The sequence below is a fragment of the Halorhabdus tiamatea SARL4B genome (assembly GCF_000470655.1).
GTDB lineage: Archaea > Halobacteriota > Halobacteria > Halobacteriales > Haloarculaceae > Halorhabdus > Halorhabdus tiamatea.
Window position 1 is genome coordinate 168,103 of record NC_021921.1, and the last position, 111,445, is coordinate 279,547.

At 64.6% G+C, this 111,445-nt stretch carries 115 protein-coding genes, 1 tRNA gene and 1 pseudogene (2 of these 117 running past the window's edge); 55 read left to right on the plus strand and 62 right to left on the minus strand.

Annotated elements, in window-relative coordinates:
• From HTIA_RS00860 to HTIA_RS17335, 4 genes and pseudogenes are all read right to left on the minus strand, one after another.
• A protein-coding gene (locus HTIA_RS00860; RefSeq protein ID WP_008528448.1) for an energy-coupling factor ABC transporter ATP-binding protein crosses the window boundary here: on the minus strand, positions 1-12 show its beginning. The gene continues 819 nt to the left of window position 1, outside the view; 12 of the gene's 831 nt are visible here — the first part of the coding sequence; its start codon is at positions 10-12; its stop codon lies beyond the left edge, outside the window.
• Positions 9-803 (minus strand): cobalt ECF transporter T component CbiQ, encoded by a 795-nt coding sequence (gene cbiQ / locus HTIA_RS00865; RefSeq protein WP_008528447.1) that lies wholly within the window; start codon positions 801-803, stop codon positions 9-11. The genes HTIA_RS00860 and cbiQ overlap by 4 nt, the downstream gene beginning before the upstream one ends.
• The gene (locus tag HTIA_RS17380; protein ID WP_394324557.1) at positions 790-1,119 is read right to left on the minus strand and encodes a PDGLE domain-containing protein; all 330 of its coding nucleotides are present in this window, start codon (positions 1,117-1,119) and stop codon (positions 790-792) included. Before HTIA_RS17380 ends, cbiQ begins: the two co-directional genes overlap by 14 nt.
• Positions 1,105-1,722, minus strand: a pseudogene (locus HTIA_RS17335) (energy-coupling factor ABC transporter permease); the annotation flags it as partial. The pseudogene HTIA_RS17335 and the gene HTIA_RS17380, both read right to left, overlap by 15 nt.
• 106 nt (positions 1,723-1,828) lie before the next feature.
• Here HTIA_RS17335 and nikR point away from each other — a divergent pair.
• Positions 1,829-2,305: a nickel-responsive transcriptional regulator NikR gene (gene nikR, locus HTIA_RS00875; RefSeq protein ID WP_008528444.1), complete on the plus strand. Its 477-nt coding sequence runs from the start codon at positions 1,829-1,831 to the stop codon at positions 2,303-2,305.
• A 39-nt stretch (positions 2,306-2,344) separates the two neighbouring features.
• On the opposite strand, the gene HTIA_RS00880 is transcribed toward nikR, so the two are convergent.
• Positions 2,345-3,118 (minus strand): TrmB family transcriptional regulator, encoded by a 774-nt coding sequence (locus HTIA_RS00880; RefSeq protein WP_008528443.1) that lies wholly within the window; start codon positions 3,116-3,118, stop codon positions 2,345-2,347.
• Between the two features lie 158 nt (positions 3,119-3,276).
• On the opposite strand from HTIA_RS00880, the gene HTIA_RS00885 reads away from it, so the two are divergent.
• Positions 3,277-3,930: a hypothetical protein gene (locus HTIA_RS00885; RefSeq protein WP_008528442.1), complete on the plus strand. Its 654-nt coding sequence runs from the start codon at positions 3,277-3,279 to the stop codon at positions 3,928-3,930.
• A gap of 83 nt (positions 3,931-4,013) precedes the next feature.
• Here the strand turns inward: HTIA_RS00885 and HTIA_RS00890 are convergent, their stop codons facing one another.
• Positions 4,014-5,024, minus strand: coding sequence for an NAD(P)/FAD-dependent oxidoreductase (locus tag HTIA_RS00890; RefSeq protein WP_148290916.1), 1,011 nt, complete (start codon positions 5,022-5,024; stop codon positions 4,014-4,016).
• Between the two features lie 269 nt (positions 5,025-5,293).
• Complete coding sequence (locus HTIA_RS00895) at positions 5,294-5,542, minus strand: hypothetical protein (protein WP_008528439.1); 249 nt, start codon at positions 5,540-5,542, stop codon at positions 5,294-5,296.
• A gap of 151 nt (positions 5,543-5,693) precedes the next feature.
• Here HTIA_RS00895 and HTIA_RS15630 point away from each other — a divergent pair.
• Positions 5,694-6,580 (plus strand): IS1595-like element ISHti5 family transposase gene (locus tag HTIA_RS15630; protein WP_076612197.1). Its coding sequence is split into 2 segments (ribosomal slippage): positions 5,694-6,156 and positions 6,156-6,580, totalling 888 coding nucleotides; the frame shifts between segments, so codons are not numbered across the junction.
• Positions 6,581-6,741: 161 nt separating this feature from the next.
• Here the strand turns inward: HTIA_RS15630 and nucS are convergent.
• Both nucS and HTIA_RS00915 read right to left on the minus strand, forming a co-directional pair.
• Complete coding sequence (gene nucS, locus HTIA_RS00910; RefSeq protein ID WP_008525104.1) at positions 6,742-7,506, minus strand: endonuclease NucS; 765 nt, start codon at positions 7,504-7,506, stop codon at positions 6,742-6,744.
• 42 nt (positions 7,507-7,548) lie between these two features.
• Positions 7,549-8,031 carry a DUF6735 family protein gene (locus tag HTIA_RS00915; RefSeq protein ID WP_008525103.1) on the minus strand — a complete coding sequence of 161 codons (483 nt, stop codon included), beginning with the start codon at positions 8,029-8,031 and terminating at the stop codon, positions 7,549-7,551.
• A gap of 169 nt (positions 8,032-8,200) precedes the next feature.
• Between HTIA_RS00915 and lysW the strand changes: the two genes are divergently transcribed.
• A complete protein-coding gene (lysW, locus tag HTIA_RS00920; RefSeq protein WP_008525102.1) occupies positions 8,201-8,365 on the plus strand; it encodes a lysine biosynthesis protein LysW in 165 nt (54 codons plus the stop codon).
• A gap of 99 nt (positions 8,366-8,464) precedes the next feature.
• On the opposite strand, the gene HTIA_RS00925 is transcribed toward lysW, so the two are convergent.
• Positions 8,465-8,749 carry a hypothetical protein gene (locus tag HTIA_RS00925; protein ID WP_021029421.1) on the minus strand — a complete coding sequence of 95 codons (285 nt, stop codon included), beginning with the start codon at positions 8,747-8,749 and terminating at the stop codon, positions 8,465-8,467.
• A gap of 104 nt (positions 8,750-8,853) precedes the next feature.
• Between HTIA_RS00925 and HTIA_RS00930 the strand changes: the two genes are divergently transcribed.
• A complete protein-coding gene (locus tag HTIA_RS00930) occupies positions 8,854-9,060 on the plus strand; it encodes a glycine zipper domain-containing protein (protein ID WP_008525100.1) in 207 nt (68 codons plus the stop codon).
• 61 nt (positions 9,061-9,121) lie between these two features.
• Entirely contained in the window at positions 9,122-10,321 is a 1,200-nt protein-coding gene (gene aroC, locus HTIA_RS00935; RefSeq protein WP_008525099.1) for a chorismate synthase, read from the plus strand.
• 9 nt (positions 10,322-10,330) lie between these two features.
• Here aroC and HTIA_RS00940 read toward each other — a convergent pair whose 3' ends face one another.
• Complete coding sequence (locus HTIA_RS00940; RefSeq protein WP_020935919.1) at positions 10,331-10,540, minus strand: hypothetical protein; 210 nt, start codon at positions 10,538-10,540, stop codon at positions 10,331-10,333.
• 99 nt (positions 10,541-10,639) lie between these two features.
• Here HTIA_RS00940 and HTIA_RS00945 point away from each other — a divergent pair, with 99 nt between their 5' ends.
• Entirely contained in the window at positions 10,640-11,272 is a 633-nt protein-coding gene (locus tag HTIA_RS00945; protein WP_008525097.1) for a uracil-DNA glycosylase, read from the plus strand.
• Between the two features lie 43 nt (positions 11,273-11,315).
• On the opposite strand, the gene HTIA_RS00950 is transcribed toward HTIA_RS00945, so the two are convergent.
• Positions 11,316-11,744: a CBS domain-containing protein gene (locus tag HTIA_RS00950; protein ID WP_008525096.1), complete on the minus strand. Its 429-nt coding sequence runs from the start codon at positions 11,742-11,744 to the stop codon at positions 11,316-11,318.
• Positions 11,745-11,877: 133 nt separating this feature from the next.
• Here HTIA_RS00950 and HTIA_RS00955 point away from each other — a divergent pair, with 133 nt between their 5' ends.
• Positions 11,878-12,618: a hypothetical protein gene (locus HTIA_RS00955; RefSeq protein ID WP_008525095.1), complete on the plus strand. Its 741-nt coding sequence runs from the start codon at positions 11,878-11,880 to the stop codon at positions 12,616-12,618.
• A gap of 12 nt (positions 12,619-12,630) precedes the next feature.
• Here HTIA_RS00955 and HTIA_RS00960 read toward each other — a convergent pair whose 3' ends face one another.
• From HTIA_RS00960 to panB, 3 genes are all read right to left on the minus strand, one after another.
• Positions 12,631-14,895, minus strand: a complete 2,265-nt coding sequence (locus tag HTIA_RS00960) for a CDC48 family AAA ATPase (protein ID WP_008525094.1) — start codon at positions 14,893-14,895, stop codon at positions 12,631-12,633.
• On the minus strand, positions 14,892-15,119 hold the full coding sequence (locus HTIA_RS00965) for a DUF7127 family protein (RefSeq protein ID WP_008525093.1): 228 nt from the start codon (positions 15,117-15,119) through the stop codon (positions 14,892-14,894). The genes HTIA_RS00960 and HTIA_RS00965 overlap by 4 nt, the downstream gene beginning before the upstream one ends.
• 132 nt (positions 15,120-15,251) lie before the next feature.
• The gene (gene panB, locus HTIA_RS00970) at positions 15,252-16,058 is read right to left on the minus strand and encodes a 3-methyl-2-oxobutanoate hydroxymethyltransferase (RefSeq protein ID WP_008525092.1); all 807 of its coding nucleotides are present in this window, start codon (positions 16,056-16,058) and stop codon (positions 15,252-15,254) included.
• Between the two features lie 115 nt (positions 16,059-16,173).
• Here panB and HTIA_RS00975 point away from each other — a divergent pair, with 115 nt between their 5' ends.
• Positions 16,174-16,407, plus strand: a complete 234-nt coding sequence (locus HTIA_RS00975) for a DUF5822 domain-containing protein (protein ID WP_008525091.1) — start codon at positions 16,174-16,176, stop codon at positions 16,405-16,407.
• Positions 16,408-16,462: 55 nt separating this feature from the next.
• Here HTIA_RS00975 and HTIA_RS00980 read toward each other — a convergent pair whose 3' ends face one another.
• Positions 16,463-16,999 (minus strand): HAD family hydrolase, encoded by a 537-nt coding sequence (locus tag HTIA_RS00980; RefSeq protein ID WP_008525089.1) that lies wholly within the window; start codon positions 16,997-16,999, stop codon positions 16,463-16,465.
• Positions 17,000-17,064: 65 nt separating this feature from the next.
• The gene (locus HTIA_RS00985; RefSeq protein WP_044950858.1) at positions 17,065-17,673 is read right to left on the minus strand and encodes an undecaprenyl diphosphate synthase family protein; all 609 of its coding nucleotides are present in this window, start codon (positions 17,671-17,673) and stop codon (positions 17,065-17,067) included.
• Between the two features lie 97 nt (positions 17,674-17,770).
• On the opposite strand from HTIA_RS00985, the gene HTIA_RS00990 reads away from it, so the two are divergent.
• The gene (locus tag HTIA_RS00990; protein ID WP_008525084.1) at positions 17,771-19,114 is read left to right on the plus strand and encodes a DUF92 domain-containing protein; all 1,344 of its coding nucleotides are present in this window, start codon (positions 17,771-17,773) and stop codon (positions 19,112-19,114) included.
• Positions 19,115-19,116: 2 nt separating this feature from the next.
• Positions 19,117-19,557: a GNAT family N-acetyltransferase gene (locus tag HTIA_RS00995; RefSeq protein WP_008525082.1), complete on the plus strand. Its 441-nt coding sequence runs from the start codon at positions 19,117-19,119 to the stop codon at positions 19,555-19,557.
• Here the strand turns inward: HTIA_RS00995 and dnaG are convergent.
• Positions 19,554-21,023, minus strand: coding sequence for a DNA primase DnaG (dnaG, locus tag HTIA_RS01000; RefSeq protein ID WP_008525080.1), 1,470 nt, complete (start codon positions 21,021-21,023; stop codon positions 19,554-19,556). The two genes, HTIA_RS00995 and dnaG, sit on opposite strands and share 4 nt — an antisense overlap.
• A 290-nt stretch (positions 21,024-21,313) precedes the next feature.
• Here dnaG and HTIA_RS01005 point away from each other — a divergent pair, with 290 nt between their 5' ends.
• From HTIA_RS01005 to HTIA_RS01015, 3 genes are all read left to right on the plus strand, one after another.
• Positions 21,314-21,535 carry a DUF3311 domain-containing protein gene (locus HTIA_RS01005; RefSeq protein WP_008525078.1) on the plus strand — a complete coding sequence of 74 codons (222 nt, stop codon included), beginning with the start codon at positions 21,314-21,316 and terminating at the stop codon, positions 21,533-21,535.
• Entirely contained in the window at positions 21,528-23,006 is a 1,479-nt protein-coding gene (locus HTIA_RS01010) for a sodium:solute symporter family protein (protein WP_008525077.1), read from the plus strand. Before HTIA_RS01005 ends, HTIA_RS01010 begins: the two co-directional genes overlap by 8 nt.
• 143 nt (positions 23,007-23,149) lie before the next feature.
• Complete coding sequence (locus HTIA_RS01015; protein ID WP_008525075.1) at positions 23,150-24,067, plus strand: HFX_2341 family transcriptional regulator; 918 nt, start codon at positions 23,150-23,152, stop codon at positions 24,065-24,067.
• 26 nt (positions 24,068-24,093) lie between these two features.
• Here HTIA_RS01015 and HTIA_RS01020 read toward each other — a convergent pair whose 3' ends face one another.
• Entirely contained in the window at positions 24,094-24,435 is a 342-nt protein-coding gene (locus HTIA_RS01020; protein ID WP_044950604.1) for a glutaredoxin family protein, read from the minus strand.
• A gap of 100 nt (positions 24,436-24,535) precedes the next feature.
• Positions 24,536-24,775: a BolA/IbaG family iron-sulfur metabolism protein gene (locus tag HTIA_RS01025; protein WP_008525072.1), complete on the minus strand. Its 240-nt coding sequence runs from the start codon at positions 24,773-24,775 to the stop codon at positions 24,536-24,538.
• 271 nt (positions 24,776-25,046) lie between these two features.
• Between HTIA_RS01025 and HTIA_RS01030 the strand changes: the two genes are divergently transcribed.
• From HTIA_RS01030 to HTIA_RS01045, 4 genes are all read left to right on the plus strand, one after another.
• Complete coding sequence (locus HTIA_RS01030) at positions 25,047-27,731, plus strand: valine--tRNA ligase (RefSeq protein ID WP_008525070.1); 2,685 nt, start codon at positions 25,047-25,049, stop codon at positions 27,729-27,731.
• Positions 27,732-27,947: 216 nt separating this feature from the next.
• Positions 27,948-29,375, plus strand: a complete 1,428-nt coding sequence (locus HTIA_RS01035; RefSeq protein ID WP_021029420.1) for a hypothetical protein — start codon at positions 27,948-27,950, stop codon at positions 29,373-29,375.
• A complete protein-coding gene (locus tag HTIA_RS01040) occupies positions 29,372-30,574 on the plus strand; it encodes a hypothetical protein (protein WP_008525067.1) in 1,203 nt (400 codons plus the stop codon). The genes HTIA_RS01035 and HTIA_RS01040 overlap by 4 nt, the downstream gene beginning before the upstream one ends.
• Positions 30,575-30,616: 42 nt before the next feature.
• Positions 30,617-31,900, plus strand: coding sequence for a DUF7125 family protein (locus HTIA_RS01045; protein WP_008525066.1), 1,284 nt, complete (start codon positions 30,617-30,619; stop codon positions 31,898-31,900).
• 29 nt (positions 31,901-31,929) lie between these two features.
• On the opposite strand, the gene HTIA_RS01050 is transcribed toward HTIA_RS01045, so the two are convergent.
• The 4 genes from HTIA_RS01050 to HTIA_RS01065 form a co-directional block, all read right to left on the minus strand.
• A complete protein-coding gene (locus HTIA_RS01050) occupies positions 31,930-32,625 on the minus strand; it encodes a MinD/ParA family ATP-binding protein (protein WP_008525065.1) in 696 nt (231 codons plus the stop codon).
• A complete protein-coding gene (locus HTIA_RS01055; protein ID WP_008525064.1) occupies positions 32,622-32,987 on the minus strand; it encodes a DUF7857 domain-containing protein in 366 nt (121 codons plus the stop codon). The genes HTIA_RS01050 and HTIA_RS01055 overlap by 4 nt, the downstream gene beginning before the upstream one ends.
• Positions 32,988-33,017: 30 nt before the next feature.
• Positions 33,018-34,406, minus strand: a complete 1,389-nt coding sequence (locus HTIA_RS16575; RefSeq protein WP_008525063.1) for a CARDB domain-containing protein — start codon at positions 34,404-34,406, stop codon at positions 33,018-33,020.
• A gap of 929 nt (positions 34,407-35,335) precedes the next feature.
• Positions 35,336-35,815 (minus strand): hypothetical protein, encoded by a 480-nt coding sequence (locus tag HTIA_RS01065; protein ID WP_008525062.1) that lies wholly within the window; start codon positions 35,813-35,815, stop codon positions 35,336-35,338.
• A gap of 78 nt (positions 35,816-35,893) precedes the next feature.
• Between HTIA_RS01065 and HTIA_RS01070 the strand changes: the two genes are divergently transcribed.
• The 9 genes from HTIA_RS01070 (at position 35,894) to HTIA_RS15400 (ending at position 47,664) form a co-directional block, all read left to right on the plus strand.
• Positions 35,894-37,021 carry an ATP-binding protein gene (locus HTIA_RS01070; protein WP_008525060.1) on the plus strand — a complete coding sequence of 376 codons (1,128 nt, stop codon included), beginning with the start codon at positions 35,894-35,896 and terminating at the stop codon, positions 37,019-37,021.
• Between the two features lie 42 nt (positions 37,022-37,063).
• Complete coding sequence (locus tag HTIA_RS15395) at positions 37,064-37,552, plus strand: DUF7311 family protein (protein ID WP_008525058.1); 489 nt, start codon at positions 37,064-37,066, stop codon at positions 37,550-37,552.
• A 96-nt stretch (positions 37,553-37,648) separates the two neighbouring features.
• A complete protein-coding gene (locus tag HTIA_RS01080) occupies positions 37,649-39,583 on the plus strand; it encodes an ATPase, T2SS/T4P/T4SS family (protein WP_008525056.1) in 1,935 nt (644 codons plus the stop codon).
• The gene (locus HTIA_RS01085; protein WP_008525055.1) at positions 39,583-41,289 is read left to right on the plus strand and encodes a type II secretion system F family protein; all 1,707 of its coding nucleotides are present in this window, start codon (positions 39,583-39,585) and stop codon (positions 41,287-41,289) included. The genes HTIA_RS01080 and HTIA_RS01085 overlap by 1 nt, the downstream gene beginning before the upstream one ends.
• A gap of 51 nt (positions 41,290-41,340) precedes the next feature.
• Positions 41,341-41,790 carry a DUF7285 family protein gene (locus HTIA_RS01090; RefSeq protein WP_008525054.1) on the plus strand — a complete coding sequence of 150 codons (450 nt, stop codon included), beginning with the start codon at positions 41,341-41,343 and terminating at the stop codon, positions 41,788-41,790.
• Positions 41,787-42,779, plus strand: a complete 993-nt coding sequence (locus HTIA_RS01095; protein ID WP_008525053.1) for a DUF7284 family protein — start codon at positions 41,787-41,789, stop codon at positions 42,777-42,779. The genes HTIA_RS01090 and HTIA_RS01095 overlap by 4 nt, the downstream gene beginning before the upstream one ends.
• Entirely contained in the window at positions 42,770-46,423 is a 3,654-nt protein-coding gene (locus tag HTIA_RS01100) for a DUF7286 family protein (RefSeq protein ID WP_020935925.1), read from the plus strand. Before HTIA_RS01095 ends, HTIA_RS01100 begins: the two co-directional genes overlap by 10 nt.
• Positions 46,424-46,473: 50 nt before the next feature.
• A complete protein-coding gene (locus HTIA_RS01105) occupies positions 46,474-46,989 on the plus strand; it encodes a DUF7283 family protein (RefSeq protein WP_008525050.1) in 516 nt (171 codons plus the stop codon).
• 150 nt (positions 46,990-47,139) lie between these two features.
• Entirely contained in the window at positions 47,140-47,664 is a 525-nt protein-coding gene (locus HTIA_RS15400) for a DUF7310 family coiled-coil domain-containing protein (protein ID WP_008525049.1), read from the plus strand.
• On the opposite strand, the gene HTIA_RS01115 is transcribed toward HTIA_RS15400, so the two are convergent.
• Complete coding sequence (locus HTIA_RS01115) at positions 47,665-48,372, minus strand: DUF1405 domain-containing protein (RefSeq protein ID WP_008525048.1); 708 nt, start codon at positions 48,370-48,372, stop codon at positions 47,665-47,667. It lies immediately after the preceding gene.
• 81 nt (positions 48,373-48,453) lie between these two features.
• Positions 48,454-48,597, minus strand: a complete 144-nt coding sequence (locus HTIA_RS16755) for a hypothetical protein (RefSeq protein ID WP_008525046.1) — start codon at positions 48,595-48,597, stop codon at positions 48,454-48,456.
• A gap of 93 nt (positions 48,598-48,690) precedes the next feature.
• Here HTIA_RS16755 and mutL point away from each other — a divergent pair, with 93 nt between their 5' ends.
• Both mutL and HTIA_RS01125 read left to right on the plus strand, forming a co-directional pair.
• Positions 48,691-50,826 carry a DNA mismatch repair endonuclease MutL gene (gene mutL / locus HTIA_RS01120; protein WP_008525043.1) on the plus strand — a complete coding sequence of 712 codons (2,136 nt, stop codon included), beginning with the start codon at positions 48,691-48,693 and terminating at the stop codon, positions 50,824-50,826.
• Between the two features lie 58 nt (positions 50,827-50,884).
• Positions 50,885-51,820, plus strand: coding sequence for a PfkB family carbohydrate kinase (locus HTIA_RS01125; protein WP_008525042.1), 936 nt, complete (start codon positions 50,885-50,887; stop codon positions 51,818-51,820).
• Positions 51,821-51,834: 14 nt separating this feature from the next.
• Here HTIA_RS01125 and HTIA_RS01130 read toward each other — a convergent pair whose 3' ends face one another.
• The gene (locus HTIA_RS01130; RefSeq protein ID WP_008525040.1) at positions 51,835-52,917 is read right to left on the minus strand and encodes a geranylgeranyl reductase family protein; all 1,083 of its coding nucleotides are present in this window, start codon (positions 52,915-52,917) and stop codon (positions 51,835-51,837) included.
• Between the two features lie 104 nt (positions 52,918-53,021).
• Between HTIA_RS01130 and HTIA_RS01135 the strand changes: the two genes are divergently transcribed.
• From HTIA_RS01135 to HTIA_RS01145, 3 genes are read left to right on the plus strand one after another with little or no spacing between them, the layout of a single operon-like run.
• Complete coding sequence (locus HTIA_RS01135; protein ID WP_008525039.1) at positions 53,022-53,204, plus strand: DUF7525 family protein; 183 nt, start codon at positions 53,022-53,024, stop codon at positions 53,202-53,204.
• A 37-nt stretch (positions 53,205-53,241) separates the two neighbouring features.
• Positions 53,242-53,466 (plus strand): DUF7123 family protein, encoded by a 225-nt coding sequence (locus HTIA_RS01140; protein ID WP_008525037.1) that lies wholly within the window; start codon positions 53,242-53,244, stop codon positions 53,464-53,466.
• A gap of 36 nt (positions 53,467-53,502) precedes the next feature.
• Positions 53,503-53,928 (plus strand): CoxG family protein, encoded by a 426-nt coding sequence (locus HTIA_RS01145; RefSeq protein WP_008525035.1) that lies wholly within the window; start codon positions 53,503-53,505, stop codon positions 53,926-53,928.
• A gap of 197 nt (positions 53,929-54,125) precedes the next feature.
• Here HTIA_RS01145 and HTIA_RS01150 read toward each other — a convergent pair whose 3' ends face one another.
• A complete protein-coding gene (locus tag HTIA_RS01150) occupies positions 54,126-56,219 on the minus strand; it encodes an AAA family ATPase (protein ID WP_008525033.1) in 2,094 nt (697 codons plus the stop codon).
• Positions 56,220-56,321: 102 nt separating this feature from the next.
• Here HTIA_RS01150 and HTIA_RS17275 point away from each other — a divergent pair, with 102 nt between their 5' ends.
• A complete protein-coding gene (locus tag HTIA_RS17275) occupies positions 56,322-56,456 on the plus strand; it encodes a DUF7128 family protein (protein WP_008525030.1) in 135 nt (44 codons plus the stop codon).
• A gap of 45 nt (positions 56,457-56,501) precedes the next feature.
• Here HTIA_RS17275 and HTIA_RS01160 read toward each other — a convergent pair whose 3' ends face one another.
• Entirely contained in the window at positions 56,502-56,939 is a 438-nt protein-coding gene (locus HTIA_RS01160; protein WP_008525028.1) for a DUF5796 family protein, read from the minus strand.
• A gap of 90 nt (positions 56,940-57,029) precedes the next feature.
• Between HTIA_RS01160 and HTIA_RS01165 the strand changes: the two genes are divergently transcribed.
• On the plus strand, positions 57,030-57,881 hold the full coding sequence (locus HTIA_RS01165; protein ID WP_008525026.1) for a shikimate kinase: 852 nt from the start codon (positions 57,030-57,032) through the stop codon (positions 57,879-57,881).
• The gene (locus tag HTIA_RS01170) at positions 57,839-58,144 is read left to right on the plus strand and encodes a chorismate mutase (protein WP_021029414.1); all 306 of its coding nucleotides are present in this window, start codon (positions 57,839-57,841) and stop codon (positions 58,142-58,144) included. Before HTIA_RS01165 ends, HTIA_RS01170 begins: the two co-directional genes overlap by 43 nt.
• Before the next feature lie 39 nt (positions 58,145-58,183).
• Here HTIA_RS01170 and HTIA_RS01175 read toward each other — a convergent pair whose 3' ends face one another.
• Positions 58,184-58,573: a response regulator gene (locus HTIA_RS01175; RefSeq protein ID WP_008525022.1), complete on the minus strand. Its 390-nt coding sequence runs from the start codon at positions 58,571-58,573 to the stop codon at positions 58,184-58,186.
• Positions 58,574-58,693: 120 nt separating this feature from the next.
• Positions 58,694-58,924, minus strand: coding sequence for a DUF7838 family putative zinc beta-ribbon protein (locus HTIA_RS17495; RefSeq protein WP_449404938.1), 231 nt, complete (start codon positions 58,922-58,924; stop codon positions 58,694-58,696).
• Positions 58,925-58,954: 30 nt separating this feature from the next.
• On the opposite strand from HTIA_RS17495, the gene HTIA_RS01180 reads away from it, so the two are divergent.
• The 3 genes from HTIA_RS01180 (at position 58,955) to HTIA_RS01190 (ending at position 59,926) form a co-directional block, all read left to right on the plus strand.
• Positions 58,955-59,494, plus strand: coding sequence for a cob(I)yrinic acid a,c-diamide adenosyltransferase (locus HTIA_RS01180; protein ID WP_008525019.1), 540 nt, complete (start codon positions 58,955-58,957; stop codon positions 59,492-59,494).
• 51 nt (positions 59,495-59,545) lie between these two features.
• Positions 59,546-59,803, plus strand: a complete 258-nt coding sequence (locus HTIA_RS01185; RefSeq protein WP_008525018.1) for a DUF7553 family protein — start codon at positions 59,546-59,548, stop codon at positions 59,801-59,803.
• Between the two features lie 48 nt (positions 59,804-59,851).
• Positions 59,852-59,926 (plus strand) — tRNA-Val (locus HTIA_RS01190).
• A gap of 174 nt (positions 59,927-60,100) precedes the next feature.
• Here the strand turns inward: HTIA_RS01190 and HTIA_RS01195 are convergent.
• The gene (locus HTIA_RS01195) at positions 60,101-61,048 is read right to left on the minus strand and encodes an NAD-dependent epimerase/dehydratase family protein (RefSeq protein WP_008525017.1); all 948 of its coding nucleotides are present in this window, start codon (positions 61,046-61,048) and stop codon (positions 60,101-60,103) included.
• A 133-nt stretch (positions 61,049-61,181) separates the two neighbouring features.
• Here HTIA_RS01195 and HTIA_RS01200 point away from each other — a divergent pair, with 133 nt between their 5' ends.
• Entirely contained in the window at positions 61,182-62,267 is a 1,086-nt protein-coding gene (locus tag HTIA_RS01200) for a galactokinase (protein ID WP_008525016.1), read from the plus strand.
• 39 nt (positions 62,268-62,306) lie between these two features.
• Here the strand turns inward: HTIA_RS01200 and HTIA_RS01205 are convergent, their stop codons facing one another.
• Together HTIA_RS01205 and HTIA_RS01210 are read right to left on the minus strand one after the other, a co-directional pair.
• A complete protein-coding gene (locus HTIA_RS01205) occupies positions 62,307-63,149 on the minus strand; it encodes a universal stress protein (RefSeq protein WP_008525015.1) in 843 nt (280 codons plus the stop codon).
• An 81-nt stretch (positions 63,150-63,230) separates the two neighbouring features.
• Entirely contained in the window at positions 63,231-64,328 is a 1,098-nt protein-coding gene (locus HTIA_RS01210; RefSeq protein WP_008525014.1) for an NADH:flavin oxidoreductase/NADH oxidase, read from the minus strand.
• A 142-nt stretch (positions 64,329-64,470) separates the two neighbouring features.
• On the opposite strand from HTIA_RS01210, the gene HTIA_RS01215 reads away from it, so the two are divergent.
• Positions 64,471-65,094 carry a ribonuclease H family protein gene (locus tag HTIA_RS01215; protein ID WP_008525013.1) on the plus strand — a complete coding sequence of 208 codons (624 nt, stop codon included), beginning with the start codon at positions 64,471-64,473 and terminating at the stop codon, positions 65,092-65,094.
• A gap of 80 nt (positions 65,095-65,174) precedes the next feature.
• Positions 65,175-65,987, plus strand: coding sequence for a COX15/CtaA family protein (locus HTIA_RS01220; RefSeq protein WP_008525012.1), 813 nt, complete (start codon positions 65,175-65,177; stop codon positions 65,985-65,987).
• Here the strand turns inward: HTIA_RS01220 and HTIA_RS01225 are convergent.
• The 3 genes from HTIA_RS01225 to HTIA_RS01235 form a co-directional block, all read right to left on the minus strand.
• On the minus strand, positions 65,984-67,480 hold the full coding sequence (locus HTIA_RS01225) for a replication factor C large subunit (protein WP_008525010.1): 1,497 nt from the start codon (positions 67,478-67,480) through the stop codon (positions 65,984-65,986). The two genes, HTIA_RS01220 and HTIA_RS01225, sit on opposite strands and share 4 nt — an antisense overlap.
• An 84-nt stretch (positions 67,481-67,564) precedes the next feature.
• A complete protein-coding gene (locus HTIA_RS01230) occupies positions 67,565-68,455 on the minus strand; it encodes a Vms1/Ankzf1 family peptidyl-tRNA hydrolase (RefSeq protein WP_008525007.1) in 891 nt (296 codons plus the stop codon).
• Between the two features lie 25 nt (positions 68,456-68,480).
• Entirely contained in the window at positions 68,481-68,882 is a 402-nt protein-coding gene (locus tag HTIA_RS01235; protein WP_008525005.1) for a DUF5802 family protein, read from the minus strand.
• Between the two features lie 204 nt (positions 68,883-69,086).
• Between HTIA_RS01235 and HTIA_RS01240 the strand changes: the two genes are divergently transcribed.
• On the plus strand, positions 69,087-70,517 hold the full coding sequence (locus HTIA_RS01240; RefSeq protein ID WP_020935929.1) for an ICP22 family protein: 1,431 nt from the start codon (positions 69,087-69,089) through the stop codon (positions 70,515-70,517).
• Positions 70,518-70,617: 100 nt separating this feature from the next.
• Positions 70,618-71,268 carry a metalloregulator ArsR/SmtB family transcription factor gene (locus HTIA_RS01245; RefSeq protein WP_008525003.1) on the plus strand — a complete coding sequence of 217 codons (651 nt, stop codon included), beginning with the start codon at positions 70,618-70,620 and terminating at the stop codon, positions 71,266-71,268.
• Between the two features lie 84 nt (positions 71,269-71,352).
• Here HTIA_RS01245 and HTIA_RS01250 read toward each other — a convergent pair whose 3' ends face one another.
• On the minus strand, positions 71,353-71,931 hold the full coding sequence (locus tag HTIA_RS01250; protein WP_008525002.1) for a hypothetical protein: 579 nt from the start codon (positions 71,929-71,931) through the stop codon (positions 71,353-71,355).
• An 83-nt stretch (positions 71,932-72,014) separates the two neighbouring features.
• Between HTIA_RS01250 and gatD the strand changes: the two genes are divergently transcribed.
• Complete coding sequence (gene gatD / locus HTIA_RS01255; RefSeq protein ID WP_008525001.1) at positions 72,015-73,307, plus strand: Glu-tRNA(Gln) amidotransferase subunit GatD; 1,293 nt, start codon at positions 72,015-72,017, stop codon at positions 73,305-73,307.
• 36 nt (positions 73,308-73,343) lie between these two features.
• Here the strand turns inward: gatD and HTIA_RS01260 are convergent, their stop codons facing one another.
• From HTIA_RS01260 to HTIA_RS01270, 3 genes are all read right to left on the minus strand, one after another.
• Positions 73,344-74,669, minus strand: a complete 1,326-nt coding sequence (locus tag HTIA_RS01260) for an FG-GAP repeat protein (RefSeq protein WP_008525000.1) — start codon at positions 74,667-74,669, stop codon at positions 73,344-73,346.
• Positions 74,670-74,795: 126 nt separating this feature from the next.
• Positions 74,796-76,397: an ICP22 family protein gene (locus HTIA_RS01265; protein WP_008524999.1), complete on the minus strand. Its 1,602-nt coding sequence runs from the start codon at positions 76,395-76,397 to the stop codon at positions 74,796-74,798.
• Positions 76,394-77,623: a potassium channel family protein gene (locus tag HTIA_RS01270; RefSeq protein ID WP_008524998.1), complete on the minus strand. Its 1,230-nt coding sequence runs from the start codon at positions 77,621-77,623 to the stop codon at positions 76,394-76,396. Before HTIA_RS01270 ends, HTIA_RS01265 begins: the two co-directional genes overlap by 4 nt.
• Positions 77,624-77,746: 123 nt before the next feature.
• Here HTIA_RS01270 and HTIA_RS01275 point away from each other — a divergent pair, with 123 nt between their 5' ends.
• On the plus strand, positions 77,747-78,913 hold the full coding sequence (locus HTIA_RS01275) for an NAD-binding protein (RefSeq protein WP_008524996.1): 1,167 nt from the start codon (positions 77,747-77,749) through the stop codon (positions 78,911-78,913).
• Positions 78,914-78,951: 38 nt separating this feature from the next.
• On the opposite strand, the gene HTIA_RS01280 is transcribed toward HTIA_RS01275, so the two are convergent.
• From HTIA_RS01280 to HTIA_RS01290, 3 genes are all read right to left on the minus strand, one after another.
• The gene (locus tag HTIA_RS01280; RefSeq protein WP_020935931.1) at positions 78,952-80,475 is read right to left on the minus strand and encodes an HPP family protein; all 1,524 of its coding nucleotides are present in this window, start codon (positions 80,473-80,475) and stop codon (positions 78,952-78,954) included.
• 65 nt (positions 80,476-80,540) lie between these two features.
• Positions 80,541-81,380, minus strand: coding sequence for a DUF63 family protein (locus HTIA_RS01285; RefSeq protein ID WP_008524992.1), 840 nt, complete (start codon positions 81,378-81,380; stop codon positions 80,541-80,543).
• A gap of 89 nt (positions 81,381-81,469) precedes the next feature.
• Complete coding sequence (locus HTIA_RS01290) at positions 81,470-83,587, minus strand: PGF-CTERM sorting domain-containing protein (protein ID WP_008524990.1); 2,118 nt, start codon at positions 83,585-83,587, stop codon at positions 81,470-81,472.
• 150 nt (positions 83,588-83,737) lie between these two features.
• On the opposite strand from HTIA_RS01290, the gene HTIA_RS01295 reads away from it, so the two are divergent.
• On the plus strand, positions 83,738-85,012 hold the full coding sequence (locus HTIA_RS01295) for a tRNA (N(6)-L-threonylcarbamoyladenosine(37)-C(2))-methylthiotransferase (RefSeq protein WP_008524989.1): 1,275 nt from the start codon (positions 83,738-83,740) through the stop codon (positions 85,010-85,012).
• Here HTIA_RS01295 and amrB read toward each other — a convergent pair whose 3' ends face one another.
• The 4 genes from amrB to HTIA_RS01310 all read right to left on the minus strand — a co-directional run bounded on the left by amrB (position 85,013) and on the right by HTIA_RS01310 (position 89,051).
• Positions 85,013-85,897, minus strand: a complete 885-nt coding sequence (gene amrB / locus HTIA_RS01300) for an AmmeMemoRadiSam system protein B (protein WP_021029411.1) — start codon at positions 85,895-85,897, stop codon at positions 85,013-85,015.
• Positions 85,898-86,007: 110 nt separating this feature from the next.
• Positions 86,008-87,753, minus strand: coding sequence for a hypothetical protein (locus HTIA_RS01305; RefSeq protein ID WP_008524987.1), 1,746 nt, complete (start codon positions 87,751-87,753; stop codon positions 86,008-86,010).
• Between the two features lie 77 nt (positions 87,754-87,830).
• A complete protein-coding gene (locus tag HTIA_RS16760) occupies positions 87,831-87,992 on the minus strand; it encodes a hypothetical protein (RefSeq protein ID WP_008524986.1) in 162 nt (53 codons plus the stop codon).
• Between the two features lie 81 nt (positions 87,993-88,073).
• Positions 88,074-89,051: an aldo/keto reductase gene (locus HTIA_RS01310; RefSeq protein WP_008524985.1), complete on the minus strand. Its 978-nt coding sequence runs from the start codon at positions 89,049-89,051 to the stop codon at positions 88,074-88,076.
• Positions 89,052-89,153: 102 nt separating this feature from the next.
• On the opposite strand from HTIA_RS01310, the gene HTIA_RS16765 reads away from it, so the two are divergent.
• Both HTIA_RS16765 and HTIA_RS01320 read left to right on the plus strand, forming a co-directional pair.
• Entirely contained in the window at positions 89,154-89,693 is a 540-nt protein-coding gene (locus HTIA_RS16765; RefSeq protein WP_008524984.1) for a winged helix-turn-helix domain-containing protein, read from the plus strand.
• Positions 89,693-90,199, plus strand: a complete 507-nt coding sequence (locus HTIA_RS01320; RefSeq protein WP_008524981.1) for a hypothetical protein — start codon at positions 89,693-89,695, stop codon at positions 90,197-90,199. Before HTIA_RS16765 ends, HTIA_RS01320 begins: the two co-directional genes overlap by 1 nt.
• A 56-nt stretch (positions 90,200-90,255) precedes the next feature.
• On the opposite strand, the gene HTIA_RS01325 is transcribed toward HTIA_RS01320, so the two are convergent.
• Complete coding sequence (locus HTIA_RS01325) at positions 90,256-91,599, minus strand: FAD-dependent oxidoreductase (RefSeq protein ID WP_008524979.1); 1,344 nt, start codon at positions 91,597-91,599, stop codon at positions 90,256-90,258.
• A 140-nt stretch (positions 91,600-91,739) separates the two neighbouring features.
• Here HTIA_RS01325 and HTIA_RS01330 point away from each other — a divergent pair, with 140 nt between their 5' ends.
• Entirely contained in the window at positions 91,740-91,952 is a 213-nt protein-coding gene (locus tag HTIA_RS01330; protein ID WP_008524977.1) for a hypothetical protein, read from the plus strand.
• Between the two features lie 38 nt (positions 91,953-91,990).
• Here HTIA_RS01330 and HTIA_RS01335 read toward each other — a convergent pair whose 3' ends face one another.
• The 4 genes from HTIA_RS01335 to HTIA_RS01350 are packed head-to-tail and all read right to left on the minus strand — an operon-like array spanning position 91,991 to position 97,078.
• Positions 91,991-93,160 (minus strand): radical SAM protein, encoded by a 1,170-nt coding sequence (locus HTIA_RS01335; RefSeq protein ID WP_020935933.1) that lies wholly within the window; start codon positions 93,158-93,160, stop codon positions 91,991-91,993.
• Positions 93,161-93,220: 60 nt separating this feature from the next.
• Positions 93,221-94,306, minus strand: coding sequence for an ABC transporter permease (locus HTIA_RS01340; protein ID WP_008524974.1), 1,086 nt, complete (start codon positions 94,304-94,306; stop codon positions 93,221-93,223).
• On the minus strand, positions 94,299-96,155 hold the full coding sequence (locus HTIA_RS01345; RefSeq protein WP_044950866.1) for an ABC transporter permease: 1,857 nt from the start codon (positions 96,153-96,155) through the stop codon (positions 94,299-94,301). The genes HTIA_RS01340 and HTIA_RS01345 overlap by 8 nt, the downstream gene beginning before the upstream one ends.
• 2 nt (positions 96,156-96,157) lie before the next feature.
• On the minus strand, positions 96,158-97,078 hold the full coding sequence (locus tag HTIA_RS01350) for an ABC transporter ATP-binding protein (RefSeq protein WP_008524972.1): 921 nt from the start codon (positions 97,076-97,078) through the stop codon (positions 96,158-96,160).
• Positions 97,079-97,346: 268 nt separating this feature from the next.
• On the opposite strand from HTIA_RS01350, the gene HTIA_RS01355 reads away from it, so the two are divergent.
• The 5 genes from HTIA_RS01355 to HTIA_RS16580 all read left to right on the plus strand — a co-directional run bounded on the left by HTIA_RS01355 (position 97,347) and on the right by HTIA_RS16580 (position 101,833).
• Positions 97,347-98,117 (plus strand): SDR family oxidoreductase, encoded by a 771-nt coding sequence (locus tag HTIA_RS01355; RefSeq protein ID WP_008524970.1) that lies wholly within the window; start codon positions 97,347-97,349, stop codon positions 98,115-98,117.
• A 53-nt stretch (positions 98,118-98,170) separates the two neighbouring features.
• Complete coding sequence (locus tag HTIA_RS01360; protein WP_044950868.1) at positions 98,171-98,884, plus strand: SDR family oxidoreductase; 714 nt, start codon at positions 98,171-98,173, stop codon at positions 98,882-98,884.
• Positions 98,885-99,040: 156 nt separating this feature from the next.
• Entirely contained in the window at positions 99,041-100,285 is a 1,245-nt protein-coding gene (locus HTIA_RS01365) for a sodium-dependent transporter (protein ID WP_008524968.1), read from the plus strand.
• 68 nt (positions 100,286-100,353) lie between these two features.
• A complete protein-coding gene (locus HTIA_RS01370; RefSeq protein ID WP_008528742.1) occupies positions 100,354-101,658 on the plus strand; it encodes an IS4-like element ISHti13 family transposase in 1,305 nt (434 codons plus the stop codon).
• A 25-nt stretch (positions 101,659-101,683) separates the two neighbouring features.
• Complete coding sequence (locus tag HTIA_RS16580; RefSeq protein ID WP_153802432.1) at positions 101,684-101,833, plus strand: hypothetical protein; 150 nt, start codon at positions 101,684-101,686, stop codon at positions 101,831-101,833.
• Between the two features lie 42 nt (positions 101,834-101,875).
• On the opposite strand, the gene HTIA_RS01375 is transcribed toward HTIA_RS16580, so the two are convergent.
• From HTIA_RS01375 to HTIA_RS01390, 4 genes are all read right to left on the minus strand, one after another.
• On the minus strand, positions 101,876-102,502 hold the full coding sequence (locus HTIA_RS01375; protein ID WP_148290917.1) for a uracil-DNA glycosylase family protein: 627 nt from the start codon (positions 102,500-102,502) through the stop codon (positions 101,876-101,878).
• A 70-nt stretch (positions 102,503-102,572) separates the two neighbouring features.
• Positions 102,573-103,577, minus strand: a complete 1,005-nt coding sequence (locus HTIA_RS01380) for a DUF5784 family protein (RefSeq protein ID WP_008528161.1) — start codon at positions 103,575-103,577, stop codon at positions 102,573-102,575.
• Positions 103,578-103,616: 39 nt separating this feature from the next.
• Positions 103,617-104,444 carry an inositol monophosphatase family protein gene (locus HTIA_RS01385; protein ID WP_008528162.1) on the minus strand — a complete coding sequence of 276 codons (828 nt, stop codon included), beginning with the start codon at positions 104,442-104,444 and terminating at the stop codon, positions 103,617-103,619.
• A 97-nt stretch (positions 104,445-104,541) separates the two neighbouring features.
• Positions 104,542-105,969: a flippase gene (locus HTIA_RS01390; protein ID WP_008528163.1), complete on the minus strand. Its 1,428-nt coding sequence runs from the start codon at positions 105,967-105,969 to the stop codon at positions 104,542-104,544.
• Between the two features lie 280 nt (positions 105,970-106,249).
• Between HTIA_RS01390 and HTIA_RS01395 the strand changes: the two genes are divergently transcribed.
• Complete coding sequence (locus HTIA_RS01395) at positions 106,250-106,525, plus strand: DUF7111 family protein (RefSeq protein ID WP_008528164.1); 276 nt, start codon at positions 106,250-106,252, stop codon at positions 106,523-106,525.
• Positions 106,526-106,553: 28 nt separating this feature from the next.
• Here HTIA_RS01395 and HTIA_RS01400 read toward each other — a convergent pair whose 3' ends face one another.
• The 5 genes from HTIA_RS01400 to HTIA_RS01420 form a co-directional block, all read right to left on the minus strand.
• Positions 106,554-107,510 (minus strand): alpha/beta fold hydrolase, encoded by a 957-nt coding sequence (locus HTIA_RS01400; protein WP_008528165.1) that lies wholly within the window; start codon positions 107,508-107,510, stop codon positions 106,554-106,556.
• A gap of 62 nt (positions 107,511-107,572) precedes the next feature.
• A complete protein-coding gene (locus tag HTIA_RS01405) occupies positions 107,573-108,397 on the minus strand; it encodes an ABC transporter permease (protein ID WP_008528166.1) in 825 nt (274 codons plus the stop codon).
• A 19-nt stretch (positions 108,398-108,416) separates the two neighbouring features.
• Positions 108,417-109,157: an ABC transporter ATP-binding protein gene (locus tag HTIA_RS01410; RefSeq protein ID WP_008528167.1), complete on the minus strand. Its 741-nt coding sequence runs from the start codon at positions 109,155-109,157 to the stop codon at positions 108,417-108,419.
• Positions 109,154-111,052 carry a NosD domain-containing protein gene (locus HTIA_RS01415; protein WP_008528168.1) on the minus strand — a complete coding sequence of 633 codons (1,899 nt, stop codon included), beginning with the start codon at positions 111,050-111,052 and terminating at the stop codon, positions 109,154-109,156. Before HTIA_RS01415 ends, HTIA_RS01410 begins: the two co-directional genes overlap by 4 nt.
• Positions 111,053-111,054: 2 nt before the next feature.
• Positions 111,055-111,445, minus strand: the 3' portion of a protein-coding gene (locus HTIA_RS01420; protein WP_008528169.1) for a nitrous oxide reductase accessory protein NosL. Its footprint extends 203 nt past the window's final position; the window shows 391 of its 594 coding nt (coding positions 204-594); its start codon lies beyond the right edge, outside the window; its stop codon occupies positions 111,055-111,057.

Sequence of the window (111,445 nt, forward strand, 5' to 3'; positions counted from 1 at the left end):
GAGTGCGTTCACGCCAGTAACACCCCCGCGGTACCGGTCCCGAAGACGACGAACGCGAACGCGGCGTCGGCGAAGCCGATGGCGTGCTGGTGGGCGTAGACTCGCCCGCTCGTTCCGCCACGCGAGCGGGCCGACCGACCGACGCGCTCGCCGCGATCCAGCGCCCGCAGGAGGAACGTTCCGAGCAGCGATCCGGCTTCCCGCCAGGATTCGCCGAGTGTGGCCCGACGGACCCGCCGACTCCGACGCGCCAGAACCAGCCGCGAGAGTTCCTCGAAGACGACAAGCAAGTACCGATAGGTTATCGAGAGCAGCGTCACGGCTGTCCGTGGCGCGCGAAGCGACCTGAGTGCACTCAAAAGCGACGTGAATCGCGTCGTCGACAGCAGCAGGCCGAGCAGCGAGACGCTCGCGCCGACGCGGAGGGCGAACGTCGCCACGTAGGTCCCACCGGGGACGCTCACTGGCCCGAGCAGCGTTGGGCCGGAGATGAGAACGGCCTGTGGCGCGACGATCAGCAGAGCGATCGCGGTCGGAACGGCCGTCCGGAGACCGTGGACCGCAAGGGAAACGCGCGAGAGGGCCGCAAGCACGATCGTCACTGCGAGAACGGCTGCCGGTGGGCTCGGCGTCTCGAAGGTGACGGTGACGACCAGCAGCGCGACGATGCCGAGGAGCTTCACGACGGGGTGGACCGCCTGGAGCCAACCGTCCCGACTGGCGACGCGCTCGTCACGGAGGAGCCCTCGAGTCCGGTCGGTCAGCGTGCCGGCCGACCGGCCGATCGGATCAGCGCGGTTCACGATCAGTAGTCAGTGGACGACCGACGAGCCAGCCGACCGCCAGCACGAGCCCCGCGCCGACGAAGCCGGACACCAGCGTCCCGAGATATGGATCGACGCCGGCGATCCCGTAGTCCGGGAGAAGGCCCGGCAACGTCGTCACGGCGTGAGCGGTCGCACCGGTCGTCTCCGCGGCGTGTTCGAGTGGCTCGGTGTAGTTCACTCGCTGGGCACTCCAGGCGAACGCCGGCGAGAGGACGGTCAGGCCGGCGACGACTGCCGTCCCGCGACGGAGGAGTCGACCGCCATCGATCGACGGCGTCCGATCGGCCAGCAGGTCGGGTCGGGCCTCGGCGACGAACTCGTAGGCCAGCAGCGTGATCGCGCCCTCGGCGACTCCGAGCAGGACGTGCCAGGCCCCCATGATTGCGAGGACGGTGGTCAACTCGTAGGCGAAGGCCTCCGAGACGCCGACCATGACCGCGACGGCCAGGGCTGCCGCCGAGATGCCCGCCCACCCAGCGGCAAAGACCGCTGCACGCTCGTGATACGGGCGGAGGACGCGGAAGACGCCGTAGCCGACGTACACCTCGACGACTGCCATCGCGAAGACGTTCCCGCCGAGCACGACGATTCCGCCGTCGCCGAAGACCAGCGCCTGGATCGCGACGACGGCCGTCATGGCGAGTGCTGCGAGGTGCGGTCCGAGCAGGATCGCGGCGAACGCACCGCCGACGAAGTGGACGCTCGTCCCACCGGGGATCGGAAGGTTCAACAGCTGTGCGGCGAAGATGGCGGCCGCAGTCACGCCCAGCAGCGGCGCGCGTGGCCCGTCGAGCGCGCCCGCCGAGCGCCGGGCCGCGAGCGTCAGGACAACGAGAGACCCAAAGGCGGCCACTGCGGCGACCCACAGGTCGAGGAACCCGTCCAAAATGTGCATCGATAGGAGAGGGTAGACCGCCCCCGATAATAATACGTTTCGGAGTTCCCGTAATACTGGGAACGCGAGTTGCAAGGCTGATATGGCCACCGGTCCAACCGCCGGTATGGCCGAGGACCTCGACCGGGTGAGTCTGACCCTGCCACCCGCGATGACCGACCAGCTCGACGGGATCGTCGAGGACTGGAACTACGCGAGCCGATCGGAGGCTGTCAGAGATTCCCTGCGGGATTTCTTCACGACCTACGAGTGGGAGCGCGGCGACGAGACCCGCCACTACGGGACGATCGTCATCGCTCACGAACACGATCACGACAGCGATGTGGCCGGTCGCCTCCAGACGATCCAACACGAGTACGCCGACGTCGTCACTTCCGTCCAGCACATCCACCTCTCGGAGGATCGGTGTATGGAGACGCTGGTCGTGGATGGGACCGCGGGCCAGATCGACGAACTCGCCAATCGCTTGCGAGCCGTGGGCGGCGTCAAGCAAGTGAAGGTCGTCGTGGTCGGTGGGGGCGATTCCAGGGCAGACGAACACGATCACGCAGGTGAACAGAACAAGCACCGCCACGAACACTGAGACCGCCTCGGCTGGACAAATCGGTTCCAGCGGCTGTTTTCAGGGGGGTGCATCCCCGGATTGCCGCTGTCGACCGGACTCCATCCCGGATTGCATGAATTGCGCGAGAATGCGCCCGATGCTGGATTCGGCCGTCCAGAGCGCTTCTTCCTCGACGCTTCCGTCGTCAGTCGCCACCGCGAGCAGAATCGTCGCCCCGTCGACCAGCAGCGCCCGTCCGGCGAAGTCAGCCGGGTTGTCCTCACCCATGACGATCACGTCGAGGGGATCGTCTGCGAAACGCTCATCGAGTTTCGGTTCGGCAGTGACGAGCGTGACCGAAACGCCACCTGACGCCTGCTCGGTCAACGTGTCGGCGATCTCCGTGGTGAGCGATGTCGCTTCGGGCGCGACGAATACCGCCGTGTCCTGGGCCGTTTCGAGCAGTCCAGCGATGCGTTCGTCGATGGGCGTTCGGCCACGCACCGTCGAAACACCGCGCTCCCGCCGGTCGGTGGCGGCCTCGTCCTGCAACGCGTCGAGATTCTCGAAGGCCCGCTCGCGCTCACGCTCGATTCGCGCCGAGAGTTGCTCGCGGGCTGCCGCGAGGCTCACTGGCCGGTACGTCTTCGGCGACGATTCGGTCACCTCGACCAGCCCCCGTTCGGCGAGGTCGTCGGCCGCTCCGTAGACCTGCGAGCGCGGGACCTCGGACACCTCGCTGATCGTCTCCGCCGTTCCCGAGCCCAACCGCTGGAGTGCGACGAACACCCGCGCCTCGTAGTTCGACAGCCCGAGTTGCTCGAGGGCTCCGACCGCATCCTGGGTACTCATAGTGTCTGGCGGTCTCCACTCTGAATTCGAGTGAGCGATACATGAATCGCGTGGTTCGGGGTCACTCTCGACGGCTCGTACGGCGAGCCGTTGCACCCGCACTTGCCGACGAGGTTTTCCAGTAGGTTTAAAGATATATACGCGTGATAGTATTGAATATGACAGACGAAACCGACACAGACGAGCAGGCATACGAACGACATCAACGCCAAGTCAGTGAGTCCGTCGACGGCGGGGGATGTGCGGAGACCTGGGAGACCCTCTCAGAACAACGTCGACCGGACGAAGACGCTACCCAGCAAGACACCGATATTGAGGAAATCCTCCTCGATCTCGACTGTCTCCAGTTCAGCGAAGACGGTGAAGACTTCGAACTCGAACCGTCGTTTCGGCATGCCTGGCAGTCGGCGATCGACGACCTCGGAGAGAACCTCGACGCAGTCATCGCTGACGTCTTCACCGTGGACGGGACAATCGAGATCGAAACGACCGAGGGAGCCGTCCACGTTCGTCACGACGAGAGATTACTCGGTCAGTGGGTCTCACATCCTGCACTGATCGCTGACCTTGCAGCCTGCCACGTCTTCGCCCATCGAGACGACGATTGGGCCGAGCGTGCGCCCGCCGAGCGAAGCCGCTTCGCCGGGAGCGCGCGGCTCTATCTGGATTTCTGCCCGGACTGCGGTGGTGACGCGTCCTTCGATACGGACGTCGTCTCCTCGTGCTGTCACGACTACGAGGTCGCGACCGTCTCCTGTGAGGGGTGCGACGTGACGCTGTTCGAACTGCCGGTGGCGAGGAACTCTGCCTGACTTTCAGAGACAGTCGGTCGCCGGCACGGTCTATCGTGCTCACCGTCGGTAGTGGTCGACTATCGAGATACGTCTTCCCCGGATCACCGATCGCGTGCCAGTCGACGCCCCGCGTCCAGCCCCGTCTCCAGCGCCGCGTGGGTCCGGCCAGTGCCCGCGAACCAGTCTCCCGCGAGGCCAAGGTCGTGTTCGAGGGCGTACTCGAACAACGCCGGATTGACGCGGTCGCCGGGGAGTGCGCGGATGAATCGCTCGTGATCCCACCAATCGGGGTCTGCCAGGCGGTCGTCGCCGAGCAGTGTCGCTGCGTAGGAACTCGCGGCGTCGGCTGCTTCCCCGGGTGTCGCGTCCGGTCGCCCGGCCGCCCAGGCGGGGCTCAACTGGACGATCAGGATCTCTTCGCCGTCGGGGACGTGGCCGGGCTTGCACGATTCTCTGGAGAGCCAGCCCACGGCGTGTTCCGTGTCAGTGTTGACCAGCGCGTAGTACGGGACGTCGATGTCGAAGGGGTAGTGCAGCGCGACCGAGTCGATCGTCCGGTAAGACTGGCGTTTCCGGGCCGCTACCAGGTCGTCCCGGAAATCGGCCGTCCAGTCCGCACCCGCGAAGAGGTCCCAGGTAGGAGGGGTCACGACGAGTGCGTCACACGCGACGTCGTCGCCGTCGGCAGTGACCCGCCAGCCGTCTTCCGTGCGGGCGAGGTGTTCGACCGGGGTATGTTCGTGAACCGTCGCGCCACTGGCATCGAGAAACGCTTGGACGACCTGGTCGATGCCGTCACGGCCGGAGAATTTGACCCCCTGGTTCGGCCGTCCCTCTTCGATCGCTCCCGACTCGTCGAAGATCCAGACGTCGCCGGTCGTCTCGGCGAGGTCGTCACCGACGACCGACCGAAAGCGTTCCTCGACGCGATCGTTCGGCGGATCGACGTAGTTCGCGCCGTAGTCGTAGACACACCCGTCACGGTGGCCCGAAACCATTCGGCCGCCGACGGTGTCGGCCTCGAGGAGCGTCACGTCGGCCGCGTCACGCAGGGCATGGGCGGCCCCCGCCCCGGCGATGCCGGCTCCGACAATGCAGACGTTCGGCGTCACGCTCGGAAACATGGTCGCCAGCGGCTAAAGGGGTTGGCCCTGGTAATTCTGCACTGACCTACCACGCTGAGACGTGAGAAAACACTCGAAAGAGACGTGTGACTATCGGTATCAGATCGTGAGTAGGGCCGTGGTGCTGTTTACCTCGTAGCTAAGCTCGCGATGTTAACGGGTGATACGGACAGTTGTAATTCGTTACCGCCCTGGGGATACCAGATGACGGGGCTCGGGGGGCGATCGGACGAGTATTCCATACATGCCGAAAAGAGTTACCACTGTCCGTATGAGGCATCGTCGACGTACCCGGTGAGTGCGTTGGCCATCGCATCTCGTTCGTTGCCCAAGAGTACGAGCCAGTTGAGGTTCTTGAGATCGGACCCGATATAGAGGTCCGGGGCAGGCGCAGGCTCGGGATCGGTAACCGGCTGGGGAGCCGACCCCTCGGCACCCCGACCGAGCGATGCCAGTGAATTCACTCCGGAGAGCCCGGCGATCGAAGCGGCAGTCGTTTTCAGCACCGTTCGTCTACTCGTTCCGCGGGACAAATTTGTTCAGATATTCTGAACAACCAAACGGATTATTTTTATATTAGGGAGACTCAATATATAGTCAGATCGCTCATCTGTAGCAGTGAATACTTTGTGAGTGGAGTTCGTAGCTGACTCCAAGATGGTAAGCAGAGAGAGCGTGGATGAGGTCTTTCTGCCTGACAAAGATGATTGTCTAGAGTATCTCCGTGAACAGCGATGGCCAGAAGAGGTAATGTGTCCGCACTGCGAGAGTGCGGACACGATCAAGAAGGGGACGACGAGAAAGGGTGCTCAACGCTATCGCTGTCACAACTGTGATAGTATTTTCAACGATCTTACCGAGACCATATTTGCCGAGCACAAGCTTTCACTCCCGGAGATGTTCCATATCATTCGAGGGATGGAAGAGGACAAAACATCACAGATAACTCAGGAACTTGACCGAACATACAAGACGGTCTTGGACTTCGTCCATGAAGTCCAAGACGCTCTTGACGACGATCCAGAGTTTGATCTCACTGGTGTTTGCGAAGCTGACGAGGTCTACGTCGTGGCTGGTGAGAAAGGTACCAAGCAGGCGAGTCCGCGCTCGCGCGGACTCAAAAAAAGGGACGCGGAACGTTCGAGTCAGACAAACCGCCAGTCGTGACACTCGTCCGTCGCTCCGACGGACGAGTTCGGTTCCTCGTTCGTGAAGATCTCGAAGATGTAGACGAGGACATCGTCGAATACGGCGATGAAGACGATCCGGCGATCCTCTGCACCGATCAGTACAGCATCTACGACGGTATCGACGAGTACGACGAGATTGATGGCCATCTCGCCATCAATCACGACGAACACTACGTCGTCGGTGATGCTCACACGAACAGCTGTGAGAACCGCCATAGCTTCCTTCGCAACTGGTTGCGAAGGTTCCGAGGCGTCTCAAAACACCACTTACAGGGCTATTTGAACTTCTTCAGTCTCACACTCAACACAGATCGCTGGTTCGAGAAAATCCTAAGTACTGACTTCTACAGATGAGCGTAGTCAGATACCATATTCGTATCGCAGACTCGCATTACCACCTCGCTATTGTGAACTGATCGTTTGGAAATATGTTCTCAATATATAGTTTCCGTTCCGGCCCGTCGCAATCCGCGACAGAACTGCCTCAGCACGCAGCGTTTTCTCTCCAGACCCCCTCACTCGCCCGGTGTTGGCTCCAGGGCAATGAACTCGTGACCGTTCTCTGCCAGGAGTTCCTGCGCCCGGTCGGTCGCTGACGGAGCGACCAGGATCCCGCGGATCTCCCGGTCGGCGTGGAGATCACGGGTCAGTGCGTCGACGTAGCGATCGAGCTGCCCGACCGCGTCCGGCCCGACGCGCCGTCGTTTGAGTTCCACGACGACGGCCCGCCCGTCGCTGTCTTCGCCGTAGATGTCGATCGCGCCGGCGGGCGTCGATCGCTCGGTCACAAGCGGCTCGAACCCGGACTCGATCAGTTCGGGCTCGGCAAGGATGCGCTCGCGGAGGTCTTCTTCCGTCCCCGACAGCGAGAGGTCCTCGGGGTCGGTGACGTCGACGGTCGCGACGTACGCGAGCGACTCGAAAGCGACCTCCAGATGCTCCTCGGGACCCGTCCGGTGACTTTCGATCCACAGTCGCCCGTCCTCCAGCCCGACCTCGTGGGTCGACCCCGGGGGTTGCCAGTTGACCGGCTGGTGGCCTTCGTCGGTGTGGACCAGGGCCGTCCCGTCGGGCTTGAGGATGAGCAGGCGATCGCCGGGGCCGAGTGAACTCGTGGCGCGCCCGTCGTACTCGACGCTACACCGTCCGAAGACGGTCACCATGTCACCACGGTCGATAGCACGCTCGACGCGTTTGCGGGCGCGCTCGGCTGTGGGATCGACCAGCGGCCCGGTAGCGCCCTCGACGCTCGTCGCGTCACTGTCTCCCCGTTCTGTCACACGGACTTGTAGCCAGGCCGGTCACAAAAGGCCCGCGAGTCGTTAGCCATCCGTCGAGGGGGTGCCATCGATCAGTTTTCGGTCGCCGGCCCGTCGGTCGAGGGCTTCGAGTAACGCTGCTCGCGCGTCCGCCACCGAGCACTCACCGGCCACCACGGCGTCGGCGACCGACCGCTTCGCGCCCCGGAACCAGCGCCGCAACGCCGAGGCCTCCCCCGCCCGGACCGCGAGGAGTGCGCCGTCGCCACGGGGATCCGGGAGTGGCTCACCCAACAGATGCTCGACGGCCAGCCAGCACGCCAGATGCGCCGTCCACACGCCGTCGGCGTGATAGTAGACGCCCTCGTAGTGAGCGAAGTCGAGCGATTCGGCGACAGCTCGGAGGGACGTCGTCTCGGACGGCGAGGACGGCAGGGATCGCCGACCGCGGGGCGGTTCGGTCTGGTCGTCCCGCCAGATCGTCTCCCACTGTCGCACCCCGTTTGCCTCGGCGACGACGAGAGCGCGGTGACTCAGCGTCGCCACCCCCGGCGATCGTCGCTTCTGGAGTGGTCGTCGCTCATACCGGCCGTGGTCCGCTTCCGGTATTTGAAGGGGCGGAAACAGCGTCAGCGACAGTCCGCCCCGTCTCCGAGTCGTCGACAGCGCGGCGAACCAATTCCTTCAAGTTACCCGCGGGCGTCGAGTGATCTGTATGACAGACTGTCCGGAATGCGGGGCGGAGGTCTCCCTGCACGACGACGTCGAAGTCGGAGAGATCGTCGACTGTGCCACCTGCGGCGCGGAACTCGAAATCGTCGCGGTCGATCCCGCGACGCTCGAGCCCGCGCCCGAACTCGAAGAGGACTGGGGCGAATAACGCCGGGATATTTTCACAGTAGCTGACGATTCGAATCTCCACTGACTGATCCGACAGCGAGAATCTCCAGTGACTAGCCCGACAGCGATCGTCTCGCGCTCAGGCGTCGTCGGACGCGGGGGCGTCGACCGCGACTTCGGGTTCGTCAGTCTCCTCGCTGTCACGTTCGAGCAACAGCCCCGTGAGTCCTGCGGCGACCATGCCGACGCCGGCGGCCCGCATCGCGTCGACGTACCACGGCTTGGGCTCGAGTTCCGCGGCGTTCTCGAAGCCACACAGCGAGAGTCGCGTCGAGAGGTTGATAAGTTGTTTCGGCAGGAGCGCGGCGAGCAGTCCCTGCAGAGCGATCCATCCGTATCCGATGGTGCGGAAAAGTCCGAGCATCATCTATTGTTGGGGCCGAATCCACCTCAACCTGTGGGTGCACTGCAGGGTTCGAAGTCCGGACCTACGACACTGTTATCCGGCCCCCGCTCGTAACCTGTAACATGGGAACTCGAATCAAGAAAGCGATGAGCCGTGCGAAGCTCGCAGCGATCGGCGGCGCGTTCGGTGGCGCGGTCGGCGGACTCGTGAGTCGGGAAGCAGCCAGCACCGGGGCCGGCATCGGCGCGCTCGTCGGGGCGACTGTGGGCGAAAAGCGCGTCGACCTGGGTGACGTCGCCGAGAAAGTCACGAACCGATCCGGCGAGTAGCGACGGGACGAGAGCCCCGGCATCTCAAAACCTAAATGCGCCCGCGCCTACGACCGGGACAATGAACGGTAACAGCTTCGGTCGGCTTTTTCAGGTGACCACGTACGGAGAGTCACACGGCGAGGCGATGGGGTGTACGGTCTCGGGTGTCCCGGCAGGCGTCGAGTTGGACGAAGGCGACATTCAGCGCGACCTCGACCGGCGCAAGCCCGGCCAGTCGATGATCACGACCTCGCGGGACGAACCCGACGCCGTCACGATCAACTCCGGGCTCCAGGACGGCTACACGACGGGCACGCCGATCGGGATGGTCATCCAGAACAAGGACTCGCGCTCTGGCAAGTACGAACCGTTCGTGACCGCGCCCCGGCCCTCCCACGGCGATTTCACCTATTCCGCCAAGTTCGGCACGCGCAACTGGGGCGGCGGTGGCCGATCGTCGGCCCGAGAGACGGTCAACTGGGTCGCTGCGGGTGCTATCGCAAAGCAGGTCCTCGACCAGAGCGAGTACGACGTCCGGATCAAGGCCCACGTCAATCAGATCGGCGACGTCCGAGCGCCCGAGGTCTCCTTCGAGGAGATGCTCGAACACACCGAAGAGAACGACATCCGGTGTGCCCACCCCGAAACGGCCGAGGAGATGCGCGATCTCGCCGAACAGTACCAGCAAGAGGGCGATTCAGTCGGGGGGTCTGTCTACTTCGAGGCCCGTGGCGTCCCGCGAGGGCTGGGTGCGCCGCGTTTCGACTCTATTCCGTCGCGGCTAGGCCAGCTCATCTACTCGATCCCGGCGGTCAACGACTTCGAGTACGGCGTGGGGCGGGACGCCCGGACGATGGCCGGCAGCGAGTACAACGAAGATTGGGAATTCGACGAGAACGGTGATCCGACGCCGGTCGGCAACGACCACGGCGGGGTCCAGGGTGGGATCACGACCGGCGATCCGATCTACGGCGAGATTACCTGGCATCCGCCCGTCTCGATCCCGAAAGCCCAGGAGACTGTCGACTGGGAGACCGGCGAGCGAAAGGAGATCCAGGTCGTCGGTCGCCACGACCCCGTGCTTCCGCCGCGCGCAGTTCCTGTCGTCGAAGCGCTGCTTTACAGTACGGTGCTCGACTTCATGTTGCTTTCCGGGCGAATCAACCCCGACCGCCTCGACGACCGCCCCGGCGAGTACGACACCGACTATCACCCCTCGAGTCCGGTCAACGACCCCGAAGATGCGGACACGCAGGCCGAGACGATCGGCGACGAGTGACAGCGGCGATCACTCGCTCGATGCGTCCTCGCCGAGTACGGACCCGTCCAGGGAGCGCCACCGCCGGATTGCACACACCAGCGCGTCCAATCCGACGACGGCGACGCCAATAATTCCGACCAACTCCAGCGTCGGATACTGAACGAAGACGTCGGTGAACTGCTGGACGAGCACGAACGCGAGCAGATACACCAGTCGACCGTAGCGACGGATATGCATATCCAGGGCTACGGTCGGGCGGGCCAAGAACGTGTGGGCTGAGTCGACGCCTTCGCCGCGACCGCGCGCGTTTTGAGTCGCCCACCCCATCCAGCAGGTATGAGCCCGGACCTCCCGGATCCACGGAACCCCTACAGCATGGACGAGGACTGTCAGAACTGTCCGGCACTGGTCGAATCACGGACCCAGGTCGTCCACGGCTACGGTGACCCGACGGCGGATATCGCCGTTCTCGGCACCGCTCCGACGGCCAGTGCCGATCGAACCGGGATCCCCTTCACCGGCGACGAGACTGGCGAAGTGATCCAGGCACTCCTCGGTGACCTCGGACTCAGTGACTCACCACCGGACAGTACCGAACCTGCACTGAGCGAGGTCTATCTCACGTACGTCACGCGCTGCCATCACCCTGAACGCGGGGCAACCGACGAGGAGCGACACAACTGCGAGGGGTATCGTACGGCAGAACTCCGACGGATCAACCCGGAACTCATCGTCGCCGTGGGCCAGGGTGCCCTGGACGCGTTGGCTTTCGAGTACACGACCCGAAGTGCCGACGATCTGGACGTCACGGTCGAGCACGCGACGACGATCCAGGGCCGGGGCTTCGAAATCCTCCCGATGATCGAACCGGCTGACGCTTCTGAATCCCAGTTGGCTACCTTCCGCGAACACGTCGCCGACGAACTCGACCGCGATTACCGACAGACGAAGGGCCAGCGCCGGAAGTAGGGGGTGGAGAGGAGAGATCAGCAGTGGGCGATTTTGGCCACGATCAGTCGAGTTCCCACTCCTCGGGTGCGCTCGATAGCTCGCCGACCTCGGCACGGATGTCAGACAGTCGCCAGACGATATCGGTCAAGGTGACGATTCCGACAAGCGAGAGGTCTTCCATCACCGGCACTTTCTTGATGTCGTTGTCAGCCATTTTCCGGGCGACCCACTGGACGGTCGCCGAAGGACTCGTCGTGATGACCGGTCGGTGAGCCAGGTCCATCACGCGGGTCTCGCGAAACGGCTCACCAGACCGATAGCCAGCTTTGAGCGCGTCGGTTTCAGTCACGATCCCGACCGGGTTCCCTTCGTCGCTGACCACGACGACCGAACCCACTTCGTATTCGAGTAGCTCCCCGACCGCGTCCCGGAGTGACGCGTCGCGATCGACGGTGATCACGTCCGTCGACATGACGTCCTTGACTAACATGGGCCCGTTCGACCTACGAACGGCGGGACTATAATGGTGGTTGTTACCATGATTCGTGGTGTTACGACTCCACGAGCGCACGCGAGCGGTACAAAACGGCGAATACAAAGGTGGGTGTCACCCATCTTCGGCTATGCCTATCGTCGTCGTTCGCGCCGACGCACCGATTCCCGGCAACGTCCTCCCCCGACTCGTCGAGGGCACACCACTGACCGCGAGTGACGCGGCCGACCTCTATCAGAGCGCGCTCCGTGACGTGAGCGAGGCCGTCGCCGGCAGCGGGGCGGACCTGCTCGTGACCTATCGCGAGCGAGCGGACCGCGACGAAGACGTCGAAACACTCGTCAAAGAGGCCGTCACGCCGGCACTCGCGTCTCCCGACGCAGTACGTTTCGAACCCGAAGTCGGCTCGTCGCCGGCCGCCCGGATCGGCAACACGGTCACACACTTGCTCGAATCAGAAGGAGTGGCCTCCGTCGCGATTCTCGATCCCACGGCGGTGCTCGCCGCACGCCCCCGACTCGATCAGGCGTCGATGCAACTGCGACGGAACGACCTCGTCCTCGGACCGGCGGCGAACGGCGAATTCTTCTATGCGGGGTTCAGCGAACCGATCGACTTCGGCGGGATCGACGGTCGTCCGGACCTCGAGACGCTCGTCGAGCGAGCGAACGACGCGGATCTCGCCATCACTACCGTCGAGATGGCACCGACGTTGCGAACGCCGGCCCAACTCCAGTCTGGGCTCCCAATTCTCCGAACACGTCGGAAAGCCGGCGACCCCGTTCCCGTCCGGACGGTCGCACGGCTCGAAGAACTGGGTCTCCGGGCGGTCGAAAACGAGAACGGCGATAGTCGTTTCGAGCAGGCCTGAAACCGGCGCAGCTTACTGGAAGGTCTTGCCGACTTCGGGCTCGTCGAGTTCGTTCTCGCGCTTGTCGAAGCGCTGTTCGATCTCCTCGTAGCGATCACGGGTCTCCTCGTCGACGCTCGGGCCGACCTCTTCGAGGGCCGTCTCGAAGTGACTCTCGTCGATCAGGACGTTCCCGACGCTGTCGTCGACTTCTTCGGGATCGACGCTCCGGATGAACTCCCGGGTGGCTGCCATCGCCGCCTCGCGGGCGACGGCCTCCAGATCGGCACCGACGTAGCCGTCGGTCCGGGCTGCGATGTCGTCGAGGTCGACGCCCTCGGCCAGCGGCTTGTCACGGGTGTGCACTTCGAGGATCTTCCGGCGGGCTTCCTCGTCGGGCACGGGCACGTGGATGTGCCGGTCGAGTCGACCTGGCCGGAGCAAGGCGGCGTCGATGAGGTCAGGACGGTTCGTCGTCGCGACCACGACGACGTCTTCCAGATCTTCGAGCCCGTCGAGTTCGGTCAGGAGTTGGGAGACGACGCGTTCGCCGACGCCCGAGTCGCCCATGTTCGTCCCGCGTTCGCCGGCGATCGAGTCGATCTCGTCGAAGAACACCACCGTGGGAGCGTTCTCGCGAGCCTTCGAGAAGACCTCGCGGACGCCCTTCTCGGACTCGCCGACGTACTTGTTCAGCAACTCGGGGCCCTTCACGGAGATGAAGTTGCTCTGGGCCTCGTTGGCGACGGCCTTCGCCAGCAGGGTCTTGCCTGTGCCGGGCGGGCCATACAGCAGGACGCCCTTGGCGGACTCCATGTCCATCTGTTCGAAGACCTGGGGGTACTCCAGGGGCCACTGGATGGTTTCCCTGAGGCGTTCGTTAGTGTCTTCGAGCCCGCCGACGTCCGCCCAGGAGACGTCAGGGACTTCGACGAAGACTTCCCGGAGCGCGGAGGGTTCGATGCCCTTCAGCGCCGCTTTGAAGTCGTCTCCGGTGATCTCCAGGTTCTCGAGGATCTCGGCGTCGATCTCGTCGGCTTCGAGGTCGATCTCCGGACGGATACGCCGGAGCGCATTCATCGCGCTCTCCTTTGCGAGTTGTTCGATGTCCGCCCCGACGAAGCCGTGGGTGCGTTCGGCGTACTCGTCGATGTCGATCTCGTCGTTCAGTGGCATCCCGCGGGTGTGGACCTGCAGGACTTCCTTGCGCCCTTTCTTGTCGGGGACGCCGATCTCGATCTCGCGGTCGAAGCGACCACCCCGCCGCAGGGCAGGATCGAGCGCGTCCAGGCGGTTGGTCGCACCGATGACGATCACGTCGCCGCGCTCTTCGAGACCGTCCATCAGGCTGAGGAGTTGGGCGACGACGCGGCGCTCGACGTCGCCGCTCGTGTCGTCACGTTTGGGCGCGATGGAGTCGATCTCGTCGATGAAGACGATCGCCGGGGCGTTCTCCTCGGCTTCGTCGAACATCTCCCGCAACTGCTCTTCGCTCTCGCCGTAGTACTTCGACATGATCTCCGGCCCCGAGATCGTCGTAAAGTAGGCGTCGATCTCGTTGGCGACGGCTTTCGCCATCAGGGTCTTGCCGGTGCCCGGCGGCCCGTGCAGGAGGACACCTTTCGGCGGCTCGATGCCGAGCTGGTTGAACAGCTCGGGGTGGCGCATCGGCAACTCGATCATCTCCCGGACCTGCTCGAGTTCGTCGTCGAGCCCACCGATGTCCTCGTAGGTCACGTCGGGCGTCTGGCGGGCATCCTCTGGAGTCTCGCCGGTGATCTGTTCGGCGGGCTGTTGGCTGACTTCGATCTCGGTCTGGTCGGTGACGACGACCGTCCCCTCGGGGTCGGTCTCGGCGATCTTCAGCGGGATCTTCTGGCCCCCGACGCTCGAAACCGGCCCGAGCCCCAACGAGAAGGGCACGGTCTGGCCGGTCGTGACGGCCTGGCCGGAGAGCTTGTTCCGGACGTGCGGGCCGATATTTCCGCGAACCCGGAGATTCTGTGGGAGTGCGACCGAGATCGAGCGGGCGGGCTTGACGTCGGCCTTCTCGACGTCGATGCGGTCGTCGATGCCGACGTCGGCCTCCTGGCGCAACTGGCCGTCGATCCGGACGACGCCGTCGCCGGTGTCCTCGGGATAGCCGGGCCAGACCCGGGCGACTGCCCGGCCCTCGCGGCCCTCCAGGACGACGTAGTCGCCGTTTTCCAGGCCCAGTTCGTCCATCGCCGCCCGGTCGATCGCGGCGAGTCCGCGGCCGGCGTCCTTCTGCTTGAGTGGCTTGACAGTGAGTTTCATCGTTTCACCTCAATGGTAAGAACGCCGTTGGTGATAAAGGCTGTCACGGCCTCGCCGTCAGGGAGGGAAAGATCGTACTGGGTGTCTCCAGTCACAACGATGGCCGTATCGCCGACGACGTCGACCTCGCCGTCGTCGCCGATGTCGGCCGCGAACGTCGTCGCGTCCTCGTAGTCGAACCGGCGGATCGCCGCGTCGCCGACCGTCTGCTGTTCGAGTCTCATGCTAACTTCGAGTTAGCTCTAGTAGTATATAAATCTATCGCTAAAATGCCCCGCACGTGGCGCTATTTCGGTACTAAAGTTGAAAAGCGGTTCACACCGTGACGCTGATCGTCGGGGGCTCGCCGAGCGGCGTCACTCGAGGTCGAGGTCGTCGGCCACGTGGCTGTGGTCGTCGGCCGGGAACGAACCGTCCTCGACGGCCCCGACGTAGTCGTCGAGTGCGTCGGCATAGGCTTCCCGGACGTCGCCGAAGGCCTCGGCGAACGGCGGAGCCGATTCGGTGAGGCCAACGGCGTCGTCGACGACCAGCACCTGGCCGTCACAGTCGGGGCCGGCACCGATTCCGATGGTCGGAATCGAGAGGTCGTCAGTCACGGTCGCCGCGAGGTTCGCGGGGACGTGTTCGAGCACGAGCGAGAACGCGCCGGCCTCCTCGTGGGCGCGGGCGAGGTCCCGGATCTCCTCGGCTGCCTCCTGAGAGGTCCCCTGGCGGGCGTAGCCCAGTCGGTTGATGTGCTGGGGGGTCAGCCCCAGGTGGGCCATGACTGGAATCCCGAGATCGACCAGTCGCTCGGTCAACTCGACGGTGTGGGGGCCGCTCTCGATCTTGACCGCGTTCGCGCCGGCTTCCTTGAGCAAGCGACCCGCGTGTTCGATCGAATCGCCGCGGTCCGCACCGATACTCAAGAAGGGGAGGTCGGCGACGACCAGCGCCTCGTCGGTCCCGCGGACGACCGCGCCCGTGTGGCTCACCATCTGGTCCATCGTCACCGGAAGCGTCGAATCGTGGCCCAGGACGGCGTTGCCGAGACTGTCACCGACCAAGATTACGTCGACGCCGCTCGCTTCGACCAGTTCGGCTGTCGTCGCGTCGTAGGCCGTCAGCATCGTGATCGGGTCCTCGCCGGCCATTGCACGGACGTCTCTCACCGTGGTCATGCGTCGTAGTCAGTGCCGAGGCGGTATTACGCCTTCGGGTCAGCCAGACGAGCCACCCAGCTGACGCCCGTCGGAGACCGACAGACGAAAGACAGCGGCCGACCCAGACGGGCCTGTGCCCGAACCTACTGCGGAGACAGACCCGGACGGCGTCGATTACGGGTGGGTCCTCCAGACCACCTTCGTCGTGACGATCGTCGTCGGCGCGCCGGTCGTCGCGGTCCTCTCGCTCGGGCAGTCGTTACCGACCTGGACGGCCCGGGCGACCTTCGCCGTGCGAGTCGGCGCGATCGTCTGGTTTCTGACTGCGGTCGGCGTCGTGCTCTACGAGCGACGCTCACGCGTCTGATCGCTCGTCTGGCGCAGACGATCACTCCCCAAGTCGCTCCGCGACGTACTGGAAATCACTCCCCGAGTCGATCCGCGACGTACTGGAAGGCCGTGCCCGCGCGCTCGGCCGTCCGCTCGTCCTTCGGAGAATCGCCGACGAACAGCGTCCGGGCGGGGTCGACGTCGAACCCTTCGACGATCGCGAGCAGTGGTTCTGGGTCGGGTTTCTGGGCCGCGAGCGTGTCCCGTCCGACGACTGTCTCGACGGCTGTGAGCAGGTCGTGGCGTTCCATCGCGGTTCGGACGGCCGCCTCCTCGTTGAGTGAGCAGACGCCCACCGGTACGTCGAGCGGGAGTTCCTCGGCCAGCGGGAGTCGGTCGGCCGTCCGTGCCCCGACGCGCTCGTGGGCACCGACGACGTCGATCGCGACATCGTGGACGCCGGCGGCCTCGGCGCGTTCGAGCAGCGTCCATAGATCGGCCCCCTCAGTGTCGACCCCCCGGGACGCGAGACGGTCGGCGACTTCGCGAGTCACCAGCGTCCAGTCGACGTCGAGTTCGACGAGGGTTCCGTCTAAGTCGTAGATCACCGCCTCGTAGGACTCGACCATGCCCGGCCGTACGCTATGACCTCCCAAAGGTGCTTCGTCACGGCTCGTCCGGCGAGCCGACACGATCACCGACCGAAGCGACGCTGGCGCTTTTGGTAGTCCCGGATCGCCCGCAAGTAGTCCCGTTTTCGGACGTCCCGCCAGTTGACGTCGGTGAAGTAAAGCTCCGAGTAGACCGACTGCCAGATCATGAAATCCGAGAGTCGCTCGGCCCCGGTCTTGATCACGAGGTCCGGGTCGGCGGGGAAGACGAGCCGGCGCTCGATTTCGGTCTCGTCGATGGACTCGGGGTCGAGGTCGCCAGCCTCGACTTCCTGGGCCAGTCGCTGGACGGCCGTGGCGAACTCGTGTTTGCCACCCAGCCCGATGCTGATCTGGATCGGTGCGTCGGCCTGCTGGTCGTCGTCGGGTCCACGGACGGCGATCTCACGGCCGGCGTCGATCGCTTCGAGTTGCCGTCGTAACGTCGGGACGGCCCCAGCATCGAGCACACTCACGTAGAGAATGAGCCGTTCGGCACCGTATTCAAAGGCCCACGCGAAGACCGACTGGAGAGTGTCGTAGGCCCCCTGTTCGAGGAGGTCCTGTTCCGTCAGGACGACTGCGACTCGCTCGGGAACCTCGGCGTCGCTGAGTCGAATCCGGGTCGCGAGATATCGATCGTACAGACCCACTCGCGGGAGTTCACCACCGAACAGTAAGAAGGTCACGGGACAGACCGGGCAGTCTCGGGTCGGAACTGGTAAGTATCTCTCGGGGAAACCGCCGATAGTGACTTCCGCGCTCCGACGTGCAACAGCGTTCGCACTCGTCGGGTTCGCGAGCGTGATTGCTCCCGTGGCCCACCGGATTTTCTCGCCCGACATCGCGACGCTGCTCGCCGTCTCGCCGTTCTTCCTGTTGGCCGGAAGCCTGCACTTCGTCGAGTCCGGCGTCGTTTTCGAGTTGTTCGCACGCCCGGGCGATCGCCGAGACGGCCGGCTGTACGGGCTCGCGGGTTTCTCGCTCGCGATTGCCGCACTTGTCCTCCTTTCCTTGCAGTTCAAAATGCCCGTCGCCGTACCCGTGGCTGCGACGATGTCCCTCGCCATCGGGAACGTCGGTGCCCACCTCGTTCGGGCAGCCAGCGATGAGCGAATCGCCGGGACGGCCGGGTTCGTCACCGGTGGTTTCCTCGCCGGGATTGGTGGATTCGTCCTCTCGGGGTCGATCACCGGCGCGTTCCCGTCGTTCCCCGAAATCGCCTTCCTGGCTGCGAGTGGCGCACTCCTCGCCGCGTTGCTCCGATCGATGCTGTTCGAGCGCGACGACCCGCTGGTGATCCTCTCGGTCGGCCTCCTGCTGTGGCTGTTCTCGGATCTCGCCATCTCGATCACGGCGACGGGGATCGCGATCGCGCTGGCGATCACCGTCGCGCTCGGGTACGTCTCCTACGCGCTCGAGACGGCCTCCGTCCCCGGCATGTTGACGGGCGTCCTCCTGAGCCTGCTGACGATCGTCATCGGCGATTACGGCTGGTTCGCCATGCTCATCACCTTCTTCGGCGGCGGCGGACTCGCGAGCAAGTTCAAATACGACGAGAAGGTCGCGCGTGGCATCGCCCAGGAGAACGAGGGCGCGCGCGGGAGCGGCAACGTCCTCGCGAACTCGCTTGTGGCGCTGTTCGCCGTCCTGGCCGCCGCGGCGAGCCCGCGACTCACCGGCGTTTCACCCGAGCTGTTCCTGTTTGTCTTCGCCGGCTCGGTCGCGGCGGCGATGAGCGACACCCTCTCGAGTGAGTTCGGCGGCCTCTACGACGCGCCGCGACTCATCACCACGTTCGAGCGGGTCGAACCCGGCACGGACGGCGGTGTGACCTGGCAGGGCGAACTCGCCGGCCTCGCAGGCGCAACTGTCATCGCTGTCATCGCGTTCGTCGCCTTCGGGACGATCGAGTTCGCGGGCGCGGCCGTGATCGTCACCAGCGGGTTCGTCGGCATGACGGTCGATAGCCTGCTCGGCGCGACTATCGAGGGCCGGTGGGTCGGCAATCAGGGCGTCAACTTCCTGGCGACGCTCTCGGCCGGGATCGCCGGGGCCGTCCTCGCGCTCGCCGGCGGCCTCGTGGCCTTCTGACGATGGCTCGCCCCGCTGTCGAGATCCGGGACGTCCGAGCCGCCGACGAGCCTGCACTTCGGGCGATCCAGCGTGACGTGATCGACGAACCCTCACCGCAGTTGCTCGGCGCAGCGACCGAGGGACTGGCGATCACGCGCGTCGCCGTCGACGACCAGCCGGTCGGCTACGGCTTCGCCCTCGTCGGCGACGACACCGCCTACGTCCCTGAGCTCGCCGTCGCGTCTGCTCACCGCCGTCGCGGGATCGGCACAGCGCTACTCGATTCGATCGCCGAACGTGCCGGTGAGGCCGGCGCGACGACACTCCGGTTGACCGTCCACGCCGACGACGAACGAGCCAAAGCGTTCTACCGATCGTGTGGGTTCGAAGAAATCGCACGCCACCAGCAGTATTTCGCGACGGGATCGGGCGTCGGAATCGACCTCGCGAAGCCGCTCTAGGCGGCTCCCGGGACCGTCAGTCGAACCGACGTGGGCTGTTTGACGAGGTCGCCGCGTTCGCTCGCGACGATCCGGGTGACGCCGCGCTGTGCGGCGACGTCGAGCAGGCGCTGGGTCGCCGGCCCGTCGATGACGACCGTCCCGGGAACGGGATCGGCGTCGCGGACCGTCTCGAAAGCCTCTGCAACCGGTGCCTCCGAAAGTGTCACCAGTGAATCATCGAGCAATCGTACGGCCTCGGTCGATTCGCCGATGACGGCCTGGACGTGATCGTCGAGCGTCTCTGCGGCGGAAATTGTCTCCTCGTCGGCGTCGGCAGGTTCAGTCGACGGTGTCTCCCGCTCTGAGTCCGGCGTCTCGACGGCCGGCTCCCCGTCTGTCGGCACGGCGACGGCCTCGCCGCTTTCCGTCGTGATCGTCTCACCTGTCGCGGTCGTGGCGGCTCCCTCACCGTCAGCCGCGACGCCGTCTTCGTCGGTCGATTCAGCGCTCTCCGAGACCCTCGCGTCTTCACCGTCTGGGGCTGACCGCGACGTGTCCGTCTTGTCGGTGTCTCCCGTTTCAGTGGCTGTCGAGTCGGGCGCTGCTTCGTCGGTGTCGGTCTCGGCGACCGCTTCTCCGGGCGCATCGACGTCCGGCGCGATCTCTGCCAGCGACACCTCGCCCTCGGCGACGCGCTCGTAGGGGACCTTCTCCCGGAGGGCGTCGGTCACGTCGGTCCGCGAGAGATCTTCGACCGATCGGCCGGCGGGAGCGAAGGCGACGTAGTCGACGCTGCCGACCTGGGCGAGTTCCTTCAAGATTAGATTCCCGCCGCGGTCGCCGTCGAGGAAGGCGGTCACCGTCCGGTCGTGGGTGAGGTCGGCGATCGCGTCGGGGACGTTCGTCCCTTCGACGGCGACGGCGTTCTTGATGCCGTACTGCAGGAGCGTCAGGACGTCTGCTCGCCCCTCGACGACGATGATGGCGTCGCCGTCGGCGACGCGCGGGCCGGCGGGATACCCCTCGTACTCGGTGATGCGCTCGACGCGCGCCCGGCGGCGGACCTCCTCGACGAGTTCGTGACTCGACATCACTTCCTCGTCGAAGCGTGCGAGCAACTCCTCGGCACGGTCGACGATCTCGCGACGTTTCGCCGTCCTGACGTCTTCGAGCTGGGTGACTTCGAGGGTCGCCCGGCAGGGACCGACCCGGTCGATCGCCTCGAGGGAGGCTGCCAGGATCGCCGTCTCGACGCGGTCGAGCCCGCTGGCGATCGTCACCTCGCCGGTCGAGCGACCGCTCTCGGAGTCGATCGTGACGTCGATGCGCCCGACTTTCGAGGATTCCTGTAGCGTCCTGAGGTCGAGTTCGTCGCCGAGCAGGCCTTCGGTCTGGCCGAAGATCGCGCCGACGACGTCACTCCGCTCGACCACCCCGTTGGCTTCGATCTGTGCGTGGATGAGATATTTCGCTGAATCGTGCATTGATGATCTGCCCGGTGTCCGGGCGTGATGTGATTGCCATGACCGAATCCATGGACGAAGACAGGTACGTGACGAGCCAGCAAATACCTGTCGGGAGAAAGACACACGTCGGTCGGGTGGGCTTCGACCGGACACCGGTGACCTGCTCCATGTCCTGTCAGCAGTGGCCTGGTGTCCCTGTCTGTTTGCCAGGTGAGCCTCGCGGATTTGAATAGATAATCTCATCAATAGGGGATATTGGTGGGTGGCAGTAACCGTTAAACCGTTTCATCAATAATCACGGCCTACAGATGGCCGAACGGACAGGCACGTTGTGGTGGAGTCTCGTGGCACTCACCCTGAGTGCGCTCGCGATCCCGTGGTTTCTGTGGGGGTCGGACACGGTCGTGGCCGGACTGCCGGTGTGGCTGTGGTGGCACGTCGGGTGGATGCTCCTGACGTCGTTCGTCTTCTACGTGTTTACCAGCCACGCCTGGGGTATCGGCGTCGAGAGAGGAGGTATCGATGGCTGACGTCGCCCTCCAGGTCGGGATCGTCGTCGGCTATCTGCTGCTCGCGCTCGGGGTCGGACTGATCGCCTATCGGCTGACCGAGCGCTCGGCCGAAGATTACTATCTGGCGAATCGGACGATCGGGACGGTCGTGCTCCTCTTTACGACCTTCGCGACGCTACTGTCTGCCTTTACGTTCTTCGGCGGCCCCAACCTCGCCTTCAGGGCCGGCCCGGAGTGGATCCTCGTGATGGGCCTGATGGACGGCGTCATCTTCGGGATCCTGTGGTACGTGATGGGCTACAAGCAGTGGTTGATCGGCCGGAAACACGGCTACGTCACGGTCGGTGAGATGCTGGGCGATCGCTTCGACTCCCGGACGCTGCGGGGACTGGTCGCGGGGATCAGCCTGTTCTGGCTGCTCGAGTACGTCATGCTCCAGCAGGTCGGGGCGGGCCGGGCGCTGGAATCGCTCACGGCGGGAGCGATCCCCTACTGGGCGGGCGCGACGTTGATCACGCTCTTCATGATCGGGTACGTCGTCCTCGCGGGGATGCGCGGCGTCGCCTGGACGGACACGGTACAGGGCCTGTTCATGCTCGTACTCGTCTGGATCGCGTTCGCGTGGATCGTCGTCTCGGTCGGCGGCCCGGGCGAGTTGACGCAGGCGATGGGTGAAGCCAATCCCGAGTTCCTCTCGCTGGGCGGGGGGCTGTACTCGCCGCAGTACATGCTTTCGACGGCGATCGCGATCGGTTTCGGCGTCGCGATGTTCCCCCAGATCAACCAGCGCTTTTTCGTCGCCCGGAGTCAGCGCGTCCTCAAGCGGTCGCTGGCGCTGTGGCCACTCCTGGTCATCCTGCTTTTCGTCCCCGCGTTCATCCTCGGCGCGTGGGCGACGGGGCTCGGAATTACCCCTAACGCCCGGGGAAACATCCTCCCGCCGCTGTTGAACGCCTACACGCCGACGTGGTTCGCTGCCCTGGTGGTCGCGGGTGCGATGGCCGCGATGATGTCCTCCAGTGACTCGATGCTGTTGTCGGGATCGTCGTACCTGACGCGTGACCTCTATCGACCGTTCGTCGACCCCGACGCGAGTGACCGTCGGGAGGACGTCGTCGCCAGGCTGGCGGTCGTCGCCTTCGCGGTGATCGCCCTCCTGATGAGTCTGGGGACGAACCTGACCCTGATCGAGATCGGCGCGACGGCCTTCAAGGGCTACGCCCAGTTGACCCTGCCAGTGTTGGTCGCGCTGTACTGGCGCAATACGACGCGGGCAGGGATGCTCGCGGGCGTGGGCGTCAGCCAGGCGTTTTACCTGCTTGCGACGTTCACCGACCTCGTACCGGCGACCTACTGGGGGTGGCAGGCCGGCCTGGTCGGGATGGGAATCGGTCTCGTGCTAACGGTCGGCATCTCGCTGGTGTCGACGGCCGCCCCCGAGGAGAACGCCGACCGCTTCGTGACGCCGGGCGGCGTCGACGGCGACTGAACCGCGTCCGTTCCTCACTGATCGCTTCGTTGGTGCAACCCTTCAGGGCGTATATTCTTCAAAATAGATTTGATAGTGTGTTTCTTCGATGTTCCGCGACGAATGAAGCTGGTTTTTTATCAAACCGGCTCGACAGAGTACGTATGCAAACACACATCGTCCCTGTCGGATTCGATTACGACCGGCTCATCGCGCCGCTCGTCCGGGAGCAACGAACTGTCGACCGTGCAATCTTGCTCGAGGGGGCGATCGGGAACGAAGCCAACGCGGAGTACTCCCGACTGCTGACGAGTCAACTCGAGAAAGACTTCCAGAACCTTCTCGGGTCGAAGACCGAGCGCATCCTCGTCGAGGACGTCTACGACTACGACGCCGCCTTCGAGCAAGGGTTCTCGCTCATCAGCGACGAACTCGACCGCGACCCTGACGCCGAAGTCTGGCTCAACATCTCGGCGATGCCCCGGACGGTGAGCTTCGCCTTCGCGACGGCCGCCCACTCTATCGCCGTCGAGCGCGAGGGCGACCGCCATCGGATCCACACCTACTACACCGCCCCCGAGAAATATCTCGAAACCGAACTCGCCGAGGAACTCCGCAAGCAGATCGACCTCCTCAGAGACCTCTCGGACGAGGTCGACGACGACCTCGTCGAGAAGCGCCTGGGGAGTGCCCGGGATCTCATCGAGGAGTTCGACGAGCGCGGGACAACCATCGGTGCCAAGGAGATCGACGGCAGCTACATGGTCGAGATCCCGGTCGCCTCCTTCTCGAACGTCAAGCCCTTCGAGGAGCTTATCCTCTTCACACTCGGAGAACACGGCGAGTTCGAATCGGTCTCCGAGTTGGCCCAGACGCTCGCCGAAGACCTCGGCGAGGAGTACACCGACAGCTTCCGGTCGAAAGTCCTCTACAACGTCGATCGCCTCGGCCCTGGCGGGAAAGGCTACATCGAGCAGGAAGAGCACGGCAAGTCCTATCGAACGCGACTCTCCCGGATCGGCGAACTCTGGGTGCGCGCTCACTCCGGTGAGCGGCCGGATCGTGCGCCAGCGACAAGTTAAGGCGAACGCGTTTCGTCGAGAGCGACTTACGGCGTCAGTGTCTCGCCGAGATCGCCGTGCTCCTCGTGTTCGGCGAGGATGTCGCTACCGCCGACGAACTCACCGTCGACGTACGTCTGCGGGATCGTCTCCCAGCCGCTGTGTGCTTCCAGTGCGTCCCGGTAGGCCGGGAGTGCATCGAGGACGTCCACTGTTTCGAATTCGTCACAGTGTGCGCGTATCAACCCGACCGCCCGCTGGGAGAAGCCACATTGGGGCCGCTGTGGCGTCCCCTTCATGAACAGTACCACCTCGTTGTCCGCTATCGCGTGTTCGACGCGTTCCTGGACGGTCTCGGATTCCGACGGCGTTTCAGTTGACATCGTCACAAACAACGCATGGAGTCGGCTATGACTTGGGAAACAGTCAATGGCTGCCGCTTTCTGTGACGTGCTATCAACCACCGCCCACTGGTGTCCGCTGGTCAGCTCACTCGGCTTCCTCGGGCGTCCGTGTCGTCACTTTCAGCGCGTGGATTTCGGTCGTCAGCACGTCGTCGAGGGTGTCGTAGACCAGTTCGTGTTGCTCGACGAGGGACTTCTCGGCGAAGGCCGGCGAGACGACGGTGGCTGCCAGGTGGTCGGTGTCGTTCGGTCGCGGGTAGGTGACGGTCGCCGTCGCGTCGGGAATGCCTTCCTCGATACGGCGTTCGACCTCGGCGGAGTCCATGCCCGTGCTGACCGACAGGCAGGCAAAGACGTTACGCTCGTGACAATCTGTGACACCGCCACCCAGGGCCGCAGGCGACCGATCGAACACGAAACACTCAATCCGGACGAACTCACAGGGGAAGATATGTCACGCGTCCCGTCCGGCGTGGGCTCCGGGTCGACGACTACGCAGGCTGGCCCCGCCTGTTCCGTAGTAGGGGCACGTTAGCCCCACATCTCCTTCTCACAGCCACGGACGGATCGCACGACGACCACTGACGCCACAAACCATGAGTACGGAACACCAGACTGACGACGAGCCGACCGACGAATCGACAGCCGAGCCGTCTCTCGAGGGAACGTACGACCCCCGAGAGACCGAACCCAGATGGCAGGACTACTGGGTCGAGAACGACGTCTTCGCCTACGAGGAGAGCGAGACGCCCGACGCCGACACGCGCTTCACCATCGACACGCCGCCACCGACCGTCTCGGGCAGCCTCCACATGGGCCACCTCTATCAGTTCACGCTCCAGGACTTCGTCGCCCGATTCCGGCGGATGACCGACGACACCGTCTACTTCCCCTTCGGCTACGACGACAACGGCATCGCCTCCGAGCGACTCACCGAGCGCGAACTCGGCATCCGCCACAGCAACTTCGAGCGCCGCGAGTTCCAGGAGAAGACTCGCGACGTCTGTGCCGACTACGAGGCCGCCTTCACCAGCGACGTCCAGTCGCTCGCAATCTCCGTCGACTGGGATAACACGTACAAGACGATCGAACCCCGCGTCCAGCGCATCTCTCAGTTGTCCTTCCTGGATCTCTACGAGCAGGGCAAGGAGTACCGACAGCGCGCGCCGACGATCTGGTGTCCCGACTGTGAGACGGCCATCTCACAGGTCGAACAGGAGGACACGGACAAGCACACGAAATTCAACGACATCGAGTTCCCGCTGGTCGAAGACGGAAACGGCGAGGCCGGTGACGACGAGTCGTTGACCATTTCGACGACTCGCCCGGAACTCCTGCCCGCCTGCGTCTCGATCTTCATCCACCCAGAGGACGACGAGAACGCCCATCTCGTCGGCGGGACCGCCGAAGTCCCGATCTTCGGCCAGGAAGTTCCGATCATCGAGGACGACCGTGTCGACTTAGAGACCGGCAGCGGCGTGGTGATGTCGTGTACGTTCGGCGACCAGACCGACATCGAGTGGTACCAGGCCTACGATCTCCCGCTGCGGATCGCCATCGACGAGTCCGGCACGATGACCGAGAAGGCCGGCGACTACGAGGGGCTCAGCACACAGGAGGCCCGCAAGGAGATCATCGATGACCTCGACGATGCTGGGTATCTCCTCGAGAGTCGCGACCACCACCACACGGTGCAGGTCCACGAGCGGTGTGAGACCGAAGTCGAGTATCTCGTGACCGAACAGTGGTACGTCGACATCCTCGACTCCACTGACGAATACCTTGACGCCGGCCGGGAGATGGACTGGTACCCCGAGAAGATGTTCACCCGATACAAACACTGGATCGAAGGCCTCGAGTGGGACTGGTGTATCTCCCGCCAACGGGACTCGGGGATCCCGTTCCCGGTGTGGTACTGCGAGGACTGTGGCGAACCCGTCTTCGCCGACCGCGAGGACGTGCCGGTCGACCCCCTCAGCGACGACCCGCCCGTCGAGACCTGTCCGGAGTGTGGCGGTTCGGACTTCGAGCCGGAAAGTGACGTCTTCGACACCTGGGCGACCTCCTCGCTGACGCCCCTGATCAACGCCGGCTGGGACTGGGATGCGGACGCGGAAGCGTTCGAATTCGCGAACCCGGAACTCTATCCGATGAACCTCCGGCCCCAGGGTCACGACATCATCTCCTTCTGGCTGTTCCATACGATCGTCAAGACCTACGAGCACACCGGCGAGGTCCCCTTCGAGACGGTGATGGTCAACGGGATGGTCCTCGACGAGAACCGCGAGGCGATGTCGAAATCGAAGGGCAACGTCGTCAGCCCGGAGGCAGTCCTCGAGGATTTCCCCGTCGACGCCACCCGGTACTGGGCTGCCGGGACGTCGATCGGCGACGACTTCCCGTTCAAGGAGAACGACCTCGAAGCCGGCGAGCGCCTGCTCCAGAAGCTCTGGAACGCCTCGAAACTCGTCGATCAGCTCGCACCCGAAAGCGACTACGACGAGCCCGACGACCTCGCCGCGATCGACGAGTGGCTGCTGGCGAAACTCGACGGCGTCGTCGAGAGTCTGACCGAGAAACTCGACGCCTACGAGTTCTCGAAGGCCCGCAACGAGCTCCGGACGTTCTTCTGGTCGACGTTCTGTGATGACTACCTCGAGATCGCGAAACAGCGCGACGACGAGTCGGCCGCCTACACGCTCGTGACCGCCCATCGAACCTTCCTCAAGCTGTTCGCCCCGTTCCTGCCACACGTCGTCGAGGAGATCTGGCAGGCGAAATACGCCAAAGCGGACGGAGCAACGTCGATCCACGTGACCGACTGGCCCGAGGTTCGCGGCTACGACGCCGACCTGGCCGCCGGCGAGACGGCGATGGCGACCATCGCCGCGCTGCGTGGCTACAAGACGACCCACGACATGGCGCTCAACGCGGATCTCGACCGGGTCGAGGTCTACGGCGACGTCACTGGCTTCGAGTCGGCGATCCAGCAGGCGATGCACGTCGAGACACTCGACGTCGTCGAGGACGACCCCGAGATCAGCACCGAGATCGTCGACATCGATCTCGATTACGCCACCGTCGGCCCGAAGTACGGCGACGAGGTCGGCGACATCGAAGGGGCTCTCGCGACTGGCGAGTACGAACTCGACGGCGACGTCCTCCACGCCGGCGACGTGACTCTCGAAGCCGACGAGTTCGAGGTGCGTGAAGAACACACCTACGCCGGCGAGGGCGAACTCGTCGAGACCGACGACGTGGCGATCGTCGTCCAGGCCTGAAGCCGTCGTCCGAGCGTCTCTTTCGGGAACAAATATCAACGAGTTGTCGCTGACGTTTATATCCCAAACCCGGACGAGTGCCCGCTGTCGGCGGCTGCATCGGCCAGCCGGTTCAGCCACCGAGAGGAAAGCGATGTACATCGACCGGGCCATCACCGTGTGTGGAAGACAGAATCGACGGACGCAACAATCACAGCTGCGACGGGGACTCGGCGGATGAGGCCACCGCTCGGAATGCTCCTGGGCGCGGGGTTCGGACTCGTCGCCGGGACGACAGCCGCCGGCGCGACCGGCGTCGTCGGGTTCCTCGATAGCTATTATCGCGAGCGGCAACGTTCAGCCGCTGTCGTCCTCGCCGTAGGGCTGTTGGTCGCCGGTGGTCTCGGGCTCTCTGCTGGCGTGTTCACGACGGGTATCACACTTCCAGGGTTCGATAGCCGACTGTCTCGTTTCCCGCTACAACTCGCAACGCTCATCGGTGAGAACGCTCTCTTTCTGGGGGCGTTCGGCAGTGTCACTGCGTTGCTCGGCTGGTACGGACACGGTCTGGGCAGCCGGATCGCCGGCGACGTTCCGGCGGCCGATCCAACCAGGTCCCATCGTGGGCGAGCGCTGTCCCCGGCGACAGTTGCATCAGCGGACGAGGACGGCCGCGTTTCGATCGACGTGACCTGCGAGCTGGCGGGCGCGAAGTGCGGGCCGGCACTCCCGACAGCGACGTTGGATGCGATCGAATCTCGCTCGTGGCGGTTCCCGGTCGACTTGCCGGTCGATACACTCGAGACCCGGCTCGCGGCCCGAATCAGCACGGCGTTCGGTCTCGACGTCGAACGCGTCTCTATCGACCAACAGGGGCGGGCGAGTGTCGCCGTCAAGCTTTCTACATCGTCGGTCCCAACACAGCTACCCGACGGAAAACGGGCGGTCACCGTCGAGACGACTATCCCTGCAGGACTGGCACCTGACGACCGCGTTACGCTCGCGGTCGAGGAGGAATCTGTCGACGCCACCGTCCTGGCAGTCGCTCCAGTCCGGAACGAAGATCAGTCCCACCGTGGCCGGCGGACGGACGGTGTCGAATCGCGATCCCGACGGCAGGTCGAATCAGTCACACCCGAAGCGATACCGCCGGATCGAACGACTGCGGGCGGAAACTGTGATGTCACCGTCGCCGTCGAAGCCGAGGCTGTCAGCACTGTCCTGACCGCAGACCCAGTCACGCTCCTCGTGCGACCGTCCGGCGGGAACCACGCTCGTGGCGCGCTCAGACAGCTACGGCGAGGTGGCATGGTCCTTCGCCGCGTGAGGGTAGACGAGGGGAATCACGACTGTTTGGTCGAACACGCCGAGGACCTCACCGTTCTTGGCGTCCGCCCACCCGAGACGTCGGACGACGACACGAACGCCTGGCAGTTTCGCTCACTCGAGAGCGCGAGCGGGAGTCGACACGATCCGCCTTCCCGAACGGATACTGACTCCGAGTCCGCAGTCGATCCTAGAGACGATCAGGGTACGGATTTCACACTCGCCGGGACCGACCGTTCCCTTCCGCCCGGGACGGAGCTGTTCGTGATCGGTCCGGACCGGCTCCTGGACCGGCTGCTCGATCCGGAGCTTCAATCGACCCCATCGGAGGCGCTATGACGGGGCTCTCGCTTTCCCCTGGCGTCGCTGTCGCGACCGCGATCAGTCAACTCTCATCGGTTGTACCACCCGGAACGCGGTCGGCCACGGTGAGTCTCGTCGGACTCGTCGTGCTTTCGACGCTTACGGCAGCGTTCGCGGCCGTCTGCTACCGTCGCGAGACCACACGCCCGATTCCAACTGGCGCTGCCGTCCTCACCGGTCTCGTGTCGATCTCCCTCTGGATCGGCGGTCGGATCGTCAGTGAGCACACCGTCGTCGCCGATCTGTCGCTCGTCCTCGATGCGACGGGCTACTTCCTCATTGGATCGTTCGGCGCAGGTGCGGTCGGTGCCTTCGGCGGCCGGCGACTCGGGGACGCTATCGCGTGTGTCTTCGCGGACATCCAGCCGGCCGAACACCCACGGGAAATCGCGGACGTACGGCGATCAGCACGCCAGGCGAGGCGCGTGCAGCTCCCGGAGACGATCCTGGACCGGTCAGGGAGCGACCCGGTCGATCGGGAGCTGAAACGTGAACTCGCAGGGAGTACCTGGTCGTTGCCACGGACGCTCTCGCCCGAGGCAGTCACGGCCCGCGTGAAATCTCGCTTCGAACGCGATTACGGGATCGATCGTGTCGAGATCGAGATGGACGGACCGCACATCCTCAGGCGGCTGGCGATCGGCTACGAGCCGTCCGGACTCAGTGCGTCGCTCCCGCCCCGGACGGTCGGCGTCGCGGTCGAGAGCCAACGCACCAGTGGCGCGAACGTGGGCGACCCAGTCGACGTCTGGACTGCCGAAGACGACCGAGTCGCGTTCGCCGGGAGGGCGACGGTCGAACGAGCGAGTACCAACACGACGACGCTCGTCCTGCCGGCGGCGCGGTCCACCGCACTCGTCGGGACCAGCCCAGACGGTCTGACGACGATACCGGCCGCCCCAGACGACGGGGCCGACTTTCGGTCGGTCCTGAGAGCGAGTGATCACGCGATCTCAGTGCTTACCGTCGAAGCGAACGGTCCTCTGGAAGGGGAGTTCGTCGGCTGGTTGGCCGTCACCGTTCTCGTGATCGTCCGTGACGAGGGGGTAATTTCGCTCCCAGCCGAAACGGAGACACTCCGGAGCGGTGACGACGTGTACGTCTTCGGCGGCCCGAGCGCGTTCGAAGCACTCGCCAGGTTCGAGCGTGCGCGACGGTCTGACGCACCCGCCTGAGACGGCGGATGTTTATAAATCGAGGCGGTGCCAACGGGTCACATGCTCGCAGTCGCAGGAACGAAGGGGGGCTGTGGAAAGACGACGGTGGCGATCGGCATCGCCGAGGCGTTCGCCCGGGCGGACGTCCCCTCCGTCGTCGTGGACGCCGACCGACAGTTACCGAACCTCCACGTCATCGGTGACGTCGATCGTGACCCGACGAGCGGTCGAGTCCCGGACGCCGAAGATCCATCGACAGTTGCGGTCGAGAGTCCCCGAGAACCGACCGCCAGGCTGCTTCCCGCACCACTGCCAGACGAGGACGTCTCCGTCGACGCGGTGCTCGCTCGCCTCGCTGAGAGTTCGAGACAGACGATCGTCGATTGTCCATCGGGGGCCGGCCCGGACGCCGTCGACCCGCTCTCGGCGGCCGATAGAGCGATCGTCGTCACGACGACGTCATCCCATAGCATCGAAGCCGCCACCGCGACGGTCGACATGGCGTCTCACCTCGACGTCCCCGTCGCCGGCCTGGTTGTGAACCAGTCCGAACGCGTCCCGCCGTCGCTGGTCGAGGCCACTGACCGACCGGTCCTGGGGACGATCCCCGACCGAGCGTCGCCACTCACACATCCAGATACCTGTGACGCTTACGACCACATCGCCGCGGAACTGACCAATCGCTGGCCAGTGACTGATGGAACGACAGTCGCGGCCGACCGCCAGCGAACAGGCCTCGATGCCCTGGATGCGGGACTCGGCGGGGGCATCCCACACGGGAGCGTCGTCGCGGTGATCGCCGAACCGTCGAGTCAAGCCGAGCAGTTTCTCTACGCGCTGACGGATGCTCGGGGAACGCTCTATCTCACGGTCGAACGATCGCCGTCGCTCGTCCGTGACTCGATCGAGTCGGCCGCCGTACCCACCGGGGATCCGACGATCCGCCGGCTCGATCCCGATGAGATCTATACCGAAGCGACTGGCTTTCTCGAGACGATACCCGACGGAGCAAACCTCGTCATCGACCCGATCGACGCCTTCGAACGGACTGATCGCGAGCAATATCGGCGCTTCATGAACGGGCTTCTCGAACACGTGCGCGAGACTGAGTCAGTCGCGTTCGTCCACTGTCTCGATAGCGAGGAGCCACCGTCCCTCAGACCCCTGACAGTCCATTTTTCGGATCTCGTCTTCGAGTTTGAGGCATCGATGAGTGTCGCCGGAATGGCCCAGTGTGTCACCGTCCCGAAGGTCCGAGGGGAGCCGGTTCCTGCAGCGACGATCGAACTCGATCTGATCGACGAGTCAGTCATCCCGAGTCGGTTGCCCTCCCACAGTGACTGACCAGCGGGCGAGGCCACGATTCCAAACCGTCACCGAACGCGTCGGCGCTCTATCTGAGAGCGACAGTCCCGAAGCCGGTCCGCGAGATCTTCGAATCGTTCGGCGGAGTCCTCGTCGGGCAACGCATCGCGAACGGGTACCCAGTCTTCCTGTGCCTGCTGAATCGCCACGCGTTCGGGGATGTACGTCACGGGTGCGTTGAACCGTGTTTCGATCTCCGTCCGGACGCGCTCGTACGTGGTGCGATCTGTTTTGTTGAGGACGACCGCCCCGACCGGTGTATCGAGTGTCACTGCGAGCTCTCGCGTCCGATCGGCGTTTTCGAGTGCCGCTTCGTCAGTGTTGGTCACGAGCACCACGACATCCGCGCTCGCAATCTCCGTGCCGACGTCGCGTGCGAGTCCGACCGGGCAGTCGACGACAACTGGACCGGACGTCCGATCGAGTCTCTCGAGCACTGTTTCGAACGTCCGGAGGTCGGCCGCCCGCGCTCCGTGAATCGTTCTGCCGCAGGGGAGTAACTCCATATTCCAGAACTGCTCGATAGCATCCAGTGGCTCGACGCGTCCCGCGAGCACGTCGTGTAAGTCCGGGCCGGTCCCACGAGGGAGATCGGCACTCGAGAGATCGCCGTCGACGACGACCGCCTCGAGTTCCCGTGCCAGATTGAGGGCGACCGTCGACTTCCCGACGCCACCTTTCCCGCCCGCGACTGCCACGATCATCGCCGATCTGCCAGAAGTGCTCTTGGCGGTCGCCACCCGTCGAGGTCACGGAGGACTGCGCTGGTGTCCCTCCGGTCTGCGGACGTAACCCGCCGCACGTCGACGACGGTCAACGGTTGGTCGATCGGCTCCGCCGGGCTGGCGTAGCCCAGGCCGCGGCGTTCCCCGGGCTGAACGGTCCCCTCCCAGTAGTCTCCGTCCCACTCCGGCGTTTCGATTCCCGCCCGCCTGGGCGGCCACGGCGGACCCTCGAGTCGATTTTCGAGCCGGACGGCCTGGCTCGTCCCGCGCGTGTTCGTGACGGTGGCCTGGACGAACGTCACTCCGCCTTCGACGATCGTTTCCGTGTCCAATTCGACCATGTGTGATTGGAAATTCCCCATTGATGCATGCTAGTGCTGGCGGGCGAGTAACACTCCACCGCCGAGGAAGGCCAATACGGTGACGACGATCCCGAAGCCGGGACCCGTAGTCGTCGTTGTTGCCTGGTTCGTCGTGTCGGGTGTGCTCGTACTATCAGCTCGAGGTCCGTCCCCACTATCGTCTCGAGGTCCGTCACTGCTATCGACCGATTCTTCCGACCTGGACGGTGTAGGCGTCTCGTCCGTCTGGATAGTTATCGACCCGGCCTCCGAGTCGTCCCCGGTATCGACTTTGTATTCGACGGCGTCCGAGCCCTCGACGGTCACATCGAGTGAGACTCGTCGGGTCTCGCCACCATCGAGACGTACTGCCTCGCGAACGCGCTCGTGGCCGTCGATGGACAACGAGACGTTCCTCGAGCCAGCACGGTCGCCGACGTTCTCGACGGTGGCCGTGACCGTGATCGTCTCACCTTCGGTGACTTCCGTCGGCCCATCGAGATCTCCCAGTTCGAACTGGGCTGGCGCACGGACCGTCGTTTTGGCACGCTGGGTCGAGTTCCCGACGGTCACGGCGTGTGTCACTGTCCTGCCGGTCGGTTCCGCCGCCGTGAACTCGACGCGGTGGATCGACTCACCCGGCGTGACGCGAACGCGCTTGTCGGTCGACTGCTCGCCACTACGGTAGGAAACGGGGATTGAGACGGGTGTGTCGGCAGTGTTCTCGAACGTCGCCTCCACAGCGTAGGTCTCGCCCGGCGTGACGGTCGCCGGTGCGCTCACGTCTTTGCACTCGACCGTATCCCGATCGAGGGCCGCGAGGGTGCCGAGATGTCGCTCCGCAAGCGTGACGTCGTACGTTCCAGTCTCGTTTACGGACCACGCGACTGTTTCCACCGTGTCCGCGTATCCGGAAACGAAGACGGTCTCTTCGGCGACTGTCTCGCCGTCGGCCGAGACCGAGAGGCGCTCGCTTCCGGGCATCCCGCCGTCGTTTTCGAACCTCGCGGTGACCGTGGCCGTGCTGTTGGCGAGAATCGCCGACGTGTCGAGCTGTGCGTCGGTCCGCGTGACGTTGGCGGGCGTCCGAACGTCGAGCGTCGCCGTATCGGTCTTTCCGTTGACGGTGACTGAGACGTTGGCCGTCCCTGTCTCGGACGGGACTACGGTCCTGTTCTCGATCGAGACAGCACCGTCGACGTCGTAGTCACTCGTCTGCGTCGCCGTGGTGGTCGAGCCGTCGTACAACTCCAGCGTCACCGTGACGTCGGTCGTGTCCTCGACGCTGAGAGGCGAGTGTCCGACCGTGACGTCGACGTCCTCGACGTGTTGCTCTAAGACCGGATAGCTGTCTGTCGTCATGAAATTGGTCCCGACGAAGAGGTACTCCATGTTCTCTTTCGCGGCTGGGCCAGTCATCTGGTCGGTCGTCAAGCCGGTAACCTCTCTTGATCCTTTGCCGACTCCTTCCGTGGTGCCACTCGAATTGAGGTCCCAATATAGTTCTGAGAGAGTAGGCGAGACGGTATCTGCCCATCCGAAAACTCCACCTGTTTGAGAGTTGCCGCGGATGGTTGATACTGAAAATGAATTTCGTATTTTATTTGATCGTCTGCTCAGTGTCCCAATGATCCCACCAGCTGCCTTATCTTTAGATTGGACCATTCCATGAGATGTAGATCCAAGAATTGTACTATCTGTAGATAAAAATCCGAGAACACCCCCAATATATTCAGAGCCGATAACATTAGCAGTCGATCTTGAACTCTGAAGATCCCCTTTATGCATAGTCCCCGCTATACCACCAACCATTCTGGCCCCCTCAATTTTCCCATCTACAGACATTGAACGAATCTTTCCATCCTCACAATAGCCCACGATTCCACCGACGTGATTTTTTCCGATGATATCTGCTTCTCGGACATGAATCGACTGCAGCTCCGCTCCTTTAGTAGCTCCAAAAAGCCCGACATGATCTTCAGAAACCCTCGTGATTGAAAGGCCCGTGATTACGTGATCACGACCATCTATGGACCCCTTAAAAGGCCCATCCGGATTTGACCCCACAGGATCAAATCCTTCTCCTTTGTTCCAGTCTGCTGTCTCAGTAGCATTGATATCAGCAGCGAGAACGTAACTGGCGGAAAGGTCCTCTTCCATGGCTTGGAGCTCTTCTGCGTTTGTAACTACATATGGGTCTTCAGCGGTTCCAGACCCGGATAATGATTCAATGGATGTCATTTCAGATGCCGCAACCATCCCACTAATACTCATACCGAAGGCCAGAGCAATTATACAAATTACAATAGCAAAAAACGATTTTGAATGTGAAACTGTATTCCTCATAATTAACGATAAATCACTACCTCGGTGGACTCATCAGTAGCCTTATAATCGGAGTCGGAAGGAGGGATGACTTCGAACTCAAGACTTCCTCGATTTTGATCGGATCTGAAGTCGATATTTGCCTTATCTCGATCCGGACTACCTGAGATAATATCCAATTTGGCTGACCCATTTGTGGTGTTGAGTTTCATTGGTTCATCAACCAGCGTCAAACTCCCACTCCGAACCAGCACGTGCGCGCCCTCGACCGGATCGCCTTCGCTCGTCACGACACTCACGTTCGTCGTCTCACCCACCTTCACCAGTTCGTCGCTGAACTCCACGGTCACGGTCTCGTCCTGGAAGCTGTCGTCGAACTGTCCGAGGACGTTCATCATCAGCGAGAGGGCGGCGACGCCGACGACCAGTGCGATCACCAGCCGGATCGGTAACCCCTCGATCGCGCGTTCGTCCCCCGCGAAATCGCCAGTTCTGCGTCGCATACCGTTCGTGGCTGCGCTCTGTCTTATAAACTCCCGGACGACCGTCCCTTCAAGTGCGATGGCGGGGCCAGGACCGCCATGACGTTCGTCCTCGGCCGCGGTGACGCGGACGACGACCTGCCGAAGATGCGCCTCGGAACCTACCGAGCCCTCGACGGAAGTCCCGGTGCGGACCTATTTTTGGACCTCGACCGTCCGCACGCGATGCTCGTCGTCGGCAAGCGCGGCTACGGAAAGTCCTACACGCTTGGCGTGCTCGCGGAAGGGCTCGCCGCGACGCCCGGTATCGCGCCGACGATCGTCGATCCGATGGGAATCTTCGGGCCGCTCGCGGGCGGTTCGAATGGCGAATCGAACCGGGATTTGGGTGGCGATGCGATCGCCGCGACGGTCTTCGAAGAACCGACAGTCGCGCCCGACACCCTCGATCCGCGATCGTGGTGTGCGCTACTCGGTCTCGACCCCGAGAGCGGCGCGGGCAGTCTCGTCTGGCGAGCGGCACAGGAACGTTCGACGCTCGCAGGCATGCGCAAACATATCACTGACGGTGATGCCCCCGACCGGGACGAGCGTGCTGCTCTCAATCACCTCCGACTCGCCCAGTCCTGGGGCGTCTTCGACGCGGAGGGGATCGACGCCGAACAGCTCGGCGGCGGTGAGATCACGGTCGTCGACGTCTCTGGACACGAGACGGCGGCGATGAGCGCCGTCTGCCGGGGCGTCGGCGAAGCGCTCTACCGCGCCGGCGTGAGCGACAGCGTCGATCGGCTCCCGTGGCTGCTGGTCGATGAGGCACACACGTTCTTCGACGGCGTCGCGGCGAGCGCCCTCGAGACCATTCTCACGCGGGGGCGCGCACCCGGCGTAAGTCTCGTTTCAGCTACCCAGCGACCGAGTGCCGTCCCCGAGGTCGGGGTCTCACAGTCGGACGTTCTCCTCTCCCATCGACTGACTGCCGGGGCCGACCTCGACGCACTCAGGCGGGCCCAGCCGACGTACATGAACGGCTCACTGGCGGATCGGATGCCCAGCCAACCGGGCGATGTCGTCATCGTCGACGACGCCACGGAGACGGTCCACGCGGCCCGGGTTCGCGAGCGCGAGACGCCACACGGCGGTGACAGCCCGGCTGTGAGCGAAACCTCCTACGGCCAGTCCATCGAACGCAACGGACGGCCAGAGCATGTCGATGTGCGCCCAGAGTAGACAGCCCGCGGCTGCTGTCAACTCCACTCACCCCAAAGTTCGATGATCCGATACGTCCTGGCGATCCTGCTGACGGTGGCGCTACTTGGAATCGGGGTGGCGGGCGTCGATCACGCCACGACAATTCGGAGTGAAGCGCAGGTCGAGACTCAGATCGCCGAGATCGAATCTGCGGTGACCTCACTCCACGAGACCGAGGAACCGACCCCGACGGAGCAAGCCGGCGCGCGACGCGTGCTCGAACTCGATCTACCGTCGTCGGGATTCGCGTCGGAACCGGTCGACACCTTTCGGATCAGACCGGACGCCCCCGGCATCACGACGATCGAGTATCGCGTCGATGGACGAATGACGCGCACGAAACACATCGAGACAATCATCAAAAATCACAATGCCTCGGATGGGACGACCGATCTGAGCGGGGTTACAGGCCGCGTGACTCTCGCGCTCTCGCTCACAGCGGCGAGAAGTGCTCCCGGGAGCGATCCGGGGACGTATGTCACGCTACGGGTGCTGTCGAGGGGTCGATGAGTGAGTGCCGTCGCGGTTGTCTGGAGGGACCCGACCGAATGCTGCAATCGGTGAGCGACACGGACGTTTATAACGGAGTGGGCAGCCACCGTCCCTATGCCGGAACTGTCGGCCGGATCGTCGGCCGCTACGTTCGCCCGGGCAGTGGGCTTCGAGACGGTCCTGAAACTGCTGGACAGTGAGCACGGGGACGCGTGTTCGTGCCGACCGGAGAGAGACGGCGACCGATTGCTCGTCGACGCAAGCGAGTGCGACGGCGATCTCGCCGCTTCGTCAGCCTGTCGTGAAACGGTCCTGCGGGAACTCGCGACCGATCCGGTTACGGCGGTTGTCGTCGAGTCGGACGGCCTCCAACACCGGTATCGACACGAGGCGGCGTCGCTCCTCTCGGCGATCGGTCGGTTTCTCGAGCTCCTCGGAGCGGACGAAGAGGCCATCGAGCGCCGCGTCGTGACTGAGCCGCTCGCAGTCGCGGGGGACCTCCGTGAACGAGTCGATCCGATCGCGGACGTCGGCGTCGAATCTGGTCTCGTCGAGACCGCCGCTCGTCTCGATGACGTGTCCGAGATCCTGACACCAGAGCGTGGCCTCACGATCGGCCACTACTTCGTCGATCACTCGATCGGCGACGACGTCCGACTTCGGGAAGTCATCGACCTCGACACCGGCAGTCGGGCACGCGTCTACGCCCGCCCGAACGGCGTTCCACGGTACGTCCTCGACCCGGTCGAGCTTGCGCTCTCGGAATCTAATCGGCGAACGATCCTCGACGGCTACGAACGGATTGCGAACGGGGAGCTGGCCGGCGACGGGGCCGCGACCTATGCGATCGAAGCGGCGGATACCGGCGCAGTCGACCCACAGTTGGCGTCAGTCTTGCGAAAACATACGCGTGGCTACGGTGTTCTCGAGGACCTTTTCGCCGATCCGGAGGTCACCGACGTCTACCTCACGGCACCGGTGGCACGCAATCCACTCAGAGTGGTTCGCGGTGGGGAGTCCATGACGACGAATGTCTCTCTGAGTTCCGACGGGGCACACGCGATCGCGTCGCGGATCAGGCGCACGAGCGGGCGGGCGTTCTCGCGGGCGACGCCGACCGTCGACGCGAAAGCGACCCTCGACGGCGAGGCCGAATTACGCGTCGCTGGAGTAACCAATCCGGTCTCCGAGGGAATCGCCTTCGCGTTCAGACAGCAAACCGGGGATCGGTTCACGCTCCCGGAACTCGTCCGGAACGGGACCGTGACGCCGGAGGTCGCGGGATTTCTCTCAGTCGCGATCGAGTCGAACGCGGCGGCGCTCATCGCCGGAACCCGCGGGGCAGGCAAGACGACGCTGCTCGGGACGTTGTTGTACGAACTGACGGCGGACACCCGGACAGTCGTGATCGAGGACACACCGGAGCTACCGGTCGAGTCGTTGCAATCCGTGGGCCGTGACGTCCAGGCGCTTCGAACCGGGACGGGTCACGGGCCGGAGATGACCCCGGCGGAGGCTCTGCGTACGGCCCTTCGACTCGGTGACGGCGCGCTCGTGGTCGGCGAGATCCGTGGCGAGGAGGCACCGGTCCTCTACGAGGCGATGCGGGTCGGTGCGAACGGAAACGCCGTCCTCGGAACGATCCACGGCGACGGCGCGGGCGACGTCTACGAACGCGTCGTCACGGACCTCGGCGTCGACCCGTCGTCGTTCGCGGTGACTGATCTGGTGGTGACGATCCAGACAGTCCCGACGCCCCAGGGCCGTGACCGCCGGGTCTCCCGTATCGAGGAAGTGATCTACGACGGGAGCGACGTCTGGTTCGAACCGCTCTACGAAACTGATGGGACAGCGCCCCGACCGACCGGTCGGATCGACCAGGGCGAGAGTCGGTTCGTCCACGAGTTGTCCGGTCCAGCGGGGGCCTATGCGGACGTGCGAGAGTCGATCGCCAGGCGAGCCGACCGGCTGGAGACGCTCGCCGCGGACGGCCGAACCGAACCCGCAGAAGTCGCCAGCGCGTACGCCGGCCGGAGCCGATCGAACTGATGGCGGTTCGTTCGGCTCTGCTCGTCGGCCTCGCGTGGCTCTATCGTTTCGAGGTCGAAGCGAGTGACGAACTCGTCGAGTCGGTCACGTTCCTGGGGTCGCCGCACACGCCCGAGACGTACGTCAAAGCCGGGTACAGTGCCGGCATTCTCGGGGCGTTGGTTCCGATCGGATTCACTCTCTGGCTCCCCTGGTACGCAGTCGTCGGCATATCGCTAGGGTGTTCGCTGGTGTCGATGCACGTCGTGCAGACGCTCCCGCACGTGCTCGCGTCGTTCGAACGGACCGAGGCGCTGGGGGACGCACCGACCCTGATCGGGCGGGCAGTCCTCCGGATGCAGATCGAACCCTCGACCGAATCAGCCATCAGGTTTGCCGCCGAGACTGGATCGAGCTCGCTGGCGAGGAACCTCGAGACACACGTCGAAGCCGCCGTCGGGACGCCACGGACCGGCCTGCTGTCCTTCGCCGAGGAGTGGGCCGATCGGTTTCCGGCGATGCGGCGCTCGGCGTACTTACTGGCGAGTGCCGGGGAGGCACCCGAGGCCGAGCGCAACCGGACGCTGGATCGCTCGCTTGCGGCCGTCCTCGACGGGACGCGCGATCGCATGGCCGAGTTCACGAACGCGATCCGCGGGCCGACCACGATACTGTACGCCTTTGGCGTGATGGTTCCGCTCGCGCTCGTCGCACTCGTTCCGGCCGTCGGGTTCGTGGGTTACGAGCTCAGTATCTGGTATCTGGTCGTTGGATACGACGTCGTCCTGCCGATCGTTCTGGTGGGGGCGAGCCTCTGGCTGCTCGCACGCCGGCCGATCGCGTTTCCGCCACCGAAGGTCACTCGCGCACACCCGGACGTTCCGCCGCGAGCGCTCCCGACGCTGCTGTGGGGTGGGCTCGGGACGCTTGCTGGGTACGCGCTCGTCACCGCAGTCGGTGTCGGCTACCTGGCCCCGATCGCCAGTGGTGGTCTCGGCATCGCCGGGGCGCTGATCGGATACGTCCGTCCCATCCTTCAGGTGCGAACGTACGTCCGCGAGGTCGAGGCGGACCTCACCGACGCGCTGTATCTCACGGGCCGACTCGTCGACGACGGCAACTCCGTCGAGACGGCGATTCAGCGGGCTGGAGAACAAGTTCCGGGGGAGACCGGCGATCTCTTCGCCCGCGCTGCCGGCCTCCAGCGTCGACTCCACGTCAGCGTCCACGAGGCGTTCCTCGGCGAGTACGGCGTCGTCACGACAGTGCCGAGCCCGCGCGTTCGGGCCACCGTCGAACTCCTGGCGATCGCCGCCGAACAGGGTGCACCGGCCGGGCGCGCGATCGTCTCGATGGCCGATCACCTCGACGAACTCCGGGACGTCGAAGCCCAAACGAGACGACAGCTCTCGACGATCACCGACACGATCGACAACACCGCGACGTTTTTCGGGCCGATGGTCGCCGGGGCGACTGTCGGGCTTGCCGGCGGCCTCGCCGGGGAGGGAACGGCGATCGTAGACGGTGCGACGACGCTCCCGATCGAGCAACTCGGCATCGTGATCGGGGTCTACGTCGTCTCGCTGTCCTTTATCTTAGTTCCGCTCGCGGTCGCCCTCGAGGACGGCCTCGACTGGCCGTTGCTCGGCTATCGAATCGGCCGCTCCCTCCTCGGGGCCGTCCCGATCTACGTCGTCACCATTGTCGTCGTGGGGGCGACGTTCTGAGCAGTCGTCTGTGACTTTAAGTACGATACCCGGGCCAGGAGACCCAACCGCATGGACGGCGTACTCTCGGGCCGCGGGCAGACCGAACCCCTGGCAGCGCTGGCTGCGATCGCACTCGTCTGTACGGCGATCACGCTCTACACCGGGCTGTACGGGACGCTGTTCGACTCGGTGGGCGAGGAGCGCGCGCTCGGTTCGGTCACGGCCGAACGGGTCTGGGACGCGATCGGCGAGAACGGGGTCTACGACAGCGACGACGACCTCCGAACGCGAATCGAGCCGGCGACGATCCCACAGGGTGCGAACCTCGAGGTGACGGTGACGTACGTCGGTGACGACGGGCGGATGGAAACGGCGGGATCGGCGACCTTCGACGCCCGAGGAAGCGTGATTCGGACGGATCCACCGTCGACCGCCGAGCGATTCGAGCGGTCGGTTCCGGTTCGGATCGCACCGGGCGACCTAAAGCCGGGGACGCTCACGGTGGTGGTCTGGTCGTGAGGCGGCCGTCTCGCGCGATAAGCACTGTCGCAGACGTCACGCTCGCGATCCTGCTGATCGTCGCCGCGATGGGCGTCCTCGCGACGTTCGTCGACAGCGAGCAGAAGCGCCACGATCCGATGACTGCGGAGTACACGGCCGAGACGATCGCCTCGGGGACGATGAACGTCACTTACGACGTCGAAGCCGCGATCGACGACTACGCCGACCTCGCGGGCGTCGATGCTGACGCCGATTACACCGACAAGGAACTCAAACGGCGTGCCCACGGGCCGATTGTCGCCCACGCCGCGGCGGCGGCCGTCCGCAACCTCGAGGTCGATCGCGACGCGCTCCGGGACGGATCCGGGCACGGCACCGTCGAACTGTCGAAAGACGCCGCGTACGAACGCGCCGTCGACGAGGCACTCCAGACTCGCCTCGTCGAGTCGAGTTTCGACACGCAGGTGATCGCCGTCTGGGAACCGATCGAGGGTGGCCCCTTGCGCGGGGCAGCCACGCTCGGACAGACGCCGCCAGTGGACGCCGACGTGAGTGCGACAACGATCACCGTCCCGGTCGACGTGCCGTCGGTGCGTCAGCGAACTGTCGATCGGGTGGACGATCCGGACGACTTCGGGATCGTCGCGAACGCCGTCGCGTCGGCCGTCATCGACGGGTATCTCCCCGAGCGACGTTCCCAGCGAGCACTCGAAAGTGCCGGCGTTCGGCACGATCTCACGGCGTATCGCTACCGGCGGCTGGCGACCGTTCTGAGAACACCGACGAACGGCGTCGAATCGACCGTCGTGCCGGTACTCGACCGTCGAACGGCCAACGCGAGCGTCGCCAACACGGCGCTGACTCGGGCGCTCGGGACACAACTCGAAGCCGATCTCGAGTCGGCTGATCCGGCACGCCCGGCTGCTGGACCGCTCGGGAACGGGACGGCGGCAGCCGAGCGCGTCTCGACGGGGACGGTCACGATCACGGTGAGAACATGGAACTGACCAAGCGAAGTGACGACCAGAAGCGACGGAAGCAGCGAGGTCGGGGACCGGACCGACGATTGGGAGACGACGATCGGGGCCGCGTCCCGTTTGCGATCGTCGGGGTCGTGCTCTTGCTCACGAGCGTCGCGTTCGTGGGCCACGTCCTCCCACAATCGACCGTCACACCGGACGTCGACGCGAGCGTCGCGATCGCACAGACCGAGGGAGTCACACAGTCCGCGATCCGAACGGGGGCAAAGCGTGGTATCGAAGCGGCCGCCGCCCGGCCGGTGACCCAGGCGAGCGACACCGCGTGGGGGACGGCTCTCGCTGCCAACAGCACGGATTCGACCTCCTCCGCCTCGACGGCCGAGGGGGCGCTACCGAGCGGGGCGTTTCGAAGATACCTCGCGGCGATGATCTACCTCGAAGTCGAGTCGACCGTAGAGCGGGCCGGACAGCAGGTCGGAGATGTCCGGACGAATGTCTCCGTGCCGTCGATCGAAACCCCGGCCGACCTCCGGGCGGCGATCGATCGTGTTAGCCTCTCGACGGCAGCGGAAGGCGTCCTTACGGTCACGATCCCAAACGTGACGATTCGTGCCAGGTCCGGCAACCGAACGCTCGAGCATCGAGAGACGGCGATGACAGTGTCGATTGCGACGCCGATCGCGCAGCTACACGATCGCGTCGAGCGCTTCGAAGACGCCCTCGCGGCCGGCGTGACCGAGCGTGGGCTGACCCAGCGGTTCAACGCGCGGATCTACGCGCTCGGGTGGGCGCGGGGCTACGCACAGAACTATCAGGCTCCGATCGTCCAAGTGATCGCGAACAGACACGTCCAGCCCGCACTCAACGACGCCATCTACCGGACCCAGAGAGACGTTTTCGGCGCCGCCGATCCGGAGTTACAGGACGCAAACAGACTCGGCTGGACCTGTATGGCGCTGAAGGACGGCGGTTCGATGTTCGACGAGTACATGGGATCGAACGACGTCAGCTACGGGAACACCACGTTCACCGGCGACGAACTCGTTTTCGAGCGCTCGAACGGGACGCTGTCGGCCAGCGTCCCGACCGACGGGGCGAGTACCGCGGAGGCCCTGTGTTCGGGGGCCGAACTGGCACTCGGCGATCAGATCACTGGTGAACTCCCCGCTGCGCCCGGGACCCGCGACCTGCTCGGGCAGGCCCCCGGGATGAACGCGACCGAGACGATCGGCGTCAATCAAACGTCGTACGTCCCCTTCGCCCGGATGGCCGCACCAGATGGAGATCGGTCGATCGAAAATGTGATCGACCGGATCTACACGATCGACGGGCGCGCGAACACGAACACCCGCGTCGTCGACCCGCTCGAACTCTCCGGGACGGCGACGTGTACCAACGCGACGGACGAGCGAGGAACGTGTGCGAATGGGACGTGTGCGAACGCCACGCGAGGGACGTATACAATCTCGAACGGACGCACCGTCGACGGAGCGCAATTCACCGAGAGGACGACCCGGCCGGAGGACTACTACGAAGCGAGATCCACCGTCGAAGTCAGTGTGTCGAAATACAAACGATGTCCGCCCGGCCAGGACAACGCGCTGATCGACACCGACACGATGACGGTCGACGTCCGCACCCAGTTCGGTGAAGCCGACGCGAACCCGAACGCCGAGATCGACGGGGTGAACCCGATTTCCATCGGGGATGACAAGTACGACCGCGGGGCTGCGGTTTCCGGACTGCCGGCCGATTTCAGGAACTACGCCGGTAGCGAGTCCATCGTGACGGAATCACTCCTCGGCGACGAACCCAACCCGGAGGCACACGCGGCGTGGGTGAAATCAGCGTTGCCGAACCGGATCACCACGGAAGCGGACATCACGGGTCCAATCGCCGAGCAGTTGAACGTCCAGAAGCGAGTGACGCTCGATCACGACCGGTTTCTCGACGCGAAACTCGCCGCGGCGATCGCGTCGGATCTCACCGAGATGCGGCGGGCCGCGGCCGATATCACGTACGAATTCTCACGGACGGATCTGCTCGAACGTGGCGAGAAGAGTCCGTTCACGCGGCTGATCGAGAAGACGGAGACGACGTTGACAGAGCGGTATCTCGACCGGGCGGAACCCTACGACAGCGTCGGTCAAAAGGCGATCTACGAGGCGCGGTACGCCTACCTCCAGGCCCTGCTCGCGGAACTCGAAACAGTCGAGTCCGGCCACGAGAAGGCAGTCGGCGGCATCGACGACAAACTCGACGGGGCCGACCTGAGTCTGGAGAAGGCACTGACGTTCTTACAGGAAGGTGTCTCGGCGGACGAGCCCGATCCCGTGCCGATGAACTCCTCGAATCTGACGGGGACCGTCACCTACGAGGTCTCAGGCGCGCCGACCTACCTCGTCGCGGAGAACCTGACGAAACGGGATGTCCCGGCGATCCCGGCCGGGGCGGAGTTCACACCGCTCGCGATGCGAAACGAAGAGCTCCTGGATTCGCCCATCGACGATATCGCCAACGGCCTCGTCAGCAACGTGCTCGATGCGATCAACCTGGGCGGGTCCGACGCGACGATACCACTCAAGACGGCCGGTGACGTGCTGCTGGCCGGCAATCTCGCCGCGGACGTCGAGGACGATCCGATCACGAACCGCAGCTTCGAGACGTCTCTGGCTGCGCTCGAGGACACGGTCGACGAATCGCTCTCGACGTTCGGCGAAACTGTCGCCGATGGGACTGTCAAGCAACTCTACCCGCACGATGCGGCCGCGTGTGTCGTCGCCGAGGACGCGGCCCGTGGTAGACGCGGACCATCCTGTGCAGACCGGTACGGCGACTCGCTGGTCGCGACGATCACCGCCGCTCACGACGAGATCGAACGTCGCGCCGACGAAGTCATCGCGGGGTACGACACGACGGGCGAGCGGGCGGTTGCGATCGGCAAGGGGAACGCGACTGCGCCGCTCGTCGAGACGATCACCGACGCGATCGACGCGGAGGCGTATCGACCCAGCGCGTTCACCGAGACCTACGACGCCGAACAGTGGCCCCACTTCGTCGAGTCGGCGCTCCGGCCTGCGATCGAGAACGCCAGCGCGATCACCGTCGATATCGAGGACGGACAACACGTCACCACGATCGAGGAGACTGTCAAAACCAAGATCGGAGACGTGGCTACCGGCGTGGTCGAGGATCGGCTCGGCGACCTCACGAAACGGGCCCGCGATCGCATCAGCGACAAGATGGCGTCGTGGGGCGGTTCGTGGTCGAGTAAGCTGAAACGGCCAGCCAGAATCGCCGGCGGGCTGCCGTTGTTGCCGGTCCCCACCCACTGGTACGCGACGGTCAACGTCTGGGACGTCGACGTTTCCGGGGCGTACACGCGCTTGGAGGTGGACGCAAACGTTGGCAGCCCCACCAAGACGACCGCGACGACGTACGTCCGGGAGAACCGAACGGTGAGCGTCGACATCGCGGGTGAATCGCGCCGACTCGGCAGGGTCGAACCGATCGACTTCACGACGCGTTCGGTTCTGATCGTCGTGACACCGACTGGCGTCGGCGTGGGCGATACTGACGGGGAGAACCCGGAGTGTTCGCCGACGTATCCGGCGGTCGGCGACGTCGACCCGGACGCAATCCAATGTGAGTATGACGGCACTGGGCACTGAGATGGCGTCGCGAAGATCGAAATCGCAAGAATGTGGCAAGGAGGCCGGAAATGGACACTGAAGCGCCAGTCGACGCGTGGTACACCTGGGTCGGCGTTGCCGTCGTCGGCGTTGCCGTGCTCGGATTCGTCCTCGGATTACCGGGCCAGCCACCACCGGATGCGACAAAAGCCGCGAATACGATCGACCGGGTGGCTGGAAGCGTACAGGAATCCGCGGCCACGTACGAACACGACGCCGCGGCGGTCAACATCGACACCAGACGAATCGCAATGCGGAACGACGGCGGAACGACACGAGCGTCGGTGGCCTTCGGGTCACTCACGCCAGTGAGCGCAGTCGAAGACGCCGCGATTCGGGACGCACTCGAGCGAATCACGCATGGACAGCCGCCGGGGGCAGTCCTCTCGGAGTACCGATTCGATTCGACAGCGTTGCGCACTGCGACCGAGCGCACGCGCGAACGCATCGACAGCAACGGTACCGCCTGGCAGCCGGCCGACGGCGTTCTAACCGTCCGGCGGGTCCACATCGACGGGGAATCACTCGTTCTCGTAGACGCATGAGACATCGAATCAACCATCAACGATGGGGGAACCCACCGACGACGGGGTATCGAGCGGCGAAAGGACACTGGAACTCGGCAGGAACCGACCCAATCGACACTGGGTGTCGACCGCGGAGCGGAGAAGGGAGTCCAGAGGGGGTGAGCACGGATGACTGACCTCGAGACGCTCGAGCAGCGACTGGTGGCGATCGAGCGGACGGTTTTGGAGGACGATCACGAGCGAAGGGCCTTCGAGGGTGATTCGGCGGCTGATGCCGACCTCGAAGGGATCGAGACCAGACTCGACGCGCTCGAGGCGCGCGTCGCCGAACTCGAGGCGACTGTCCAGTCGATCGACGGGTACGTCTCGCAGGTCGAGTCCGTGAACCAGGCTGTCGAGCGCCGGGCGGACGCGGCGCTCGCGACGGTCGATCGGCTCGAATCCCGTCTCGAGGCGCTCGAAAGCACAGGAGACGGGCAACCGCGAGGTGACGAGTCACAATCGAGTGCCGGCCACGCCCAAAACGACAAGGCGACGAACCGACCGGCGGATGCGCCCGCGCCTGTGAGACAGGATCGGGAGCGCTCGAATCCGACAGACGACGGCCAAGCCCCGGACGAGCACACGGACTGGCCCGGACCGCTCACGAAATTCCGAGACGTCTTCGCGGGCGTTCGTGAGTGGATTCCGTAGTCACGCCTGCGCTCGGTGGGTCCCGAGCGCCAGGACGATTGCGGCAAGCGTGAGGACGACCGCGGCACCGGCAGCCAGATCGTGCGCGAAGACGGTGTGGTCGACGACGCCGTCGACGTATTCGGCACGGAGTGTGGTGTGGTGAGGGCCGCCGAGGATCGGCCAGACGTAGTCCACCAGGTCGTTGAGGCCGTACCACGCGGTGGCGACGCCGATCGCGGGCAGCGTGAACTGCGCGTAGCGATGAATCACGAACGCCTCGAACACCATCGCGAGGTGGCTCGTGATCAAGAAGACGTACAGCCAGGTGGCGATGCCGCCGGGGCCGTTGACGAACAGCTGGACGAACGGCGTCCAGAAGCCGAGTTTGAGACACCCGAAGAAGGCGAGCACGTGCAGCCAGTTGGCCCGAAAGTCGAGTCGCCAGGCGATCAACGAGAGCGCGATGAACAGCGTCGCGAGTGGGCTGTCAGGGACCAGCGGCCAGGCGAGAAGTGGCGTCTCCGCGAGTTGAAACCGGTAGTACCAGAACCCGAAGGCCGTCCCGACGAGGTTGACGATCGCGATCGGCCACGCGAGCCGGAGGCCGACGTCCTCGAGCCAGGTCGGAAGCGGCCCAATGGCTCGGGATCGACCCTGACTCGGTGGGAGATCGGCGTCGAAGATCGTGGCGAGTGCGCGTTCGAGACGACGCCCGACACCTGTCATAGACGCCCGGAGGAAAGCCGGGCTCAAAACGATAGCGGTTGCGGGAACCCCAATTCGGTCGGCGTCACGGGGGCTGATAAATCACTCGCGCCACTCGTACCCACAGGACGGACACTCGAAGTACCGCCAGTCGGTGCCGCCGGGAACGGCGTCAGTACCGACGCGATTCCGGTCGTCGCTACCACACTCTGGACAACAGCGGAGTTGAAAGCTCTTCGTAGCCATTGACAGAACCTTGGATATGATCATTAAAAATAGTTAATGAAGGGGCAAAGTGTGCACCGTACGTTTTTCCGGGCCGGTGACGGAGAGACGCTCATGGACGAAATCCGGGAACTCGATGGGACGACGATCGAGCGCATCGCGGCCGGTGAGGTGGTCGAGCGCCCGGCGTCAGTCGTCAAGGAACTGTTCGAGAACAGTCTCGACGCCGACGCCTCCCGCGTCCGGGTCGCCGTCGAGTCGGGGGGCACCGAGTCGATCCGGGTCAGCGACGACGGCGTCGGCATGAGCGAAGCCGACGCCCGCGCGGCGGTCCGTGAGCACACGACGAGCAAGATCCGGGACATCGACGATCTGGAATCCGGCGTCGGGACGCTCGGGTTCCGGGGCGAGGCGCTCCACGCGATCGGGGCAGTGTCACGCATGACGATCACGACGCGCCCTCGGGGAGGCGAGCGCGGGACGCGCGTCGGTGTGGAGGGTGGTGAGGTGACGGCCGTCGAGGCAGCCGGCTGTCCCGAGGGGACGACCGTCGAGGTCGCGGACATCTTCTACAACGTTCCGGCCCGCCGGAAGTACCTGAGCCGGGAGGCCACGGAATTCGATCACGTCAACACCGTCGTCACCAACTACGCGCTGGCCAACCCGGACGTCGCCGTGGCCCTCGAACACGACGGCAGAGAGACCTTCGCCACGACGGGCGGGGGCTCGCTTCGGGAGACAGTCATGGCCGTCTACGGACGTGAGGTGGCCGAGGCCATGCTCGACGTCGACGCGGAGACGATGCCCGATGGCCCACTCGATGGGATCGACGGACTCGTGAGCCACCCCGAGACCAACCGGGCGGACCGGGCCTACGTCGCGACGTTCGTCAACGGTCGATACGTCCGATCGAGCGCTGCGCGCAACGCTATCGTCGAGGCCTACGGAAACCAGCTCGCCCCAGACCGCTATCCCTTTGCGGTTCTGGATCTCTCCCTACCCGCCGGAACGGTCGACGTCAACGTCCACCCCCGGAAGATGGAAGTCCGCTTCGCCGACGAAGAGGGGCTCCGCGAGCAGGTCCGGGCGGCCGTCGAGGAGACGCTACTCACAGAGGGATTGATTCGTTCGAGCGCACCTCGCGGCCGATCGGCTCCCGAACAGACCGAGATCGAACCGGACGCGTCGACGAACGGCCGGACTGCAGAATCGACAGATACCGATCCTGGTTCCCGGAGCGATGCGGAGAGTGAGACACCCAGCGAGGGGACAGCCACCGGCAGGCCAGCCGAATCGGTCTCTGACCGGTCGACCGAACGGCGTTCGGAGCCCGGCGACGCCGAAGCCACTGTAGGGGCTTCCGAAGGAACGCTCTCTACGAGCAATCCCGACGATTCAGGTGGCGACCCCCGCACAGGAGCCGGCACGGACGACGTGACGACTGCCCGTGAGACTGACCCCTCTACTGGCGTGGGGGCTTCGGTCCCGGCCGACCGTGATCGAGACGCTCGCGCCAACGCTGGAAGTGACGGAGAGCAAACGTCGTGGGATGGAACTGCAACGACGAGCGTCCGCGATTCCGGCGTCCAGGCCCGGCTGGGGAGCGACGACGGACCGCGAGAGGGAGAATTCGAGTCGCTACCGTCGATGCGGATTCTGGGGCAGTTACACGACACCTACGTCGTCGCCGAGACCGACACCGGTCTCGTGTTGATCGATCAGCACGCCGCCGACGAGCGGATCAACTACGAGCGCCTCAAGGACGCTTTCGCCGGTGAGACGACGACCCAGGTACTGGCCGAGCCGGTCGAACTCGATCTCACCGCACGGGAGTCTGCCCTGTTTGCGGACTTCGAGGAGACACTCGCGCGGCTGGGGTTCAGTGCCGAGCGGATCGACGACCGGACCGTCGGCGTCACGGCGGTCCCCTCACTGGTCGCCGAGACTGCCGACCCTGACCTGCTCCGGGACGTGCTCTCGTCGTTCGTCGACAGCGACGCAGATCCGGCAGCGACCGTGGAGGCAGCGGCCGACGACGTCCTCGCCGATCTCGCTTGCTACCCCTCGATCACGGGGAACACGTCGTTGACCGAGGGGTCGACCGTCGGCCTTCTCGAAAAGCTCGACGAGTGTGAGAATCCCTACGCGTGCCCCCACGGCCGGCCGGTCGTCGTCGAGATCGACGCCGACGAACTCGCCGACCGCTTCGAGCGGGACTACCCGGGCCACGCGACCAGACGCCTCGATTGAGCCGAGCAGGTCAGGCTCGACCGTATCAATTAAGCGTGCTGCCGGAGATGACTGCGTTATGCCAACTTTGGTCACGGTCGGGGAAACGCCGCTCAGACTGAGTCCGCCAGGCAACCGTCGGTTCGTCGGGAGCGAGACCGTCGAGATGACGGCGACGGGAACCGAGAGCAACGTCGCGATCGCCGCGGCGGCCCTCGGGGCGGATGCGACCTGGGCGTCGAAACTCCCCGCGACCCAACTCGGCAAGCGGATCGTCAGTGAACTTCGGGAATACGGCGTCGAGACTGACGTCGCCTGGAGTGAGTCGGGCCGCGTCGGCCTCGAGTTTCGCCAGCCCGGCGTCCCGCCACGGGATCCAGTGATCATCCACGACCGCGACGGGGCAACGGCCAGTTCGATGGAGCCGGCAGATCTCCCGATGGACGCCGTCGAGGCGGCTGAGGCCGTCTTCGCCTCCGGGAGTACCGCGGCACTTTCGGCGACGGCTGCCGAGACACTGTCGGCTGTGCTCAGCGCCGGGGGGAACGGCGACGACCTGGCTGTCTTCGAACTCGACTACCGGCCGCGGCTCTGGTCGCCCAAGGAGGCACTCGACACGCTGGACCCGCTTCTCGAAGACGTCGACGTCCTGATCGCCAACGAAGAGCAGCTACGGACCGTCTTCGGACGGACGGGCGATCCTCGCGAGGTGGCCCACGGCGTCGCCTCCGCGCGCGATCTCGACCTGCTCGCGATGACGCGGAGCGAACACGGCGCGCTCGTCATCGACGAGAGTGTCGTCCACGAACTCGAGAGCGTCGAGGCGGAGACGATCGACGCGGCCGGCCAACACGACGCTTTCAGCGGTGCGTTCCTCCAACGACTTCTCGCCGGCGACCGGCCCGACGAGGCGCTTGCCTACGGCGTCGCCGCGGCGACGATGACCCGAACGACGCCTGGCCCGATCCCGGCGTTCGATCAGTCTGACGTCGAGGGCGTCGTTCAACAGCTGTAAGTCTGGGCCCGTTCTCAGCGCGAAAACAACGCACGGAGTTGCGCCCGGGAGAACAGCGTCGAGGGCTCGTCCATGTGGACGCCGATCTCGCCAGCGAACAGACCAAGGCCCGCGCCCTGGAGCGGCTCCGGCAGCGAATACCCGCGGCGGACGACTGCTCCGAGTTTGATCTCCCGGCCAATGTCCTGCCGCCAGGCACGCTCGTAGTCGGTGAGGGTTGCGGGGTCGGTCGGATCGATCTCGCGGGCGGCGTGATCGGCCGCCGTCATCCCGTAACGGATGCCGCCGCCGGTGAAGGGCTTGGTCTGGGCGGCCGCGTCCCCGATCAGAAACGCCCGCTCGCTCGTGACCGATTCCGGCGGGCCGATCGGAATCAGTCCCGAACACCGGCGATCCGTCTCGACACCGTAGGCGTCTGTAAACGAGTCGAAGCGGTCGCTCGCGGACTCGCCCGGTGGGACGGCCAGCCCGTACTCGACGCCGGCCTCGCCGCGAGGGATCCGCCAGGCGAAAAAGCGCGGGACGGTGAGGTGGACGTCGACGAAGTCGCTGTCCTCCGGCCCGTCATCGAATCCGAGGACACCGTGGAGGAGTTCCTCGGGTTCGGGCAGCGAGACGGCGTCTCGAACCCGTGACTGTGGACCGTCACAACCTGCGACCATGCGAGCGCGGTGGGTCTGGACGCCGTCCGGGCCGGAGACGGTCACCACGACGCAGTCCTCGCGTTCCTCGACGTCAGTGACAGTGTGGCCGTCCCGGACGTCAGCGCCGGCTTCACTCGCGGCACGAGCGAGCGTTTTGTCCAAACCGACGCGGTCGATGACCTGCGAGACGACCTCGTCCTTGTAGAACGGGTACGCTCGACTGTCCGGGCCACCGAGGTGAAAACGGGCACCGTAGATCTCGTTCTGGCGAAGCGATTCGCGGTCCTCGGGCGGAACGTATTCCAGGACGTCAGTGCTGACGTGGCCCGAGCAGGCCAGCGGTTCGCCGATTTCGCCTTGCTCGAAGACGAGGACGTCCAGGCCGTCGCCTGCGGCCTGGCGGGCGTAGCGACTCCCGGCGGGCCCGGCTCCGACCACGATGACGTCACGCATAGTCGGCCGAAACACCCCGAGACCTATAGGTCTTGACGGTACGGTCACGTCATCGAGTCGCCGGCAGGCAAACTTACAAGCGGGACGGATGCGAACCGTGTGGTATGCCAGCCACGATCGACTCCGAGATGGGCTTCGGGCTGACGATACTCTTCAGCGTTCTCGCAGTACTCGGCGCGCTGGTCATGTTGTTGGGTGCGGCCGAGAATTTGATCGCTGCAGCGGGGTTCGCCCTCGCCGTCGGCGCAGGGTCGGCAGCCGTCGGCGCGCGTCACGTCTTTGCGTGAACGAACGGGCTTTTATCGCTACAGTCGTAATATGGGTATGGTCGAATTGAGCGAGGAGGAACAGCGTATCCTGGCGTACCTGCGCGAGCAGGTCGCCAGCGGTGACAGTTACTTCCGGGCGAAGAACATCGCCGAAAGCATCGGTCTCTCGGCCAAGCAGGTCGGCGTTCGGCTTCCAAACCTCTCGGAGAAGGCCGACGAGGTCGACATCGAGAAGTGGGGGCGGGCCCGCTCGACGACCTGGCGAGTCACCCGGAGCTAACGGCGGACTTTTTGGCGACCCGTCCCAGGGAGACGTATGTCGCTTCGTCTGGAGCACGTCATCGAGGTGTCGGCCACGCCCGAAGAGGTCTGGCGGTTCATCGCCGACCCGGAGCAGCGTGCCAGGTATATCAGCGTCGTCGAGGACTACACGATCGAGGGGGACCGCGCGGCGACCTGGGAGATCGCGCTGCCGATCCCCGTCATCGACAGCACAATTACCGTCAAAACCGAGGACGTCGAACGACGCGACCCCGAGTTCGTGAAGTTCGTCGGCCGCTCGCGCGCGGTTCGGGTCGTCGGTGAACACGAACTCACGCCGACTGAGGCGGGCACCCGCCTTACCAACACCTTCACTGTCGAAGGACGGCTCCCCGGCGTCGAGCGCTTCTTCAAGAAAAACCTCGAAGCCGAATTCGAGAATCTCGAGGACGGACTCGAGGCGTTTCTCGCGAAAAAGTGAACGAAAACCACGGCGCGTCGATCGATTTGTCGGTGGCGGATGCAGACATTTATCTTCCCGGAGTCTAAGACTCTCTTGCCGGCACGGCGCTTTTCTCGCCAGGCCGGCAGACACCCGCCACGCATCCGCCACACCGCTCGGCTGCGCCTCGATGCCGGTTGTCCGGACAACCGGCACCCGCCTCCTCGTCTTCGAACTCACAACAGCGACGGCTCGATTCGATCGCGAGCGGCCGCGAAGTCCTCGTTCTGGATCGTCACCTCGTCGGTCCGTTCGTTAGCGACAGCAGGATCCCGGTCGGCGGCCACGCGCCTGATCGCACGCATCGAGGCGGCCCGGACTACGGCATCGAGGTCCGCTCCGGAGAACCCCTCGGTCTCGGCTGCGATGCCCTCGACATCGACGTTCGGCCCCAGTGGCTTGGCTGCCGTGTGCACGTCGAGAACCGCCTGACGAGCATCCCTGTCGGGTGCGGGGACTTCGACGTGGGTCTCCAGACGGCCCGGCCGGAGGAGGGCGTCGTCGAGGGCGTCCCGGCGGTTCGTGGCTGCCACAACGACGAGGTTCGGGTCGTCCCCGGCGGCGTCGAGTTCAGTGAGCAGTTGTGAGACGACGCGTTCGGTGACCTCGTGGCCCTCGCCACGCCGGGCCGCGATCGCGTCTATCTCGTCGAGGAAGACGATAGTCGGGGCGGTCTGGCGGGCTCGCTCGAAGAGTTCCCGGACGGCTTTCTCGCTCTCGCCGACGTACCGATCGAGCAACTCGGGGCCGGCGACCCGGATGAAGTTGACGTCGGTCTCGCCGGCGAGGGCGCGTGCCAGCAGCGTCTTGCCAGTCCCCGGTGGGCCATAGAGGAGGACGCCTGTCGGTGGCTCCGTGTCGGTCGCCTCGAACAACGGCCCGTACTCAAGCGGCCACTCAACGGCTTCCCGAAGTGTGTCTTTGACCTCGTCGAGACCGCCGACGTCCGCGAAATCGACGGCCGGCGATTCGGCGACGTAGGCTCGCATCGCCGAGGGTTCGACGCCGGCGAGGGCCTGCTCGAAGTCCGCACGCGAGACGACCGGCTCGTCGCGTTCGCGCTGAAGCGCTGCCATCGCGGCTTCGGTGACGACCGAGGCGACGTCCGCGCCGACGAAGCCGTGCATCCGGCCGGCGAGGCGATCGAGGTCGACGTCGTCCGCGAGTGGCACGCCGCGGGTGTGGACCTCGAGGATCTCCTCGCGCCCCTCTCGATCGGGGACGCCGACTTCGATCTCGCGATCGAAGCGCCCGCCGCGCCGGAGCGCGGGGTCGACGGCGTCGACGCGGTTGGTCGCGCCGATGACGATGACCTGGCCGCGAGATTCCAACCCGTCGAGCAGCGTCAGCAACTGGGCGACGACGCGGTTCTCCATGTCGCTGTCTTCGTCGCGCGCGCCGGCGATGGAGTCGATCTCGTCGACGAACAGGATCGACGGGGCCTCCGATTCGGCACGTTCGAAGGCCTCACGGAGCTGTTGTTCGCTCTCGCCTTTGTACTTCGAGACGATTTCCGGGCCGGAGATCGACTCGAAGTACGCGTCGACCTCGTTGGCGACCGCGCGGGCGATCAGCGTCTTGCCGGTCCCCGGCGGGCCATACAGCAGGACGCCCTTCGGCGGGTCGATACCCAGTCGGTCGAAGACGTCGGGATCCGACAGCGGCAGTTCGATCATCTCCCGGACCCGGTCGAGCTCGTCGTCGAGCCCACCGATGTCCTCGTAGGTGATCGAACCGGGTTCGCCCTCGTCGGTCGATGCGTCGGCCCCGTCGTCACCGCTTTCCGGGTCGTCCATCGGCTGTCCGACGGCAATCGTGGTCCCTCCGACCACCCGAACCGTCCCATCCGGGTCGGTGTCCTCGACGTGGAAGGTCCCGATCTCGGGGACGGTAACCCGATCGCCTGGGCCTACCGGCGTGTTCCCCAGTCGGTCTTCGATCGTCGATTCGGCGCTCCCCTGGACCGTCCCATCGATCGGCCTGAGGTCGACGGCTTCGGCGTCACGCAGACTCGCACGCCGGAGGGTCACGTCCGAGCCGACGGTCACGTCGGCGTTCGAACGCGTATCGGCGTCGATTCGGACGTACTCGCCATTGCCGTCCTCCGGCCAGACTTTCGCGACCGTCTCGCGGTCGCCCTCGATGCGCACCGGATCACCGCTCAGGACGCCGAGTCGATTCCGGACCGATTCCGGAAGGCGGGCGATTCCCCGACCGGCATCGCGCTTTTTGGCCCCCTTGACGGTGACCGAGACCCCGTCGTCTACCATGGCCGGGGGTTCGAGTTCCCCCCTCTTGAGAATTCCCACTACCGTGTCGTGTGAACGCTGCCCACGAAAACGCCTATACTTTCGGACCACGGACTAAGAGACATGGTTACCGAGACCGAGCGCGACGGGCTGATCTGGTATCAGTGTGAGGTCTGCGGGATGCTCTTCGACGATCGCGAGGACGCAGGCAAGCACGAGGACAACTGCGACGCCGAGGACCCCTCCTACATTCAGTGACTGGTGGGGACGGTCGCGGATTCGCTTCGGGCCGGGCCAATCACGTCATTCGTCGTCAGTCTCGGGAACGAGTTCGAAGGATCGTTCGCCCATCTCGTTCTCTTCGAAGACGAACACCCGGCCGTCGACCGCCTCGAAGTCCGCATCCACGACGATACGCTGTGTCTCGTTGCGGGCTCGAACGCCGGGGAAGACGGTGGTCTCCTCGCCTGGTTCGAGGACGACCCGTCCGACACCCGTCGATTCGAGGATGTTGGCCTCGGTGATGCGGTCGTTGACGTACACGAGCACACCTTCAGTTTCGCTTGCGGCCGTCACGAGGACGTGGACCTGTTTGCCGGGCATCGTCCGAACCGATCCTTCCTGGCGATGCGGGACACCGTGATAGAGCGTCTCCCGGCCGTCGACATACTCGACGACGACACCCTCCTCGGTCAACTCGACGCCGACGGTGTCCGGCGGGACGTCTTCCCGAATGCTCATAGCTGGGCTGGGCACCGCGGAAGGAAAAGCGCCCCGTTGTCGACCGACGAACCAGCACACGTAAATATTCTCCCCGGGACGAACGCGTACATGGAAGGGACGGCTGTCGCGCCGGCGGCTGGAACGGTCCTCAACGCGCTGGCGACGGGTACCGGCTCGGCGTTCGCCATCGACGCGGAGTTGCGTGCGGAGGTACGGCTCGAACCCGACGCGCCGGTCTCCGGGACGATCGCGGGCGAACCCGATGCCGACACGGAACTCATCGAACGTTGCGTCGAGTTGGTCACCGAGCGCTTCGGTAACGGCGAGGGCGGGACGGTTCGGACGGAGAGTAACATCCCGTTGGCCGCCGGCCTGAAGAGTTCGAGCGCGGCGGCGAACGCGACTGTCCTTGCAACCCTGTCGGCCCTCGACGCGACGTCGGAAGTGTCGCGGGCCGACGCCGCGCGGATCGGCGTCCAGGCTGCTCGGGACGCCGGCGTCACCGCGACGGGTGCGTTCGACGACGCGAGCGCGAGCATGCTCGGGGGTGTTACTGTGACGAACAATCACGAGGACGAACTCCTCGCCCGCGACACCGTCGAGTGGGACGTGCTGGTGTGGACGCCGCTCGAGCGCGCCTACAGTGCCGACGCCGACATCGAGCGGTGCCAGCAGGTCGCGCCGATGGCCGAGCTAGTCGCCGACCTCGCGCTCGATGGACACTACGAGCGGGCGATGACCGTCAACGGCCTGGCGTTTTCGGCGGCGCTCGGGTTCTCCCCGGAACCGTTGATCGAAGCGATGCCCCACGTCGCCGGTGTCTCGCTGTCGGGGACCGGCCCGAGTGTCACGGCGGTCGGGAACCGAGACGATTTAGAGCGCGTCGAACGACTCTGGGAACAACGAGAGGGTACGACATGGCTAACGACGACACAGACCGACGGTACACGGACGAGATGAGTCTCGACGAACTCCGCGAGGAGATCGAATCGATCGATCGCGAACTCGTCGAGCTGATCGCGCGACGGACCTACGTCGCCGACACGATCGCAGCGGTCAAGGAGGAACGCGATCTCCCGACGACCGACGAGCGTCAGGAACAGCGCGTGATGGACCGCGCCGGCGCGAACGCCGAACAGTTCGACGTCGACGCCAACCTCGTGAAGGCCATCTTCCGGCTGTTGATCGAGTTGAACAAGGTCGAACAGCGCGAAAACAGGTAGCGCGGCGGACGAACACGTACGCCGACAGATCGGACTCTATCACTCTTCGACCGCGTCTCGGATCTCCGTCGCGAGTTCCTCGTAGCGTTCCGTTCCCGTCCCCTTCTTGACGTAGCCGGTGAAGGACTCGTCGTCGAGTTCCGCTTTGATGTCCTCGCGTTCTCTACCGGTAAAGGCGAAAAACGGCAGTGCTGGATCGATCTTGCGAGCGCGCTCTAAGAATTCGACACCCGTCATCTCCGGCATCGTGTAATCGCTGATGACGCAGTCGATGGCCTCAGGTGCAGACGCGAGAGAGTCGAGTGCGTCGACCACATTCGCGTACGTCTCTGCGTGCATATCGTCGTCGGCCCGCTCGAGGAACGTCGCTGTGACGTCGAGGATGTCCTGGTCTTCATCGACGAGGAGGACAGTAATTTCGTCTGGCATCGATCCTAGTGGCATTTCGTTCGCTTTCCTATGTAATCTCTCGGCCCAGTTATCAAATATAAAATCTGGAAGGAGCTGATATCAACGGCTAGCAAATACCGTTTCAATGCGTGAATGCCGTCAGGCCGATACCCCAGTATCGACGGCGTTCTCGATATTGACAATACGAAACCCACACTCCGGGCAGCGCCACTTGACTTTGGTGCCGAGATTCATCCGCGTTCGTGCGGTCCGGACGAATTCGCGAGTCTCCCGGCAATTCGGGCAATATCGCTCGGCAGTGTCAGACATGGTATAATATAGGCCAGGAAGTGTGGTCAATGTTTGGACACCAGCCAGACTCGCTCCCATCTTCAAGGTGATCCGGCCCGTAGCAATGGTATGGTACTGTACACTGGCCGCGGCGACGAGGGACAGACAGACCTTCTCACCGGCGATCGCGTCTCGAAGACGAGTCCGCGTATCGAGGCCTACGGGACAGTCGACGAGCTCAACGCGTTGCTCGGGACGATCCACCCGACCGACCACGCGGACGTCGCGGACGCACTCCGTCGCGTCCAGAACCATCTCCACGTGATCCAGGCCGAGTTCGCGAAGCCGGGAGCCACTGACGACGACACACGGATCGAAGCCGAGCACGTCGAGAGACTCGAGTCCTGGATCGACGAGTTCGACGAGGACTTGCCGGCACTGGATTCGTTCGTCCTCCCCGGCGGGAGTGACGGAGCGAGCGTCCTCCATCACGCCCGGACGGTCTGCCGTCGAGCCGAGCGTCGCGCTGTCGGACTCGCTGAAACCGCAACCGGTGCGGTTCGGGAATCGCCGCTGGTGTACCTTAATCGACTGTCAGACCTGCTGTTCGTCCTCGCCCGGACGCTCAATCACCGAGCCGGCGTCGAGGAACCGAGCCCCACATACTGACCTCGGATGACGGCCACAATGGTTTTACCGCTGGTGGCCGTATCAATAGATATGAACAAGCACTTCGAAGACGCACGGTACTACCTCAAGCGCGCCGGCGAGACAGCAAAGAAGGGTGTCGAAGCGGAACTCGAGCCCGTCCGGGAGCGATTCACGGAGCTCACCGGTGAAGAGGAGCCGGAACCGGAGCCAAATCGCCTGGAGAAGATCCGGGCGGACTTAAAAGAGGTTCAGGAAAACGCGGAGGGCGAGGCCAAGGAGGCCATCAAAGACGCCCGGGAGAAGATCGACGACTACCGGGCGGAGTGAGAACGGTACAGCAATTCTTAAGTTTGCCCTTCCAGTAGCGACGAGTGCGGGTTGGTGATCTAGTCCGGTTATGATACCTCCTTCACACGGAGGAAGTCGGCGGTTCAACTCCGCCCCAACCCATTCTTGCGACGAACAGACGTGAGGAGCAGATGGTGCAAGCGGAGTTGAAGCAGAGAAGTCGCAGCCCGCACAACGGAGTGAGCAGGAACGTCTTCGCGTGGTTCAACTCCGCCCCAACCCACTTTTGCCGCGAACAAATCTGTGAGCGGCAAATGCGTGGACTGACGGGCCGACTTACCCGAGGTGGGGTTCGTTCTCGGGGTCGTCGAGCAGTTCGCGGGCACCCTGGCGGACAGCTTCGTCACTCGAGACGGATGGTTCCCAGCCCAGCGCAGCGAGTTTCTCGATCGAGAGACGCATCTTGGGGACGTCGCCGGTCCAGCCCCGGTCGCCGCCAGTGTACTCGTAGTCAGGATCGACGCCCATCTCGTCGCTGACGATGTCGGCGATCCGGTTGACCGAGGTCGTCGTTCGCGTCCCGAGATTGTACGTGTTTACCGCGTCGTCGGCGTGTTCGACGACGTAGCACATCGCGTCGATACAGTCCGCGAGGCGCATGTATGATTTCTCCTGACGACCGTCCCCGCGGATCGTCAGCGTCTCCGGATCTTCAGAGAGCTTATAGATGAAGTCCGGGACGACGCCCGCGCCGAAGCGTGGCCCGACGATGTTGGCGAACCGGAAATTCCAGACCGTGAAATCGTGGCTATGTGCGTACACCGACAGCAGGCTCTCCTCGGAGAGCTTCGCCGCGCCGTACTCGCTGATCGGTTCGAGTGGGGCGTAATCCTCGGGCGTCGGTCGCGGGGCTTCGCCGTAGACCGTCGAGGACGACGTGAACGCAATCGACTCGACGTCGACGTCGTCCATGCGTTCGAGAATGTTGTAGGTCATCTCGCCGTTGGCCTCGAACTGCTCGCGCGGTGCGTCGGCGTTGACGTACTTGTCCGCTGCAAGATGAAAGACCAGGTCGACGTCGCCAGTGATCGCTTCGGCGACGATCGCCTCGTCCGTGAGGTCGCCCCGTATGAACGTCGCCTCTTCGGGGACTGTCTCTCGGATCCCGTTCGAGAGGTCGTCGACGACGACCACGTCGTTGTCAGGTGTGAGTCGCTTGGCGAGGGCTGACCCGATCAGTCCTGCGCCACCAGTAAGTACGATTCGCCTGTCAGTCAGTTCCATAGTGTGATGCTCACTCACGTCTGGAAAAACATGTCGGACTGTTCCGAGGTTGGCGTCTCCCAGTAGCGAGTCAAGTCTGTGCTGTCGCCACCCTGCAGTCGCATTTTTACGTCCGGAGGAGGAGCTATGACACATGAGATCGCTCGAGGGAGACTATACGGTCGTTTCTCCTGGCCGCGTCAATCTGATCGGTGGACACACCGACTACACGCACGGGCACGTCATGCCGCTGGCGACAGATCTCCACACTCGTCTCGAAGCGACTCCGAGCGATGACGTTGCGGTATCCTCGAACGCCGTCGAAACCAGCTATTCGTTCCCGACGGACGACCTGGAACCCGCCGACGACTGGGTGGACTACGTCAAAGGTAGTTATGCCGTCTTACAGGAGGAAGGACACGATCCCGGCGGCTTTCACGGCGAGTTCACAACGACACTGCCAGTTGGATCAGGGTTGAGCTCCTCGGCCAGTCTGGAACTGGCCGTCATGGCGTTTTTGAACGAGGCATACGACCTCGGCCTCTCTCGGAAACGAATGGCGGTGTTGAGCCAGCGCGTCGAGAACGACTACGTCGGTGTCTCCTGTGGCATCATGGACCAGTTTGCCGTGGCACTCGGCCAGGCGGGCCACGCACTCGCGATCGACACCGAAACACCCGGATTCGAGCCCGTTCCGTTTCCGGATGGCGTCGAGATCCTCGTCTTTCACACTGGCGTCTCCCGAGAACTGGTCGATTCCGCGTACAACCAGCGTCGCGAGACCGTCGAGCGTGCGCTCGAAAAGCTTGGTGTCGAATCTTCGAAAGCCGTGACTGCGGACGATCTTGACGGACTGCCTCCACTCGAGCGCGAGCGACTCGGCTACCTCGTCCGGGAGAACGCTCGCGTCCAAAAAGCGAAGACGGCACTCGAAGCCGGCGATATCGAGACGTTCGGGGACGTTCTCCTGGATGCACACCGGGATATCGCCGACCACTACGAGGCCAGCTCTGGAGAACTCGATTTCGTCGTCGAGGCGGCTGTCGATGCCGGGGCCGACGGCGCTCGACTGACTGGCGCTGGCTGGGGTGGGGCAGCGATTGCGGTCGTCGACAGTGACGAAGCCGACTCGATCGCCACGTCGGTCGAGGCAGCGTATCGAGAACAGTTTCCAGAACACGAGCCTCACCACTACCGCGTCGAAGCATCCGACGGGGTGCGCGTGACGCGGAACGGCTGATCGACGGCGGCGAGTGTCGGGCCTCCCCAGCTCGTCTCCTCACGCCACGTTCGGTTCACGTACGGTGAGCACGGGAACGTCGGCGGTCCGAACCAGTTTCTCGGTGACGCCGCCGAAGAGGTATCGATCGATCCCGGTTCGGCCGTGGGTTCCGACGACGATCAGGTCGATCGGATTTTCGGCGACGAGGGCCTCGATCTCGTTGTGGACGGAAGAACCGTGAACGACTGCCGTCGATACGTCGGAGAGCGAGGCTTCGCGGGCCACGTCTGCGGCTGTCTCGACGGCATCGTGAGCCCGTTCGTCGATTCGATCGCGACTCGCCGACGAGCGGACGTTGGCGTCGTTGCGCGATCCTTCGACGACCGAGAGTGCGGTCAGCGGGACGTCGGCCACGCTGGCGAGGGTAACGGCGACATCGAGGGCAGCGTTCGCACACCGACTGCCGTCGGTCGGCACCAGGATCCGACGATAGGGGTATCGCAATTCGGCGTCGGGACAGGCAGTCAACACGGGGACGTCCGAGAGTCGGATGACTCGCGCCGTAACACTGCCCAGGAGCAGTCGTTCCAGACCGGTCCGTCCGTGGGTCGGCATGACGATGAGGTCGACGTCTTCCGCATCGGCGTAGTCCAGAATCTGGCGGTAGGGCCGTCCAGACCGAATCGCCGTGCGTGGCGTGAGGCCGCGTTCACGGACCCGATCGGCAGCGAGTTCGACGAGTTCCGTCCCGGCGTCTTCGTCTTCGTCTTCGATGTCTTCATCCTGGACAGTCAGGACGTGCACCGTCGCGTCGTGATCTGTGGCCAGGTCGAGGGCGTGTTCCAGTGTCGACATCGCCCCCGCACTCCCATCGGTCGGAAAGAGGATCCGATCCAGCATGTGTCTACGAGAACTAACAACGGGGGGTGTCAAAAGTATGCGTGCCGTCGACCCTCTCGCCGGCCGTGGCCGACGCTCCGCTCAGAACGCCCGGTCGTACTGCGGCGGGACGTCGACGCGGTCGAGTGCGTCGAGTTCGCGCGCCGCGTGAAGTGTGAAATACGGATCCCGGAGGTGTTCCCGACCGACGATCGCGAGGTCGGCGCGACCGTTAGCGACGATGGCATCGGCCTGTTGGGCCGTCGTGATCTTCCCGACGGCCCCGACGCGGAGGTCCTCGGGCGTCCCCTCGCCGATGCGCTCGGCGTGGGGGACCTGGTAGTTCGGTCCCGCTTCGTCGGGATAGGATCCGGGGGCGATCCCGCCGGAACTCACGTCGATCAGATCGACGCCCAATTCGGCGAGGTCGCCGGCCAGTCGGACCGACTGCTCGAGCGTCCAGGACTCGCCGTCGTCGATCCAGTCGGTCGCGGAGATGCGGACGAAGACGGGCTTCTCGTCGGGCCAGACGTCCCTGACCGTGGTGACGACCTCCCGGAGGAATCGCGTCCGATCCATGAAACTCCCGCCGTATTCGTCGGTCCGGTCGTTCGTGACCGGTGAGAGGAACTCGTGGATGAGATACCCGTGGGCGGCGTGGACCTCGGCGATCTCGAAACCGGCGTTGAGTGCGCGCTCGGCTCCGGTCCGGAACGATTCGATCACGTCCTCGATGTCGTCGTGATCCATCCCCCGGTGTGGTGGGGCCTCGGCGTCGTACGGCCAGGCGTTCCCGCTCGGGCCGACCGTCTCCCAGCCGCCGGATTCGGGCTGGACGGGGTCGCTACCCTCCCAGGGCCGACTCTTCGAGGCCTTTCGTCCGGCGTGGGCGAGCTGGATCGCGGGGATCGAGCCTTTTTCCGCGATGAACTCGGTGATCGGCTGCCAGGCCTCGACGTGTTCGTCCGACCAGATCCCGGTGTCTTCAGGCGATATTCGGCCGCGCGGTTCGACGGCCGTCGCCTCACTCATGACGATTCCCGCCCCACCGACGGCCCGGCTGCCGAGGTGGACGCGATGCCAGTCGGTCGGGACGCCGTCGCGGTCCTCACAGGAGTACTGACACATCGGCGAGACCATCACGCGATTGGGGACAGTCGTGTCCCGCATTTCGAGCGACGAGAAGAGGTCGGGTGTCATCTTGAGCTGGTAGGGCAGCGGGACTTTTGTACGTCTCGACTCGAACTGGACCGGCGCGAGCGGCCGTTTTCGCCGGCGGGTCGAGCTGGCAACGATTGGCATCCAGGGAAGATTTACAAGGGCTCGGTCGCGTAGCAATTACATGGCCGCATACGGCCGGCCGAGCCTCAGAGACCTGTTCGACGATTCTCCGACGCCACACATCGCCCACCCGCCACAGACCCACCACCGGGATTTCTATCTCGCCACGGACGGATCCTTCCACGGCGGGGAGGGCGGTCTCGGCGTCGTGATCGAGACGCGCGACGGCAAATGCGTCGCGCGGCTGGCAGTCCCGGACGTCGTCCCGGACAACAACGTCGCGGAATATCGCGCGTTGCACTTCGGTCTGGACGTCCTCGCCGCCAGAGCACCACCCCGCTCGCGTGTCGGTGTCCTCGTCGACCACAACGAACTCGCAAAGAACGTCAACGCGGCGATGCTCGATCTCGCCGCCCCCCGCGTCGACTCTCCACACCGAACGTCGGTCCCAGCGGCCACGACGAACCATTGGCGGGGGATTCAAGCGCGCGTTCGCGGATTTCACGCGCTCCGAGTCGCCCGGATCGAGAGCGACGTGAATCCCGCCCATCCCCTGGCGAACGCACCGGAGGAGTACGCCCACGTCAACGACGAGTGCGAGCAGTGTCTGCGCCCTGACCCGGTCGAGACTGTCTCCGAGAGCGTCCCACCACCCTCACGCGCGGATCGACCGGCTGACGACTGATCGGAAGGGCCACCGGTCGTCACCACGGCGTGAGTGCCGGAAGGACTGAGGCTAAGTGCGTGCCCGAACAAGGGCCGCTTATGAATCGGCGGTTTCGCTATCTCGTCGCCACGACGATCCTGTTCGTGTTCACGACGATATTGCTGGGCGTCGCAACGAAATCTTACGGGGCTGGGCTGGCCTGCCAGGCCCGCTGGCCGGTCTGTGACGGCGGAGTGCTGAATCTCTTTCCGGAGTCGTTCCCGAGTTTCTTCGAGTGGATCCACCGGGTCGTCGCCGGGATCGGCGGGCTGTTCATCGTCGGGTCGGCGATCGACTCCTGGCGGCGTGAGACGCCCGCGAAAATCCGGTACGCACTCACTCTCGGTGCGGTGTTGACGCCGCTGCAGGTACTGCTTGGTCAGCAGACCGTCGTCAACTTCGGGACGTCCGAGGTACTGACGGCGCACTTCTGGACGGCATTTACGATCTTCGGTGCGTTCTCGTTTGCCTTCGTGGCGACCTGGGCTGACTCGGTCCGATCGACCCACCTCACCGCCGCTGTCCTCGGCGCGCTCGTTCTCTTCCCCGCGAACGTCCTGTTGACGCCGCCGTTTATCAGCAGCTACACGCCGGTCCTGGGCACGCTACAGTACGCCGTCCTGCTCGTCCTGGTCCTTGCCGTTCTCACGCTCGTGGTCGTCGGCCGCGAGGAACTGTCCGGACGGTACCGACACGCACCGCTCGTCGTCCTCGCGGCACTGCCGATAACTGTCTACCTCGGTCGGCATCTGATCGCCGCCTCGACACTCCACCAGACAGCGTATCTACTCGCCGGACTCGCCGTCTACGGTGGATTGATCGCGAGCGCTGTCGGGCTGTGGCGTGCTGAAAACGGCTCAATCGGAATCTAGACGAAGTCCCCGAGCCCGGTCTGTTGGTCGTCGCTGTCGTCTTCTTCGCCGCTCGGTTCAGCCTCCTCCTGACTCGAAGCTGCATCAGTCTCGACTGCTTGCGATTCGGGCGTGGTCTCGTCGGCTGTCTCCGCCCGCTCGTTCCCTTGCACAGCACCTTCCGACGACGATTCGTCGGTTTCCCCCGACTCGAACGCACCTTCCGAGGCGTCGACGGCGGCGGTCTCCCGACGTTCCGCCGCGTCCTCGACGATCGAGGCGATCTTGTTCGTGTCCGCACCGCTGCCCGTGATGAACGCCACGTGGTCGGGATCGAGATCGTACGCCCCGGTCATCGCGACCGTCAACTCGCGGTTCGTGCAGTGGTGGGTCATCGTCTCCAGATAGGGTAGCACTTCGCGGCGTGCGGTAGACATGCTGACGCCGCTTTCCGTCGCGATGGCCCGAGCGACGTCGTCGCGGGTGTCCCGCGCACCGCTAGTTCGACCAAGTTTCGACCAGTAACTCGGCGGGCCGTAGCGTGTCCAGCCGCCTTTCTCGCCGCTTCGAGCCGCCGCGACGCCGGCCGTCATAGCGTCGGACGCATATCGCCAGAAGGTGTAGTTCTGCGTCGCCCGAACCCGACCGAGCCACCGGTCGGCGTTCGCGAGCGAACGGTAGGCTGCGGCGAGTTCCGCCCCCTCGTAGTCCTTGGGCACGTTGTCCTCGATCCAGGAGATGAGGTCGTCTGGCGTCTCGTCGACATCGTAGGACGCTTCGAGGGCTTCCTGGGCGTCTGCTTCCTTCAGGACGGTGTCGAGAAACGAAAAGATGTCAGTCGTCCGATCGCGTTCGCTGGTCACGACGTCGTCTTCGGTTACGGTCTCCCGACCCTCCGCGATGGCCTGCAGATCGTTGATCGCGCCCCGGAGATCGCCGTCGTTCATCTCCGCGATCTTCCGGAGTGCGTCTTCTTCGAACCCGACGTCCTCCTGGCGGCAGATGTCCCGGAGGACGGGCACGATCGACCGGGCGGAGACGTCTCGGAACTCGATGTCGCGGCAGGCGTTGCGGAGCCCGTTGCTCATCTCGTAGAACTCGTTGGCGATGAGGACCATCGGCTGTTGGGCCTCCTTGACCAGCGAGGTGATCGCCCGCGTCCCGCCGCGGTCGACGTTGCCGTGGAGGTTGTCGGCCTCGTCTAGGATGACGAGTCGCCGCCCTGACCCCCCTTGAGTGAGCGTCCCGCTTTTGGCTGCCTCCCCCGCGACCCGCTCGATGACGTCTTTCGTCCGGGAGTCGCTGGCGTTGAGTTCGATCGTCGGCCAGTCCATGTCGTTGGCGAGCGCGTGGGCCGCGGAGGTCTTCCCGACGCCCGGCGAGCCATAGAGGATGACGGCCTCGCGGTGGTCGGGCCAGGTGTCAGCCCACTCCTGAAGGGCGTCGCGGGCCTTGTCGTTGCCCCGCACCTCCGTGAGTGTCGAAGGACGATGTGTCTCCGTCCAGTCGGTCATTGTCGGTGGGTGGGGCGAGCGGCGTTTAGCTTCTGCGGTGACGGTCGAATGTACTACAAGAGTCGGCTTCCCGCACTGACCCGATCAGATCGCCCAGAGCGTCGTCGTCCAGAAGTCACGGAACGCATCGGCCAGAGCCGGTTCGGGCTCGCCGGTCGCGTCGACAGTCGCCGTGACGTCGGCCTCGTCGTCGAACGCGTCCAGGACGGTTTTCTCTCCGACAACGTACAGCCGGTCGGTCGATCGTTCTTCGAGGGCCAGCTGGCACCGCTGGAGGTGTGAGTCGATCTGCTCGTCGCGAAGCCGTTCGAAGCGGGCCTGCGAGAAACCGCCTTTCGAGTGATTGCGACCGAGGTCGCTGTCGAATCCGTGGAACGCGACGCGTTCACGTCCAACGTATTCGCCCATCGCGAAGAGATCAGAGCGGACCAGCGCCAGCGTGAACGTTCCTGTCGGTTCGAAGTGAGAACGATCGATTTCAAACCCATCACTCCAGGTGACGAACGGGTCGGGTTCGATCGGGGCTTGCAGTGCCACGCTGAGCAAGCCGGCATCGTCGGTGAATACAAAACACGGCGCGGCCCGGGAGACCAGGCTCGCACGGTCGCCGGACGCCTCGCTGACGGCGTCCGGAAGCGTCCCGTCGTCGACGAACGCCGTCAGCGCGCCTTCCGGATCGGTCTCAACAGATTCGAGACGGGCCAGGACCGTCGTGAGACGCTCACCGCGCAACGACTCCCGTCGACGAGCGGACACGTCTCGGCCCGATCCCGAGAGCCGATCGACACGATCCGTCAGCTCCTGGACTCGGTCCTCCAGGCGGTTCGCACGACGTTCGGCCTCCTGGTATTCCGTTTCGATGTCGGCCCGACGGTCGGATTCAGCGTCCAACTGGCGCTGGAGGTGGCGGTTCTCCTCCTCGAGTTCCTCGATTCGCTCCCTGAGTTGGGCACGGCCAAGTAGCTCGTCGAGCATTGGGCCAACAGACGGTCGGGACGGCTTAAATCCCGGTGGGTCGGCCGTCGCCAGCGGGTCCGTCGACAGAACCGTCGTCCTGGCGTCGACGGTCCTCCACGCTACCGATCAGCGATAGCAATTGCTCGGCTCGATCGGCCGTCGCGAGTAACACTTCCCGCAACGACGGTGGATTCTCGATTTGCGAGTCCGAGAGAATCTCGGGCGGCACCGCGAGTGTCTCTGCCGGTACGGACGGGACGCCTGTGACTGGGAAGTGTCGCTGGTCGAGTTTCATCACCACCGGCCCGCTCCCGTGCCCCTCATTGCCGTAAAGCTGCTGGCGAAGTGCTTTGTAGTCCTGTCTCGCTATCGCCGGCGTCGCTCCGTCGTGTGGCTCGACGTACAACCGCCCGAGGTAGTACGATCCCGAGAACGGTTCGAACATGCTATATAGTAACATGCACCACACCAGTGCGTATAAATCTTCGCCAACCCGACCACTCGGTAAGGACGGGCAGTCGAAATTGGCTCTAAAACGCTCTCGGATCGTCGAATAAACGCTCTTGGACGATTTGAAGGGGTCAGACTGGACAGTGAACGGTACGAACGAATATCCGGGTTTATACGCGACCACGGCCAACACTGGAACATGAGATATCGGGTTCCCGTGGCCGTACTATTGGTCGCCATGGGTCTCGCAGTCGGGCCGGCTCTGGCATCGGCAGTCGTCGGCCCCAGTACGACGACAGCCGATCACTCCGTCACGTCACCCTCGGATCTCCTCGTGAACACGACTGCGAACGAGAGCGACACGCCGACCGAAGAGAACGCGACGCCCACACTGGGAAGCAAAATGAGCGCCTTTATGCAGTCGAATACGGTATCGGCCGAGTCTGCCGTCGAGAACGGGATGTGGAAGGCCGGGTACAACCAGGCGAACACGTCGGCGAGACGAAACGCGGTCCAGCAGCGCACCGCATCGCTCGAACGCCGACTCCAACGGCTCGAGAACCAACTCGCCGCCATCGAAAACGAGAGTGTCGACGTTCGGAACCCGCGATCAGCCGCCACCGTTTCGGGTCTCGCAGCACGGATTCACGCCTTAGAGCGAGCGATCAACGACACGGACGAGAAAGCGCGCGAGGTCGGAGTCAATACGACCCGTCTCGATGCCCTCCGGTCGCAGGCCACGAACATGAGTGGCCACGAGGTCGCTTCGATGGCCCGTAATCTCTCCGTCGGGCCGCCAGCGGACGTGCCACGGGGGCCACCGGCTGATTCGCCCGCCGGCCCGAACGAATCCGCTGGGAATGGACCCAAAGGCCCGAACGGAACGATGCCACCGGGTGCGAACGGCACAGCACAACCCGGAGCGAACGGGACGGCACCACCCGGGACAAACGGTACATCACCACCGGGGGGAAATGGGGGGCCATCTGATCCACGCAACGATGACACTAACCCACCGGGGGACGATGGGGGAACGACGAACCCATCTCTCGACCGTGGTGAGGGAAACGACAATCAATCGACGCCAGACAACGGACCAGACGGTTCCCAGCCAGACCACCGCGGCTCTCCGGCCGCGAACGGTTCCGAAACAATGCCGAACAGCGGGAATGCTGACGGGGCCTCCGGAACGGATCCCGCCACTCCAGACGGGAACGAAACGGGTGATGACGACACGCCAGACGCCGATCCGGGCAATCCGGATACGACTGACGGCGACACCCGGACGACACCCGGAAACGGAACCGACGACTCACCAGGAGCCGATGGGACGAACCACGGAACAGAACCCGGCGAGCAACCGGCCGGATCAGACACTGAGACCACCGATACTGACGACACACCCCGTTCCGATAGCGACACTGCTGGATCCCCCGCTTCTGACGCCAATTTGGATGGGGCCCCGACTGCCAACGAGACGGGACAGACCCCGGGTTCGGGTGCCAACTCCGACGAGACGGGGGGTTCGAATGGCGACCCGGGGAACGCACCGGACGCCGATGGCGTGAGTGCGAAAGGGCCGGACCCCGCGGCGACGTTCAGACGCCTCCAAACGAAACAACACGGCTAACCTGTTAGTTGAGTCGTGTGTATTCCCAGCGGCGTCTAACTCGTCACGCGGCTCCGAATGAACGATATGTTTAAATGTTAGAATCACTAACGTCACGTGAATGGAATCTGCCGAGTTACTCGATCTCCTGGGGAACGCGAACCGCCGACGCATCCTGCGTCTGCTGGCGCGCAAACCCTGTTACGTCACGGAGATCAGCGACTATCTCGGCGTGAGTCCGAAGGCTGTCATCGATCACCTGCGACAACTCGAGGAGGCCGGCCTCGTCGAGAGCAGAACCGACGAACGCCGTCGCAAGTACTTTTACATCTCGCGAGGCTTCCGGCTCGAAGTCACGGCCTCGCCATACGATTTCGGGACGAAGACTGCGTATCCGGCCAGTTCCGGACTGGACATCACTTCGTGTAAGCACCTCTCGATCGACGTCGACCCCGACGGCGCGTCCGAGTTGCCGGAGCTGGCCGTCGAGATGCGGCGGCTTCGTCGGCTCCGCAACGAGCTGTCGCTCGCCCAGCGGTGGGTCCAGGGGCGACTTACGGACGTCATGGAGCGCGTCAGCGACGAAATCGACGACAGCGACGATCGTCTCTACGTCGAAGTGATGGGCGCTATCGCCGACGGCGGTGCCGACATCGAGACCATCAGTCGCCGGGTAGAAGTCCCGCCGCCGGTCGTCGAGGACGTCCTCCAGTCGCTGCAATCCCGTGGCGTCGTCGAGCAAGAGGGCGGGCAGTGGGTACTCCGCAGATGAGTTATACGGATAAATCGCACTGTTTAGCGTTACGACCGCCCGCTTTCGGGCGATCGATTCGGACCTGACTGAGAGTAATCCGTATCAGACATCCCGCGTCAATCCGTCGCGCAGGTCGCGACCGACGTAGTGGCCGATCAGGGCCGCGAGCAGGCCGCTGCCGACGCCGAACAGGACCACGAGATCGCCACGCCCGGCGAGTGCAACGACCAGAAACTCTGTGAGGGCTCCCAGAGCGGCCGTGGCCGCTCCCGCGAGTCCGATTTCGAGGTACTGTCGGCGCTCGCCCACGAGGCCGAACCCGAGGCCGACCGCGAAAATGCCGGCGAGCGCGCCGAGCGTGTCGACGAAGGGGATCACGAACCCGAACCCGATCGCCGCGACGATGCTGGCGACGAGCGCAGTTCCGAAGGTCCGCACCGAGAAGAGGTGTCCGAGTCGCGAACGCACGGACCCGAGCGGACGTGAGACTGACCTGCCGACGATCGAACGCAGCCGATCCCGGAGCCCCGACGACGACCCTGCCCCGTCTTCCCGGGTAGGTTCGTCCCGACTCGAGGCGACGCCAGCGCCGTCGTCCAGGCCAGAATCGAGGAGTTCCTCCAGGTCCTCGCTGTCGACGGACGATCGCTCGCGGGTTCGCTGATCGGATCGCTCGGCCATACCGTCGCTGGGGCGGCCAGGGACATGGGCCTTTTCCCGTGTAGAAAGATGGTTTGAAGTCCACCGGTCCGGTAGCCCCGAGCATGAATCCAGGAGATCGCGTTGCAGTCGAGGACGGCGAGGGGACCTTCGAGGGCGTGTTACTCCCCTCGACGGACGCGGAAACGCTCGTCGTCAAACTCCCGAGTGGCTACAACGTCGGCGTCGATCGCTCCGCTGCCGAGGCCGACGTCCTCGAGGCGGACGTCTACGACATCGAATCCGGCGAGGCGAGCGAGGAGTCGAAAATCGAGTTCGACAAGGACCTCCCGACGATATCACTCATCTCGACCGGCGGCACTATCGCCTCGACCGTCGACTACCGCACCGGCGCGGTCACTGCCCAGTTCGACGCCGAGGACGTCCTCCGGGCCGTCCCCGAACTCGCCGGGTTGGCGAACTATCGCGGGCGCGTCGTCGCGAACATCCTCAGCGAGAACATGACCCCTGACGTGTGGGTGGATCTCGCACAGGCCATTCACGAGGAGATCGAAGCGGGGGCCGACGGCGTCGTCGTCATGCACGGCACCGACACGATGCAGTTCTCCGCGAGCGCGATATCCTTCATGCTGGAGACGCCGGTCCCGATCGTCTTCACCGGCAGCCAGCGCTCGGCCGATCGCCCCTCTTCGGACAACGTGATGAACGCCGTCTGCGCGGTCGAGGCCGCCAAAAGCGACGCCGCGGAGGTCATGATCGCCATGCACGCCTCCGAGAGCGACGACGCCTGTGCGCTCCACCGTGGGACTCGCGCCCGGAAGAACCACACCTCCCGCCGTGATGCGTTCGAAACGATCGGCCGGAAACCGCTCGGGACTGTCGACTACGAGACGAGCGAGGCCGACGCGGCCTCGGACACTCGAGCGACCGACAGCCGCGAGACCCGCGAGATTACGTTTCGACGGGAATACGAGGAGCGCGGAGAAACTGACTTGGAGCTTCGAGCGAGTCTCGAAACCGACGTCGACCTCGTGAAGTTCACACCTGGTGCGGGACCGTCGATGCTCGATCCCGTCGAGGGATCGGCTGGCGTGGTGATCGAGGGGACCGGCCTGGGACACGTCAATACGAACTGGATCGACCGGATCGACGCGCTGGTCGAGGACGGCACGACGGTCGTCATGACCAGCCAGTGTATCGACGGCCGGGTCTGCGATCGGGTCTACGACACCGGCCGCGATCTGCTGGACGCTGGCGTGATCGAGGGCGAGGACATGCTCCCCGGGACGGCGATGGTCAAGCTGATGTGGGTGCTGGCCAACCGCGACGACCCGGCGGTCGCCATGCGCGAACCGCTCGCCGGCGAGATCACCGACCGATCGACACCCTGGGAATAGGGAAGACGACTCGAAGCGCGTTCTGTCGTAACCTGTTTACTCGAAAACAAACGCCGCACCGGTGGGGATGCCGTTCTCCGTGGCTGCCCGATCAGCGCCGACGACGGCCGTAGTTCCGTCACCGGCGAGTGCCAGTGACCGTCCGAAACGAACATTCGATCGTCCGTCCCCGGCGCTGAGTACAGTCTTCCGGTCCCACGAGCCTCCCGACCGGGTGACGGCCTCGACAGCAGTCCCCTGTTCGGTACTCGGCCTGACGATGAGGGCCGTCTCGCCGTCGGCGGAGAGCGCGACGTGCGCGTTCTTCCCGGGGTTGTCCGTCTGGCCGGGTGAGAGTGTCGCCGATCGGCTCCACTCGCCGTCCGCCCACTCGAAGACGGACGCCGGGCCGCCGTAGTCCCCGACGACGGCCGTGGTGCCGTCACTGGATATGCCGATCACACCGTCGCGTAACAGGAAGGTATCGTCGTCGATCGGGAGTGTCGATGCTTCGGCCCAGGACTCCTCAACGCCCTCGAAGACGGTGACCGAACCGCCCCCCTGGGAGGCGACGAAGGCTTTCGACCCATCACCTGTGAGTGCGACCGCTGATCCAACGTGGTCTGGTCCCCACCGTTCCTCGGGGGCGAACTTCGCGGCCTGGTGCCACTCCTCGCCGGATCGCTCGAAGACGAACGCCGCCCCCGGTGCCGGTCCGATCGAGTCGTTCACGGACGCGACCACGTCGTCGAAGGCCGACCCACCGGATACCGGCGGCGCACCGCTGGTCGTACTGAAGGCGTGGTAGGGTGCGCCGGCCAGCACCGTCCCCCCGTCGGCCGAGACCTCGACGGATTCGCCGAGCGCATTGGCAAACGCCACCGACCTGTCGGTGGTGTCATCCGCCACGTCCTCGATCAACCTCGCCCCCTGGCTCCACTCGCCGTCGACCCGTTCGAAGACGTACACCGCACCGGATGTCTGCATCGCGCGTCGCTCGTCGAACCCACACCCGACGACGGCCGTCGTCCCGTCGGCCGACAGCGCCACGCCGGCCCCGAACGAGTAGATTTCTCGCGAGGCGTCGGGAACGAGTTTCCCAGCTTGGGTCCAGGAATCGTCCGCGCGTTCGAAGACGTAGACTGCCCCCGTTTCCGTTCCAACGGGCGTGTCGGCTTGATATGCGCTGACGAGAATCGTCGATCTGTCCCGGGAAACGGCGACTTCGTTGCCGAACAGGCCGTCCGCGTCGCCGTCGTCGGGTGTGAGCGTCCTTCGCTCGCCGAAGGACTGGCCGGGGGCGGCAATGCCGCTACAGCCAGCAACCGCCGTGAGACTGGCTGTTCCGACGAATTTGAGGGCGTTTCGACGGCTCTCGTCCATACGCAAATGTTGTACACTTCAGTGATATTCTTTGTGATGATAACGTTGAACAAGGTTATGTGATGTCCGTTCGGACGGGTGCTGAACTGGGGGCAGCCGAACCGCGAGAGTTCAGTGCCGGCGAATTCAGGCGCGTTCGTCCCCGTTGGGTTTGTCAACCGCGTCCCCGGTGTCCCCCGTCCTCTTGCCAGTATCCTCCGTCGTTTCTCCCGTGGCTTCCGGCGTCTCTTCGGTCACCCCACCCGTCTCATCGGAATGCTCCGACATCGACGTGCCTCCCTGCGCTGATTGGTCGTCCGATTTGTTCCCTCCGGTAGGTGACTGTTCGGTCACGCCGTCAGTGCCCGCCGACTCGATGGGCTCGGGTTCGTCGTCCCCAGAATCGCTTGCTGGGTCAGCCGTTCCGCTCGGCCCTTGGCGCTGCTCACCGTCGGTTTCAGTGGCTCCCTCGCCCGATCCGGTGGTCGACTGCTCGTCCACGGAACCAGCATCGTCGACTGGCTGGGCCGACTCGACAGGGTGGGACGCACGGACGTCGGAGATGGTGCTCGATGCGGACGCTCCCTCGCCAACGCTTTCGACAGTGCCGGCCGACTCGATCCGGCGGATCGCGTCGGGACGGGCGATGACGTACACCGAGTCGCCACCCGAGAGGACGCGGTCACTGGCCGGCAGTGCCTCGATGCGATCGTCCGGCCCACCGGCGTGGATCGCGACGACCGTGACGGCGAGCGCTCCGACCGGCACCCCAGCCAGTGAACTCCCGTCGGCGATCTCGACGACGCCGAGCGTCTCGTCGGCGGCCCGAAGTAGTTCGGTCAACTCTCGGTCGTCGCGTTCCTCGATCGGGAGGGTAACGAGTTTGTATCGTTCCTCGCTCGACAACTTCGAGGCGTCGGCGGCGTCGATCGCGAGCGTGACGATCTCGCCCGCCGTCCCGCGGACCTCGGCGTTCAGCAGTCGGCGCTTGGGGTCGCGCTCCCACACCTGCACCAGGTCGCCGGCACTGGCCGCGTAGGCGGGATCGGCCCGAACCGCCATCGCAGCGCTCTCGGGCGGCAGCGTCGGGCCGATCCCCGCGGCACGAGCGCCGAGTCCGAGGTGGGTGACGGCCCCGTCGTCGTCGATCTCGATGTCGACGTGGCCGACGCGGTAGTCTTCCCGCAAACGGCGGGTCAGGCGGTCGCGCAATTCCTGGACAGTGAGACCACGCGGGAAGACGAACGTCTTCGCCTCGAGGGTCGCCTTCGTCTCGGCGTCGACAGGATCGTACCCGGGCACGTCGTCGATCTCTGCCGGGAGTTCGACAGTGATGACCCGACCGACGGCTCTGACGACCCGACTCACCGAATCGTCGAGTGCGACCTGATCGGTCCCACCGAGAACGGTCTTTGCCAGGTGATCGCCCACGGTGATTCCGACCAGGGCCGCGACGGTCCCGGCCGCGAGTGCGCTCACGTTGAACGCTGCGGCCTTGACACTTAGTGTGGTGGCTCCGTACATGACTTCCCCGAGTGCAGTCATGGCGTTGAGCAAGAGTGCGACCGTTGCGAGGGCGACGAGTACCGCCGGCGGGTTCGAGACCCGTTCGCGAGCGTACCAGCGATACGTGATCGCGAGGCCACCGGCCACCGCCGCGGCGACGACTGCGAGGCCGCCGATCTCGGCGGCGGCATCCAGCACGGTGCTCGCCCTGACGGACACCTGCAACGGGACGGCGTCGATCACGCGATCGTCCCCTCGAGTTCCGTGAGTCCGTCACGCGTCCCGACCGCGTACAGTTCAGTCCCGGGAGCGAGCGAGTGATCTCCCGGTGGATCGAACTCCCAGCCGCCCGTATCTCTGGCTGCGAGCACGACGACGCCGAACCGATCCCGGAACCCGGCGGTGCCCAGCGTCTCGCCTTCGAGGTCGCCGCCGGCCCGGACGGTCACCCGGCGGAACCGTTTGCCCGCCCGCCGGAGCAGCGAGATCAGGGCGTACTCCCGGCGAGTCCCGCGCGCCTCGACGATGACCGTCGCCCGATCCGACCGGAGTACGGCCTCCGCGTCGGTCCGACCGACTGCGACCGTAACCTGGCCGTCGCCACCTGTCGTCGTCGGCGCGCGGACCGATTCGAGGAGTCGTTTCTCAGTCTCGGACGACGATGTCGGGAGTTCGTCGGCCGACTCGGCTGGCTCGCTTCCTTCGCGTGCGGAGCGCGCGCTCAGGACGGTACCCCGGACCTGCGTGTCGGCCGTCACGACCGTCACCACGTCGCCGCGAGCGAGGCCGGTCGGCACCAGCGCGTCGACGGAGACTGCCCGCTTGCCGGATTCGACGCGTTTCGAGAGCCCCGAGAACGGCGGCGCGCCAGCGACGGTCGCCCGGCCGCGCTCGTCGATGGCGACCGAGACGTCACCGAGGTCGTATTCGTTGGTCAATCGTTCGGCCAGTCGGTTCTCCAGCGCCGGCAAGTCGAGGTCGGCCGGAAACGTCCACTCGCCCGCCCGGATCTCCGCGCGGAGGTCCTCGGGCAGCGGCGGGTATCCCTCGACGTCGGCAACCTCCCCGGCCACCCGCACGCGGACCTCGTTGCCGCCGACGGACTCGATCAGATCGAGGGCGAGCGTCCGCTCGCCGAGTGTCCGCAACGAGAGCTTCCGCGGCATCTCCGCGCCGAGCTGGTCACCCTTGCTGTGGGCGTAAAGTACCATCATCATGATCACGAGCAAAGCGACCAGGATCGTCGGCGCGTTCGCGGAGCCAGTGATCGACGGGTCCGCGAGCGCGAGCAGCCCGCCGTTGACGCCAGCCAGTGCGACCCCGAGGACGACCACACCGAATCCCGGCAGCGTGACGCCGGTGAGGTACTTGAACAGGAATCCGAGCGTCCAGGCGACCAATGCCGGGATGATCCCGGTGAGCACACCCAGGTAGACGCCAAAGAGTAGTGCGACCGGCAGCGATGGCATGGATGACGCTGACACGCCCCAGTCTCAAATCAGTACCGGCCGGCGACCACCCCGACGTCAGATCGGAAGCCCTCGCGATGCCGTCCCGGCAGACTTTACTCCCGGCCTTCGGTGTATTCGAGCATGGAAGAGCGACGAGGCTGGCTCGGCCCGAAGCTACCGATCCACCTCGCGTCGGCCGTCGCGATCCTCTCGGTCGTGACGGGGCTACTCAACGTCGGGACGGCCTCGATCGCAGGCCCGATCGCCGAGATAGTTCCATCCGCAATCCAGCAGACTGCTGGCTTTACTGGCTCGCTGACCGGCTTTCTGATGCTCGTCTCGGCGTATGGCTTGCGACGACGGTTGCGGGTCGCGTGGTTCTCCACAATCGTCCTGTTGCCCGTTACGGCCTTTCAGGGACTCGTCCAGTCGGCCGTCGTCTCGGTGCCGCTGGTGGTCCTTTCGGTACTTGCCGTGGCGCCACTGCTGGTGAATTACCGGCGATTCGACCGCCAGATCGACCTCTCGATCGGCCAGTTGGCCGCCCTCGCCGCGCTCGTCGGTACTCTGATTTATGGAACCGTCGGTACCTACGCGTTACGCGATGACTTCGGCGGTGTCGAAACGCTTACCGATGCCCTCTATTATACGGTCGTCACCGCTTCGACCGTCGGCTACGGCGACGTGATCCCCTCCGGCTCTGACGGCGCGCGGCTGTTCGCGCTGTCGGTCGTCGTCCTCGGGACGGCGTCGTTTGCCCTCGCGCTCGGCTCGCTCATCGGCCCGATGATCCAGGCCAGGTTCGCCCGCGCACTCGGAACCATGACACGCTCACAACTCGACCAGCTCGAGAACCACGTCCTCGTGGCTGGATACGGCGACCTCACCGAACCGATCCTTGAAGAACTCCAGACCGAGACTGACTTCATCGTCATTACGCCGGATGGCGATGCCGCGACCGGCCTCGGCAATCGCGACATCAACGCGATCGTCGGCGATCCGAGCGACGACGAGCCGCTGCGACGGGCCGGCATCGAACGTGCCCGTGCTGTCCTGGTAGCGACCAACGACGACGCCCAGGACGCCCTCGCGATCCTCACAGCCAGACAGCTCAACCCCGACGCGCGGATCGTCGCCGCCGCGACCGATCGAGACAACATCGAGAAACTCCGGCGGGCCGGCGCGGACTCAGTCATCAGCCCGGCTGTCATCGGCGGTCACCTTCTTGTCCAGTCGGCGATGGGCGGCGAGGGCATGGAATCGATCGCCGATCGATTGCTTGCAGTCGAGAACGACGACGACCTCTGAGGCCGGGTGAGAACGGGGCGGTTTTTATTGTATCGCGGTCACGTCCGGTCGTCGACGTAGTTTCGATCCACGATGGCGACGTCGGTGTCAACGTCCTCGAGTCGTTCGAAGGTCGGCGGCGAGATGAACCGCGACGTCGGTGACCGGTCCTGGCTCGATCCGACAATCACCAGATCGTAGCCAGCCGCATTCTCCGCAAGGAACGACCGGAGATCGTCGGCTGCGACCCGGGTTTCGATCCGCCCGGCGAACGGTTCGACGATGTCGGCGAGTAACTCCTCGGCCTCCCGGCGGTCACGTTCGGTATCGATACAGTGACAGACGCTGATGTGGCCAGTCGGACCGGCGAGGCGAGTCGCGAAATCGATCATGCTGTGGGCGACGCCCCTCGTCCGAACCGGGACGAGGATACGCCGCCACCGCGTTCGGCCGTCCTGGGACCGGTGGACCAACACGTCGATATCGCCGACGAACAGTTGTTTGATCGTCGGCGAGAGTCCGCCGTGGCGCTCCTGGTAGGGAACGGCGATCAGGTCACAGTTCGCTTCCCTGGCAGTGCGCGAAATCGTCGCTACGGGGATTTCGCCGTCGGCAGCGACGATGACGTCACACGGGACGCCGATCTTCGTCTCGATCCGTGCGGCGTCCGCTTCGAGGCGATCAGCGGCCGCCGAGACAGCGTGTCGCTCGGCGATTGCGTCGAGGGTCTCCGCATCGAAGTCGGCCGCTTCGAGAGTCTCTCGATCACTCGGAGTCAACGACGGATCGGCCTCCATCGAAACCCAGTCGTGGCTGGCGGGTGCATCAGTATCGAGCAGTTCGCGCTCGACACTGGCGACAGTCTCGTCGTCGACGATGTCGAGCAAGACGACCTTTCCTGCGTCGTGAGCGGCGGCGAGTCGGGCGGCGAACATCGCCGTCGCGTCGGCATCCTCTCCAAGCAACGGGACCAGCACCCGGTCGTCGCCACGTACCGAATCGTAGAGGAGGTCTGCCCGGTTCTCGTAGACGCCCTCGCGCCAGGCGACGAAGACGACGGCTACCAGCGACGCCGAGAGGAAGACGCTCAGGACGTACTCGATCTGTGCCGTCCCGGTGACGTGGACGAGTAGTGCCGTCGAGTACGCTGACGCCTCACGCAGGTTCAGGATCCACGTGACGGTCCCGGTCAGAAAAAGCCCGAGTGCGACGGCACCGCCATGTACCTGGTACTCTCCAGGGGGAACAGCATACCAGTAGCGCGCGGTCACGGCGAGCGCGATCCAGCCACACAACGCGCCGGCGGTCAGGCCGCCCACGAATCGGCGTGGCGAGGACGCTGGACTCTCCGGGTTCGTAAACAGCGAGTACGAGCCGGCGGCCAACGGTGGAAACAGGAGATACGGAAGCACGTCCAGCGCGTTCGACAACCACGTCACCACACCCATCAACACCGGGATGGCAAACAGCACCGAGAGGTGGACGAGATTCCGCGTATGTTCGACCCAGCGACGGAACGCACCGGCGCGATACCGCATGCGCCGTCGCACGCCGCGATAGGCCGACCCCGGACGACCGCTCATATACTTCGGCTACCGATCCGTGGCTCAAAACGTTCCCGATTCGACGAGCGTGGCTCGACGGGGGCTCACCCGAGTATATATATGACGACGTTGTTCATGGCCGGTCCTATTCCGACGGCCGTGATCAGCGCGAGGAAGAGGCTCCCGCGGGCCGGTCGCTCTTCGATGTACTCGGCGAAGGCAACGACGACCGCCGTCGCCAGGAGCAACTTCACGACCAGAAACAGCCAGCCGGAACCGATATACTCGGCCGTCGGTAGTTGCCCGGCGAAGTCCATGATCGTCGCCGGGATCGGCGTCCGTTCGTGGGCCCCGAGGACGTCTTTCCCGACCGTCGTGATGACGCCATCGAAGGCGTGTGCGAAGACGACGGCCACGCCGGCGACGCCCGTCCGGGCGACTTCGCCCGTCCATTTCAGGCTCACGAGGAAATACGTCGTGGCCGTCAGGACGAGCGCGACGAGGAAGGCGACGGTTGGCCACAGCGGCTGAAAGGACAGTTCTGGCCCCATCCCCTGCCAGATAATCACGCCGAGAAAGACGAGCAAGACACCGAGGCCAGTCGCCCCGAGATACGTCACGACCCGGTCGAGGCTGTTGGTGGCTGTTCCCAGGACGATCAACAGCAGCCAGACGGTCGCGACGAGGACGTACGTGGTCAGATAGACGGCAGGCGCTCCGAACAGGGGGCCGGCCCACTCGGGGTAGAGGCCAGGTGGATTCGGTATCTGATAGAAGCCATGCGCGATACCGCCGACGGCCATCCACGGGAGCAACGCGAGGACGTGACCTTTGCCCACGGGCGGTTCGAGGCCCAACAGCAGCAACGTCGTCAACAGGAGTCCGAGCCCGAGGACGACGAGATACGGGAGTGCCGGGACGACGAATCCACTCGGGAGTACCATATGTTGATAAACTTAGGCGTCAATGGAAAACGTTCCGGTCTGCCGGCAATCACGCGGACGAACGCAGGCTAACGAAAACGAGTACGGCGTCAGCGACGGCGTGCACCGATCAGCGCCACCGCGAGGAGAGCGACCATACTGAGGAGGGCACCGAACCCGGGACCGCTTGCCGTGGTCGTCTCAGCCGATTCGTCGGGACTCTCCCCTGTCTCGTCGCTTTCGTCGTCAGTCGTCGTCTCGGCATCGTCGCTGCCACTGTCGGTCGTTGTTTCGTCAACGCCCTCATTGTCGGTCGTTGTCTCGTCGCTTTCGTCGTCCGTTGTCGTCTCGGTGTCATCGTCAGCTGACGACGTTGTCGTCTCGGCATCATCGCCCATCTGCTGGGCGTCGTCGTTCGCCTGGGGCACCATCATGTTCGTCTCTACCGCCGACTCTTCGACCGTCACAGTCTGTGATTGTTCGTCCCACTCGCCCGGGGGGTAAATGACCGTATCCTCAGTGATCATTTCGTGTTCCCGGAGGGTCGCCGCATCCGGGTCGTCCGACTCGACCATGTCCTCCATCCGGAGGTACGTCGTCGGCGTCTCTCCACTGGCGTCGACGTACATCCCGTCGATCGAGCCGACGTCAGTCTCCGTCTCGACCATCTCGGTGATCGCCGAGAGGTTACCGAACTCGGCGTGGCCGTCGACGGTCACGGTCGTCTCGTTGACCGACGCGTCGAGACGCGAGCCGAGGAACTCGGCCGCGCGCAGTCGCGAGAACGGGTTCGTCTCCGTCGGTGTCGTCGTCATCGACGAGGACTGCTCGAAACTCCGCTCGAGGCTTTCGAGAGTCTGGTCGAACGTCTCGTCCTGCTGGACGAGTGTGGACCCGTTCATGACGAGTTGATCACCCTCCGTGGCTGCGTCGAAGGCCAACCGCTGGGTGCCGATCGCTGGGAGGTCGCGAGCGTCGCGTTCCTCGACGTAGGTGGCCCAGTTGTCGGTCCGCTGTTCCATCGAAACGCTCGCCTGGACCGATCCGTCTGCCATCGCAACGTCGATGTCCCACGTCGCGGTCTGTGCGTAGTCAGCCGCCCGCATCGCGGCGAACTGCGATTCGAGCTGCTCCGACTGGTTTGCGATCATGCCTGTTTCGTCGCTGCTCTCGAGGGCCGCCATGTAGGCGGACATTAGCTGGTCGTAGCCGGAGACGCTGACGTTCCAGCTCGCGGTGCCGGAACCCATCTCTTCGGCAGATCCCTGGTCGACGTCGAGGGCGACCGACACGTGCTCGATCGAGACGTTGTCGAGCGAGACGTCGAGATTCTCGGTCGTGTCTCCATCAGTCGGCAGCGTCGCCGTGCTCTGAGAGAGCGATTCGACGAGCCCCTGGCGGAGGAACTCGTGGACGCCCCGGAGTTCGACAGTGTACTCGACCTCGAGGTGGCCACCGTCGTCAGTCGACTCGAAGGCATACGAGTCCATCGTGAAATTGCTGGACCCGTCGAGCATCGTCGCAATCATCGTAAACTGTCCCGAGAGTGTCTGCGTGGCTTTCTCGCGGGTGTTCCACTGCTCGGCGGCGAAGGAACTGACGTTGTAAGACTGTCGGGCTTCGAGGACGTGGCCTTCGTCAGTCGCTCGGAGGTCGAAGGCGTACTCCTGGGAGTCCAGGCCGGGTCGGGCCGACCACTCGGCACTACCCTGGGTTTCGAGGGTCGAGGCGGTCGTCGTAACCGAACCGGTCGTCGTGAACTCGTCGAACATCATCGTGACCTGACTGGCATCCTCGGGGAGGGCAACGGTCGCATCGAGGTCCAGGTCGCTACGGGAATTCTCGGCCGTCGTCTCACTGTCGACGGTCAGATCGAGCGATTCGAGCGCCTCGGGCCGGGGCATCGCGAGCGACCCCGAGGCGTTGATACCTGACTGGTTGGCCGCCATCGAGAACGCGCCCGTGACGTTCGTCTCCACCGGTTGCTGGTAGCTGCCGAACACCAGCCCCTCGGTGACGTTCATGCCGAGTTCGCCCACGCCGTCGGCGCTAGTGTCGCCGTGAGACACCATGACGACGCTCCCGTCGTCGCTGAGGTAGGCCTCGTCGGCAGTGCTCGTGTTGTTCGTTGTCGGTACGTCCGGACCGTTGTCCGCAGCCACGACGGCTGTGCCCGCAAGCACGCACGTCGCGACCACTATCAGGACGGCAAACGTTCGTTTCGACATCGTTGCAATCCGAATGTACTGTAAACAGCCCAATAATTGTTACGACACGACCTGTGGGTGACTATCTGAACGTTCACGTACCAACGGAGAATGCTGTCGGTGTCCTGTTTCGCTGTGCTTTTGCCTCCCGGACCGTAGTGGTAGCTACGGATGGCCCGCTATTACATCGAGACGTACGGGTGTACGTCCAATCGCGGCGAGAGCCAGGCGATCGAGCGTCGGCTCCGCCAGGGCGGCCACTACCCCGTCGAGAATCCCTCGCGGGCCGACGTCGCGATCCTCAACACCTGCACCGTCGTCGAGAAGACCGAACGCAACATGCTCCGGCGAGCGACCGAACTCGACGAGCAGACGCCCGCGGATCTCGTCGTCACCGGCTGTATGGCGCTCGCTCAGGGCGAGGCGTTCGAGGACGCCGATGTCGACGCCGAGATCCTCCACTGGGACGACGTCCCCGAGTACGTCCGCAACGGCGAGTGTCCGACGGCGACCCCTGGTACCGAGGTCGTGCTCGACGACGTGACCGGCATCTTGCCGATCGCTCGGGGTTGTCTCTCGGATTGCTCGTATTGTATCACCAAGCAGGCGACCGGGACGATCGACTCGCCGCCGGTCGCCGGGAACGTCGAAAAGGCCCGGGAGCTCCTCGACGCTGGCGCACGCGAGATCCGGATCACCGGCCAGGACACCGGCGTCTACGGCCTCGAGAACGGCGAGCGAAAGCTGCCGGAACTCCTCACCCGGATCTGTGAACTCGCGGGCGACTTCCGCGTGCGGGTCGGCATGGCGAACCCGAAGGGCGTCTACGGTATGCACGAGGAACTCGCCGACGTCTTCGCCGCCCACGACGAACTCTACAACTTCCTGCACGCGCCCGTCCAGTCGGGCAGCGACGACGTCCTCACGGACATGCGCCGGCGTCACCGGACGCCGGAGTTCAAAGAGATCGTCGCGGCCTTCGACGACCGCCTTGACTACTGGACGCTCGCGACCGACTTCATCGTCGGGTTCCCGACCGAGACGGAGGCAGACTTCCAGCAGTCGATGGACCTGCTCCGCGATGTCGAGCCAGAGAAAATCAACGTGACGCGCTTCTCGAAGCGACCGGGGACGGACGCGGCCGAGCTGGACGGTCTCGGCGGGACGATCAAGAAGGAGCGGTCCTCGGCGATGACCGACCTGAAGATGGACGTCGTCGGGAGGGCCCACGACGCGATGGTCGGCGAGGAGCACACGGTGTTGCTGACCCAGGACGGCACTGAGGACTCGCTGGTTGGCTACGACGAGGCCCACCGCCAGGTCGCCATCCCCGAGGCAGAATCGATGGGGCTGGAGTTGGGGGACTTCGTCGACGTCGAGATCACCGGCCACAACACCGTCTACGCGCTCGGCGAGCCGATCCGCACCGTCGCGAAGACGGCCTGATCAGGCTGCGTCGCTGGCCCCGTCACGGACGGCAACCGAGGCGTACCCGACCACGTCGTCCCGCGAGCCGGCGGTGTCGCCGCTGGTGGCGTGGGCGAACACGTCGACCTGGCTGTCCTCCCCGTTCGCCCACAGCATCGCGGCGATCGCGCCGTAGCCACACACCGACAGCCCCTCGCGCTCGACGGTCTCGATCAGCCCCGCCGGATCGTTCGCTTCGATCCGGTCGAGCGCCAGTTCGTCGCGCTCGATCGCAACGTCGTGTGGTTCGTAGTGAGTGAAGTCGCTTGAGGCGATCACGACTGTCTCTTCGTCCGTGTGCGCCGCGAGTGCCTCCCCGAGCTGGCGACTCACGTCGGCGTCCTGTCGCCGGAGGGAGATCGGGAGCACCGCCAGATCGTCGTAGAGATACTGGAGAAAGGGCAACTGGACCTCGGCGGCGTGCTCGCTGGCGTGGGCGCGATCGTCGACGGTCGCGTCGGTCGAATCGACGATTTGCTCGCGGAGGTCGGCGTCGATCTGGACTGATCCCAGCGGCGTTCGCCACTCGTCGTCACCGGGGACGGCAACGGCAGCACCGACGCCCGTGTGGTTCGGCCCGAGGATGACGACCGTCTCGGGCGTCCCAGACTCCGCGAGCGCCGCGTAACTGTGGGCGGCGACGGGGCCGGAGAACGGCAGGCCGGCGTGTGGCGCGACGAGTCCGGCTATTTCGGGCGATCCAGCGGTTGCTGTCGGCACTGACCCAGGACCGACCGCGTGGGTAAACATCCCTTCGACTTGCTCGCGAAGGGGCGCTTCGTTGCGGACGTAAAACCGACCGGCGACCGCCGGCTGGCGGGCGCTATCCATCCCGCTCACCGCCGCTCGGTAGGCCGGAACCATACGTCTCCGTGGTTGCAGTGTGGGTCAGTGTCATACGAGACCCCCTACGACCGCCAGTAATTCAACGTTTAGGGAGATGAAAGCGAGTCCGCGAAAGAATAGGGCTGCGTTCAGGGACTGGTCTCGTTCGCGACGCGTTCGTCGTCCGGCGCGACAATCTGGGTGTCCTGGCCGCGTTCGACCGGGATGCGATCGACGACCTCGCCGTTCTCGTCGGTGATGAGGACGTAATAGAGGATGTTTTCGTTGTCCGGTGCAGGCTCGACGTCGGTGCCGTTCTCGCCGGTGTCGAGTTCGCTTTCGTCGATATCGCCGCGGATGAACTCCCGGATCGCCGTGTCGTCGCTGAGTTCGATCGCGTTGCCGGTGTCGGCGTTGACGAAGACGTTGCGCGTCACGTCCGTGAAGTCCGTCGGCACGACCTTGATGTGCCACCAGAGGTCGCCGTCGACGGTCACTGGGACGGGTTCAGTCACCACGAAGTTGTCACCCCACCCGGTCTGGGAGTCTTTCGATTTGGCGATGCCCATCGCTCGCTCCGGTCCAGTCAGCGTCTCGTCGCCGGTGCCGAAGTAGGTGTACTCGCCGGTGTCGGCGTCGGCGAACCACACCTCGTCGAGCCCGCGCGTGTCTTCGCCGTAGGGCTCCATCGCCGTGACGTAGGACATCTGCTCACCTTCGAGGTCGATCACGAACGGCTGTTCGTTGTCCGCGCTTTCGGGCAGGTTCGCGACTTCGACCTCACCCTCGTGCGCCCCGATGACCGGCATCTGGTTGATGATTCCCTCGCGGTACCCCAGCGAGCGCGTCTCCGCGCGCGTCAACGTCATCGGGTAGAGACGCTGGCCGTCGAGGATCTCGTTTGCCTGTGCTTCCTCTGGGGTGAGATGCTCGATGGTGCCGTCGGGATGGACCAAAGCTCCGCCGTTCCATTTCGGTGTCGTGTGCGGGAACGGGAGGAGGTGCCACTCGTGGCCCGTCTTCGGGTAGTAGAGATACGGGTTGCCGTCGTGGCTGAACTCGACGGCGTCGTCGTTGTACTGCGAGAAGAACCCGCCGAGTTTGACGTTCCACCGTGCCGAACGGTGCAGCCACATCCCCTCGCCGTACGTGAAGTCTTCTTCGTAGACATCGATCTGCTGTTCGTCCATCGACGTCATGTTCGCGACGAGGACGCCGCGTTGATTGTCGAGCAGCATGTTTCGGGCTCCGTCCGGTTCGATCGGATACGACCACGCGAGCGAGCCGTCCTCCTGTCTGGCGATGTCGCTCGTGCCGAGACGATGCGTTCGGTAGGAAACTGACCCGCGGGTCGTCACGTCCGAGACCTCCCGTGGGATGACGCGCGGGTTGTTCGCGTTGGCCTGCGGGAACTCCTCGACTTCGGTCGCATCGGTCATCGTCTGCTGGGCGAGCGTCCGCTGTTCGAGCGCCGCCGCCGGCACGCTTACGAGAATCGAGAGGACGAACAACACGCCGACGATCGCCCCAAAAATTCGAAGCTTTCGCATCGCCGTCCCGCCACCCACGACGACCCCGTCGACTGGCGTCTGGTCGTCCTCGAACAGCATCGAGACGAGGTTCGATTCCTGTTCCTCACGTTCGAGTCGCCACGGCGGGTAAAACCACAGTATCAGGGCCGTGATCGTGCCGCCGCCGATCAGGACCAGTCCGGACGGCGAGAACAGTGCAGCGTAGACCACACCGTGGACCAACGGCCGGACCAGGAAGGCGATGCCGACGACGATCGCCAGGATTACGATTCGCTTCCCCAGGAAGTACGGCAACGGGGACCCAGACGACGGGACACGCACGTCCGGCCCGTCGTCGTCACCGGAGCTGTCGATCTCTGCCATATGGTAGGGGGTCGGTCGGTTCGAATAAATACTATGGGTTTACCCCGACCGGCCATTCTTTCGCCCAGCGACCGCGATCACTCCTGGCGAACCCTCGGTGGTTCGGCGTCATCTGAGAGGAAGATGCTGTCCGCGTCGGGATCGAAGTACACTTCGAGCGCGCGAAGCGCGCCGGCATACGCCGAGACCATGATGAACGTGAAGACGAACACGGCGGGCAGGACGAACTGGAGGACCATAGAACGGCTGAGAATCGGCGATCGCAAAAACGTTGATATCTCGGCCGCGGTCGTTGGCCATCGGTTCACGTCGGAGTGCGGTCACTCGTGGCCGGAGACCAGCACCGGCTCGTAGGGTTCTTCCAGATATGCCTGATCGGACTCGCTGAGGTCGATCTCGAGGGCTTCGACGGCGTCTTCTAAGTGTTCGACGCTCGTCGTGCCGACGATCGGCGCGTCGACGGCATCCTGATGGAGCAGCCACGCCAGCGATATTTGAGCCATTGTCACGCCGTAATCTGCCGCCAGCTCCTCGACGCGCTCGTTGATCTCGCGCCCGCCGCCCTCGAAGTACGGATGGTTCCGGGCATGCTCGTCAGTTTCTCCGCGTGTCGTGGCATCGAACGCCTCGTGGGGGCGGGTGAGATAGCCACGCGCCAGCGGACTCCACGGGATCACGCCGACCCCCTCGCGTTCACACAGCGGCAGCATCTCGCGTTCCTCCTCGCGATACAGCAGGTTGTAGTGGTTCTGCATCGTCTGGAACCGTTCCAGATTCTCGCGTTCGCTGGTCGCCAGCGCGTCGGCGAACTGGTGGGCCCACATCGAGGAGGTCCCGACGTACCGGGCCTGTCCCCGACGGACGGCATCGTCGAGTGCCCGCAGCGTCTCCTCGATCGGCGTGTCGTAATCCCAGCGGTGGGTCTGATAGAGATCGACCGTCTCCATCCCGAGGCGATCGAGGCTGTTCGCCAGTTCCTGCTCGATGGCCTTCCGGGAGAGCCCACCCGAGTTCGGGTTGTCGTCGTCCATCTGGAAGAACCCCTTCGTGGCGACGACTTGCTCGTCGCGGTCGTAGTCGGCCAGCACGTTCCCGAGCACGCGCTCGGAGTCGCCCAGGGAGTACATATTGGCCGTATCGAAGAAGTTGATCCCCAGGTCGATCGCGCGCTCGATGATCTCCCGGCTCTCGTCCTCGTCGAGCACCCACTCGCGCCAGTCGCTCGACCCGAAGCTCATACAGCCGAGGGCGATCCGGCTGACTTCCATCCCGGTCGAACCGAGGGTCGTGTACTCCATAGCTTTCAGCAGGGCCGGCGTGGAGAAAAAGATTCGGCTGTTCGTTCATATATTTGATTGAAGCCAAATTATTTGAACCAGCGGCGACAAGCACACACCGAGATGACCGAATCGAATCAGCGAACGTGGGCGGACACGCTCAGCGGACGGGAACGGATTCGCCGAGTCATCGAGACGCTGGAGGGGCCGACACCGGTGGGCGAAATCGCCGACAGGGCGGACGTCTCCCGGGCGACGGCCGACGACGAACTCGAACAGCTGGCGGACGACGACTGGGTCAGTGAAACGACTGTCGAGGGAACCAAAGCGTACGATCTGAACCCTGTCCGCCTACTTTTCGACGAGGTGACGGACCTGATTCAGACGCATTCTCGGGAGGAGCTCGAATCACAGCTCGCCGAACTGACCGAAGACCGAGAACAGCTGGCGGCGGACTACGATGTCGACTCGCTTTCTGCATTCCGGAATCAGCTCGCTGGAGAGGACCTGGGTGCGTCGGAGATACGCGAACGTCGCAACGTCATCGAGACCTGGGAAGCGATCGAGACGGAGCGTCGGCTCGTCAAGCACGCCCTCCAGCTGTACGATGACGTAGTCGAGCTATCTTCGCCACGGACTGACGTATCCTCCACCTTCGCATAATGGTCGTCTTTTTCGCCAACCGGGACAATTTGCAGAGCAAGCGCCTCCACGACCGTATTCGGAATCGCCTCGACGGTGGCCTCACGGACGTTCGCCGACGACGGACCGAACCGCGAGAGGCGGGCCAGTACCGCGTGGTCGGCGAGGGAAATCCTCGACAGTTCCTCGAGGAACCGGACTACTCCGTGACCGCCGCGCGGATCGAAGTCGGGTTTCGCCTCCGGACGGGCGACCCGTACGAGCACTACTGGTTCAACTGGATCGAACCGGACCGGGACGTACTGGTCGGGTGGCATCAGGACGACACGCACGACGATCTCGGCCCCGTTCACGTCCAGGTGAACGACGGATCGGCAGTTGTCGAGCACAGACCGGCCCGGTTTCTCGACACGCACCCGCTTGACGTTCTCGAACGTCGGCTCGACGCGTTGTCCGATCTCGTCACAGCTGTCGAGTGGGACGATGGTCGGCCAGTCGGATTCGACACCTCCGTCGAGTCGCTCTGACTCTTAGAGAAGTGGTAACCGTCCACGGATAGCGCGAAAACAGCCCTGAAACAGCTCTATTCGATCTCACCACGCGGGAAGTTCCCGATCGTCGCCTTCCGGAACCCATCTTCGTCGAAGTCGACGTCGAGCCACTCGGTCAGTTGTTCGGCGTCGCGCATCGCGTTCTTCAGACAGGTCGAAGCCCCGGGTGAGGGCGTGACGTTGAAGATGACGTCGTTGCCGGTGATCTTGGCCTCGCCCATGTCCAAAGACTTCGTCTCCGTGTTGACGATCTGCGGGCGGACGCCGCCGTAGCCCTTCGCGCGCTCGATGTCACTCGCTTCGACGGTCGGCACGACCTTCCGGACGTGGGGGAGGAAGGCCCGCTTGCCGACGGCTGGCAGGTCATAGAGCAGGTTCTCCAGGACGTACGGCAACAGGGTCCGATCGGCGAGGATGTTCGTGTAGCTCAGCACCGAGTCCGGCGAGAGTTCGAACACGTCGAAGAAATCGGCGACCGTCGAGAGCCGCCCCCGCTCCAGGGCGGGCACGACCTTCGCCGTCGGGCCGAACCGGGTAAGTCCCTGATCGTGGACCTCGGCGTCGCCGTGGACCGCCGCGAAGGGGAGTTTCGCCATCTGAAGCGTGTATACTTTGCCGTTGAGCAGGCCCTCCTCGGCGACGAAGAAGCTCCCGGCGACCGGCAGCAGCGACATGTGCTCACCGTAGCCCATCTCCTTGGCGATCTGGAGGCTGTGAGACCCGGCGGCGACGACCGTCGCGTCGCTCTGGTACCAGCCACGTTCGGTCTCGATCAGGAACTCGTCGTCGGTCTCGTTGACCGACTCGACTTCCGTGCTCGTGAAGACATCGACGCCCTCGTCACCCTCGACCTCGCGGACGAAATCCGTCGCGAGTTCGCCGTAATCGACCGTGTAGCCGTCGGGCGTCTGCAGGGCAAGCATGTCGGTATCCGGCTCCCGCCCTTCGACGACCTTCGGTTCGATTGCTTCGATCTCCTCGCGGTCGATGGCGTCGAGTTTCGGGAAGAGGTCACCGAAGCCCTTCTCGTGATAACGCGAATCGAGTCGGTCGACTTCCTCGTCACCGACTGCGAGCGCCATCTTGCTTCGCTTTGCGTGCATCTCCTGGTCGGGGTCGTTGTCCTCGAGATACCCGGCGACCATCTCGGCCCCTTCCTTGACCTCCTCGGCCTTCTCCAGGGAGTAGTTGGTCTCGATGTCCCCGAAGTGCAGGGTCTGGGAGTTGTTCGTGTGATGGGAGTTGATGGCAGCGATCTCGGGCTCTTTCTCGAAGAGTGCGACCGACTCGACGTCGGTGAACTTCGCGACTGTATACAGCAGTGATGCGCCGCTGATGCCCCCGCCGACGATGATCAGGTCGTATTCGCCTTGCATGGTAGAAGTGTCCACACAGAGGGGTGTCGGACACTTATGTCATCTGGCCGGGGAAGGCACTGCCTCGATAGCGCGATCTGCCGACACTCGGCCGCGCCCGCGACGACAGACACTTCACGGCGATTTCCCTACCACCGGTAATGCCAGAATATCCGATCGTGGTCCGCGAGATCGGCGGCCAGAATCGACTCGGCGTCGAGGAGGCCGACGACCTCGAGGCGGACGTCCGCGAGATCGTCACCGACGGATACGAGCAGATCGACGTCGAGCGCCGGGACGACGGCGAGGTCGTCGGAACTGTCGTAGCGAGTGAGGACCGCCAGACCATCGAGGACGTCCGGTGGGACAGTTGATCGCGACATCGACCGAGGAGTGAGACTCGGCGAAGCCTTCACGCGGTGTCCTCGACGTGCTCGACCCACGGACACAACGGGTCGCTCGCGAGCGGATTTCCAGTGACAGCGTGCGCTCGCGATCGGGAACCGCCACAGATGTCTAAGTAGTCACACCGCGAACAGGAGCCGACGAACTGGTCAGTATCGCGTAACCGCTCGAAGAGATCGGCGTTACGATAGATATCGACGAGGCTCCGATCGGTAACGTTGCCGCCGCTTTCGGGGAGGAATCCCGACGGGTAGACCTCGCCCTCGTAGCTGACGAACACGAAACCGTTGCCCGCCCGCGTCGACCCGACCCGGACGCCCTCGCCCGACTCCCGGCGTTCGAACTCGTCGGCGACCCTGCGGTAGTGCGGTGCCTCGACGGTGATTACCCGGTAGGGAGCCTCCTGGCCACGACGGTAGAGCCACTCCATCACCTCGACGGTTCGCTCGGTCTCAAGCTGGGCGAGTTCCTCGCCCCGGCCGATGGGGACGAGGAAGAACACCTCCCACATCGCCGCGTCGAATTCTTCGACCATGTCGGCGATCTCGGGGAGGTCCTCGACCGTGTTCGCCGTGACGGTCGTGTTAATCTGGATCTCCATGCCCGCCGCGCGGGCCTGTCGGGCAGCTTGCTCGACGCGAGCGAACGACCCGTCCTCGCCCCGGAACTCGTCGTGCGCACTCGCGGTCGCGCCGTCCAGCGAGAGCGCGATCCGCGAGACGCCGGCGTCGGCGAGCCTGCCGATCACGTCTTCGGTGAGGTTCGCCGTCGGCGCGGGCGTGACGGCCGTGGTGACGTTTTCTTCGGCAGCGTGCTTGAGCAACTCGAAGAGGTCGGGTCGTTCAAGCGGGTCGCCGCCGGTGAACACGAGGATCGGTTGCGGGTGGCCGAAGTCGGCGATCGACTCGACGAAATCCTTCCCGTCCGCCGTCGAAAGCTCTGCTGGATCGCGCTCGGGCTGGGCCTCGGCCCGGCAATGATCGCATTCGAGCTCGCAGGCCTGAGTGACTTCCCAGGTGACGATCAGCGGTGTCTCGGCGTAGTTTCGGGCTCCGGGATGGCCGCCGGGGTGGCTCGAACTCGACGCGTCCGGATTCGAACCCGGATGCTCCGACGCGGCGTGGTCTCCTGGGTGTCCGGACGGCGGGGCGTCGCCGTGTGGATGGTCTTCGGACATTCGTCTCGATGGAAACTGGTGCCAGACTGCCAAAAGCCCACGGGGATTCTCGCGTGCCAGTCAGTACCGTTCGGGGTCGATGCGGCCGACGTACCGACGCATGGCGGCGTACCCGACGACGGCACCGACGGCCAGCGCCGCCACGGTCGCCGTGGTGACTGTCGTCGCGCTACCGACCGCGAGTTTCGCTGCGACAGTGGCCGGATGTTCGGGGAGCAGCGCGAGCGCGCCGAAGGCACCCAACACCAGCACCGAGTACAGGAGCTGTGCCTGCTGGCGCTTCCCGGTCAGCAGGCCGAGGACGATTCCGAAGACGACGACCAGCACTGACGTCGCGGCGACCAGCAGGACCAGCGCCGGGACGTTCCGGATCGCGATGCCGTTGGCCCCGAGCAACACGATCCAGAGGATCGCCTGGAGCGGAGCCAGCACCGCCATTCCGAGCGCCTTGCCGTCGACGATGTCGGTCAGCGACAGGGGGGCGACACGCAGGAGTTCGAGTGTCCCGCGTTCGATCTCCTCGGTGATCGCGTCGACAGCGATCGACCCGCTGATGAAGGGGGGCAAGAACAGCAGGAGGGGAACGAGCACCGTGTAGGTGAACCCGAAGTACGGGCTGGAACTCGCCCCCTCGGGGAGTGTGACTGGCGGGGCGTCGAGGAACTCACTTCGGTCGATGCGTTCGGTGCGCTCGAGTTCCTCGAGGATCGACCGCAACTGGACGACCACGATCGTCGATTCGATGTCTCCCTGTGGGACGGTCGCAGACACCTCTATCACCCCATCGACAGTCTCGGCGTGTAACACCCCCTGGACGGCCCGGTCCTGGAATCCCGCCATCGCCTGCGCGCGGTTGGCGTAGGGCGTGAGTTCCACGCCGTCGACGGCTGCTGCGGCCTCCTCGAGTTCGGCGGTCGCGTCGCCGGAGACACCGACGTCGATCCCGCCCGCCTGGACAGAGCCGGGATCGTACAGCGACGTGAGTCCGACGACCAGAAACGACGAGAACGCGGCGATGAACAGCTGGATGACCAGCGCGAGCACGATCGTCTTCTCGCGGGAGAGCGAAGCGACGTCTCGCCTGGCGATCGTCAGCCGACTGTCGTCGAGCAGCGAGCCACTCGCTTCGGCGTCGTGCTCAGGCAAGGGTACTCACCACCGTGAGGTTGTACGCGAGGTGAATCACGATCGCCAGGACGAGTCCGACGGCGTAGCCCCGGCGACTCCTGACAGCGCCGATCGCCGAGACCGAGGCCGTCACCGCGTGTAGCGCGAGGGGAGCGAGCAACAGGCCGACGGCCAGCAACGGCGAGACGCCGTACTCCGCGCCGCCGGTGACGAAAGCGGCCTGCTGGACCTCCGGAATGTCCGTCCCGAGCAACTGCACGATGAGGCCGAGTTTCTCCGCGAGGAAGAACCCGAGTCCCGATAGCGATCCGACGACGAGTGCGTTCGCGACCGTCCGGGCGTACTTTCGATGGACGAACCCAGCGTAGAGGTGGAGACTCTTGGCCAGTTCCTCGATGACGGCCACGGCCACCAGAACGAAGACGACCGCCAGTTCGGGCGCACCGAGGTAGATCGGGTAGGCCATCGCGACCGCGACCAGTTCGGTCACGAGGACGAACGGCAACAGGATGATCGAGAGTTTCGTCGCGCTCGTCCGGCGTTTGATCCGACCCGAGAGCGAATCGAGAACCTTCAGCGGGACCGGGCGCTGGGTGAACATGTCCTCCTCGCGGTAGAGCCCCGCGCCGAGGCCAAAGAGGACAGCCGCCGTGAGCAGCGGCGGCAGCGTCGAGAAGACGAACTCCGCGAGGCCGATCGCCTGGCCCTGGAGGTCCCGCACGACGAGGGTCAGCGGCGAGATGAGCGCGATCGGCGTCACGTCGGTGAAGATGGCTGGCACGAACGCGTAGCTGGTCAACGAGACGGTGATCGTGACCGTCAGGAAGGTGAGTTCCTTGAACGACCGGGCGAACATCCCAGCGAGGAACGTCGCCCCGAGGAACAGGAGGACGAGCGGAATCACCGCCAGCACGGAGACGACGCCGCTCGCCCCGTCGGTCGCGAAGACGACGAGCCCGGCCGTCAGGAGCACCTCGAAGATCATCGCGCCCAGGAAGTACGGCAGCGTCTTCCCGGCGATGATGTCGCCGCGAGTCACCGGCGAGACGAGCATGAGTTCCCCCCGGCGCTTGAGTCGCTCGCTGAGGATCGAACTCCCGTAGGCCTGGATGATGAAGTTCAATGGCAAGACGAAGACGAACGCTAACACGAGCGAGCTAAAGGGGAACGGCGGCGCGATGTCCGACGGCGATCCGGTCGTGCTTCCGCCGCCGAGGGCACCCCCTAGCCCGCCGAGGCCACCCGGCAATCCACCGCCACCGCCGCCGCTAGCCGTGTCGTCGTCAGTTCCGCCAGTCCCGGCGTCGCCAGTACCCGAACCACCTGCGTCGCCAGTGCCACCGCCACCACCGTCGGGACTGTCCCCGTCAGACTGTCCGCTGTCGCCAGTTCCGTCGTCGCTCGCCGCCGACCCAACTGGCCGTCGTTCGACTGGTTCGAGCGTCACCGACACGGGATAGGCCGCCGTCTGGTTGTCGTCTTGCTCCATCAACCAGTCGTTGTACGCCTGCACTGAACTCCGCAGTTCCGTGAGTGCGGCGCTCCCTTTCGGCGAATCGGCGACGGCGACGACCGCCGATCCGTCGATCAACAGCTCGATCTCACCCGACCCGACGCCGTCAGCGGTCGGCGGCTTGACCGCGAACGTCGGGTCGCGTTCGACGACGTCGTAGTAGGGGCTCGACTCGTCGACGCCGACCCGATACAGCCCGGAATCGAGCGCGACGCCCTGACTGGCGATGAGTGGCGCGAGCGCGCCGAGGACGACGACCGCGGCGATCGTGACAGCCGCTGTTCGGCGATCGATCCCGCCGGCGTTCTTCGTGACTTCCCACCAGCCGATCCGGAGTACCTTTCTGAGGCGCACGTTCACTCCCCCGGTTCGACCGCACCCGTTCCCGTCGTGCCGGTCGCGGCCGCCCGGCCGGGTTCGTCGGCGACGTTCAGGAACACCTCTTCGAGGCTCGCCTCTTCCGTCCGGATGTCGACGACCTCGCCGTCGCGCTCGGTCGCGGCCTCACGCGTGGCGTCGACCTCGTCCATCGTCTCGACGCTCCGGAGGTAGCGGCCGTTCTTCCGGACGCTCCCCGGGACTTCGACGGTCGTGTAGACGTGATAGGTCGTCTCGCCGTGTTCCTCTCTGAGGGTGTCGAGCGGCCCGCGAGCCACGATCGACCCCTCGTTCATGATCGCGACGCGGTCACAGATGCTCTCGACGTGAAAGAGGTTGTGTGCGCTGAAAACGATCGTCTTGCCCGCTTCGGCGAGTTCCGTCGTGAAGTCGATGATGAAGTTCGTCGTGAGCGGATCGAGGCCGCTCGCCGGTTCGTCGTAGATCAGGACGTCCGGATCGTTGATCAGCGAACGGGCGATCGCGACCTTGCGTTTCATCCCCTTGGACATGTCGCCCAGCGGCCGGTCACGGTGCTGGAGGTCCAGCCGATCCAGCGTGTCGTGCATCCGCTTTTTCGCCTGGTTTTCGGGGACGTCGTAGAGATCAGCGAAAAAGGAGAGATACGAGAGTGGTGTCATCTCCTCGTAGAGCGGTGACTCCTCGGGCAGGAACCCGAGTCGCCGTCGCATCGCCGAGTCGTCGGCGTCGAATCCGGCGATCTGGACGTCGCCGGCGGTCGGCTCGATCAGGCCGGCGAGCATCTTCAGCGTGGTCGTCTTGCCCGCGCCGTTCGGGCCGATGATGCCGAACACCTCGCCGCGGTCGACCGAAAAGGTACTCCCCTCGACGGCCGCGAAGCCGCCGTACTCCTTGCGGAGGTGGTCTACCTCGATCATTGGGCGTCCTTGCGGTCGGACGAACGTATATGTTGGCTCCAGACCTCAAATTCGATACTGGCGTTCGACGACGTGTCAACCATCGACACGTGAGCCGGATCGCCGATTCTGTCATTGCCGACGGATACGAACGTTCGATCCCCGCATGAAAGCCGTCGTCTGGCGAAGACGGTCGCCGAAAACGGCGAATACGTATGTCATCGGATTTTCCCAGATTGTGGGATTGGGCTCAAGCCGGATATATGGCCGATGCGTACACTGAAACGTCATGGCACAGTATGACTTCGACGGCCGCGTCGCGGCTGTCACCGGTGCTGCATCGGGTATTGGACGCGAGACAGCCGTACAGTTCGCTGAGAGTGGCGCTGCAGTCGTCGTTGCGGACGTCGACGACGAGAAAGGCGAATCGGTCGTCGCCGACATCGAAGCCGATGGCGGCGAAGCCGTCTACGTCCACACAGACGTCACGAGCATGGACGACGTCGAGGCGATGGTCGAGACAGCCGTCGAGGAGTTCGGCCGGCTCGATTATGCGGTCAACAACGCGGGTATCGGTGGCCAGCAGGCCCCGGCCGGCGGCTTGAGCGAGGACGACTGGATGGCCGTCATCGACGTCAACCTCAACGGCGTCTGGCGGTCGCAAAAGGCCGAACTCGACGTGATGACCGACCAAGACGACGGCGGCGTCGTCATCAATATGGCGTCGGTCCTCGGGAAGGTCGCCTTCGAGAACTCCTCGGGGTACGTCTCGGCCAAACACGGCGTCATCGGGCTCACCAAGACCGCGGCCTGGGAGTACGCCCAGGAGGGCGTCCGCGTCAACGCCATCGGCCCGGGCTTCATCGCGACCCAGATGCTCGACGAGAATGGTATCACGAGCAACGAAGAGGTCCGCGCCCAGATCGAGGCCATGCACTCCGAGGATCGCCTCGGGGAGCCCGAGGAGATCGCCGACGCCGTCCTGTGGCTGTGTTCGGACGGTGCCTCCTTCACCAACGGCGAGACCCTGATGGTCGACAGCGGCTTCACGGCGCGGTAACGACGACGATCTGCCGGACAATTTTCATCGGCAAGAAGCGCTAATCTGACATGATGTCAGTTGGTTTTGATTTCGGAGACCACGTGGTGCTAATAACTGGTTCCGGCGGCGCACTCGGGAGTGCGACTGTCGAGGCGTTTCTCGACGCAGACGCGACGGTGTGTGCCGCCGACGTGATCGGGCCGGACGACGACAGCTATCTCCTCGACCCTGATCGAGAGTCGCTGTCAACCTATCGAGCCGATTTTACCGACGAACCAGCCGTCGAGGCGACCATCGAGGAGATCATCGCCGATCACGGCCGCCTCGACGCCCTGGTCAGCGTGGCAGGCACCTGGCAGGGCGGCCCTCCCGTGGCGGAGACGAGTGACGAGACGTTCGATCTTCTCGCCGACGTGAACGTCCGGACGGCGTTTCTCGCTGCCAAGCACGCCCTCCCCCACCTGCAGGGGACCGGCGGCTCGATCGTGACCGTCTCCTCGAAGTCGTCACTGGAAGGCGGTGAAGGCGACGGCCTCTACCGCGCCTCGAAGGCCGCTGTTCGATTGCTCACCGAGTCAATCGCTGCCGAGAACGACGGGGTCGTCAGGGCGAATACGGTCATGCCGGGGGTGATCGACACGCCGGCCAACCGCGAGATGATGCCCGACGCCGATCACGGCGCGTGGGTCGATCCTGCCGATATCGCGGACGTGATTCGGTTCCTCTGTAGCGAGGCGGCGTCGCCGGTCACCGGCGGCGCGATTCCGGTCGATAACGCCGGGTGATCGCGGCCACCGCCTGCTCGACTGTCGAGAGTACGCCCAGTTTCGGACGGTTGTACATTCTCTCCGCGATGGCTGTCCCGAAAGTAGACAGCTGTCCGAACAGCCCCGGCAAATATCGACGACTTAATTTGGAGGGGTATGGAAGGAACATGCCGTATGAGCGCTGAAGGCGTCCGAGAAACGTGGTCGACTCGTATCGGGTTCATCCTGGCGGCGGTCGGCAGCGCCGTCGGGTTGGGTAACATCTGGCGGTTCCCCTTCCAGGTCGGACAGGAAGGCGGGGCCGCGTTCATGATCATGTACCTGGCGTTCGTCGTCCTGATCGGGTTCCCGGCGATGCTCGTCGAGTTCGTCGTCGGGCGGAAGACGGGATTGAACACGGTCGGGGCCATCCGGGAGTTCGCCGGGGGTGCCTGGAAGTACCTCGGGGGCCTGTTCGTGTTCATCGGCTTCGTCATCCTGTCGTACTACAGCGTCGTCGGCGGGTGGGTGATGCGGTACATCGTCGGGAGCGCCACCGGCGGATACGTCGGTCCCCCCGCAGCAGACGGAACGCCCCAGGCCGCCCAGTACTTCGGACAGATCGCGGTGGGCTGGGACGCCCTGTTCTTCCACGCGCTGTTCATGCTCGTCGTCATCGCCATCGTGGCGCTGGGCGTCCAGCGCGGGATCGAACTGGGCGTGAAGATCATGGTCCCGGCGATCATCGCCATCTTCGCCGTGCTGGCCGTCTACGCCTTCACGCTCTCCGGGGCCGCCGAGGCCTACAGTTACTACCTCTCGCCCGACCTCGGATACCTCCTCGAGAACTGGCAGAGCATCGTCCCCGCCGCCGCGGGGCAGGGCTTCTTTACGCTCTCGCTCGGGATGGGCGTGATGATAACCTACGCGTCGTACCTCTCCGAGGACGAGAACCTGGCGATCGACGGGGGGAGCATCGTCGTGTTCAACACCGGCATCTCGATCCTGACCGGACTGATCGTGTTCCCGATCCTGTTCTCGGCCGACGTCGATCCGGGAGATCCCGGAGCGGGCGCGATCTTCGTCAGCGTCGCCGAGGCACTCGGCGGCATCCCGTTCGGTGAACTGGTCGGTGTCCTGTTCTTCGGGACCGTCGCGATCGCGGCGCTTTCCTCGGCGATCAGCCTGATCGAGGTCGTGGTGTCCTACGCTATCGACGAATTCGGCGTCGATCGTCTGACGGCGACGGCGATCGTCGGCGCCGCGATCTTCGTGCTCGGTGCACCCGTCACGTACGACACCGTCATGGTCGACCTCTATGACATCCTCGCGGCGAAGATTCTGCTACTCTCCGGGGGGATCCTGCTGATCGTTCTCGTCGCCTGGCTGCACGCGGGCGAAGCCCTCGAGGAACTTGAGAAGGCATGCGTCTTTAGCTAAGCGAAGAACCGCCTGACAGCAGCGGCTTATCGAGGTACCTTTGCAGGAGGATTGAGGAGGTTGCGAGTGTGCACAACGCTCCCTCCTCAGATCAGATTGAACGTCGGCTCACTACCCTCTTTCCCTCTGCTGCGCTGGAAGATCACGCCGAGGCTGTCGGCGTGATCGAACGAGACGGAAAGCTCCAGATCCCGCCGCTCGTGTGGTCGTTTGCGTTCGGCTTCGCCACTGGCGAGAGCCGAACGCTCGCAGCCTTCCGTCGGAGCTACAACTCCACAGCTGACAAACCGCTGTCTCCCGGTGGGTACTACCAGCGATTGACGCCGACGTTGGCAGAGTATCTCCACGACCTCGTCGAGTACGGCCTCGACGAGGTCGCTGTCCCCCACACTGTGACCGACCAGTTCGACCGATTCAGAGACGTGATGATTGCTGATGGGACGGTGTTGCGCCTGCACCAGTTCCTCTCCGATGAGTTCGAAGGACGCAACGAGGAGCAGGCTGGAGCACGGCTCCACCTGCTCCACAACCCGAGCGATCAGATGCTGGAACGATTCAGCATCACCGACGAGAAAGCCCACGACAGCACGGAGTTCAACACCGGCTCGTGGCTCGAACAGCGGCTGGTACTGTTCGATCAGGCGTATTTCAAATACCGGCGGTTCGCGTTGATCGACGAGAACGATGGCTACTTTGTGAGTCGGCTGAAACCCGACGCAAATCCGGTTGTAACGGACGAGTTACGGGAATGGCGTGGCGACGCCATTCCCTTGGAAGGAGAGAAGATCCACGATGTCGTTGAGGATCTCTACCGGAAATACATCGATGTGGAAGTCGAGGCTGAGTTCAAGCGCGGGCCGTACAACGGAACACGGTCGCTGGACTCCAAGCGGTTCCGCGTCGTCGGCGTCCGCGACGAGGACGCCGACGACTACCATCTGTACATCACGAATCTGCCGCGTGAGGAGTTTCTCCCGGAAGATTTAGCGACGATCTATCGGTGTCGGTGGGCTGTCGAGCGGTTGTTTCGGGAGCTCAAGACGCAATACGGACTGGATGAGTTCGACACAACGAAAGAGCACGTTGTGGAGATTCTGGTGTATGCGGCGTTGTTGTCGCTGTTAGTGAGTCGTGAGTTGCTGTCGCTGGTGACAGAGTGCGCCGATGATGAAGCTGTCTTCCCTCCAGGGCGTTGGGCGGCGACCTTCCGGTCGCACGCCCAACTCATTCTCAACGATTTGGGTGAATTCCTCGGCTACTCGCCACCTCCGCTGTTGGAACGGCTGATCGAAGATGCACAGAAAATCCATAGCCAACGACCGATACTACAGGAGACGCTCGCTACCGCTACACAACCGAGGACTGAGGCTTAGCTAAAGACGCATGCTTGAGAAGGGTGTGAGCAGACTGGGATCGAACGGGACCGTCTGGCTCTGGGTCGTCCGTGTGCCAGTGTTGATCGTCCTGGTCGTCTCACTCGCCCTCGGTGTCATAGAGTACGCGGACTTCCTCACGGGGGACTTCGCGGAGTTCCTGGGGAATCTATAAACTCGCTAGCATGCCTCTCTGAAGGAAATACGGCTGATCGGGTTATCGGACGTAGTACGGCCCGCCACCACCGGCGAGACGACCGAGATCCGCCTCGCGCCGGTAATCCTGTTCCTGGAGTTCGATGAGTGCGTCAGAAAGTTCCCTTCTGTCGTCTTCGCCCCACGTCTCCGGATCGGCAATCGGCATCACGAGCCACCCGCTGCCGACGATCTCCGTGGCGTGGAGTGCCGCCATGTCGATGTCGTCGGTCGGTTCCGTCGTCATGTTTTCGAGAACCCATCGCGTCGCGCGTTCGCCGACTGGTAACAGGACGTGAGCGGCGATTGCCCGGACCTCGGCCTCGATGAACGTCCCCTGACGGCGATAGTCGTCGTCCCCTGGACTCGACTCGGGCACACAGGGATGGAGATACGAGAGATACGTCGAATCGACCGTCGGTGGCGCGCCGGTCTTCCGGAGCAGTCCACCTCGAAGCAGCGCATCCTGCAGGCGATTTGCGCCGTCTGTTTCTGTGAACGGGACGCTGGTGGTGACGCCACCGTGGATCCCCGGGTGGTCGCCGATCACCTGGAAGTCCGCTTCGACGTCACCGAACCCGGGAACGAATCGCTCACCGTCTGGATCGAAGCCGAACGGATTGAACTCGGCGTCCGAAACGTAGGTCACACCGCCTTCTCGGTACTTCGGTCGCATGAACCTCCCGATTGCGGCCGGTAACGAACTGATCGAAAGCGACTCAGACCACGTCGACGTACGCCGGCAGATCGACAGGCACAGACCCGAGCGTGTACGCCTCCGTGCTGTCCCCCGGTCGGACGCGAAACACGACAGCCGGCCGATGGCCGATCTCCGGGCGTTGTTCGCGGAGTCGCGACCACTCGCCGTCGTCGAACGACGAGCAGTCGACGAACAGTGTCACCCCACCGCCGTGATCGGCGAGTTGTCCACTCGTCTTGGTCGCGACGGTCTCCTTGATCGCCGTGACGGCCGAGCCAGCCGAGCGCTCGGAGGGGGGCAGCGGCCGGGTCACTTCCACGAGTCGGCCCGTCTGGTCGTCGCCGTCGACGCGGAAGTCGATAGAGTGACCTGAGGAGACTTCGTTCTCGGGAGCGAGATCGTACCCGGCGTCGTCTAAGAGTTTGGCGACGGTGAACTCGCTCATCGTCGCGCTCATCCGCGTGAGGTTAAGCGTCTCTGCGGTCCCGAGTTTCGCCGCCATCTCGTATCGGTCCGGAAAGACGCCACCCTCGAGCAACTCCTCGTAGTAGGAGAGGGCAGTGTCCCGATCGCAGTCCGGGAATCCGGCGGCGTGGTCCCTGAAGAACTCCCGGGAGGTGTGTCGGCCGTCCTTCGAGAGCAATACGGGCAGGAAAAACCACGAGATGGTGGGGTACTCGGCGAGCCAGGGGGCCTCCTCGTGGAGTTGCGCCAGGAGTTCCCGCTCGGCCCACTCGGCCACGGCGTCGGGCACCTCCTCGAACGTGTACTTCTCGGTCTGCCAGAGCGCCCGCGGCGTCTCGGTGTTGCCCATCCAGTAGGCGACGTCGTCGGTCCAGGTGAACAGCGCCACGTCGCCGTTGTCCATGTCGAAGCGACGGGCCTCGTACCCATCGGGCTGGCGAAACCAGGGGCGACCCATCGTCGCACCGATGGCCTGGTTCAGCGACTGATAGAGGGCGGATCGAACGCGGTCGGCGGTCCAGCGCTCGTTCGAACGCCGGAATCGAAGCGGCTTCGCCACGTAATTCGATACGTGAGTGACTGGTTTACACCTTTGGTGTCAGTCGTGACGCTCGCCCACGACGGTGTCGACCAGCTCTTCGAGGTCTTTCTGGATCGACCCGTTCGAGGCGATGACCTCGCGGCTGCCGTCGCCCGCGAGCTGGTCCCGGAACGCGCCGCCAGCTTCCCGGAGGATGACTTCGCCGGCCGCGACGTCCCAGTCGTTGATCGAGAGCACGACGTACCCGTCAGCGCTGCCGTCGGCGATCTGGCACATGTTCAAGGCGGAGCTTCCGGGCCGTCGAACCATACTCTCGCGTTCGAGGAGCGTCGTCGCGACGGCGAGGTCCGACGCGAGCCAGGCGCGACTCCGCTCGCTGAGCCGGGCGAACACCATGCTGCCGGCCAGCGTGTCGTGTTCGGACACCGATATCGGCTCGCCCTCGAGCGTGTGATCGTCGCTCCGGTAGGCCCCTTCGCCTGCGGCAGCGTACCACGTCCGCCCGAGCGCGGTGTCGGGCGAGTGGACGACGCCGACGACGCCTTCGCCGTCGATTCGAAGCCCGATCGAGATGCAGTAGTATGGGTACCCAGTCGCGAAGTTCGACGTGCCGTCGATCGGGTCGACGATCCACTCCCGGCCTTCGCCGGTGACACCCGTTTCGTTCTCCTCGCCGACGACGCGGTCGTCTGGGAAAGACTCGGCGATTACGTCGGTAATTCGCTGTTCGCACTCGCGATCGACTGCGGTGACGAGATCGTTGGCGCTGCTTTTCGAATCAGTCTCCGCGTCGTTGCGGAAATCAGTTCCGGCGTGTTCGGCGGCGATCGATCCGGCCTCGCGGGCCGCCCGGAGGGCGACCTGCAGTTCCTCGGAGGCGTCCATGGCCGGTGTTACTTCGGCGTGGGGTTAGCCTTGACGCTCTGTGTGTGAAAGCGGTCTGGAAGGGAACCGTCGTAACTCCTGGTCGTACTACCGTGTGTTACTCGGCGACGCCACGGGCGAGTGACTGCATCTCGGCGACGAATTTCCGGCGCATCGAGGAATTCGCCAGCGTGAGCAGCGCGTAGACCACGACGCCAACGACGATGATGCCCAGCAACCGCGGGAGGGTGTCGATCGGGACAACCACTCCGATGGCGTGTACGACACCCGCCATCACAGCGGCCGCGGCAGTCAACCACCCGATCTCGAGCCACGGGAACTCGATCGTCACGAACTGCGAGAGGAAGTAGGCGTGCAGGACCGTGTTGAGCACGAACGACGAGGCCGTCGCGAGTGCTGCGCCGACGATACCGAACTCCAGGATGAGCACGACGTTCAACACGAGGTTGACGGTGATAGAGGCGACCGTCGCGTAGGCCGCCAGGTCCGGGCGATCGACTGCCTGTAGCGACCGGCCAAGGATCGTATGTACCGACTGGAGGAGTTTCTCGCCCATCAGGACGATCAACACGAGCCACGCGACGGTGTACTCCGGCCCGAAGACGAGCCCCAGGATCTCCCGGGCGTAGACGAGCGTCAGGAAGAACGACGGAATCACCAGCGCCATCGAGGGCGTGATCGTCTTCCGGATCATGTCCTCGATGCGCTCGTAGGCCTCTTCGGCGTCCCACCGGCTGGCCTGGGGAAACAGCGTCGTCGCGATCGAGCGACTTAACAGCATCACGACGAGTGTCACCCGCCAGGCGATCTCGTAGGCCCCGACGTCGGCCTGGGTCATGAGCAAGCCGATGATCGCGACGTCCATCCAGGAGTAGAAGTACCACCCGACCCGCGAGATCACACCCCACCGACCGTACTCGAACAGCGACTTGGCGTGCTCGAGTGAGACGCGCCCGAGTGGAATCGACACCCGGTACCAGCCCCAGACTAGCATCACACTCAGCCCGGCGAGCAAGCCGTAGATCAGCGCCTCGACGCCCATGCCCTGGCTGACGAGCAGTCCGCTGACGCCGAACCAGACGACCCACCGGGTCACCCGGAGGATCGCCGTCTCGCCGACCCGGAGTTCGCCCCGGAGAACGATAGTCGACAGCCGCGAAACGTCCTGGATCACGATCGCGACGGCGAGAAAGACCGCGAACTCCGCGCCGATGTAGCCGTTGATGGCGTCCTGAAACAGGAGAATCAACCCGACGACCAGCGCCATCGGCACGAGTTTGACGGCCAGGGCGCTCGTGAGGTACGTACTCTGGTCGCGCCCCTCGCTGATCCGCTTCTCGATGGCTCCCCGGAAGCCGAAGTCCGCGGGGATAGCGATCATCCCCAGGAGTGCCTGAAACAGGAAGAACATCCCCATCTCCGAGGCCCCCAGCGCCCGGGCGAACACCGCGATCCCGAGAAACCGGATCGTGGTCCGGCCGACGTTGCTCGCGAACAGTTTGAGACTCGAACGCGTAAAGTCCATCCTTACGCCCCCCGTGGGTCTTGCGGGCCGGTTGCCGGCCGCGATCGTGACGTCACGGAGCCATCGCGACGCCGGCCGCCGATTCGTTGCCCCCACGCAACGTTCCCCTGCGTCACGTGCGATTCCTCCGTGCAGATCCCCGACGCGTAAACAATATCACGAAAAGTCGTCGCCGTCTCGCCTTTCTATATCTTTCGAGACGCGACGGCGACTCCCGCCCGGACCGACTCAGTAGCGCTCGGACCGACACCTTCGACAAGCTGGCGTCCAAACAGCGGGTATGACCGCGAGCGAGCGCACCGAGGCGGGTATCGAGGCCACCTACGAGGAGACCGACGCCGAGCGGTTGCTGGTGTTCGACCGCGATGGACGGACGGCAGCCATCGCGCAGAACCGGGAGGGCTACGCCATGTTGAAGGTTCGACCGACGCCCGACGGCGACGAACTCGAACGCTACTACGGGTTCGACATGGCACTCGATCACGCCGCGGAACTGCTCGGCGTCACTCCAGATCAGTTACCGATCCCTGCTTCAGCCGAGGATATGGGGATGTGACCGCGAGAGAAGCACGCACCGAAACCACTCAGGAAGTCGAGACGGGCGTCGAAGGGGCCTCGTCGAAGTCATCAGTGACTACGCCGACGAACGCCGCCGGATGTTCGACGTGTGGAAGGAGTTTCGCATCGTCGAAGACGATCAGGCGGGAGTCGGTCTTCTTCGCCAGCGCCCGACCGCCGGAAACCGGCGTGATGTCGGCGTCACGTCCCCAGACGAGCGTCACCGGGGCGTCGACGTCCGCGAGCGTCTCAGTCAGCTCGCTCGCAGGGTCGAGATAGCCGCTGACGAACGACGCCGGTGCGTAGCGTGCGCCGGGCTGATGGGCCGTCTTCCACTGATAGGAAAGCGTCTCGGCCGTCAGGTTGTCCATGTCGGCGTAGCCGTGATCGCGGTGGAAGTACTTGATCCCGGACTTGCTGACCAGCAGGTTGAACAGTCCCGTCCCGAGAAGTGGCGTGCGAAACAGGCTCCGCAGCCACGACCGGGGGGAGTCGCTCATCGTCGAGTCCGTCGGCGCGATCAACACGAGCGAGTCGACGTCCGCCTCGGCCGCGGCGCTGGCCGCGTACGCACCTGACAGCGACGACGCGACGACCCGCGGTTCATCGACGAGGCCTCGAATCGCGTCCCGGAGGAACGTCTCGTACAGCGACGCCGAGTAAAGCAGCGGCGGGCGGTCGGACCGACCGAACCCGGGGAGGTCCGGGGCGATCACGTGGTACTCCCGAGAGAGGTCTTCGAACACTTCGGCGAACTCCCGGCTCGATGACGCCGCCGAGAGGCCGTGGATCAGGAGGAGATCGGGGTCGTCAGGGTCGCCAGCTTCGGTGTAGGCGACGTCGAAGCCGCGCCACCGGTAGGTTCCGCTCGCGCCGACGAGTGGCGGTTCGAGGTCGCCAGCACGGGCCGTGAGAAGACGGTTGACGCCAGCAGTCACGCCGGCCGCACCCACAGCCGCCGTGAGGAGGTTCCGGAGCTTCATACCGCGTTCTACGGGCGTGGCCGGCATATAGGTGATGGACGGCGGCCCGAATCGCCAGCTCGTCAGGTCGACGCTGACCGGTAGGCCGACCGGATCGCGACCGCGAGCCCGCCAGCCGTCCAGCCCGCCAGCCCGACGAATGCAACCAGCGGATTCACGCCACCCGATATCGCGTCGCCAGCCACCGGTCCAATAGCCATCTCGAGGACGAGTCCGCGGTAGGCCGAGAGGGGACTCAGGGCGGACAGTGTCGAGAGGTCCTCCGGAGAGACGATCCCGCCGGCGAGGCCGGCCACGAAGCCGAGATCCAGGCCGACGACCAGCACCACGACGCCACCGACAGCCAGCGCGATCGCGTTCCGGGTCGTCCGGGCGATCGACGAGACAGCGATAGCGACCCCGAGTGCCACCGGCGCGAACGCCGCCGTCAGCGCGACGGTCCGCAGGTAGACCAGCGGCGAATCGGCCGTCGCGTGGGTCGCCAGGACGGAGATCGATTCCTCGCGGAACGCGACGACGGAACCACCGGCGAGCAACAGCGGGACGAGCACGATCAGGAGCAGCGTCGCCAGCCGACCCAGGAACACGCCGACGACGTACGATCTGGCGGACAGCGGATACGTCCGGAAGACGGCGAGTTCGCCCCGGACGCGATCGTCGAGGATCGACCGGTAGCCGATCGCGAACGCCACCACCGGCACCAGCACTTCAAGCGGCGTGAGCACCGAGAGTGTCAGCGAGAGGTAGCCACTGCCCCGTGTCGTCCAGGCGATAGCGAGGACGACGAACGCGTAGCCCGCGGCGACGGCGAACAGCGCCCGGCTCCGCACAGTCGCGTCGAAGGCGCGCTGGGCCACCGCAATCGTGCGCTCCCAGGCGTCGTTCATCTGTGATCACCCGCGTCGTTCATCCGCGATCACCCGCCGTCCCGGATCGGACGCCGATAGCGTCCTCGCGGTCGATCAGGGCGTCGATGGCCCCCTCCAGCAAGTCAGTGCCCGTTTCCGCTTCGATCGCGGCGGGCGACCCACCGGCGACGAACGCGCCGTCGTCGAGGACGCGGACCTCGTCGGCGATGCGCTCGGCCGCGCCGAGATCGTGGGTCGCCATGAGCACCGCCGCGCCGTTGGCTGCGAGATCCGCGATGACGTCCGCAATATGGTGACGGAGCTGCGGATCGAGGCCACTGGCCGGTTCGTCGAGCACCACGATCGGCGGCGAGCCGACAGTCGCCTGGGCAAGTCCGAGGAGCCTGACCATGCCACCGGAGAGGTTCTCGACCTGGCGGTCGGCGACGCCGTCGAGACCTACTTGCCCGAGTGTCGCGGTCTCGTCGATCTCCATTGGCACGAGCGATCCGTAGAACGCGATCGTCTCGGCGACGGTGAACTGCGGGCGAAACGCCGGCCGCTGGGGGAGGTACCCGACCGATCGGGCAGCCCCGGCGGTTCGTCTGGTGACAGCTCCGTCGTCCGGCGTGCGAAGGCCAGCCGCGATCGAGAGCAACGTCGACTTCCCGGAACCGTTGGGTCCGAGCAGACACGTCACCGACCCAGCCTTGACGTCGAGAGAGACGCCGTCGAGGACAGCGACGTCCCCGAACGCGTGCCGGACGTCTTCGAGCGCCAGGACGACTTCTCCACTCATGGCGACACCGCCTCACCAGTCGATATATTCCGTGCCATTGCGATCTTCTCGGATTGGACCGGTACGAGCCGTGGCTCGTCGTCGATCACGTTCGCGGATCGAAGGCCGGGTACCGCCGCCTCGAACCGACGCAGGATCGTGACGGCGGGCGAGGTCGAAAGCGTCGCCGCTCCCGTGGACCTGTCCACAGCGCTGTCGACGGGCCCCGTCGGTCGAAACGCGCGGTCGATCCGGCCGTCGGCGTCGGCGTCGCGGCCCGGAATGGTGCCCCAGTAGTTGGCCGTCCAGACGCGGACCGGGCCGCGTCCGGTGGAGACGTAGCGATCGTTGTCGATCACGTCGTTGCCCGTCACGCGGTTCGTCGGGACGATGGTTCCGGTTCGCAGTCCGACGTCGTTGCCGGCCAGGACGTTGTACGCGAACGTCGACCGCTGGGCACCGAGGTCCATCCCGTAGCGATTTGCCACGAGCGTGTTGTTCGCCACGAGTGATGTACTCCCCCCGACCGAAATCCCGACGTCGCTCGCCGAGACGCGGTTGTCGAGAAGCACGTTCGACCGCGGGCGCGTCATGACGACGACGCCGATGTCGGTATCTCTGGCGGTGTTGTTCCTCACAAGCGTTCCGGACGTGTACATCTCGTGGACGCCGAACCGCATCCCCGTCATTCGGTTGTCCCGGACGACGAGCCCGTCGGCGTGGTGGGTGTAGACGGCGTCTCGGCCGCCGGTGAACGTGCTGTCCTGGACGACGATCCGGGCGTCCATCGCCAGCACGCCCATGAACCCGTCCTGCCAGTCGGCCGTCCCGTTGATCGAGACGTTTTCGACCACGACGCCGTCGCTGTCTCGAACGATCGCACCGCTTGCCGGCGTCTCGACGTGGACGCGAGCGAGTAGTGAGCGGTTCGCGCCGTCGAAGACGACTGCAGCGTCGCCGTAGCCGTAGGTCGTCCGGACGCTTTCGTCCCACTCGCCGGCAGTCTCGGCGGCGTCGACCGGGTCTCCCGTGTTCGACTCGCCGACGTCAGTGATCGACAGGTTCGCGAGGCCGACCTCCGGAGCGGACACCCGAATCGCCGTGCCGTTGTCGCCGACGATTCGCGTCCGCTCACCTGCACCACGGATCGTGACGGACGTCTCGACGGTGACGTTGCCGTCGTAGGTTCCGGGTGGCAGTCGGACGGTCGTGTTCGGCGGTGCGGCGTCGACCGCCCCAGCGAGTGTCGGGACGTCTTCGCCGACCGTGATCGAGACCGGCCGATCCAGGAGTGGCCGTCGTTGCCGGACGGTGCGATCGGCCCAGGCCGTCCGATCATTCGCCGCCTCACGCAGCCACGACGCCCGCGGTTCGTCTTCACGGGGTTCGAGTTCCGTCCAGTCGCGAACCGTCCCTCCGTATCGTTTGGCGAAGTCCCTGGCGTCGGCGGCGTCGCTGAAGGGGACGATCGCCGGCCCGCCGGGAGTCCGCGCCTCGCTGTCGACGACGAAGGCGGCCTCACTCGCTCGTACCCACCCGACCGCCGGATCGGACGCGACAGTGAGGGACTTGTCGTCGGTGAGCCGGGGGCCGGCACCCGAATAATCGCTCACGTAGATCGCGAGGGGGCGGCCGAACTGGCGGGTCGTGGTCTCGCGATCCGTCGCATCGACCGCCGACGCCACGCCGTAGTAGCCCACGACGTACTCGTACTGCGAGTAGAACACTTCGACGCGAGGGATCTCGGCTCCCCCGGCGCGGGCCTGCTGGACGTCGACGCCAGTCATCCCCGTCGCGAGCGTGTCCGAGAAGGGGACTGGCCGGGCGCTCGCACTCGCGCCGGGATCGATGGCGAACGCGAGGCTCGCCCCGCTGAGCACGACCGCCAGCGCCGCGAGCACGAGCGTGACGCGCATCGCTACGACTGGGCCAGTTCGGCGATCGTCGAGCGGCTCACGTCGTCGAACTGTGCCGTCGAGCCGCCGTATTCGTCGGCGAGGGCCGTCGCGTCTTCGTTCTCGGAGAACGCGATGAGGTCTCGTCCCATCGCCCCTTCGACGGCGGAGCCGACGACGAAGGTGACCTCACTTGCCGGCGTGAACGCCTCGGCGGCGGGGTGCGTCGAGATGAACGTCGTGCCGGCGTCGGTGAAGATGTCGTAGTCGACGCTCGAATAGTCGGTCACGTAAAACGCGGTCCGGGTCCAGCCCCGATCGCGGCGCTCGAAGTCGTACTGGAAGGCCTCCCAGGTGCTGTCGAAGCGGGCCGGGTTGTCGTGGTTCGACGGCTTCTCGTCCTGGTAGAACACC

Coding starts and splice junctions, on each gene's coding strand:
- nikR (WP_008528444.1), top strand. CDS start 1,829: ATGGCCGAGGACCTCGACCGGGTGAGTCTGACCCTGCCACCCGCGATG.
- HTIA_RS00880 (WP_008528443.1), bottom strand. CDS start 3,118: ATGAGTACCCAGGATGCGGTCGGAGCCCTCGAGCAACTCGGGCTGTCG.
- HTIA_RS00885 (WP_008528442.1), top strand. CDS start 3,277: ATGACAGACGAAACCGACACAGACGAGCAGGCATACGAACGACATCAA.
- lysW (WP_008525102.1), top strand. CDS start 8,201: ATGACAGACTGTCCGGAATGCGGGGCGGAGGTCTCCCTGCACGACGAC.
- HTIA_RS00925 (WP_021029421.1), bottom strand. CDS start 8,749: ATGCTCGGACTTTTCCGCACCATCGGATACGGATGGATCGCTCTGCAG.
- HTIA_RS00930 (WP_008525100.1), top strand. CDS start 8,854: ATGGGAACTCGAATCAAGAAAGCGATGAGCCGTGCGAAGCTCGCAGCG.
- aroC (WP_008525099.1), top strand. CDS start 9,122: ATGAACGGTAACAGCTTCGGTCGGCTTTTTCAGGTGACCACGTACGGA.
- HTIA_RS00940 (WP_020935919.1), bottom strand. CDS start 10,540: ATGCATATCCGTCGCTACGGTCGACTGGTGTATCTGCTCGCGTTCGTG.
- HTIA_RS00945 (WP_008525097.1), top strand. CDS start 10,640: ATGAGCCCGGACCTCCCGGATCCACGGAACCCCTACAGCATGGACGAG.
- HTIA_RS00950 (WP_008525096.1), bottom strand. CDS start 11,744: ATGTTAGTCAAGGACGTCATGTCGACGGACGTGATCACCGTCGATCGC.
- HTIA_RS00955 (WP_008525095.1), top strand. CDS start 11,878: ATGCCTATCGTCGTCGTTCGCGCCGACGCACCGATTCCCGGCAACGTC.
- HTIA_RS00960 (WP_008525094.1), bottom strand. CDS start 14,895: ATGAAACTCACTGTCAAGCCACTCAAGCAGAAGGACGCCGGCCGCGGA.
- HTIA_RS00965 (WP_008525093.1), bottom strand. CDS start 15,119: ATGAGACTCGAACAGCAGACGGTCGGCGACGCGGCGATCCGCCGGTTC.
- panB (WP_008525092.1), bottom strand. CDS start 16,058: ATGACCACGGTGAGAGACGTCCGTGCAATGGCCGGCGAGGACCCGATC.
- HTIA_RS00980 (WP_008525089.1), bottom strand. CDS start 16,999: ATGGTCGAGTCCTACGAGGCGGTGATCTACGACTTAGACGGAACCCTC.
- HTIA_RS00995 (WP_008525082.1), top strand. CDS start 19,117: ATGGCTCGCCCCGCTGTCGAGATCCGGGACGTCCGAGCCGCCGACGAG.
- dnaG (WP_008525080.1), bottom strand. CDS start 21,023: ATGCACGATTCAGCGAAATATCTCATCCACGCACAGATCGAAGCCAAC.
- HTIA_RS01005 (WP_008525078.1), top strand. CDS start 21,314: ATGGCCGAACGGACAGGCACGTTGTGGTGGAGTCTCGTGGCACTCACC.
- HTIA_RS01010 (WP_008525077.1), top strand. CDS start 21,528: ATGGCTGACGTCGCCCTCCAGGTCGGGATCGTCGTCGGCTATCTGCTG.
- HTIA_RS01015 (WP_008525075.1), top strand. CDS start 23,150: ATGCAAACACACATCGTCCCTGTCGGATTCGATTACGACCGGCTCATC.
- HTIA_RS01025 (WP_008525072.1), bottom strand. CDS start 24,775: ATGGACTCCGCCGAGGTCGAACGCCGTATCGAGGAAGGCATTCCCGAC.
- HTIA_RS01030 (WP_008525070.1), top strand. CDS start 25,047: ATGAGTACGGAACACCAGACTGACGACGAGCCGACCGACGAATCGACA.
- HTIA_RS01035 (WP_021029420.1), top strand. CDS start 27,948: ATGAGGCCACCGCTCGGAATGCTCCTGGGCGCGGGGTTCGGACTCGTC.
- HTIA_RS01040 (WP_008525067.1), top strand. CDS start 29,372: ATGACGGGGCTCTCGCTTTCCCCTGGCGTCGCTGTCGCGACCGCGATC.
- HTIA_RS01045 (WP_008525066.1), top strand. CDS start 30,617: ATGCTCGCAGTCGCAGGAACGAAGGGGGGCTGTGGAAAGACGACGGTG.
- HTIA_RS01050 (WP_008525065.1), bottom strand. CDS start 32,625: ATGATCGTGGCAGTCGCGGGCGGGAAAGGTGGCGTCGGGAAGTCGACG.
- HTIA_RS01055 (WP_008525064.1), bottom strand. CDS start 32,987: ATGGTCGAATTGGACACGGAAACGATCGTCGAAGGCGGAGTGACGTTC.
- HTIA_RS16575 (WP_008525063.1), bottom strand. CDS start 34,406: ATGACTGGCCCAGCCGCGAAAGAGAACATGGAGTACCTCTTCGTCGGG.
- HTIA_RS01065 (WP_008525062.1), bottom strand. CDS start 35,815: ATGCGACGCAGAACTGGCGATTTCGCGGGGGACGAACGCGCGATCGAG.
- HTIA_RS01070 (WP_008525060.1), top strand. CDS start 35,894: ATGACGTTCGTCCTCGGCCGCGGTGACGCGGACGACGACCTGCCGAAG.
- HTIA_RS15395 (WP_008525058.1), top strand. CDS start 37,064: ATGATCCGATACGTCCTGGCGATCCTGCTGACGGTGGCGCTACTTGGA.
- HTIA_RS01080 (WP_008525056.1), top strand. CDS start 37,649: ATGCCGGAACTGTCGGCCGGATCGTCGGCCGCTACGTTCGCCCGGGCA.
- HTIA_RS01085 (WP_008525055.1), top strand. CDS start 39,583: ATGGCGGTTCGTTCGGCTCTGCTCGTCGGCCTCGCGTGGCTCTATCGT.
- HTIA_RS01090 (WP_008525054.1), top strand. CDS start 41,341: ATGGACGGCGTACTCTCGGGCCGCGGGCAGACCGAACCCCTGGCAGCG.
- HTIA_RS01100 (WP_020935925.1), top strand. CDS start 42,770: ATGGAACTGACCAAGCGAAGTGACGACCAGAAGCGACGGAAGCAGCGA.
- HTIA_RS01105 (WP_008525050.1), top strand. CDS start 46,474: ATGGACACTGAAGCGCCAGTCGACGCGTGGTACACCTGGGTCGGCGTT.
- HTIA_RS15400 (WP_008525049.1), top strand. CDS start 47,140: ATGACTGACCTCGAGACGCTCGAGCAGCGACTGGTGGCGATCGAGCGG.
- HTIA_RS01115 (WP_008525048.1), bottom strand. CDS start 48,372: ATGACAGGTGTCGGGCGTCGTCTCGAACGCGCACTCGCCACGATCTTC.
- HTIA_RS16755 (WP_008525046.1), bottom strand. CDS start 48,597: ATGGCTACGAAGAGCTTTCAACTCCGCTGTTGTCCAGAGTGTGGTAGC.
- mutL (WP_008525043.1), top strand. CDS start 48,691: ATGGACGAAATCCGGGAACTCGATGGGACGACGATCGAGCGCATCGCG.
- HTIA_RS01125 (WP_008525042.1), top strand. CDS start 50,885: ATGCCAACTTTGGTCACGGTCGGGGAAACGCCGCTCAGACTGAGTCCG.
- HTIA_RS01130 (WP_008525040.1), bottom strand. CDS start 52,917: ATGCGTGACGTCATCGTGGTCGGAGCCGGGCCCGCCGGGAGTCGCTAC.
- HTIA_RS01135 (WP_008525039.1), top strand. CDS start 53,022: ATGCCAGCCACGATCGACTCCGAGATGGGCTTCGGGCTGACGATACTC.
- HTIA_RS01140 (WP_008525037.1), top strand. CDS start 53,242: ATGGTCGAATTGAGCGAGGAGGAACAGCGTATCCTGGCGTACCTGCGC.
- HTIA_RS01145 (WP_008525035.1), top strand. CDS start 53,503: ATGTCGCTTCGTCTGGAGCACGTCATCGAGGTGTCGGCCACGCCCGAA.
- HTIA_RS01150 (WP_008525033.1), bottom strand. CDS start 56,219: ATGGTAGACGACGGGGTCTCGGTCACCGTCAAGGGGGCCAAAAAGCGC.
- HTIA_RS17275 (WP_008525030.1), top strand. CDS start 56,322: ATGGTTACCGAGACCGAGCGCGACGGGCTGATCTGGTATCAGTGTGAG.
- HTIA_RS01160 (WP_008525028.1), bottom strand. CDS start 56,939: ATGAGCATTCGGGAAGACGTCCCGCCGGACACCGTCGGCGTCGAGTTG.
- HTIA_RS01165 (WP_008525026.1), top strand. CDS start 57,030: ATGGAAGGGACGGCTGTCGCGCCGGCGGCTGGAACGGTCCTCAACGCG.
- HTIA_RS01170 (WP_021029414.1), top strand. CDS start 57,839: ATGGCTAACGACGACACAGACCGACGGTACACGGACGAGATGAGTCTC.
- HTIA_RS01175 (WP_008525022.1), bottom strand. CDS start 58,573: ATGCCAGACGAAATTACTGTCCTCCTCGTCGATGAAGACCAGGACATC.
- HTIA_RS17495 (WP_449404938.1), bottom strand. CDS start 58,924: ATGGGAGCGAGTCTGGCTGGTGTCCAAACATTGACCACACTTCCTGGC.
- HTIA_RS01180 (WP_008525019.1), top strand. CDS start 58,955: ATGGTACTGTACACTGGCCGCGGCGACGAGGGACAGACAGACCTTCTC.
- HTIA_RS01185 (WP_008525018.1), top strand. CDS start 59,546: ATGAACAAGCACTTCGAAGACGCACGGTACTACCTCAAGCGCGCCGGC.
- HTIA_RS01195 (WP_008525017.1), bottom strand. CDS start 61,048: ATGGAACTGACTGACAGGCGAATCGTACTTACTGGTGGCGCAGGACTG.
- HTIA_RS01200 (WP_008525016.1), top strand. CDS start 61,182: ATGAGATCGCTCGAGGGAGACTATACGGTCGTTTCTCCTGGCCGCGTC.
- HTIA_RS01205 (WP_008525015.1), bottom strand. CDS start 63,149: ATGCTGGATCGGATCCTCTTTCCGACCGATGGGAGTGCGGGGGCGATG.
- HTIA_RS01210 (WP_008525014.1), bottom strand. CDS start 64,328: ATGACACCCGACCTCTTCTCGTCGCTCGAAATGCGGGACACGACTGTC.
- HTIA_RS01215 (WP_008525013.1), top strand. CDS start 64,471: ATGGCCGCATACGGCCGGCCGAGCCTCAGAGACCTGTTCGACGATTCT.
- HTIA_RS01220 (WP_008525012.1), top strand. CDS start 65,175: ATGAATCGGCGGTTTCGCTATCTCGTCGCCACGACGATCCTGTTCGTG.
- HTIA_RS01225 (WP_008525010.1), bottom strand. CDS start 67,480: ATGACCGACTGGACGGAGACACATCGTCCTTCGACACTCACGGAGGTG.
- HTIA_RS01230 (WP_008525007.1), bottom strand. CDS start 68,455: ATGCTCGACGAGCTACTTGGCCGTGCCCAACTCAGGGAGCGAATCGAG.
- HTIA_RS01235 (WP_008525005.1), bottom strand. CDS start 68,882: ATGTTCGAACCGTTCTCGGGATCGTACTACCTCGGGCGGTTGTACGTC.
- HTIA_RS01240 (WP_020935929.1), top strand. CDS start 69,087: ATGAGATATCGGGTTCCCGTGGCCGTACTATTGGTCGCCATGGGTCTC.
- HTIA_RS01245 (WP_008525003.1), top strand. CDS start 70,618: ATGGAATCTGCCGAGTTACTCGATCTCCTGGGGAACGCGAACCGCCGA.
- HTIA_RS01250 (WP_008525002.1), bottom strand. CDS start 71,931: ATGGCCGAGCGATCCGATCAGCGAACCCGCGAGCGATCGTCCGTCGAC.
- gatD (WP_008525001.1), top strand. CDS start 72,015: ATGAATCCAGGAGATCGCGTTGCAGTCGAGGACGGCGAGGGGACCTTC.
- HTIA_RS01260 (WP_008525000.1), bottom strand. CDS start 74,669: ATGGACGAGAGCCGTCGAAACGCCCTCAAATTCGTCGGAACAGCCAGT.
- HTIA_RS01270 (WP_008524998.1), bottom strand. CDS start 77,623: ATGCCATCGCTGCCGGTCGCACTACTCTTTGGCGTCTACCTGGGTGTG.
- HTIA_RS01275 (WP_008524996.1), top strand. CDS start 77,747: ATGGAAGAGCGACGAGGCTGGCTCGGCCCGAAGCTACCGATCCACCTC.
- HTIA_RS01280 (WP_020935931.1), bottom strand. CDS start 80,475: ATGAGCGGTCGTCCGGGGTCGGCCTATCGCGGCGTGCGACGGCGCATG.
- HTIA_RS01285 (WP_008524992.1), bottom strand. CDS start 81,380: ATGGTACTCCCGAGTGGATTCGTCGTCCCGGCACTCCCGTATCTCGTC.
- HTIA_RS01290 (WP_008524990.1), bottom strand. CDS start 83,587: ATGTCGAAACGAACGTTTGCCGTCCTGATAGTGGTCGCGACGTGCGTG.
- HTIA_RS01295 (WP_008524989.1), top strand. CDS start 83,738: ATGGCCCGCTATTACATCGAGACGTACGGGTGTACGTCCAATCGCGGC.
- amrB (WP_021029411.1), bottom strand. CDS start 85,897: ATGGTTCCGGCCTACCGAGCGGCGGTGAGCGGGATGGATAGCGCCCGC.
- HTIA_RS01305 (WP_008524987.1), bottom strand. CDS start 87,753: ATGGCAGAGATCGACAGCTCCGGTGACGACGACGGGCCGGACGTGCGT.
- HTIA_RS16760 (WP_008524986.1), bottom strand. CDS start 87,992: ATGGTCCTCCAGTTCGTCCTGCCCGCCGTGTTCGTCTTCACGTTCATC.
- HTIA_RS01310 (WP_008524985.1), bottom strand. CDS start 89,051: ATGGAGTACACGACCCTCGGTTCGACCGGGATGGAAGTCAGCCGGATC.
- HTIA_RS16765 (WP_008524984.1), top strand. CDS start 89,154: ATGACCGAATCGAATCAGCGAACGTGGGCGGACACGCTCAGCGGACGG.
- HTIA_RS01320 (WP_008524981.1), top strand. CDS start 89,693: ATGGTCGTCTTTTTCGCCAACCGGGACAATTTGCAGAGCAAGCGCCTC.
- HTIA_RS01325 (WP_008524979.1), bottom strand. CDS start 91,599: ATGCAAGGCGAATACGACCTGATCATCGTCGGCGGGGGCATCAGCGGC.
- HTIA_RS01330 (WP_008524977.1), top strand. CDS start 91,740: ATGCCAGAATATCCGATCGTGGTCCGCGAGATCGGCGGCCAGAATCGA.
- HTIA_RS01335 (WP_020935933.1), bottom strand. CDS start 93,160: ATGTCCGAAGACCATCCACACGGCGACGCCCCGCCGTCCGGACACCCA.
- HTIA_RS01350 (WP_008524972.1), bottom strand. CDS start 97,078: ATGATCGAGGTAGACCACCTCCGCAAGGAGTACGGCGGCTTCGCGGCC.
- HTIA_RS01355 (WP_008524970.1), top strand. CDS start 97,347: ATGGCACAGTATGACTTCGACGGCCGCGTCGCGGCTGTCACCGGTGCT.
- HTIA_RS01360 (WP_044950868.1), top strand. CDS start 98,171: ATGTCAGTTGGTTTTGATTTCGGAGACCACGTGGTGCTAATAACTGGT.
- HTIA_RS01365 (WP_008524968.1), top strand. CDS start 99,041: ATGAGCGCTGAAGGCGTCCGAGAAACGTGGTCGACTCGTATCGGGTTC.
- HTIA_RS01385 (WP_008528162.1), bottom strand. CDS start 104,444: ATGGACGCCTCCGAGGAACTGCAGGTCGCCCTCCGGGCGGCCCGCGAG.
- HTIA_RS01390 (WP_008528163.1), bottom strand. CDS start 105,969: ATGGACTTTACGCGTTCGAGTCTCAAACTGTTCGCGAGCAACGTCGGC.
- HTIA_RS01395 (WP_008528164.1), top strand. CDS start 106,250: ATGACCGCGAGCGAGCGCACCGAGGCGGGTATCGAGGCCACCTACGAG.
- HTIA_RS01400 (WP_008528165.1), bottom strand. CDS start 107,510: ATGAAGCTCCGGAACCTCCTCACGGCGGCTGTGGGTGCGGCCGGCGTG.
- HTIA_RS01405 (WP_008528166.1), bottom strand. CDS start 108,397: ATGAACGACGCCTGGGAGCGCACGATTGCGGTGGCCCAGCGCGCCTTC.
- HTIA_RS01410 (WP_008528167.1), bottom strand. CDS start 109,157: ATGAGTGGAGAAGTCGTCCTGGCGCTCGAAGACGTCCGGCACGCGTTC.
- HTIA_RS01415 (WP_008528168.1), bottom strand. CDS start 111,052: ATGCGCGTCACGCTCGTGCTCGCGGCGCTGGCGGTCGTGCTCAGCGGG.